The organism is Thioclava sp. GXIMD4216 (genome assembly GCF_037949285.1).
Classification (GTDB): domain Bacteria; phylum Pseudomonadota; class Alphaproteobacteria; order Rhodobacterales; family Rhodobacteraceae; genus Thioclava; species Thioclava litoralis.
Window position 1 is genome coordinate 1,266,342 of sequence record NZ_CP149926.1, and the last position, 109,328, is coordinate 1,375,669.

The following is a 109,328-nucleotide window of genomic DNA, read 5'->3' on the forward strand; positions in this document are numbered from 1 at the left end:
ACGGATCGGCCGGGCTTTCGGCAAAAACCACGATCGGGCGTTTTTTCCAGACGAAATCATTCAAATTCGCTGTATCTGCGGGCAAAGGCGCGAAGCTTTCGGCGGGTTCAGTCGCTGGAACAGGGGGGTCGCCCTGCGGTTGTGTATGCCCTGCCGAGGCCCAGCAACCGACCGATATCGCAAATAAAAATGCGGCTCCGATGGGGGAGAGGATTGTTGCTTTTGATGGAACAGTTTGTTCGCGCGCCCCTGCGCTCCCCGAGTTTTGGGTAAAATACAATTCAATTCCTCCTGTTAAGCAGTTTTCCAGAGATCGCGGCGCATATTCGACGCTGAGGCAGGTCCTCGCGTGGAGTCATGGCATCATGCCAGACGCGCTTTCCGGAAAGAGCTTTCTCTTGGACGTTATACTACATTTGGGGGTGCACCGCACCGCCACGACATCGTTTCAGAACTGGATGCTGGCGAATTCCGAGATATTGTCGCGTCAGGGCATCGCTTTCTGGGGGCCGGAGCGCACGCGTGCGGGGTTGTTTGCGGGGCTGATCAAGCGCGCCGATCTGGTTTCGGCGCAGGATATCCTTTCGGCACGACGCTCTGCGACACGTATCCGGATGGAAATCGATCTGTTGGAAGATCAGGGCTTCCACACCCTGATTATCAGCGAAGAAAATCTGATCGGTTCTATTCCACATTGTCTTCAGCACGGAATTCTCTACCCTGATGCGCGGGGCAGGTTGGAACGGGTCGCAATGGTGCTGGGGCCGCATCTGACGGGCGTGGCGATGGGGATCCGGCGCTATGACGCGTGGTGGGCATCGATGCTGGCGGTTGAACGGGCGCGGGGCGGCGAAATGGTCAACCCGCAGCGGTTGCGGATGCTGGCGCAAAGCGGTCGTGGCTGGCCTTGTGTGATCGAGGCCGTCGAACAGGCCTTCGGGAAGCGTCCGCATGTCTGGACCCACGAGGCTATGGCCGGTCGGCACGAGGTTCTGCTGCGGCGTCTGGCACCGCGCGCGGCGCTGTATCCGGGCCAGACGGTGCCGGTTGCGCGTTTCAACGCCGCCGCTGCCGTGCAGGGGCAGCTTGGTCGCGGTTATATGCCTTTTAGCGTTGCTCAACGTGGTCAGATGACTGCGCGCTATCAAAACGAGCTGGAACGGCTGCGCCAAGGGCACCGGGATCTGGCAATCATGGAAACGGGAGGGGCTGCGCCGGGAGGATATTCGGCCATCCCTCTCACGGAGGAAGGATGGGTCGATGACCAGCAACACCGAGGCCGACAAGCAAGCGGCATGGGCTGAGCTTGCCACGAAAGAACTGCGTGGCAAGCCGTTAGACAGCCTGACCTGGGAGACATTGGAAGGGATCAAGGTCAAGCCGCTTTACACGGCGGAAGACACGGCAGGGCTGGACCATCTTGGCTCCATGCCGGGGATCGCGCCCTATACCCGTGGTCCGAAGGCGACCATGTATGCGGGCCGTCCGTGGACGATCCGCCAATATGCGGGTTTCTCGACAGCCGAGGAATCGAACGCGTTTTACCGTCGCGCTCTGGCTGCAGGCCAGCAGGGGATTTCGGTGGCCTTCGATCTTGCGACCCACCGTGGCTATGACAGCGACCACCCCCGCGTTGTGGGCGATGTCGGTAAGGCGGGCGTGGCCATCGATTCGGTCGAGGATATGAAGATCCTCTTTGACGGCATTCCGCTGGATAAGGTCTCCGTCTCGATGACCATGAACGGCGCGGTGATCCCGATTCTGGCGAATTTCATCGTGGTGGGGGAAGAGCAGGGCCATGACCGCGCCGTGCTGTCGGGCACCATCCAGAACGATATTCTCAAAGAATTCATGGTGCGGAACACCTATATCTATCCGCCCGAACCCTCGATGCGGATCATCGCGGATATCATCGAATATACCGCCAACGAGATGCCGAAATTCAACTCGATCTCGATCTCCGGCTATCACATGCAGGAAGCGGGCGCGAACCTCGTGCAGGAGCTGGCTTACACGCTGGCGGACGGGCGCGAATATGTGCGCACCGCGATTGCCGCCGGTATGGATGTGGATAAATTCGCCGGACGTCTGTCGTTCTTCTTCGCTATCGGCATGAATTTCTTCATGGAGGCCGCCAAACTGCGCGCCGCCCGTACGCTCTGGTCGCGGATCATGGCCGAATTCGAGCCGAAGAACCCCAAATCCAGCATGCTGCGCACCCACTGCCAGACCTCGGGCGTGTCCTTGCAGGAGCAAGACCCCTATAACAACGTCATCCGCACCGCCTATGAGGCGATGGCGGCGGCTTTGGGTGGCACGCAGTCGCTGCACACCAACGCGCTGGACGAGGCGATTGCCCTGCCCACCGATTTCTCGGCACGGATTGCACGTAATACCCAGCTGATCTTGCAGGAAGAAACCGGCATCACCAATGTCGTCGACCCGCTGGCGGGCAGCTATTATGTCGAAAGCCTGACCGCGAACCTGATCGAGGAAGCGTGGAAGCTGATCGAAGAGGTCGAGGAAATGGGCGGCATGACCAAGGCCGTGGCCTCCGGCATGCCCAAGCTGCGGATCGAGGAAACCGCCGCCCGTCGTCAGGCGCTGATCGACCGTGGGGAAGACGTGATTGTCGGGGTCAATAAATACCGCCTCGCCGAGGAAGAGCCGATCGACATTCTCGATATCGACAACGTCAAGGTGCGCCTGTCGCAAATCGCACGGCTTGAGAAAATGCGGGCCGAGCGTGATGAGGACGCCTGTCAGGCTGCGCTGGCCGAATTGGGCCGCCGCGCGAAAGAGGGCGGAAACCTGCTGGAAGCTGCCGTTGAAGCGGCGCGCGCGCGGGCCTCGGTAGGGGAGATCTCGATGGCGATGGAGAAGGAATTCGGGCGTCACCGCGCCGAGGTGAAGACTTTGGCAGGGGTCTATGGCTCGGCCTATGAGGGCGATGAGGGCTTTGCCCAGATCCAGCGCGATGTCGAGGCCTTTGCCGAAGCGGAAGGCCGTCGCCCGCGTATGCTGGTGGTCAAGATGGGGCAGGACGGCCATGACCGTGGTGCCAAGGTGATCGCGACCGCCTTTGCCGATATCGGTTTCGATGTCGATGTGGGGCCGCTGTTCCAGACGCCGGACGAGGCGGCGCAGGATGCGGTGGATAACGACGTCCATGTGGTGGGCATCTCGTCGCAGGCGGCAGGGCACAAGACCCTTGCGCCGCAGTTGATCGAGGCGCTGAAAGCCAAAGGGGCAGAGGATATCATCGTGATCTGCGGCGGCGTGATCCCGCATCAGGATTATGACTTCCTGAAAAAGGCCGGTGTGAAGGCTATTTTTGGTCCGGGCACCAATATCCCGACGGCCGCGAAAGAGATCCTGCAGATCCTCGAAGCGCAGCGCGACTAACGAAAAAGGGCCGCTTCTGCGGCCCTTAACATGCCCGCCATTGGTCGCCGTCTTGCCCGTAATCACGGGCAAGTGCCGCGATCAGCGCCATGTCGGTCGGGTCAAGTGGGCCTGTGTGCAAGGGGCGGAACCGCAGCCGGAAGGCCGACAGAACATGCTCGTGATCCGGCGAGGTATAGCCGAAAAGCTGCGCGAGGATCAGAAACTGCGCTTTGTCCGGTGCCCGTGGCAGCAGCGGGGCCTGCGGCAGGACAGCCAGTCCCTGACGTGCAAGCCGGGCCCAGTCGAAGCGCGGACCGGGGTCGAATTTACGCGCCGGGGCCATGTCGGAATGGGCGATCACATTCTGCGGGGCGATCCGCCAATCGTCGAGGATCCGCCGCAATAGCGTTTCCAGCGTCTCCATCTGCCGGTTGGAAAACGGCCTGTCGCCCGGGTTATCAAGCTCGATCCCGATGGAATGTGAATTCAGGTCGTTACATGCGCCCCACTGCCCGACACCGGCATGCCATGCGCGGCGCGCCTCATCGACCAGTTGCACCGCCGTGCCGTCATTGCCGATCAGCCAATGCGCCGAAACCTCGGCTGCCGGATCGCACAGGCGGTCGCGGGCCGAGGCCATGTCCTGCATCGCGGTGAAATGCAGAACCACATGGTCAGGCTCTGCCCCATTGCGCCGTTCCCCGTGATTGGGCGAGGGGAAAGCCGCCGCCATCAGTTGCGGGCGTTCTGGAAGGGGCGGGGGTCCCAACCACAGGCGAAACCGTCGCCATCGGGGTCAAGATTGCCCGGATCTTTCTCGGGGCCGCCATTGGCCAGAAAGGCGATCTGGGCCTGATCGGGCGAGACATATTTCGCGCAGGCTTTGGTGGTCGAGGTGAATTTGATCCCGCCACGCGGATAGGTCGCTTGCCCCGGCTGGTTGCTGACCGAAAGCGCATAGGCGGCCAGATTGGGGCCGCTGGCACCAGAGCCCGCGCTATAGGTGTCGCCCGAGGTCTTCTGGGCCGGTGCTGGCGTCTGGAACGTGTCCTCGGCCCGCTCTGCCGCTGTGGCCGTGCTGGAATAGGGCGAGGAGGCCGGTGCGTAATCGGTGACTTCCTGCGGGCTGGATTGCGCCGCTGTCGCATTCAGCGCCGCAAGCGTATCGGCCCCGAGCTGCGCATTGGGATCGTTGCTGGCGGGGGCCGCCGCATCGCCCATCGCCGACATTGGCTGCCCGCCGGTGACGGGAGTGGTGGTGGCGGCTGTGCCGCCCTGAAGTTGCGCCTCGCGCTGCGCCATGTAATCGCGATAGCTTTCGTTGCCCGCGATTGCGGGCGCACCGACGCCAGCGGCCGAATTCGGCACGCTGGGTTGGCAGGCGGCCAGCGCCAGCACCGAAAGGGTCAGGGAAAGTCCGAGAACTGGCGCGCGCATGTGTTTACTCCATTACCACCATTGGTTCGGCTTGGCATTGAAGCCTGCCGCACGTTCAAGCACAAGGGCGTGGTTCAGCAGTTCGCCTTCTTCCCACGGACGCCCGATCAGTTGCAGCCCCAGCGGAAGCCCTTGTTTGTCAAGGCCAACGGGTACCGCGACACCGGGCAGGCCCGCAAGGTTCAGGGTGACCGTGAACACGTCATTGAGATACATCTTGACCGGATCGGCATCCTTCATCTCGCCAAGGGCGAAGGCCGAAGAGGGCGTCGCGGGGGCCAGAATGGCGTCGATGCCAGCAGCAAAGGCCTGCTCGAAGTCGCGCTTGATGAGGGCACGGACCTTGCGGGCGCGGTTGTAATAGGCGTCATAGAAGCCCGCCGACAGCACATAGGTGCCGATCATGATGCGGCGCTGCACCTCGGGGCCGAAGCCCTCGGCGCGGGTTTTCGCATACATGTCGTCGATGCCATCGCCCTTACCCAAAGTCGCGCGGTGGCCGTAGCGCACCCCGTCATAGCGGGCGAGGTTGGACGACGCCTCGGCAGGCGCGATCACGTAATAGGCGGGCAGGGCGTATTTGGTATGGGGCAGCGAGATATCCACGATCTCGGCGCCCGCATCGCGCATCATCGCCATGCCGTTGTCCCAAAGGGCCGCGATCTCTTCGGGCATGCCGTCGAGGCGGTATTCCTTCGGGATGCCGATTTTCTTGCCACGGATGTCGCCGGTCAGCGCCGCTTCGAAATCCGGCACCGCGATCTCGGTCGAGGTCGAATCCTTCGGGTCATGCGAGCACATCGCCTGCAGCATGATCGCCGCATCGCGCACGTCCTTGGTCATCGGGCCGGCCTGATCGAGCGAGGAGGCATAGGCCACCACACCCCAACGCGAGCAACGCCCATAGGTCGGCTTGATGCCGGTGATGCCGGTGAAGGCTGCGGGCTGACGGATCGAGCCACCCGTATCGGTGCCGGTCGCTGCCAGACAGAGGTCGGCTGCAACAGCCGCCGCCGAACCGCCCGAAGACCCGCCCGGCGTGCGGGCTTTGTCATCGACCTTCCACGGGTTGATCGCGGGGCCGTAGCAGGCGGTCTCATTCGACGAACCCATCGCGAATTCATCCATCGAGAGCTTGCCCAGCATGACCGCGCCCGCATCCCAGAGGTTCTGGGTGACGGTGGATTCATATTCGGGTTTGAAGCCTTTGAGGATGTTCGACCCTGCTTGCGTGGGCACGCCCTTCACGGCGAAAAGATCCTTGATCCCCAGCGGGATGCCGCACATGGCGGGTGCATCGCCTGCCTTGATGCGGGCATCTGCCGCTTTCGCCATGTCCAAAGCCATCTCGGGGGTCTTGGCGCACCAAGCGTTCAGCGCATCCGCGCCCTCAATCGCCTTCAGGCAGCTTTCGGTCAGCTCGACCGACGTCGTCTCGCCCTTGCGCAGCGCGTCACGGGCTTCGGAGATTTTCAGCGTATTTAGGGTCATTCCACCACCTTCGGCACGGCAAAGAAGCCCTCGCGGGCATCGGGGGCGTTCTTGAGGATCTTGTCCTGATAATTGCCATCGGTCACCTTATCGACACGGCGCTTGAGGCGCTGCGGGCTGACCGAGGTCATGGGCTCTACGCCCTCGACGTCAACTTCGGTCAGCTGCTCCATGAGGTTGAGCATATTGGAAAGATCCGAGGCCAGCTCGGGCAGATTGTCTTCGGCCACTTTGATGCGGGCCAGATGCGCCACCTTGCGGGCGGTGTCGATGTCGATGGACATATGTTTCTCCGCTGGATTTGGGTTCGGGTTTAGCCGCAAGCCCCCGTGCTTTCAAGGTGAAGCGGGCATGGGACTTCCCTTTTCGGGCAAGACACCTACAGTCAGGAGGGAATTTCGGATTTTATAAAATGACGGGAGCGTTATTCATGAAACTCACCTGGCTTGGCCATTCCGGTTTCCGGCTTGAAATCGAAGACGCGGTGCTGCTGATCGACCCGTGGCTGTCGGGCAATCCGGTCTTCCCCGAGGGCCACCGTGCCGAGGCGATCTCGGGGGCGACGCATATCCTTCTCAGCCACGGTCATGGCGATCATTCCGCCGATACGGTGGCGATCGCGCGCGAGCTGGGCATTCCGGTGGTCTGCATCGCCGATATCGCAGGCTTCTGGGCCGAGGCCGAGGGGATCGAGACGCTGGGCTTCAACAAGGGCGGCACGGTTGATCTGGCGGGCGCCAAGGTGACGATGGTCAATGCCACCCATTCCTCAAGCTATGATGGCCCGAACGGCCCTGTCTATACCGGCACCGAATCGGGCTATATGATCAAGGGCGAAGGCCATTGCATCTATTTCTCGGGCGATACCGATATTATGGCCGATATGGCGTGGATGGGCGAATATCACGCCCCCGATATCGGCATTCTCTGTGCCGGTGGCCATTTCACGATGGATATGAAAGCGGCCACTTGGGCGGCCAAGAAGTATTTCGACTTCAAGACGGTGATCCCCTGCCACTACAAGACCTTCCCGCTGCTGGAGCAATCGGCGGAAGAGATGGTCAAAGGCCTGCCGGGTGTGGATGTGATCGAGCCCGAGGTGCTGAAACCTCTGACCCTTTAAAAAGGCGCAACAAAAAACCGCGGCGGGTTTCCCCTGCCGCGGTTTTTGACGGGTGGGGCCGGATCAGGCCGGCACCTCTATCCCTTTTTCGGCCGCCAATTCGCGCATGCGCTTTTGCAACTTTTCAAAGGCGCGCACCTCGATCTGGCGGATACGTTCGCGCGAGACGTCATATTTCGACGAAAGATCCTCAAGCGTGACGGGGTCATCGCGCAGGCGGCGCTCCATCAGAATGTCTTTCTCCCGGTCATTGAGCGTGTCCATCGCGGCCAGCAGCATCTCGCGGCGCATATTCAGCTCGTCGGATTCCGCATAGGCCTCGGCCTGATCGGCATCCTCGTCTTCCAGCCAGTCCTGCCATTGCGCGGCCCCGTCCTCGGACGCGCCCACCTGCGCATTCAGGGACGCATCCGACCCCGACAGACGCCGGTTCATCGAGATGACCTCATCCTCGGTCACATTAAGGTCATGCGCGATCTGGGCCACATTCTCGGGCCGCATATCGCCATCCTCATAGGCACCAATCCGCGATTTCGCCTTGCGCAGGTTGAAAAACAGCTTCTTCTGCGCCGAGGTCGTGCCCAGCTTCACCAGCGACCATGACCGCAGGATATATTCCTGAATGGCCGCACGGATCCACCACATCGCATAGGTCGCAAGGCGGAAGCCTTTCTCGGGATCAAAGCGTTTCACGGCCTGCATCAGACCGACATTCGCCTCCGAGATCACCTCGGCCTGCGGCAGACCATAGCCGCGATAGCCCATGGCGATCTTGGCGGCCAGACGCAGGTGCGATGTCACCATCTTATGCGCGGATTTCGCGTCCTGATGGTCCACCCAGCGTTTGGCCAGCATATATTCCTCTTCCGGCTCCAGCAGCGGGAACTTGCGGATTTCCTGAAGATAGCGGTTCAGCCCCTGTTCGGGACTTGGGGCTGGAAGGTTGGTGTAACTCGACATGTGAACCCCTTTCTTTTGGTGTGTGGCGGCCCGATATGGGAAGACGGGCCTTTCATTACAAGATGTCGTTTCAAACCCCTTAACGCATAAGGGCGGCGAGAGGTCCGAGATTGACCCTTTGGCTTGAACACAGAAAAGAGCATGCATCTCCTGCTTGCAAGCAAAAGACGCATCGGTTGACAGTTAAGTGAACCAATCAGTTCAGATTGAAACATTTCCGCGCAAGGCCGCCAGTAGCTCTTCCATATCCGCAGGCAGGGGCGAGGAAAATTCCAGTTCTTCGCCCGTCACCGGATGCACAAAGCCCAAAGTCGCCGCATGAAGCGCCTGACGCGGGAAATGCGCTGCTGTCTCGATGGCCGCCTCGCCCAGCGATTTCGGCAGCTTGCGCCGCCCGCCATAGACCGGATCGCCGATCAGCCCGTGACCGGCATGGGCCATATGCACGCGGATCTGATGGGTGCGCCCCGTTTCCAGCCAGCAGTCGATCAGCGCCGCCACTTCTTGCAGGTCTTCCACGGTGCGCGCCCGCGTCACCGCATGACGCCCGCCGTCAAAGCACACCGCCTGTTTCTGACGGTCGGTCTTATGGCGCGCCAGCTGCGAGGTGATCTTCAGCACGCCGCCCTGTTCGAAATTCACTCCCTTGGTGCCGCGCAGACGCGGATCGGCCGCCGAAGGCACCCCATGACACACCGCCATATAGTGACGATGTACCGTGTGTTTCTCGAACTGCTTGGCCAGCCCGTGATGTGCCGCATCCGATTTCGCCACGACCAGCAGCCCCGAGGTCTCCTTGTCGATCCGGTGCACGATGCCCGGACGCTTCTCGCCGCCGATGCCCGACAGATTGCCGCCGAAGTGATGCAGCAGCGCATTGACCAAAGTCCCGTCGGGTGTGCCGGGGGCGGGGTGCACCACCATACCTGCAGGCTTGTTGATCACGATCAGGTCGTCATCTTCCCACAGGATGTCCAGCGCGATCTGCTGCGCCACCGTCTCCACCTCGCGCGAGGCTTCCACGAGGATTTCATAGACCTCGCCCGCCGCCACCTTGGTCTTCTGCTCGGTCACGGCCACGCCCTCGCGGCTGACCGCCCCATCGGCAATCAGCTTCGCCAGCCGCGACCGCGACAGGTTTTCTTCGTCTGGCACAAGTGCGCTCAAGGCCTTATCAAGGCGGTCGGCAGGGGGCTCTTCCCCGATTTCGATGCGAAGGATACGCTGTTCCATGTCCGATCCGATCTCCGATCCCGACGCGCCCGTGCCAGAGCTGCGCTTTCTCAAATGGCTGGTGACCGCTCTGGCCGTCACCATGATTGCGGGCCTTCTAACCATCGTGACACTGCTTGTCATCCGCTTCAATCAGCCAAGCGGCAATAAGCTGACCCTGCCAGAGGCGATTTCCCTGCCCGACGGGCTGCAAGCACTGTCGCTCACCCAACAAGCCGACCGGATTATCATCGTCACCACCGACAATCAGGTGCTGCTGTTTTCGCCCGATGGCCGCCTGACCGCCCGCACGAAGCTTGCGCCATGACGCAGCCCCGTCTCGGCGTGCTGGCCGTCTGCCTGACCGATACCCATGCGCTTCTCGTCAAACGCAAAAATCCGCCGGATGCGGGGCTTTGGGGCTTTCCGGGCGGCAAGGTCGAATGGGGCGAGACCGTGGCCCAAGCCGCCCTGCGCGAACTGGCCGAGGAAACCGGCGTTCGGGCCACCGCAGGCGCAACCATCGACTCTGGCGACTTCCTGACCAAGGATGCGGCGGGCGGGACGCTCTGGCATTACTACCTCGTGGCCATTGCCTGCCATGCCGATGCCCCGCAACCACAGGCCGCAGATGACGCGTCTGACGCGCGCATGATCCCCTTTGAGGACATCGAAGCGGGCCGCCTTCCCATGAGCGCGGGCGTCAAAGACCTGCTGATCAAGGCCCGCGCCTGTTTTCCAGCTGCCCAAAATATCCTCGGGGGATGAATTCCATACGGGCCTGCCCGAATGGAAGAAGGGGGCAGACAGCCCCCTTTCACACACGCAAAAACGAAAGCCCGCTCAGGCCTTGCTTTCCAGCGCCTCCAGACGCGCCTTCAGTGCCTCGTTCTCTTCGCGCGCTTTGGCGGCCATCGCTTTCACGGCGTCGAACTCCTCGCGGGTCACAAAGTCCCGCTCGGCCAGCCAGCGATCCATCCACGATTTCATCGCGGTCTCGGCTTCGGTGCGGGCACCTTGCGCCACACCCATCGCATTGGTCATCAGCTTGGACATTTCGTCAAAGAGTTTGTTGGGCGCGGTCATAGCGGCTTCCGATCCTCGGGCTTTGGCTTGCAGTTAACGTCTATATGAGGCCTTCGCCCTGCGCTGACAAGGCCCGAGCGACAGCCGATGATGCGTGCCCCGTGCTGACAAGCCCGTGTCCGCTCGGCTCGGACCAGTCTCCTGCCTTGACTTCTTTCCTTCGGACGGGCTTTCTCCGCCCCGATAAAAGACGATTTTCCGGCCCGATAGAGACGGCCCTTCGAAGGAGACAGCCGATGCTGCCACTGGCGATTGATTTTCCGCAAATCGATCCGAATGCCTTTGTGATCCCGGGGCTGAACCTGCCGATCCGCTGGTATGCCTTGGCCTATATCGCAGGGCTTCTGGCGGGCTGGCAGATCATTGTGGCGCTGATGAAAGCTCCGCGCCTTTGGGGCGGGCAGGCACCCATGCCTGCCAAGCAGGTCGAGGATCTGCTGACATGGGTGATTGTCGGCGTCATTCTGGGCGGTCGGCTGGGCTTTGTGCTGTTTTACGACTTCGGCTGGTATCTCGCGCATCCGCTCGAGATCTTCATGGTCTGGAAAGGCGGTATGGCCTTTCATGGTGGTTTTCTGGGGGTCGTGGTGGCGGTCTGGCTGTATTGCCGCCGGCATGGGCTTGCGGTCTGGTCCATCGGGGATGCCGCAGCGCTTGTGGCGCCGATCGGGCTGTTGCTGGGGCGCATTGCCAATTTCATCAAGCCCGAGCTTTGGGGCCATCCGACCGATATGCCTTGGGGCGTGATCTTTCCGGGCGAGGCGGCGCAGACCTGCCTCGGTCTTGCGGGGCAGGTGGACGGTATGTGCGCCCGTCATCCGTCGCAACTCTATGAGGGTGGGCTGGAAGGGATCGTGCTGGGCATCCTGCTGTGGATACTTGTCTCGCGCGGGCTTTTGCGCCGTCCGGGGGGCGCATGCGGGATCTTCCTGATCGGTTATGGCTGTTCGCGCGCCTTTGTCGAACTCTTCCGTCAGGCCGACCCGCAATTTGTCACGCCGACCGACCCGATGGGCTATGTGGTGCAATTCGGCCAATATGGCCTGTCGATGGGCCAGCTTCTGTCGCTGCCGATGATCGCCATCGGTATCGTGCTTGTGCTGCGCGCCCTGCGTCGGCCCAAGGTCGGGGCGGCGGCGTGACCGGCGATCTGACCTCCCGTCTGCTTGCGGCAATCCGCAGCGAAGGCCCGATGCGGCTGGACCGCTATATGGCGCTTTGTCTGCTGGACCCCGAGGCCGGATATTATGCCACCCGCGACCCGTTCGGGCAGACGGGAGATTTTATCACCGCCCCCGAAATCAGCCAGCTTTTCGGCGAGATGGTGGGGCTGTGTCTTGCCCAGTCATGGATGGATCAGGGCTGCCCCGCACCTTTCCTGCTTGCCGAAGCCGGTCCGGGCCGTGGCACTTTAATGGCCGATATCCTGCGGGTCGTGGCCCGTGTGCCGGGCATGGCCGATGCTGCGCGGATTCATCTGGTGGAGGCCTCGGCCACGCTGCGCGGAATACAGGCTGAAACCCTTGCAGGTTACGAGGTGACATGGGCCGATGCTGTGGACGCCCTTCCACAGGACAGACCGCTGTTTTTTGTGGCCAATGAATTTATCGATGCGCTGCCCATCCGGCAGTTCACCCGTACCGAGACCGGCTGGGCGGAAACGCAGGTGGGGGCCGAGGGTGGCCAGCTCAGGGCAGGGCGTTCGCCTGCCACGCGGCTTGCGAGGCTCGAGCCGCGCTTTGCCGCAACCGCCCCCGGAGATATCGTCGAGATCTGCCCGCAAGCGGCCACGGTCGTCGAGGCGGTCGCGCAGCGTCTGGTGCGGGGCGGGATGGCGCTCTTTGTCGATTACGGGGACTGGCGCAGCCTTGGCGATACATTTCAGGCGCTGCGCGCGCATGTGCCTGTTGATCCTTTTGCCACGCCCGGCGAGGCGGATCTGACGGCCCATGTGGATTTCGAGGCGCTTGCTTGCGCTGCGCATGCCGCAGGTGTGGCTGCGAGCGCGATGACGCCGCAAGGGCTGTTTCTGGAGCGGCTGGGCATCACCGCGCGGGCGCAGGCGCTCGCCAAAAAGTTGAGCGGCGCGGCGCTTGAGGCGCATATCGCCGCACATCGCCGCTTGACCCATCCCGAAGAAATGGGTCAGCTATTCAAAGCCCTCGCGCTTTATCCCGAGGGCGCCCCATTGCCGCCGGGGCTTTCTCCGTCGGGGTGATCCTGTGCTCTTTACGTGTTGGCCCCTCTGCCGAGTATGGGCCGGTTTCCGATCCAATAGAAGCTGAAGAAGATGACAGATACTATGGCCACCACGCTTGAACTCCTGACTTCCCCGATGTTGCGCCCGATCCGGCACGGTTTCTTCACGCGAAAGGGCGGCGCGTCTTCGGGGATCTTTCAGGGCTTGAACTGCGGCGGGGCGTCGAGCGATCTGTCCTCGGCGGTCGAAGTCAACCGTGCGCGCGTGGCCGAGGCGATGGAGGCGACCCCCGCCCGTCTTGCGGGGATGCGTCAGGTCCATTCGGCGGTGGCAGCGGTGGTCGAGGACGCTGCGGCCCCTGCGCCCGAAGCCGATGCGCTTGTGACCAGAACGCCCGGCTTGGTGCTGTCGGTACTGACCGCAGATTGCCAGCCGGTGCTGTTTGCCGACCCCGAGGCAGGGGTGATCGGCGCGGCCCATGCAGGCTGGAAGGGCGCGTTGAACGGCGTGCTGGAGGCCACTTTGGACGCGATGGAAGGTCTGGGGGCGGCGCGGGCCAATATCCGTGCGGTGATCGGGCCGTGCATCTCTCAGGCAGCCTATGAGGTGGGCGAGGATTTCATGGAGACCTTCCTGATGGAAGATCCTGCCTATAGCCGTTTTTTTGCCGGTGGCCCCAATGGCCGCCCGATGTTCGATCTGCCGTCTTTCGGGCTGCACCGCTTGCGCGCGGCAGGGGTGGGGCAGGCCGAATGGATTGGCCGCTGCACCTATGCCGAGCCGGAATTCTTCTATTCCTACCGCCGCACCACCCATGCCAAAGAGGCCGATTACGGGCGGCTCATCTCAACCATCCGGTTGTGAGACGCCCGCTCGCTGCTTCGGAAGTGATAAAGCCGCCCCGAAGGGCGGCTTTTGTGTCAGGCTCAGTCTTCCATCGCTTCGAGTTCGTCGATGAAGCCCGCGATCATCGACAGGCCCTTGTCCCAGAAGGCGGGGTCCGAGGCGTCAAGGCCGAAGGGGGCCAGAAGCTCTTTGTGGTGTTTCGAGCCGCCCGCTTTGAGCATGTCGAAATACTTCTCCTGGAAGCCCTCAAGCCCGCCCTCATAGGTGGCGTAAAGCGCATTCACCAGCCCGTCACCGAAGGCATAGGCATAGACGTAGAAGGGCGAATGGACGAAATGCGGGATATAGGTCCAGAAGGTCTCGTAGCCGTCCATGAATTCGAACGCCGGACCAAGGGATTCGCCCTGCACCGACATCCATAGCGCGTTGATCTGATCCGGCGTCAGCTCGCCCTCGCGCCGCGCGGCATGCAGCTTGCACTCGAAGTCATAGAAGGCGATCTGGCGCACGACCGTGTTGATCATATCCTCGACCTTGCCCGCCAGAAGCACCTTGCGCTCGGCAGGGGTTTTGGCCTTTTCCAGCATCTTGCGGAAGGTCAGCATCTCGCCGAAGACCGACGCCGTTTCCGCCAGTGTCAGCGGGGTCGAGGCCAGCATCTCGCCCTGACCTGCGGCCAGACATTGGTGCACGCCGTGGCCCAGCTCGTGCGCCAGCGTCATCACATCACGCGGTTTGCCGAGGTAATTCAGCATCACATAGGGGTGCACGGTGGTCACCGTCGGATGCGCAAAGGCGCCCGGAGCCTTGCCCGGTTTCACCCCCGCATCGATCCAGCCACGGTCGAAGAAGGGCTTGGCGATCTCGGCCATGCGCGGATCGAAAGAGGCATAGGCCTCATCGACAATCGCGCGCGCCTCGGACCATTGCACATCGCGCGGCGCTTCAATGGGCAGGGGCGCATTGCGGTCCCAGACCTGCAGCGTTTCAAGGCCCATCCATTTGGCCTTCAGCTTGTAATAGCGGTGCGAAAGCTTTGGATAGGCCGCCACAACCGCATTGCGCAGCGCCTCGACGACCTCGGGTTCGACATGGTTCGACAGGTGGCGCGCGGCCTGCGCCGAGGGCATCTTGCGCCAGCGGTCCTCGATCTCTTTCTCTTTGGCCAAAGTATTATGCACGCGGGCAAAGAGCTTGATATTGGCCCCGAAGACTCGGGCCAGTTCGCGGGCGGCGGCCTCGCGGGTGGCGCGGTCGTGATCGGCCAGAAGGGTGGTGGTGGATTCGAGGTTTAGCACCTCGCCATTGACGGTGAACTCCAGCGCGGCGGTGGTTTCGTCAAACAGGCGGTTCCAAGCAGCAGACCCCACAACCGACTGGTCGTGCAGGAATTTTTGCAGCTCATCCGATAGTTGATAGGGTTTCATCGCGCGCATGCGGTCAAAGACCGGCTTGTAACGGGCAGCCGCCGCATCTGCGAATTGCGCCTTATAGGTGTCATCCTCGATGCGGTTGAATTCGAGGCTGAAGAACACCAGAGGCGTCGTGAAAGCGGTAATCTTGTCTTGCGCATCCGACATCATCTTGGCGCGCTCGGGGTCGACGGTGTTCTGGTAATAGCGCAGACCGACGTAGGACATGATGCGGCCCGCCGTGGTCTCTATTTCCTCATAGCGGCGGATGCATTCGGCCATTTCCGCGCCCGAAAGCGTGGCCAGCTTGCCTTCGTAATCGGCGGCAAAGCTTGCACAATCCTTTTCGACCTTGGCCATATCGGCGGCATATTCGGGGCTGTCGGGCGCCGGATAGAGGTCGCTCAGGTCCCATTCGGGCAGGGCGCCGAACTTGCCGGTGCCTGCGGTTGCGTTTGCATCCATGACGGGGGTTTTGAGATGAAGCGTCATCATATCCTCTTTGCCGTATCTCCCAAGAGATAGGATGCATGGCGGGCGAGGGGAAGGGGGCTGCGGTTTTGCAGGGCCGCGCCCTGCCGGTTTTTTGCGGGGTTTGATCAATTTGCCAAGCCCGAGCGATTTTTGTCAGGGAATTCTTGCCATTCGGCAAAACCGGACAAATTATTATCGTCATAATGATCAAAAAAAGCGTCCGGTCATCGGGCGGGCTCGGGGAGAAGAAGATGCGGGTTCAGCAAAGGATGCGCCCATTTGCAGGGATAGTTTGCCTAAAAAATAATCCTGCGACTAAATTTCATACGTTTTTTGCGGGTTCGATACCATGCAGGGCGCGGGTCAGCTTCCGTTCGCGAAATGCCTTGCCTAGGCTTTCCTTAAGTGGCGAAGGAGTCGAGGCACAATGACCCAGCATTTCAACGAGATGTATGATGGTGGCCGGGTGCGGGAGCCCTATGCGCGGCTGGAGGGCTGGACCAATGCCATGCCCGCCGAATTGCGCCAGATGAAACAGGCAGAGGCCGAGCAGCTGTTCCGTCGTATCGGCATTACCTTTGCCGTTTATGGCGAAGGGGGTGACCCTGACAGGCTGATCCCCTTTGACATGTTCCCCCGCGTGTTCACCCAGAAGGAATGGCGCAAGCTGGAAGCGGGGATCAAGCAGCGGGCGCGGGCGCTGAATGCCTTCCTAAAGGATGTCTATACCAAGGCGGAGATCGTGCAGGCCGGCAAGATCCCTGCAAAGCTGGTCTACCAGAACGAGGCGTTCGAGCGGGCTGTAATGGGGTTTGTGCCTGCGATGGGCATCTACAGCCATATCGTGGGCATCGATCTGGTGCGCACGGGGCCGGAGGATTTCTTCGTGCTGGAGGATAACTGCCGCACGCCCTCGGGTGTCAGCTATATGCTGGAGAACCGCGAGATCATGATGCGGATGTTCCCCAAGCTGTTCCATGAAAACCGGATCGAGCCGGTGGATGGCTATGCCGAGGCGCTGCGCCGGACGCTGGCCTCGGTCGCGCCTGCCAAATGCGACAAGGACCCGACGATTGCGATCCTGACGCCGGGCCATTTCAACTCGGCCTATTACGAACACAGCTTCCTTGCCGATCTGATGGGGGTCGAACTGGTCGAAGGGCCGGATCTCTTCTGCGAGGGCGGTTTTGTCTGGATGCGCACGACGGAAGGCCCGAAGAAGGTCGATGTGATCTATCGCCGGATCGATGACGCCTTCCTCGACCCGCTGTGTTTCCGCCCCGATTCCATGCTGGGCGTGCCGGGGCTGATGGATTGCTACCGCTCGGGCGGGGTCAGTATCTGTTCTGCGCCCGGTGCGGGTGTGGCCGATGACAAGGCCGTCTACACTTTCGTCCCCGAGATGATCCGCTTCTATCTGGGCGAAGAGCCGATCTTGCAGAACGTGCCTACTTGGCAATGCGCCAAGCCCGATGATCTGAAATATGTGCTGGCGAACCTGCCGGAGCTGGTGGTGAAGGAAGTGCATGGCTCGGGGGGCTATGGCATGCTGGTCGGCCCCAAATCGACCAAAGAGCAGATCGAGGCCTTCCGCCGCAAGATCGAGGATGATCCCGATAATTACATCGCCCAGCCGACGCTGGCGCTGTCGACCACGCCGACCTTCGTCAACGAGGGGGTGGCCCCGCGCCATGTGGATCTGCGGCCCTATTGTCTGGTGGGCGAGAAAATCGAACTTGTGCCCGGCGGTCTGACGCGGGTTGCGTTGACCGAAGGATCCCTGGTGGTGAATTCCTCGCAGGGCGGGGGCGTTAAAGATACTTGGGTTCTGGCGGAATGAGGGGGGAAAGGCCATGCCGAGAGACAGCTATACTGGAAATGCCACCCGTTTCGAGAGGAGAGGTGGCATGCTAAGTCGTACCGCTGAAAACCTGTTCTGGATCGCGCGCTATATCGAACGCGCCGAGACTATGGCGCGGCTGCTTGAGGTCGGCGCGCGGATCACCATGATCCCGCAGGCGCATGGCGATGGCTATCGCAGCGAGTGGGAGAGCCTGTTGCAGGCGTCGGGCACGGCCAAGGGCTTCGATGCCAAATATGGCGACCCCGTGCAGCGCAATATCGAAAGCTATCTGTTCTTTGACCGCGACAACCCGTCTTCGGTGATTTCCTGCATCGAGCGGGCGCGGGAAAACGCGCGTATCGTCAGAACCGCAATCTCCGGCCAGCTCTGGGATGTGCTGAACATGGCCTTTCAGGAGCTGCGCCAGCTTGAACGCCGTCCGCGTTCCGAACTGGAGCTGACCGATCTGACCGAATGGGTCTCGCGGCAGGCGACGATGGTGCGTGGCGCCATCGATTCCACGCTTTTGCATAATGACGGCTATCATTTCCTCAATATCGGCTTCGCGCTGGAACGGGCCGATAATACGGCGCGGCTGCTGGATGTGAAATATTATGTGCTGCTGCCCTCGCTGGATTTCGTGGGGTCCGAGCTGGACAGCTATCAGTGGCATACGCTGCTGCGCACGCTGCAATCGCATCGGGCCTTCCACTTTGCCTATGGGGGCGAGCTTTCGGCCCGTAAAATCGCGCATTTCCTGATTCTCAATCCGCAAAGCCCGCGGTCGCTGATCACGGCGACCGAGAAAGTCACCTATCATCTGGAATGCCTTGCCCGCGATTACCGCAAATCCGGCCTGCCGCAGATGCGGGCGCGCGCGCTTCTGGGCGAGTTGCAGAAGGCCACCGTCGAGGAGGTGTTCGACGAGGGGCTGCATGAATTTCTGACGCGGTTCATCGGGGAGGTCTCGGGCCTGACCTCGACCGTGTTCGAAACCTATCTTTCGGGCGAGGCGCGATGATACTGACGGTCGAACATGTGACGGTATACGACTATGACGCGCCGATGCGCAGCTCGGTGCAATCGCTCAGGCTTTTTGCCTCGCGCCATGACGGGCAGCGGGTGATTGACTGGGATGTCTCGGTGCAGGGCGGCATCTTGGGCGGTGCGTTCCGCGACGGCGCGGGCGACCGCATCGAGGGCTGGTCGGTGCGCGGGCCGATGGAACAGCTGCGCATTTCGGTGCGCGGGCGGGTCGAAACGAATGATACCGCCGGTATCCTGCGCGGCCATCGCGAAACGATCAACCCTCTGGCCTATCTGCGCGAGACCACGCTGACCCATGATGATGGCACCTTGTCGAGCCTCGCCCTGCGCGGTGTGAAAGGGGAGGAAGATCCGTTGGAGCAGGCGCATCGGCTCTGTGTACTGACCGCCGATGAGGTGGAATATCAGGCCGGAGCAACCGAGACCCGCACCACCGCAGCCGAGGCGCTGGCCCATAAGAAGGGCGTCTGTCAGGATCAGGCCCATGTGCTGATCACTATGGCACGTTCGATGGGGATTCCCGCCCGCTATGTCACCGGCTATCTTTTTGGCGAGGGAGACACCGCGCGCGAGGAAGCCAGCCACGCCTGGGCCGAGCTTTATGTGCGCAATTACGGTTGGGTCGGGTTCGATCCGGCAAACCGGTGCTGTCCCGATGCGCGCTATATCCGTATCGGGTCGGGCCTTGATGCGCAGGATGCCGCGCCCATTCGCGGCATTGCACAGGGGCTTGGCGAAGAGCGCATGAATGTTTCCGTTGCTCTGGAAAGCGTGCAGCAATAAATCGGCGCTGTAATGAGTGCTGACGAATCGCCCGGGGATCATCATGACCTATTGTGTCGGACTGCTGCTGGATGCCGGAATGGTGCTATTGTCCGATACGCGGACCAATGCCGGACTGGATAATATCTCGACCTACAAGAAGATGTTCACCTTCGAACGTCCGGGGGAGCGGGTGATCACCGTGATGACGGCGGGGTCGCTGTCGGTCACGCAGACCACCATCGCGCAGTTGCGCGAGGCGATCGATGATCCCGAAGCGACGGCGGACCAGTCGATCATGCTGGCTCCCACGATGCTGAAAGTGGCCGAGATCATCGGTGCGACGCTGGCGCGGGTGCGCAGTTCGATCAATGCCAAAATGGAGATGTCGCAAGTCTCGACCTCGGCCTCGATGATTGTGGCGGGGCAGCGTCAGGATGGTGCGATGCGGATGTTCCTTGTCTATCCCGAGGGCAATTTCATCGAGGCCACCGAAGACACGCCCTTCCTGCAGATCGGCGAGCATAAATATGGCAAGCCGATCCTTGACCGCGTCGTGCGCATGTCGACCTCGCTTGACGATGCCAAAAAGGCCGTGCTGCTGTCGATGGATTCCACCCTGCGGTCCAATCTGTCTGTGGGGATGCCGCTGGATCTGGCCGTTATCCGCAAAGGTGCGCTATGCCTGGGCGAGACCACGCGGATCGAGGCGCAGGACCCGCAATTCATGGCGATGTCGCAGGCATGGTCGGATGTGCTGCGCGACGGGTTCTCCGAGATCCAGATCTGAGGGTCAGAGCGCCTTTTCGAAAGCGGCGACGCACCCGTCAAAAAACTGTTTGCGTCGTGCGGCGCTGTCCATCATGACCTCGTGCTCTGCCCCGTCGATCCAGTCCAGAACGCCGCGGCGCCAGCCGCGCATGCGGTAATCGACCGCCGCGACATCGATGATGCGCTCGTCGGTGCCCACCGAGCAGTAGCAATGCATATCGGGGGCAGGGCGCATCGCCAGACGGTCGCATTCCAGTACGCTCTCGGCGGCCCAGCCCAATGTCGGCCCGCCAAGAGCCAGCTTGGGCACGCGGGTGACGTGATCGACAAGAAACGCCCACATCTCGCGGTCTTTGGTCAGCAGGTTATCCTCGAAACGGGTCTTGAGCACATAGCATTCCGGCCCCATGCCGGGCGGGAAAAGGCCGGTAAGGCGCATCTGCCGGATCAGCTTGGCAAGCGGTTTGCGGATCAGATGCAGGGGCGGGGGCAGTTTGAGGCCGAACATCGGGGCGGAAAAGGCACAGGCCGCAAAAGGGCTGCCATCCATGATCCGGCGCAGCGCGATGGCACCGCCCATCGAATGGCCGACCACAAACCAGGGGCGCGGCAAGCCGAGCAGGGCTGCGTTCTCGATCACTTCGTCAAGGTCGCTCTGGAAGGCGTCGAAATGGCTGACATGCCCTTTCATCCGGTCTTCCAACGCACGGTCGGCCAGCCCCTGCCCACGCCAGTCTATCGCCAGCGTGGCAAAGCCGCGGGCGGCAAAATCGGCGGCGGCAGGGCCATATTTCTCGACATATTCGGTGCGGCCCGGCAGAAGGAATACGGTGCCACGGGCGCTGGGCGGTGCTGGCCAGATACCCATGCGGATGCGCACCCCGTCTGCCGTGCGCAGCCAGAACGCCTGACCGCCATCGGGTCCGCGCGCCATGTCGGCATAAAAGGGGGCGGGGGTCATTTGGCCAGCGCCTGCCCCAACTGCATGGCCAGCCCCATCGGGCCGTCCAGTTTCAACTTGCCGGTCATATAGGCGCTCATCGGATTGACGGTGCCCCCCAGCATGCCCTCGAAGGTCTCGCGCGAGGCACTGAGCGTGACATCGGCGGGGGTTTCGGCGTCGCCTGCGCGCACGCCTTGCGGGTCCGCGATGATGGCGCCTTCGTCATGGATCACGAATTTCGCGACTTGCGGAAACCCTTCGGGCAGGCGTTTTTCGAGGGCTTCGACGGCGGCGGCGATAACTTTGCTCATGGGGTGCTCCGAAAAGTGATATCAGGGGGCTCGATTTCGAACTCGTTTCAGGTACTCTTTCACCATGAGCACGATCCAATGGACAGACAAATTTTTCGTTTCTTTTCGGCGGCTATGTGCCGTTTGTCTGTGTATGAGCCTGTGTTTACCAAAGGCATGGGCGGAGTCTGCGGCCACGCATGCCGATTCGGGGGTGGATAGTGCCTTCAGCGAGCTGGCCGATCCCGACAATGCGGCATGGGCGCGGGCGCAATCGGATATCGAAAGGGCATGGTCGCGTTCGGGGTCTGCAGCGATGGATCTTTTGCTCAAGCGTGGGGAGGATGCGCTGGATGCAGGCGATAGCGAGGCCGCCATCGAGCATCTGACGGCGCTTGTCGATCATGATCCCGACTTTGCGGCGGGGTGGAATGCGCGGGCGCAGGCCTATTATTCGGCAGGGCTTTATGGCCCCGCGATTGCAGATCTGGCGCAGACCCTGCGTCTGGAGCCGCGCCATTGGGTGGCGTTGGCAGGCATCGGAACGATCCTCGAGGAAACCGGAGACAATAAGCGCGCGCTGAAAGCCTATCAGGCGTCTTTCGGCTTGAATCCGCATCAGGAGGATGTGAAAGACGCGATTGACCGGCTTGAAAAGGAGCTTGGTGGCAAGGCGCTCTAGCCTGCCACGGGCACGAAAGGAACCATGTCTGGACGAGTGACAGCGGTCCTTGGGCCGACCAATACCGGCAAAACGCATTACGCCATCGAACGGATGCTGGGGCATCGGACGGGCATGATCGGCCTGCCGCTGCGTCTTCTGGCGCGCGAGGTCTATGACCGGATCGTGGCGATGCGCGGGCCTTCCGTGGTGGCTTTGGTGACGGGCGAGGAACGCATCGTCCCCGAGCGCACGCAATATTGGGTCTGCACCACCGAGGCGATGCCCGATAATATGGGCGTGGATTTTCTGGCACTGGACGAGATCCAGCTTTGTGGCGACCCCGAGCGCGGCCATGTCTTTACCGACCGTCTGCTGAATGCGCGCGGCCTGCACGAGACGCTGCTCTTGGGCTCCGAGACCATGAAGGGCGCGATTGCCGCGCTGGTGGATCGGGTGCAATTCACCCGCCGCGAGCGGTTTTCCAGCCTGAGTTATTCGGGATCAAAAAAGACCTCGCGGATGCCGCCGCGCTCGGCCATCGTCGGGTTCTCGGTGGATAACGTCTATGCCATTGCCGAACTTCTGCGCCGTCAGAAGGGCGGCTGTGCCGTGGTGATGGGGGCGCTCAGCCCGCGTACCCGCAACGCGCAGGTCGCCATGTATCAGAATGGCGATGTGGATTATCTGGTGGCGACCGATGCGATCGGCATGGGGTTGAACCTTGATATCGACCATGTGGCCTTTTCCTCGACGGTGAAATTCGATGGCCGCCGGATGCGGTCGCTGTTTCCCTATGAGATCGGCCAGATCGCAGGGCGGGCAGGGCGCTATAAGACGGATGGCACCTTTGGCGTGACCGGCGAGGCGCGGCCTTTCGAGGAGGGCGTTGTCGAGGCCGTGGAAAACCACCGTTTCGCGCCGCTGGACCGTTTGCAATGGCGTAATTCGAAACTGGAGTTCGGCACGACCGAACGGCTGATCGCCTCGCTCGAGATGCAGCCCCAGCATGAACGTCTGACGCGGGGGCGCGAGGCCGATGATCTGCGTGCGCTGAAGGCTCTGACCGCGATGCCCGAGGTGATCGACCGCCTCTCCAGCCCAAAAGATGTGCGGCTGTTGTGGGATGTGTGCCGCATTCCGGATTTCCGCTCGATTTCTGAAATGGAACATGCGACCCTGCTGGCGCGGATTTTCGAGTTCTTGCAGACCGGAAAAGGTGTGCCCGGCGATTGGCTGGCGCGTCAGGTCGAGAGAATTGATCGGGTGCATGGCGATATTGATGCCATTTCGCGCCGATTGGCGTTTATCCGCACATGGACCTATGTCGCTCAGCGCAAAGGCTGGGTAGAAGACGAAATGCATTGGCGTGAGGAGACTCGCGCTGTAGAAGACAGATTGTCAGATGCGTTGCATAGCGCGCTGACCCAACGATTTGTGGACCGGCGCACGAGTGTGTTGTTGCGGCGGCTCAAGCAGAAGGAGACCCTCGTGGCCGAGGTGAACGACAAGGGTGAAGTGACGGTTGAAGGCGAATTCGCTGGCCGTCTGGATGGATTCCGCTTCCAGCAGGACGGTACGTCCAGCCCCGACGAGGCGAAAATGCTGGCCCGTGCGGCCTATGAGGCGCTCAAGCCCGAATTCAGCCTGCGGGCGGATCGGTTCTATAATGCCCCCGACACAGAGATGGATTTCACCGAACAGGGTGGTCTGATGTGGGGCACGACGGCTGTCGGCAAGCTGGTGAAGGGCGATGATCCGCTCAAACCCTCCGTGCAGGCTTTCGTCGATGACGAGGCGGGCGCGGATGTGGCCGAGAAGGTCACGCGCCGCTTGCAGCATTTCATCGACCGTAAGGTTGCAGCCCTCTTCGAGCCGCTTCTGGCGATGTCGCGCGATGAGGGCGTGACGGGGCTGGCACGCGGTTTTGCCTTCCGTCTGGTGGAAGGCATGGGCATCGTCCCGCGCGAGGATGTGGCCAATGAGGTCAAGGATCTGGATCAGGAATCGCGCGGCCTTCTGCGCAAGCATGGTGTGCGTTTTGGCCAATATACCATCTTCCAGACCCAACTGCTGAAGCCCGCGCCGACCCGTCTGCGTCTGGTTCTGGCCTCGCTTTACGACGGTCTCGATGACTTCCCCGAAAGCCCGCCTCCGGGTCTGGTGACCATCCCGAACGTCGAAACGGTCGACCGTACCGCCTATATCCGCGCGGGCTATCGCCCCGCAGGCAGCCGCGCAATCCGCATCGACATGCTGGAACGTCTGGCCGATCTGCTGCGCAGCCAGGACAGCCGTGGGGGCTTTGAAGCCAACCCCGATATGCTGTCGATCACCGGCATGACGCTCGAGCAATTTGCCGATCTGATGCAGGGTCTGGGCTATGAGGCCGAGAAGGGCGAGCGCGAGAAAGCCAAGCCTGTCGCGGTCCCCGCGCCGAAGGCTGAAGGCGAAGCCTCGAACCCGATCCCCGAAGAGCAGAGCGTTGTGGCCGAAGAGGCCGAGGCAGCCGCTGCCGAAGGCCCCGAGATGGAGGTCTTCTACACCTTCAAATGGGTGCCGCGTGCGCGCAACCGTGGTCCGCGTCGCGAGGCGGGCGAAGGTCAGGGCCGTGGCAATCAGGGTGGCAAGCGCCGTCCCGAGGGCAATCGCCGCAACGAGGGCGAACAGCGTCGCGGTGGCAAGCCGGGCAATAAGGGCAAAGGCGGCCCCAAGGGTGGCCAGAAATTCGAGGCGCGTCCGCCGAAGAAAGAAAAGCCCATGGATCCCGATAGCCCCTTCGCGATCCTCGCCCAGCTCAAGGACAAGAAATAGGTCCGATGGCCGGGGGTCCGCAGATCCGCATCGACAAATGGCTGTGGCAGGCACGGTTTGTAAAAACCCGCACGCTTGCCGTCAGTCTTGTGTCGGGTGGAAAGCTGCGGATCAATGGCCAGAAAATCACCAAGCCCGGGCGGTCCATCGGCCCGGGCGATATTCTGACCCTTTCCATGCAGGGCGGGGTGAAGGTGCTGGAAGTGCTTGCCTGCGGCGAGCGGCGCGGACCGGCACCGGAGGCGCGTCTTTTGTATCGCGACCTTGACGAAACAGGCGTTTCGCCCGACCCCGATGATGTAGAACAGCCCGTCTGATCCGTGTCGCTTTTGCGCAAGGCCCGTCTTATGCTGCGCGGCTGTCTTGCATCACGGGCGTCTTGAGGCTACGAAGCCTCAACATCCAATTATGACCGGATTCGTGCCATGACCTATGTCGTTACCGACAACTGCATCAACTGCAAATACACGGATTGCGTCGAGGTGTGCCCGGTGGATTGTTTCTACGAGGGCGAGAACACGCTGGTGATCCACCCCGACGAATGCATCGACTGCGGCGTTTGCGAGCCTGAATGCCCCGCAGATGCGATTCGCCCCGATACGGAACCGGGGATGGAAGACTGGGTCGAGATGAACCGTAAGTATTCGGAACTCTGGCCGGTTCTGACGCAGAAAAAAGATCCGATGCCCGATCACGAGAAATATGACGGTGAAACCGGCAAGCTGGAGAAATATTTCAGCGAAGCGCCGGGTGAGGGCGATCAATAACTCTTTAGAGTTGTTCAGGAATTCCTGAAAATGCCAAAGATGCCTTGTCGCGTCTTTGGCATTTTTCTGTTGGCGGGGCTGTTGCAGAGTGCCGGTTAACTAAAGGTTTTATTAATCTTGAGCTGTGCGGCTGTGACGCCGTGCTTTCCTGAGGCCCAATTTTATGGTATGCTCTTGGCACAATAGATCCGGACCTACCTGCTACGGACTGCTCACCGTATCAGTGATCTCACAGACCTACGGCACCTCAACGGCGCTTCGGCAGCCGAGGGTGTCTTTTGCTCTGTTTGTAAGGGCCAAACGGATTGGCTGCAAGGAAGCGACTGAATGACCAAGACCAAAAAATCGGAATTCCGCCCTGACGATTACGTTGTGTATCCCGCTCATGGTGTCGGCAAGATCATGTCGATTGAGGAACAAGAGATTGCCGGCCTGAAGCTTGAACTTTTTGTCATCTCCTTCGAAAAAGACAAGATGACCCTTCGCGTTCCCACCGCAAAAGCGACCGAAGCAGGTCTGCGCGGTCTGGCATCTGCAGATGAGGTGGCGCGTGCGCTCAACACTCTCAAGGGCAAGGCCAAGGTGAAACGTGCCATGTGGTCGCGTCGGGCGCAGGAATACGAACAGAAGATCAACTCGGGTGATCTGCTGTCCATCGCCGAAGTCGTGCGCGACCTGCACCGTGCCGATGACCAGCGCGAGCAATCCTATTCCGAGCGTCAGCTTTACGAAGCGGCCCTCGAGCGCCTGACCCGCGAAATCGCAGCCGTTTCGGGCACCGACGAGGCCGGTGCCGCGAAGAAAGTCGACGAGGTGCTCGATAGCCGCGCTGCGGCCTGATCGGGCGATCAATCATGAGAACAGGGCGGGTCCTTCGGGGCCCGCTTTTGCTTTTGGGCCCGTTTTTATTTTTGGGTAGGCCGGTTTTCGGGCTCTGGCTGTTTTGGCGGCCCCATGCGATGACGCATCCTCGGGCAAAACCTCATGGTCGCATGTCTCCCGCTTTGTGCAAGGCGCGTGCCTAAGAGGCGCGGCGAACAGGCCCAGCCGATATGCGGGCCGCGCTATGATTGATCCAGTTCGCCGACACTTGCCGGACGGTCGGTATCGACCTGCGGCGGGGGGGCGGTATCGCCCCGCATGGCAAAGCGCTGCGCGATCGCGGCCTGCAGACCCGCATTCAGCTCTTTGGTGCGCGCGATATATTCAAGGTTCTGCTCGATCGGCACACCGGGTTTCCAGACCTCGGCCAGCTCGCGGACCATCGCGCGATCCATCTTGAAGAAGATCCGTTCCAGCTCGGCCGCCTCATATTCGGACAGTCCCACATTTTCCAGCACGTAGCGGCCCACCCGCAGCGAGCTGTCATACATCTCGCGGACGATGTCATTGGCACCGGCCTTGTAAAGTTCGTAGACATGGACACGGTCGCGGGCACGGGCGACGATATGCAGATCTGGCCGCAGCTTGCGCGCATAGGTCACCAGACGGGTCACGGCATCCTTGTCATCAAGGGCGGCCACCAGCACCTGCGCTTTCATGATCCCTGCAGCGGCCAGAAGCTCGGGGCGGGTCGGGTCGCCGAAATAGCCTTTGTAGCCGAAAGCACGCATCAGCTGGATCATCTTCAGGTCATTATCCAGCATGGTGGTCCGGAAGCCCGACATGGTGACAAGCTGGTTCACCACCTGACCAAACCGCCCGATCCCCGCAATGATGATGGGCTGCTGCTCGTCGATCTCGTCGGGCTTCGGGGTCTCTTCGCGCTGGCGCGAGGCAAGGACGCCCTGTAGGATGAACAGTAGCGGCGTGATCAGCATTGACAGCGCGATGACCAGCAGCACTTTTTCGGCCAGCGCCGTGGGGAAAATCCGCTGTCCGACAGCGAAGGACACCAGCACAAAGCCGAATTCCCCCGCTTGCGCCAGACCCAGCGTGAAAAGCGAGTGGTCGCGCCCCTGCATTTTGAACAGATGGGCCAGCCCGTAAAGCACTGCGATCTTGATGGCGACAATGCCGACCACCATGCCGGTAATCTGTAGCGGGGCGCTGAGGAAGACGGCAAAGTTGATTCCGGCCCCGACAGTGATGAAGAACAGCCCCATCAGCAAGCCCTTGAACGGCTCGATCGAGGCTTCCAGCTCGTGGCGGAATTCGCTATCGGCCAGAACTACCCCCGCAAGGAAGGTCCCCAAAGCGGGGGAAAGCCCCACCATATTCATCAGCGTCGCGATGCCGACCACGATCAGAAGCGCAGTGGCCGTGTTCATTTCCGGCAGGCGGGTGCTTTGCACAAAGCGGAAAATCGGGCGGACAAGATAATGCCCCGCCAGCACGACAAAACCCACGGCAGCCAGCGTCAACAGCGTCACACCCCAGCCGGGCAGGGTGGCGATGAAGGTGGAGACGGGGTTATGGGCTTGCGCCTCGGCCTTGGCAAGCGCCCGTGCACCCGGTTGTGCCAGCAGGGGCAGGATGGCCAGCATTGGGATGACCGCGATATCCTGCGTTAACAGCACCGCAAATGTCGATCGTCCGCCCTGCGTCTGCATCAGCTTGCGCTCGTTCAGGGTTTGCAAGACGATCGCCGTCGAACTGAGCGAGAAAATCATCCCCAGCGCGAGCGCAATCGAGAGCGGCTGTCCCAAGATCATCGCGAACAGCGTGACCACGACAAGCGTGATCACCACCTGCAAACCGCCAAGGCCGACCAGCTTGTCCCGCATGGCCCAAAGAGCGCGCGGTTCCAGTTCCAGTCCGATCAGGAACAGCATCATCACCACACCGAATTCGGCGAAGTGCTGCAGGTCATCCATTTCCGAGCCGGTGAGCCCGAGAACGGGGCCGATCATCAGCCCCGCGATCAGATAGCCAAGCACCGATCCAAGCTTGGCACGGGTGGCCAGCGGCACGGCGATGATCATTGCCAGCAAATAGAGCGTTGCCTGAAGCAGAAAAGCTTCCATAGTCCGATCACGTCTTTCAATTCAGGGTGCCACGCACCGCCCGTCACCGTGCGGCGCGCAAGTCCCGCAGGGTTTTTGCAAGGCTAGTCCAGATAGCGGTCCGGAAAAACTGGATTTTCCGTGTAATGCGTCGCAATACCTGCTCACGCCCAAGCGATGGGCAAGGATCAGCCGTCGATCAGGTTGATCCGGTACGCTTTCGAGCCTTTCTGGTAGGTCAGCGACTTGTCATTAATGGCTGTGACCTGACCGTCATCGAAGCGATCCCCGATCTGCACTTTCACAAACCGCCCGTTGGGCATCCGCAACAGGGCACGGCGGTTGCTCTGGCTGCCATAGACGCCGATCAGGTTCACCTGATTGAGACGAATCGCATTATCATCCGTTGCCGCTTTGGCGACAGAGGCGGCCGTGGGCATGTTGGGCGCGGCTTTCGCCTCGGGCTCGTCATCCGCTTCAGGCGCAGTCGGGGCCGAGCGCGCGGTCTGCACGGGGGCGGGTTTGGGGGCGGCCTTGGGAGCTGCGGACGCTTTCGGGGCAGGGGCGGCTTCGGCAGGCCGGTTGGCCATAGCGGCGGCCAAAGCGGATTGCACCGCATTCGAGAAATTCTGCGGGCGTCCCATCGGTCGGCGCGAGACGGTGACCGCCTGATCGGTGGCCGATGCCATCGCAGCTTGCGCGTCCTGCGCGGCTTTTTCTTCGGCGGCGCGACGGTCGGCCTCGGCCTTGGCGGCATCGGCCACAGCCGCAGGGCGCGCCCTGAGCGGCGAGGCGCTGGACAGGCGCGGATCATTGACCACTGCGCGCGCCTGTTCGACAGGGGCCTCTTCGGCAGCTTTGGCGTCTTGCGATGCCTCGGCCTTTGTCTGCTCCTTTGCCTGCTCGGGCTTGGCAAGCGGTTTCGCATCGGGGGTCGTGGGGGTCGGGGGGGCGGTCTTGGTGTCCGCAACCGGCGCCGCGGTGGCTTCGGGCGCAGCAGCGGGAGCCGGTTTGTCCTGCGCCGCTTGCGCGGCTTTCTCGACCGCAGCGGGACGGGCTTTCGGTGTTTTGCCTTTGAGAGCCGGTGCCTGATAGGGCATCGGTTTGCCGGTCGCCTCGCTATAGGCGAATTTGACATCCTCCGGACGGGCGCGCGGCAGGCGGTCCGGCTTGCCTGCCACCAGCATGAATTTTCCGGGCATCAGCACCCCTTCGGGGGTCGGCGTGACCGTGCCATCTGCCTGCACGCGGGCAAGCTGGTTATAGGGCGGCGGCGCAGCGGGGGCTGTTGGCTCGGGGTCGCGTTTGGGCGGCGTGCTGAGCGTGTCGACATGCCCCGTCAAGGCCTGAGCGGCAGCCTCTTGCCCCGTGCCGGTCGGGGCCGTTTGGGGCTGTACCGCCGGAACGCCTTGTGCGGGCGTGTTCTCGGCTGTGGAGGTTTGTTCCGAGCCGGCTTGCGCAAGCGCCGTCGGTGATAGCGCCTGCTGTTCGGTGGCGCTGACATCGGTCTGCGCGGGGTCGGTCGTGTCTTCTCCGCCCATCAGCATGGCGATAATGGCCAGAACAAGGATCAACGCACCCGTCAGGATAAGGCCCAGATAGCGGGGCTTGCCGCCGATGGTGTCACCCAGATCGCGCGTCGGCGCGTCGGTTTCGTCCTCGGCGGAGGGGGGCGTGGTGCCGACACGCGCGGTGATCGAGATCCTGTCGCGCCCGTCGCGTGCCCCCGAGAGGGGCGGGGAATCCTCGGCCAGAGGTCGGCGCGACACTGCGGGCGTGTCGAACGCCGGATCGGCCACGGGCTTGCGCAGCGCGCCCTCTTTGCGGGCCGGTTTGTCCTTGCGCCCTGCGGCGCGGCTGTCGCGATGCTCTGACTGCGCCACAAGATCGGCTGCACTATGGCGGGGCTCTGCCGTTTCGCGTTCGGCATAAAGGGCGGGGCCGGCGGCCTGTCCCGAGACCGGCATATCACGGCGCGCCCCTGAGAGCTTGCGGGTCGGGCCTGCACCTGCCGCCGTGCCTTCGGACATATGCGCGGAAAGTGGGGCTTCGCTGCCCGGCAGCTCTTCCGGACGATCCACACCGAATTCCGCCCGCAGGCGGTCAAGGTCGCTTTCCGGAATCGAGATGCGGTCCGAGCCGTTATGATGCCACTGGTTTTGCGGTGCGGCGGGTGCGGACATCGAGGGCGTCTGCGCGAAACCGTCCTCGTCCTCGGCATAGGGGCCGGATTCGGTGCCGAAATCGCTATCGTCCCACTGACGGTCCTGCCAAGGCTCGTCTACCGGCTCCTGACCATATTCGGCCAGCTCCTCTGCCAGCGACGGTGGAGGAGGGCTGTCTTCGGGGGCGTCTTGCCATTGCGGCGCGGCGGGCGTGGTGAATTCGGATGGGGCAGGGCTCTCCGGTTCGGCTGGAGGAACCGGCAGCTCGGGCTGTGGTGGCGCGGGCTGTGGCAGCTCCTGTGGCGGATAGTCCGGTGCGGGCAGGTCCTCTGCCGGAGGAAGCTCGGGCGCGGGCAGGTCCGGCTCTGGCAGATCTGGCGTGGGCAGCTCCGGCTCTGGCTGTTCCGGCTCTGTCGGTTGCGGCGCAGGGTCTTGTGAGGGGGGGATATCCGCAGGGGTATAGGCCGCTTCTTCGGCTTCGCGGGCCGCTTGTTCGGCCATAAGCTGGTCATTCTGCGCCGCGCGCGCGGCTGCGGCGGCAAAGGCGGCCGCCCCGTCTTCGGGGGTGCAGATCACCATCGCATCGGTATCGGGCTGCACATGTTCGCCCTGTGCCAGATAGTCCGGCGCGAATGTTGTCATGCCGAACCACGGCTCGCCAACAAATTCCTCGCCCTTGGGGATCGCTACGAAAGACACGGGGCGCATCCCGTGAGTTTCGGCAAAATCCTCCGCCTCGCGCAGCGTGTCGCGGGCGATCACGGCCACATGCACGGTCTTTCCGGGGCCGGACCAGTCAAATACCAGATCGCTGACCGGATAAGGCGTCATGTCGATCAGCGCGGCTTCGATCTGGCGGCGGCGCTCGGCAATGGTGGGGCCGGGCGCATGCACCGCCGTATAGAGGATCTGCGTCGCGGGAATCGCAAGCTTGGTGGTGAAGCCCTGGCCGCCCAGCTGGACCGCTTTGGCGCGCAGCTTCGACATCTCGCTTTCCAGCGTTTCGGCGTCACCAATCGATACCTGACCATGCTCTGACCAGCCATATTGATGGCGTTCAAGGAGACTGACATTCTCTGCCGAGAAATTCAGGGCGAATTGAGGTTTCATGGTCTAGCTCGGTGCGTCTCATCGGTGCCTGTAAGCACCGTTTTGGTGTTTTGTTACTGGTAGCCGAGAACGGCCTTCAAGAAAAGCGGCGAACCACTGACAACGAAGAAATTGATCGCCATATCGGCGAGGCGCTGCCGGTTGGAGCAGCCAAGTCTGGCAGGGCGCGCGGCACTTTTCCCGCTAGGATTTAGCGCAGCCACAGGCCCTCGCGCTTGATCGCGTTACGGATCACTTTTTCGCGGCGGGGCAGGTCGTTCTGGTCGAAGAGCGCGCGGATCTTCTTGCCCTTGCCTTGCAGCACGAGCTTCTTGATCGGCTCATAGGCTTTCAGAATTTTTTTCACCTTGTTCGGTGTGCAGACCTCTTCGACCATCGCGATCGCGGCATCGCTTTCGCGGGCATAGAGCAGAGGCAGCGTGCGGTAATGGCAGGATGTCAGGCTGTCGAGGCCTGCCAGTTCCGGTCCGGGGCGGCCACCTCCCAAGGAGGCGATCACAAGCGGCAGGGCAATCTGGTCCAGCCACGGGTCAAGCGACTGGCAGGCCAGCTCGTCAGGGGTATTGTCGCGGATCGACAGGGCATAGCGCAGAAAGCGCGTGCCGAATTCCTGCGCATCCGCCCCCAGAAACCAGCCCGCATTGAAATAGAGGAACCGCTCCCAGTATTCTTCCGGCTGTCCGAGGTCGAGTGTCGGCTCGAAGGGGATCTCGAAGCGGTCATAGAGGCACTTCCAGATGTCATGGTAGCCCGGCCCGTACAGCGGAGGCTCGGGCCATGTGCCTTCGCGGCGCATGGAGGCCGTGGGATAGTCGAAATCGATCGCCAGATCGCTGAGCGGCCCCGTAAAGACGGTATCGGTGTCGAAAAAAAGAAAGGGCTCTGGGGGGAGTGCCAGCAGGGCCTCGATCTTGTTGCCATAGGGGTAGCTCTCGCCGAAATGCCGGTTCTCGAAGCTGATGATCTCGGCGCCTTCGGCCTCCAGCAGGGCGCGGGTTTCGGCAGAGATGGCCGTTGGCTGCGACCAGCGCGCGCCTGTCGGCTCGGCCACGATGAGCCGCCCCTTGAAATCGGGATTGCAGGCCCGGAACGAGCGCACGAAAATCACGGCCTCATGTTCCAGCCGCCCCTGCTGCGCGACGCAGAATACGATGAAGTCTTTCTGGGTCTTTGGCATCGACATGCAAAGGCGCTCCGGAATTATGGAATATTTATAATACGAGTCAGACTAGCACGGATAATGCCAGAATGTCTTTCGAATATTTCGCGGATTTTCAGGAGCTTACAGCGTCTCACCAAACCCTTGGAGGGTAGTGGTGGGTGACCCTGGAATCGAACCAGGCATGGGTCTCCCCGGCGGAGTTACAGTCCGCTGCCGCACCTTGCAGCACGTCACCCGACGCTGTGAGGGGGCTTTTACGGACAGTGATCGGGAGCGTCAAGCGCCTTTTTTCATTTTTCTTGCAACTCTTTCTCGGGCTTGCCAATCGTCGCGCAAATGCGCAGGAAGAAGATCAAGTATATAAGGGGAATCCGATGAAAAAGCCGGCTTGGGTTATCGATAAAGAACGCTCCAAACGCGCAGCGGCAGCCGAAACCGTCTGGTTGTTCGGTCTGCATGCGGTGCGGGATGCGCTTGTAAACCCTGATCGCACCCGTCTGCGCCTTGTCCTGTCGAAGAATGCGGCTGACAAACTGGCCGAGGCGATCGCGCAATCCGGTATGGAGCCGGAAATCGTCGATGTGCGCCGCTTTGCGAAAGATGTGCCCATTGCCGAGGATTCGGTCCATCAGGGGGCGGCTTTGGAAGTGAAGCCGCTTGATTGGGGTAAGGTGACGGATTTGTGCGAGCCGGGGCAGGCATCGCCGGTGGTGGTCCTGCTGGACCGTGTCACCGACCCGCATAATGTGGGGGCGATCTTGCGCTCTGCCGAGGTATTCGGGGCGCGTGCCGTGGTGGCACCGCATCGCCATTCGGCCCCCGAGACAGGGGCTCTGGCGAAAACCGCCTCGGGGGCGCTGGAGCGCCAGCCCTATCTGCGGGTGAAGAATCTGGGCGATGCGATCGAAGAGCTGCAGAAGATTGGCTATGTTGTCTATGGTCTGGCGGGCGAGGCCGAGATGACTTTGGCCGAAGGTCTGGCAAAATCGCCCGATCTGCCGATTGCTCTGGTGATGGGCGCCGAAGGGCCGGGGCTGCGCGAGCGCACGCGCGAGCTGTGCGATCATCTGGTGAAAATCCCGTTTGCGGCAGATTTCGGGTCGCTCAACGTGTCGAACGCGGCCGCCGTGGCGCTTTATGCGGCCCAGAATCGCGGCACCACCAAGGCGTGACCCAAGCGCCACATTCGAGGAAAAATAAGCTTCCGTCGTTCACATGCGCGCGATTTCAAGATTGTGGCCTTTTAATTGTCCGGATGCTTTCTAACTTGAATGACAGGAGGCGCAGTATCGGAACCACTGCGCTTCGAACACTGTCCCTCGTTCCGCACTCGCGCCCGGCCTTATGGTCTGGGCGCTTTTTTCTGGGGCAGGGCGTTACCGGAGGATATGATGGTTTCTGATGCCAAGCTACGCGAGATATTCGCAACCACCAAGACCATCGCCCTGGTCGGCTATTCCGCGCATCCCGACAGGCCGTCGCATATGGTGGCCCGTTTTCTACAGGCCAAAGGCTATCGGGTGATCCCCGTCAATCCCGGCCTTGCGGGGCAGACGGCCTTGGGCGAAACCGTATATGCCGATCTTGCCGCGATCCCGCCGGAGATCGAGGTGGATATGGTGGATATCTTCCGCCGGTCGGAGGCCATGCCGGACATCACCCGCGACGCCTTGGCCCATCTGCCGCATCTGCAGGTGGTCTGGATGCAGATCGGTGTCGGCAACGAGGAGGCCGAAGCTCTGGCACGACAGGCGGGCAAAACCGTGGTGGCTGATCGCTGTCCGAAGATCGAAATGCCGCGACTTGGCCTGTAAAAACCAATAGATCTTGCAGTGGCTGCTTAATATTTTTGCACTGACCGAATAAAATCACTGCAAATGCGTGAAATTGCGCGATTTTCTCGTCAAAATTCAAAAGCACTGCTATGAAAATGTGCCGGAAGTGAAAAGACAAACGGGACAGGCGATGGAATTTGATGTGGGTGCGAGATTGCGCGCGGTTCGTAAGGCGCGCAAGATGTCACAGCGGGAAATGGCGACAAAGTCGGGCATTACCAATGGGATGATCTCGTTGATCGAGGGCAATAAGACCAGTCCGTCGATCTCGTCCCTCAAGAAAATTCTTGAGGCGCTGGATCTGACATTGTCGGAATTCTTCGAGAGTGATGCGGCGGTGGTGGACAAGTTCGTGTTCCGCCACAACGAGTTGGAAAAAATCACCCCCGAGCAGGTGGACGGGGCGGGGATCAACCCGCTGTCCAGTGCGGCCACGCTGCGGCGATTGGGCTATAGTCAGGGCAGCTCCCTGCTGATGCTTTACGAGACCTATGAGCCCGGCGCCGATACGGGCGAGCCCTATACGCATGAGGGCGAGGAAGCGGGGTTCGTGGTCGAGGGAGAGCTGCTTTTGGAAGTCGATGGCGAGGTCGAGGTGCTGCAGGTCGGGGACGGGTATAAATTTGCCAGCACCAAGCCGCATCGTTTCCGCAATATCGGCTCGGAACGTTGTGTGGTGATCAGCGCCTGTACGCCGCCAACCTTCTGATCTGTCTGCTGCATGAAAAAACGCCCGAGGAATTCCTCGGGCGTTTTCATTTGTCGGATCCGGCGACAGTTTTACTGGATGCCCATCAACAGGCGCGGCAGCCAAAGCGACAGATCGGGGCAGAAGGTGACGATCATGGTCATCGGCAGGTGCCCGAAGATCAGGAATTTCATCGTCGGTTTGATATATTTATCAAGCGTCAGTTTCGAGACACCCCCCGCCATATAGAGCATCGGCGCACAGGGCGGCGAGACGTTGCCCAGACCCAGATTGGTGCCGACGATGGCGGCAAAGTGGATCGGGTGCACGCCCAGATGGTTGATGACCGGCAGGAAGATGATTGCGGCCAGAACCGAGCCCGAGATGTCATCCACGATCATCCCGATGAACAGCAGCACGACGTTGATCAGCAGCAAGATGACGATCTTGTTGTCCGACAGCGACAGCATGGCCTCGGCCACTTCTTTCGGGATCTGCTGCAAGATCATCGCGCGGCTCATCATGAACAGGAAGAACAGCACCGAGATGATGGATCCGGTGGTGATGGCCGAGCGCACGAAGGAGGTGGCGAAGCTGCGCACCGTCAGCCCCTTATAGATGAAGAAGCCCACCGGAATGGCGTAGACCAGCGCGATGGCGGCAGCTTCGGTCGGCGTGGCGATCCCCGAATAGATCACGCCAAGGATCAGAACCGGCATCAGCAAGGCCCAGAACGCCTTGAGGCCCGAACGGCCGATATTCTGCACCGATTGCTGGAAGTCGAGCTTTTCTTCGACCTTGATCGTGTCGACATTCCGCAAGAAGACGAAGTTCAGCACGACATAGATCAGTGCCAGAAGCAGGCCGGGCACGAGGGTCGACAGGAAGGCTGCCCCGACCGACAGGCCGCCGGTGATCGCGAAAACGATCATCGGGATCGAGGGCGGGATCATCAGCGCCAGCACCGAAGAACATGCCACAAGGGCTGTCGCATGTCCTGCGGGGTAGCCTTCGCGCACCATGCGCGGGATCATGATCTGGCCGATCGCGGCAATGGCTGCCGAAGACGACCCCGAGATCGCGCCAAACAAGGCGCAGGTGATCACGGTCACGGCCCCGAGGCCGCCTTTGACGCGCCCGACAAGCGAGTTCACGAAGTTCAGAAGGCGTTCGGAGATTCCGCCTTCGGCCATCAGCGTCCCCGCCAGAACAAAGAGCGGCAGTGCCAGAAGGGCGAAGCTGGAGGTGGTCTGATAGGCGTAAGGCAGCAGGAAGGATACATCCGAGCCGCTTGCCAGCCCGAAGATCAGCGCGCCCGTCCCGAAGGCCAGCGCAATCGGCATTTCCGCCAGCAGCAGGATGACGACAAGCGCCATAGAGAGGAAGAAGATGGTCATTGCTCGGACCCTTTCGACTGGCTCGCCGCCAACAGGACAGGATTGCGGAAGACGCAGATCTGGTTAACGAATTGCAGGGCCAGATAGAGAACCATGCCGCCGAAACCGAAAATCAGTGACGACGACCACAGCCAGCGCGGCCAGCGCATGTAGGAGCTCATGCGGTTCTTGTCGATTTCGAACATGGCATAGCGGATGGCGTAATAGGCGAAAACCGCCGCAGCGATCAGCGAAAGCACCGTCATCACGATACGCACAAGCTGGATGGCGCGCGGGTTCTTGACCACCAGCGTCAGGATGCCGCCGTGGATATGCTCGCCGTTGCGGGTCACATAGGCCATGCCCAGAAAATAGGTCCACACTCCGAAAAGAAGGGCGATCTCTTCAATGCCGACGAAGGGCGAATGGAAGACATAGCGCAGAAGCACCTGCGCGAACATCAGCCCGGCCAGAGCGAGGCCGAACACGAATAAGGCGGTAAAGATAATCCCCGCCAGAACTTTCTCTGCCGACAGGACGGCTTTGTAGAAGCCTGTGGGCTGCCATTCGGGAATGGCTGTCAGTTGATCGGGGATCTCGGTCGGGTCGATTTCAGCGACATAGATATAGGAATCCGCGCCGACCGGTTCGCGCGGATGCTGCTTGGATGAACGGGTCATGAAAGCCTTCGGAGGATCAGGAAAAAGAAACCCGGCGTTGTCAGACAACGCCGGGACGACACAGGCAGAGATTACTCGATGCCCGCAGCTTTACGCAGTTTGCCCATGATCTCGGGGCCAACCACTTTTTCCATTTCCGGCCATTCGGTATCGTAAACGATCTTCTTGGCAGCGGCCATCTGTTCGTCGTTCAGGTGAACAATCTCGACACCGGCATCTGCCGATTTCTGGATATATTCGTCGCTTTTCGCTTTGGCTTCGACCCATGCATGGTCGATGACCTTATCGGCAGCCGCCTGAATTTCGTTACGCTCGTCTTCGGGCAGGCCATCCCACCAGTCTTCGTTCACCAGCCAGAAGGCGGTTTCGAAATAGTCGTTGGTCAGGATGTTGGCATCCAGAACGTCGCGCATATTGTAGGTCTCGACAGCGGTCGAGAAGGCGCGGGCATCAACGGTGCCCAGCTGCAATGCGGTGTAGACTTCGGCCAGCGGGATCGGCACGGCCGAGAACCCGAGATTGGAGAAGCGGTCCACCGCGATTGCGACACCGGGGACGCGGATCTTCACGCCTGCCGCATCGGCAGGGAAGTTGACCGGACGCGCCTTGACGCCCTTACGGATGACCACAGACCCGAAATCGGTCGGGATCAGGCCGATGGCATGCAGGCCCATATCGTGCAGGATGTCGTTATAGACCGAAAGCATATCCGAGCCGGGGCCATAGACGCGCTTCGCGTCGTCCCAGTTGTCCACAACATAGCCGAGCCAGCTGAGATCGAGGCGCTGATCGAACTCGGATGCGCCCCAGGTCAGGCTCATCGGCACGACGCCTTGCATGGTTTGCTCGAACAGCGAGGTCCAGTCGCCCAGATCACCGGCGGGATGATAGTCGACATTGATGTCATCGCCCAAGTCGGCAATGAATTCCTCGGAGAGCGAGTGGAACACGTGTTCGGTGTTCATGGCATGCGCCAGAATGAACGTGTCTTTTGCGTGGGCGGGCGCGAAGCTGGCAAGCGCACAGAAAGCGGCTGCGCTGGTTGCGCGAAGAAGAGTCTTGATCGACATGTTAATTTTTTCCCCTGTTGTAGGTCCAAAGGACCGATAACCGGTTTTGGCTAACATGCACGGTCTTGTTACACAAATATATTAAACAACGATCCACTGTATCGGGGAAATATTCGTGCAAACTTCTGCCGAGGCCACAAATTTTATTACAAATATGCATATATATTAATCATCACGCGGCGGTGACTGGTGCGAATTTAAGCAAATATAGGTTAAGTTTTTTCCCTAAGCAGGCTTGTTTTGCAAACTGCCGAACATCGCGAAGGGCAATGCTCGGCAGTGTTTTATATATTGTGGTTTTTTCCGAGCCTTAGCGCAAAAGTATGGGCCGAATCTTCAATTTCGCGACTGCGCCCGGCATATGGCGGTTCAGGCGGCGATTGATGAGCCCGAAAATCGTGATCACGGTCAGCGTCAGGCAGATAAAATAGAACGCGGCAATCGGGTAGGCGACAAAGGGGTTGAACGTCTTGTCGGCCAGATAGCTGGCATAATAAAGCGCATCGCCCTGTTGCCGGAAGGCGGGGAAGCCGGAAAAGAAGACCAGCGCCGTCGAGTGGAACAGGAAGATCGCTTCGTTCGTATAGGACGGCCAAGCCAGACGCAGCATGGTCGGCCATGTGATCTTGCGGAATTTCTTCCACCCCGAGAACCCATAGGCATCCGCAGCTTCCAGATCTCCCTTGGGAATGGAGCGCAGCGCACCATAAAAGATCTCGGCGGCATAGGCCGAGGTGTTGAGAAACAGCACCAAGGTCGCTCCGGCCCAAGCACGGGTGATCCACGAGGTCTCGATGGTGATCCCCAGCACGTCGATGCCGCTTTTGGGCAGCGAGGTCAGCAGTTCGTAGGCCAGAAAGAACTGGATGAACAGCGGCGAACCACGGAACAGGAAGACAAACCAGTCTGCCGGTTTGCGGATCCATGCCTGTTCGGCGGTCTTGCCAACGGCCAGCGCGGTGGCGAACAGAAAGCCCAGAGCCAGAGCCAGCACACCAAAATAGATATTCCACAGCATCCCCGAGCCGATCAGGGTGAATTCGTGGCAGAGTGTTAAATCGGTGCGCGGCAGCATTCTTTCGCCAAGCCCGATCGAGCGCAGACCGTAATCATGGATGATCTGGAAGCAGCTATCGCTCATATCGAAGCCTTTCGCATCTTTTCTCCGGCCAGAGTGGCCTGCCCGCGCGAGAGCCGCGTATTGATCCGGTCGAAGACCCATTCCGAGACTTTGGTCATCAGCAGATAGAACACCAGCAGGGCAAGGAAGTACCAGATCCGCCAGTCGGGATGCGGGAAATCATAGATGCCGGATTTGGTGGCCCCCAGCTCGCGGGCCCAGTAGACGATATCCTCGACCCCCAGCAGGAACAGCAGCGGCGTGGCCTTGATCAGGATCATCCACAAATTCGACAGCCCCGGCATGGCATAGACCCACATCTGCGGGATCAGGATGCGTCGGGTGATCTGGCGCTGTGTCAGCCCGTAGGCTTCGGCGGTTTCAAGCTGCGCGCGCGGCACGGCATTCATCGCTCCGAACAGCACATTGGCCGCAAAAGCACCGAAAACCACCGAAAACGCCACAACTGCCAGAATGAACCCGTAGATTTCATGGACGATCTGGGGGGCGGAATTGGGCGGAAGTTTTGCAGCGGGGCAGACGAGGAAGTTCATGTTCTGGCGCACCGGCTCTGTCCAGTCGGGGCAGAGCGTGATGTGGCGCAGATATTCCAGCCCCTGATCCAAAGCGATCGGGACGAACAGGAAAAAGATGATGTCGGGAATGCCGCGAACCATCGCGGTATAGGCTTTGCCGAAAACCCGCAAGGGCCACAGCCGCGAACGCGCCGCCAAGGCCCCGCCGAAGCCGAAAGCCAGAGCGATAGGGGCAGTGATCACCAAAAGCGCCAGAACCGTGCCGAAGGAGGCATAGAAAAGCAGGTGCTTGCCGGTGGTCAGATAGCATAAGAGCCAGCCGAGGCCGGAGAGGGCTGAAGGGTCTGTGCAGCTTTCGAACATCTGGGGAATAAGGGGCGGGACAAGCCCGCCCGCCTGTCCTTAATAGGTTTGTGCGTCGTCGCCAAAATACTTGACGATGAGTTCGTTCAGGGTGCCGTCTTTCTTCATCGACTCGATGGCGGTATTGAATTTGGCTTTCAGCGCGGTATCCGATTTGCGCAGGCCCATGCCGACGCCATCGCCCAGTTGCACATCCTTGCCGACCCAATGCAGATCGCCCTGCTCGGCGAAGGGTTTCAGCGCGTCATAATCGGCAAAGACCGCATCTGCCTCGCCATTGCGCACGGCCGCAACCGAATCGTCCAGCGTGGCGAATTCCATCAGGGTCTGGCCCGCCGAGGCCACATATTCCGATTGCAAGGTGTTGACCTGTGCCGCCACCATCGCACCTTTCAGATCGGTCGTCTCGTCAAGGGCCAGATATTTCGAGGCCGCAGGCGGGGTGTAGTTTTCGGTGAAGTCGATCGTCTTGGCACGTTCTTCGGTGATATTCATACCCGCCATGATCGTGTCGTAATTGCCCGACAGAAGGTTCGGGATGATCGAATCCCAATCATTGGTGACCCATTCGCAGGTCAGTTCGGCACGGGCGCAAAGCTCGTCGCCCAGCTCGCGTTCAAAGCCCGCGACCTGACCGTTATCGTCGATGTAGTTATAGGGAGGGTAGGCGCCCTCGGTCCCCATACGTACGACATCCTGCGCCAGCGCCGCGCTGGCACAAAGCGTCAGGGCACTCGCGGCCAAAAGAAGTTTTTTCATCGGATTCCCCTGTAGGTTTTTGTGGTCTTTATGGATGAAGAACGGTGTGTCAGGCCGGTGCGGTGGCTGACAGGAATTGCTGCAGGCGCTCGGATTTCGGCGCACCGAAGACCTCTTCGGGCGGACCTTCTTCCAGAAGTTTCCCCTGATGCAGAAACACGACATGGTCCGAGACATCCCGCGCCAATCGCATGTCATGGGTCACAAGGATCATCGTGCGGTGCTCTTTGGCAAGATCCTTGATGACCTTGACCACCTCCTGCTGCAATTCGGGATCAAGCGCCGAGGTCGGCTCGTCCAGAAGCAGGGCTTCGGGCTGCATACACAGCGCCCGCGCGATGGCCGCCCGCTGTTGCTGGCCTCCCGAAAGCTGGGCAGGCCATGCATCGCATTTGTCCCCGATCCCCACCTTCGCCAGATAGTTGCGCGCCAGCGGCTCGACCTCTTTCGGGTCACGTCCCAGCACGGTCACCGGCGCTTCCATGACATTTTGCAGAATGGTCATATGCGACCATAGATTGAATTGCTGGAACACCATGGACAGATTTGTGCGCAGCCGCGTGACCTGCTTGCGATCTGCCGGACGGCGGCTCATTCCCGCGCCGCGCCACTGAACCTTTTCGCCCTTGAACAGGATCTCGCCGCCCTGACTGTCTTCCAGCAGGTTGCAGCAGCGTAAAAGGGTGGATTTTCCGGAACCGGACGAGCCGATCAGCGAGACGACCTCGCCGCGCTTCGCCTCGATCGAAACGCCGCGAAGCACCTCAAGCTGCCCGTAGCTCTTATAAAGATTACGGATTTCAATAACAGCATCCGTCGGGGCTGAGCGGGGGTCAACTGTCACGGGGAACCTTCTCTAAGTCGGCTTCTTTGCACCAAATTGCAGCAAAGAGCATATAAGAGGCAATCCCGGATACGGTATTTAGTTGAATTTTACGACTAAGTTGATTTCGTGCCTATTTTTTAATCGATAGGTCGCTGCGGTGCAGAGCCGGTGTCATGGCGTTTCTCGACCCTCTGGCGGGCAAGGGCGGAATCCACATCGGTGATGCCCAGCAGCTTCGAGGTCAGCCGGATCAGTGCATCCTCATCGGCATCGCGCGCGCCATCGGCCAGCGCCACTTCCCACAATGCCTCCAGAATGGCCGAGCGGTCGCCATAGGGCACCTTGTCTTTCAAGGCACGGGTAAAGCGCACGGTATCGGGGGCCTGTGCTTCCAGGTCTTCGGCCGCGTGGCGCAATTCGAGGGCGGCCTTTGCATCAAGGCCGCGCCCGATCAGAACGCGATGGATACGCTCGCGTTCGGCCTCGCTATAGGTTTCATCGGCCCGCGCAAGACGCACCAGAAGTGCGGCCAGCGCAAGCTCGCAATCTTCGGTATTCAGCGGATCAGGGTCAGGCGCGGACAGGGCCGCAAGAAGCGATTTGAACATGTAACAATCTTAATCCGGTTCCCTACGCGGGCAAATCACAGCGCCGTTTGGCGGGCGTTACTTCGGGCGTGCGGCTTTTTCGGCAATCCCCGAGATGCCCTCACGGCGTTCCAGCTCGGCCATCACCTGATCAAGCGTGACATCCCGTGCGGCCAGCATCACCATCAGATGGTAAAGCACATCCGCCGCCTCCGAGGTCAGACGCCCGCAATCCCCCTTCACCGCTTCGATGATCGCCTCAACGGCCTCTTCCCCGAATTTCTCGGCGCATTTCTCGGGGCCTTTCGCAAACAGCTTGGCCGTCCACGACGTTTCAGGGTCCGCCCCTTTGCGCGAGGCAACCGTCTCGTAAAGTTTCTCTAGTGTATTCATGACAGCCTCATCGGAATTCCGGCGCGCGCCATATGCTCTTTGGCCTCGCCAATCGTATAATCGCCAAAATGGAAGATCGACGCGGCCAGAACCGCGCTCGCCCCCCCCTTGGTCACACCTTCCACCAGATGGTCCAAGTTCCCCACACCGCCCGAGGCAATCACCGGCACATCCACCGCATCGGAAATCGCCTTCGTTAGGGGCAGGTTGAAACCGGCCCGTGTCCCGTCGCGATCCATTGAGGTCAGCAGGATCTCCCCCGCGCCCTTCGCCGCCACAGTGCGCGCAAATTCCACCGCATCAATCCCGGTCGATTTACGCCCGCCATGAGTGAAAATCTCCCAACGCCCGGGCTCGACGGTTTTGGCATCAATCGCACAGACGATGCATTGGCTGCCGAAACGATCGGCCGAAGCCGCAATCACATCGGGGTCATTCACCGCCGCCGAATTGAACGACACCTTATCCGCCCCCGCCAGAAGCAGTTTGCGCACATCCTCATGGCTGCGCACGCCGCCCCCCACGGTCAAAGGCATAAAGCACTGCTCGGCGGTGCGGCGCACCAGATCATACATGGTGCCACGATTCTCATGGGTCGCATGGATGTCCAGAAAACACAGCTCATCCGCGCCCGCCGCATCATAAGCCTTGGCTGCCTCCACAGGGTCGCCCGCATCCACCAGATTGACGAAATTGACACCCTTCACGACACGGCCATCCGCCACGTCCAAACAGGGAATAATCCGCGTCTTCAGCATATCTCGCGCTCCTTTCGCGCTCCCCGGGCTTCCAGCTGCCCGAAATATCCCGGGGGTGAATTGGGCCGCAAGGCCCAAGAGGGGGCAGAGCCCCTTAGCCCTTCAGCGCGGTCAGCGCCGCGCCCAGATCCAGAGCGCCATCATAGATCGCCCGCCCCGAGATCGCCCCGGCAATCACGCCGGTATCGCGCAACGCCACCAGATCGGGCAAAGACGATACCCCACCCGAAGCAATCACCGGAATCGACACCGCCCGCGCCAAAGCCTCGGTCGCCTCGATATTCGGGCCGCCCATCGCACCATCACGCATGATATCGGTGTAGATGATTGCCGCCACACCGGCATCCTCGAAGGATTTTGCCAGATCGGTGACCATCACATCGGTCTCTTCCGCCCAGCCCTTGGTGGCCACGCGGCCATTGCGCGCATCAATCCCCACGGCCACCTTGCCCGGAAACGCCTTCGCCGCCTCGCGTACAAGGTCTGGGTTTTCCACTGCGACAGTGCCAAGGATCACACGGCTCAGCCCCTTATCCAGCCAGCGCTCGATCGTGGCCATATCGCGGATACCACCGCCCAGCTGCGCAGGCACCTTGATACGCGCCAGAATCGCCTCGACGGCGGCGGCATTCACCGGCTCGCCCGCGAAGGCCCCGTTGAGGTCCACCAGATGCACCCATTCGCAGCCAGCGGCCTCGAATTTCGCAGCCTGAGCGGCAGGGTCATCACCAAAGACGGTGGCCTTGTCCATGTCACCATGCAGAAGGCGCACGCATTGGCCGTCTTTAAGGTCGATGGCGGGATAAAGGATCATGATCGTCTCCGGTACTTACGGCTTCCAGCCGAGGAAATTGGCGATAATGCGCAGGCCAGTGGCCTGAGATTTCTCGGGGTGGAACTGGGTGCCGATGATATTGTCGCGCCCCACAATGGCGGTCACATCGCCTGCGTAATCCACATGGGCCAGCCGGTGCGCCGGATCCGCCACGCGGAAATGGTAGCTATGGACGAAATAGGCGTGATCGCCCGTCTTGACGCCCTCGAAGACCGGATGCGCATGGTCGATCACCAGATCGTTCCAGCCCATATGCGGCACCTTCAGCGCGCTATCCGCAGGGGTAATCTTCACCACCTCACCCGGAATCCAGCCAAAGCCCTTGGTTTCGGTGAATTCCAGCCCGCGGGTCGCCAGCATCTGCATGCCGATGCAGATCCCCATGAAGGGCTTGCCAGCGCTGACCCCCTCAGAGATTGCCTCATAAAGCCCCGTAAAATGCTCCAGCGCCGCTCGGCAGGACGGAAAGGCCCCATCGCCCGGCAACACGATACGGTCGGCCTTGGCCACCACATCTGGGTCCGAGGTCACCACGATCGTGCCGGCATTGGTCTCGTGGGCCATCCGCTCGAAGGCTTTCTGCGCCGAATGCAGGTTGCCGCTATCGTAATCGACAAGTGCCGTCAGGGTCATCACAGCGCCCCTTTGGTCGAGGGCAGCGAAGTCGCCATGCGCGGGTCGGTCTCGACCGCCATACGCAGGGCGCGGGCTACCGCTTTGAAGGCGGCCTCGGCAATATGGTGGCTGTTGATCCCATGCACCAGATCGACATGCAGGGTGATCCCGCCATGCGTCGAGAAGCCTTGGAAGAACTCGCGCACCAGCTCGGTGTCGAACATGCCGATCTTGTCGGTCGGGAAGGGCAGGTTCCATACCAGATAGGGCCGCGCCGAAAGATCCAGCGCCGCTCGCACCTGTGTATCATCCATCGCCAGCGCGAAATGGCCGTAGCGGTTGATGCCCTTCTTGTTGCCCAAAGCCTGTGTCAGCGCCTGACCCAGCGCAATGCCCACATCCTCGACCGTGTGGTGATCGTCGATATGGTAATCGCCCTCTGCGCGGATCGTCATATCGATCAGCGAGTGCCGCGAGAGCTGGTCCAGCATATGGTCAAAGAAGCCAACGCCGGTCTGGTTGTCATAGACACCGGTGCCGTCCAGATCGAGGGTGACCTCGATCGCGGTCTCATGGGTCTTGCGGGTGATGGTCGCCTTGCGCATGGGCCTATCCCTTGTTGTCTTGAGGGCCTTATAGGGCGGGGGATCAGGCCTTGCCAAGGGGAGCGCCGCCGATCACGGCGTAAAAGGCGCGATTGCGGCGGTAAATGCGGCATTGTCGCCCGTGGCGCGGGCCAGAACGATGCCGCCCTGTATCGCCGCCAGCATCTGTATGGCACGCGTCTGCGCTGTTTCGGGAGAGAGGCCGCTGCGTTCCAGACATTGGGCAAGGGCCGCCTGCCAGTCGCGGAAATAGCCCCGCACTTGGGCGGCGAACTGGTCGCGGGTCTGGTCCAGCGCGAAAGCCCCCACAAGGCAGATCCTCTGGCCGTCATGGAAATAGCGCGTCACCGCATGGAACATATGCGCAATCGCAGTCTCCGGCGGGTCATGCCGCAGCGGGGTAAAGATATGTGCCTCGAACCACTGGTCGATATCGGCCAGAACCGCACGGGCCATATCCGCTTTGCCGCCAGGGAAGAAATGGTACAGCGAGCTGCGCCCCGCGCCGGTCTTGTCTACAATGATGCCGATGCTGGCCCCCTCGTAGCCATAGGTCCGGAACAGTTCGGCAAGCTGGCGGATGAGGTCTGGCTTGTCGGGCATCGCTCAGCTCTTCCGTTGCGGGAGGGGGGTGGGGTAGGCGACGCCCTGCAGTTTGTGGAAGACGATCGCAATCCCCACAAGGCTGACCGCCCCCAGCAACACTGGCGTGAGCAGGAACATGAAGCCCGGATCGGTGGCAAAGACGATCAGCGGGTCGGCCCCTGCGGGCGGGTGGGTGACCCGCAAGGCGACCATAAGCGCGATGGCCAGCCCGACTGCAAGCGCCAGCGCCCACCAGCTTTCGGGCAGCGCCAGCCGCAGGCACAGGCCGGTCAGGCTGGCGACGAGATGGCCGCCGATCACGTTCATCGGCTGCGAGAGCGGGGCCGATGGCGCGGCGAAAAGTAGCACGCAGCTTGCCCCGAACGGGGCCATCAGCAGCAAAAGGCTGGTTTCATTGCTGCCCAGAGCCAGTGCGGCAATGGCCGCAAAGCCGCCGAGGCCGGAGAGGGCTATGGCTTTGAATGTGGGCTGTGGCAGATAGCGGTGAAAAACGGGCATGGGGCGTCCTGTAATGATCATTCCATTATGTGAAACGATCATTACATCGCGGTGTCGGCAGTGTCAAAGTGCAATTCCGGATCTGGGGTGAAGATGGCGATATGGGGAAAAACAAAAAGCCTCCCGCGAGGGAGGCCTTTTGATTGGAGCGGGCGAGGCGATTCGAACGCCCGACCCTAACCTTGGCAAGGTTATGCTCTACCCCTGAGCTACGCCCGCACCGAGCTATGTGTTGTCGTGGAGCGGGCGAGGCGATTCGAACGCCCGACCCTAACCTTGGCAAGGTTATGCTCTACCCCTGAGCTACGCCCGCACTTCACGACAAAACCTCTTTCGAGGCTGGGTTTTACCGAATTGGAGCGGGCGAGGCGATTCGAACGCCCGACCCTAACCTTGGCAAGGTTATGCTCTACCCCTGAGCTACGCCCGCACCGTTTCGGTGAGGGGCGATTTAAGGGATGGCGCGCGGACCTGCAAGGGGAAAAATCCGGAATTGCAAAAAATCTTTCCCATTCACTCCGTAGCCGAGCACTGTAAGCTGCGCAGAGCACGCAAACGACACGTAGGATTGGTTGGCTGGTTTCGCCTTATGTCTGAAGAAAGGGAGCAGCCGATAATGGCCAATTTGATTTTGTTGCATAAACCGAATTCTGTGTATGATGATCGGATTGAGGAAATCTACGACTTTCCAAAAACTTATCTAAAAACAATGAAGCAAGGTGTCGGGCAGGGTTTTATTTACTATGAGCCGTTATCTGCAGGCCAAAGAGGTTATTTCGCGCTGGGGGAGATATGGGATATTGTTTCACATCCCGAAAAAGCGGATCGGTTTATTGCGCATATTAAAGCGAACAGTTTGCGTATGTTTTCCCGACCAGTGCCACGTTTGCTGGGAGGGAAGCCGCTGGAATCTGCGCTTGCGGGACCTGATGGTCGTCCGAAAATGGGCGGGGCCGTTCAGCGGGCGGTCAGAGCCATTCCTGCCGATGAGTTTCGGAAAATAGTGGATTTGGGAAAGCCGGTGTGAAACCGGCGACGGAACTCAAGCGCAACTTGCGGGTTAGCACCGTGAACCGCGCTTGACGCGCTTTGCATGGAGGAAATGCGATGAATACCGATATGATCGAAGGCAAATGGAAAGAACTCACCGGCTCGGTCAAGGCGCAATGGGGCAAGCTGACCGATGACGAAATCGCCGAAGCCAATGGCAATCGCGAAAAGCTGGAAGGCCTGATCCAGCAGAAATATGGCAAGACGAAAGACGAGGCCAAGCACGAGGTCAACCGCTTCTTCGATAAGCTCTGAGCCTTCCGCTTCTGAAAAAGGCGCCCACCGGATCTGGTGGGCGCCTTTTTTGTTATTCCAGCTCGATCAGAAGATCTTTCGCATCGATCTGCGCGCCGGGGGTGACGTGGATCGCCTTCACCACCGCGTCGCGATCCGCCGAGAGGCCCGTCTCCATTTTCATCGCTTCGATGGTCAGAAGCAGGTCGCCTTGGCTGACCGTCTGTCCGACAGAGACCGCGATCGAGGCCACGACCCCCGGCATCGGCGCACCGATATGGTTGGGGTTGCCCGCATCCGCTTTGGGGGCCGCTTTCGTTGCGGCCTTGACGCTGCGATTGGGCACGCGCACGGCGCGCGGCTGGCCGTTGAGTTCGAAGAAGACCTTCACATCGCCCTTCTCGTCGGTCTCGCTGGCCGTCTGGTAGCGGATTTCCATCGTCTTGCCGGGGTCGATTTCCACCGCAATCTCGTCGGCAGGTTCCATCCCGTAGAAAAACACCGGCGTGGGCAGCGCACGCACCGGACCATAGGTCTCGTGGCGGCGGGCATAATCGGTGAAGACCTTCGGATACATGAGATAGGCGGCGAGATCCTCGTTATCGATCTCGGCCCCGTCCAGTTCTGCCGAAAGTTTCGCACGGGTCTCTTCCAGATCAACGGCAGGCAGGTGCAGGCCGGGACGTTCGGTCGAGGGGCGCTCGTCTTTCAGCACCTTCTTCGAGATCGCTTCCGGCCAGCCTCCGGGCGGTTGGCCCAGATTGCCGCGCAGCATATCCACCACCGAATCGGGGAAGGACATCTCGCGTTTGGGGTCGAGCACATCGGTCTTGGTCAGCCTCTGTGCCACCATCATCAGCGCCATATCGCCCACAACCTTGGATGAAGGGGTCACTTTGACGATATCGCCGAAGATCTGGTTGGCATCGGCATAGGCCTGCGCCACCTCGTGCCAGCGCTCTTCCAGCCCGAGCGAGCGGGCCTGAGCCTTGAGGTTGGTGAACTGCCCGCCGGGCATCTCATGCAGATAGACCTCCGATGCAGGGGCCTGCATGCCCGATTCAAAGGCCGCATACTGGCCGCGCACGGCCTCCCAATAGTTCGACATGCGGCGGATGGTTCCGATATCCAGTCCCGTGTCGCGCGGGGTATGGCGCAGAGCCTCGACGATCGAGCCAAGGCAGGGTTGCGAGGTGCCGCCCGAAAACGCATCCATCGCCGCATCGACCGCATCCACACCGGCTTCGGCGGCTGCCAGAATGGTCGCCCCCGCCACGCCCGAGGTGTCATGCGTGTGGAAATGGATCGGCAGGCCGACCTCTTCCTTCAAGGCGCGCACCAGCATTCCGGCCTGAGTGGGCTTCAGAAGCCCCGCCATATCCTTCAGGCCCAGAACATGGGCGCCTGCGGCCTCAAGCTCTTTCGCCATGCCGACATAGTATTTCAGGTCGTATTTCGACCGCGCCGGATCCAGAAGATCGCCGGTATAGCAGATCGTGCCTTCGCAGACCTTATTCGCCTCGATCACCGCATCCATCGCGACGCGCATATTCTCGACCCAGTTGAGGCTGTCGAAGACGCGGAACACATCTACGCCCGAGGTCGCGGCCTGTTTCACGAAGAACTGCACCACATTATCGGGGTAGTTGGTATAGCCCACACCATTCGAGGCGCGCAGCAGCATCTGCGTCATCACATTGGGCATCGCCGCGCGAATGTCACGTAGCCGCTGCCACGGGCATTCCTGCAAGAAGCGGTAAGCCACATCGAAGGTCGCACCGCCCCAGCACTCGACCGAGAAGAGATCGCCCAGATTGGCCGCATAGACCGGTGCGGCCTTGATCATATCGATCGACCGCATCCGCGTCGCCAGCAGCGACTGGTGGCCGTCGCGCATGGTGGTGTCGGTCAGCAGCAGCTTCGTCTGCGCCTTCATCCAGTCAGCTACGGCCTGCGGGCCTTTTTCTTCCAGCAGGTTGCGCGTGCCGGGTTTCACCGTGCCGCCGAGATCGGGCAGGACAGGCGGTTTGGCATCGGCCGCAGGCTTGGCACGACCTGTCGTTTCCGGATGCCCGTTCACGGTGATATCGGCGATGTAGTTCAGGATCTTCGTGCCGCGGTCCGCGCGGGTCTTGAAGTCGAATAGATCCGGCGTGGTATCGATAAATTTCGTCGTATAGCTCATATCCAGGAAGGTCGGATGCTTGAGCAGGTTGATGACGAAATCGATATTGGTCGACACCCCGCGCACGCGGAATTCGCGCAGCGCTCGATCCATGCGCGAGATCGCCTGTTCCGGTGTCGGCGCACGGGCCGTGACCTTGACCAGAAGGCTGTCATAATATCGGGTGATCACGCCGCCCGCATAGGCGGTGCCGCCATCCAGACGGATGCCATTACCCGTGGCCGAGCGATAGGCCTGAATGCGGCCATAATCGGGGATGAAGTTGTTCTGCGGATCTTCGGTGGTCACGCGGCATTGCATCGCATGACCCAGAAGATGCACATCCGCCTGACTGGCGACACCGGTCGCTTCGGCCAGAGTGGCGCCTTCCGCGATGCGGATCTGGCTTTGCACGATGTCGATGCCGGTCACCTCTTCGGTGACGGTATGTTCCACCTGCACGCGCGGATTGACCTCGATGAAGTAGAACTTCTCGGTGTCCATATCCATCAGGAATTCAACGGTGCCTGCGTTCTGATAGCCCACAGCCTGACCGATTTTCAGCGCCAGTGCACAGACCTCTTCGCGCTGCTCTGGCGAAAGATAGGGGGCAGGGGCGCGCTCGACGACCTTCTGGTTGCGGCGCTGCACGGTGCAGTCGCGTTCGTAAAGATGATAGAGATGGCCATGCGTATCGCCCAGAAGCTGCACCTCGACGTGGCGGGCGCGCAGGATCATCTTCTCCAGATAGCCCTCGCCATTGCCAAAGGCGGCCTCGGCCTCGCGGCGGCCTTCGCGGACCTTCTCCACCAGCTCCTCGGGGCCGTTGATCGGACGCATGCCGCGCCCGCCACCACCCCAAGAGGCCTTCAGCATCAGCGGATAGCCGATCTCGGCGGCCTCTGCCTTGATCGCGTCGAAATCATCGCCCAGCACTTCGGTCGCGGGGATCACCGGCACATCGGCCTTGATCGCCACACGCCGCGCCGAGGCCTTGTCGCCCAAAGCCCGCATCGTTTCGGCCTTGGGGCCGATGAAGGTGATGCCGTTCTTGGCACAGGCTTCCACGAAATCGGGGTTCTCCGACAGCAGACCGTAACCGGGATGGATCGCATCCGCACCCGAGAGCTTGGCCACGCGGATGATCTCGTCAATCGCCAGATAGGCGCCGACGGGGCTGAGCCCCTTGCCGATCTGATAGGCTTCGTCGGCCTTGAACCGGTGCAGGCCCAGCTTGTCTTCTTCGGCATAGACCGCAACGGTCTTCTTACCCAGTTCATTGGCGGCGCGCATCACGCGGATGGCAATCTCGCCTCGGTTGGCAACAAGGATCTTTTCGAACATCGAGCCATTCTCCTCCTACTCGTCCAGGCCGAAGCCTAGCGATGCCGCAGTGCAGCGCAAGTCTTCATGCTTTGAAAATATGCAAAACCGGAAAGTTTTTTTTACCAAAACTTCGCATTTTGCCCGAACGGCCCCGCGACGTCGATTTTTGCAGCGTTCGCGACCTGCCGCGGCACACCGATCCGGCAGGCTATTGACAGATGCCCCGCTTCGGGCAAAGCAGGGCCCATGACGGATTTCCGCCCGGTGGGCTATATCATTGGTCTTCTGATAACCGCGCTGGGCATTTTCATGCTGATTCCGGCGGCACTGGACCTGTATCGCGGGGACCCCAACTGGTATGCCTTTGCCGAAAGCGCGTTTATCTGCGTGGCAAGCGGCGGACTTCTGGCAATGGCGGCGCATGACAGTCTGGGCGCGGTGCTGACCCTGCGCCAGAGTTTCGTGCTGACCAGCGGCGTCTGGCTGGCCCTGCCTGCGATGGGGGCGCTGCCCTTTATCATCGGGGCGCCGCATCTGTCGTTCACCGATGCCTATTTCGAGGCGATGTCGGGCATGACAACCACCGGCACCACCGTGATCCCCAAGCTTGATGCCTTGCCGCATTCGGCCAATCTCTGGCGGGCCATCCTGCAATGGCTGGGGGGGCTGGGGATCATCATCGTTGCCATGATCTTCCTGCCGGTGATGAAAGTGGGCGGGATGCAGTTTTTCCGGTCCGAAGGGTTCGATACGCTTGGAAAGGTGCTGCCCCGTGCCCGCGAAATCTCGCGCGCCCTGATCCGTATCTATCTCGGGCTGTCGATTCTGTGCTGTGCGGCTTTCATGATGTCGGGGATGAACCTCTATGACGCGATCCTGCATGCGCTGACCACCATCTCCACCGGCGGTTTTTCCAGCGAGGACAAAAGCTTCGGCGCCTATCTGGGGGCCCCGGAATATGTGGCCTCGGTCTTCATGCTGCTGGCGGCCATGCCCTTTATCCGCTTCGTCCAGCTTGTGCAGGGGGATGCCCTGCCGCTCTGGCGCGATCCGCAGGTGCGCGCTTTCCTGCGCTGGCATCTTTATGCGATCGTTGCCATCGTCTTCTATCGCATGATGCGGAGCGAGGATCCGTTCTGGCCGACCCTGCGCGAGACCATCTTCAACGTGGTCTCCACCTTTACCGGCACCGGATATTCCTCGGTGGATGTCACGGCTTGGGGGCATATGGCCTTCGTGATCCTGATCGTAGTGGGGCTGATCGGGGGCTGCACGGCCTCGACGGGCTGTTCGGTCAAGGTGTTCCGCTACCTGATCCTGATCGAGTCGATCAAGGCGCAGGTCCGCCGCCTCTACAGCCCGCACCGCGTGACGCTGATCCGCTATGACGGGCATCCGGTGGCCGAAGATGTGGTGAACTCGGTCATGGCGTTTTTCTCGTTTTTCATTCTCAGCTTCGGCCTGCTGATCGTGGCCTTGGCGCTGACGGGGCTGGAAACCCGCACCGCGATCACGGCGGCATGGACTGCCATTGCCAATGTCGGCCCCTGCTGGGGGCCGGAGGTCTCGGCCAATGGGTCGATCGTGAACTTCCCCGAAACCGCGAAATGGCTGATGTCCTTCGGGATGTTCCTTGGGCGGCTCGAGCTACTTTCGGTGCTTGTGCTGTTTCTGCCGCGGTTCTGGCGCGGGTGAAGGCGGAATTTTTTCAAACGTCTGTCTGATCATACACCAGCTGGCAAACAGGGCGGTGATACCGAACAGGGCCATAAACGCGTCTGCCTCGTAGCGTGGGCGCGTATATCGTTTTAAGGCGATCTCGCGCGTGTTCAGGAAGGGATGGATTTCGGGGATTGTTCCTTCGACTTTATAGCCCTGTTGCAGGAGCATTCTTCTGGCGGCATTCGGGACCACGGGCCTCTGCGACAGGACGCCCTGTACCGTGACTGACCAATAGGCGCGCAGGGTGGTCATCTGTTGGGGGTGGGGAAGGCTGTTCCATCGCTCAAGTTCCCGCTCGTTCTTGAAGACGATAATCGCAGCGACCTGCCGGTCTGCAGCGTTGACGATTGTACCGAACACAGGTGTGATGATGCGCTTGCGTGTCACCCTGCTGCTGCGTTCTTCAACGCGGTAGGCGGCGCTTGACATGATGACTAAGGCATTAATTTCGTGAAAAATAGAGGTGTCTTCGGAAAGCTGTGCCGTGATGCTATCAAGGCGTGGCTCTGGCCGCGACAGTGCCTCGCGGGCGGTTTTTGCATAGCTGTGATGATCGTGGATTGTAGTTGGCAGGACGGCGAAGAATATGCCCACCCCGAACACAAACATTATGACGCTGCCGATTGCCCATAGCAGCCGGACGCCTGCATTCTTCAAATAGCTCATGAAAATCCTTGAAAAAGTAAGGCGCCCCGAAGGGCGCCCTTTGTCGTCAGCCAAGCGCATCGTTGCAGCGTTGGCAGGTATGGGGGTGCTTATGCGTGCCGACATCCGGCAGGATGCGCCAGCAGCGCTCGCATTTCTCGCCATCGGCCATCTCGAAGACCACAGCGACGCCCGTCACATCGGGCAGGCGGAAGGCTTCGGCGGGGGCCGGATCGGCGGTCAGCGTCAGGGCGGAGGTGATGCAGAGATCCTCGAAGGGCACAGTCTTCAGTAGATCCAGCAGAGCCGCATCTTCCACATGCACAACAGGGGCTGCTTCCAGCGAGGCACCGATCACCTTCTCGCGGCGCTGCACCTCGAGGGCTGCGGTCACCGCGCGGCGGGCACGGCGGATTGCTTCCCATTTCTGGGCCAGCGCCTCGTTGCGCCACTCGGCAGGCGTCTCGGGGAAGTCTTCCAGATGGACCGAAGCCTCTGCGCCATCAAAGCGCGACAGCCAGACATCTTCCATCGTGAAGGGCAGGATCGGCGCGAGCCATGTGGTCAGGCGGTGGAACAGGATATCCATCACCGTGCGCGCGGCACGGCGACGGATGCTATCTGCCGGATCACAGTAAAGCGCGTCCTTGCGGATATCGAAATGGAAGGCCGACAGCTCGATCGTGCAGAAGGTGAAGAGCTTCTGGAACACGGACTGGAAGTTGAAGGCGCGGTAATCGGCCTGGATTTCCGCGTCCAGCTCCGCCAGACGGTGCAGGATGAAGCGCTCGAGTTCGGGCATTTCCGAGACATCCAGGCGCTCGCTCTCGTCGAAATCCTTCAGCGCGCCGAGCATATAGCGCAGCGTGTTGCGCAGGCGGCGATAGCTATCTGCCACGCCTTTGAGGATTTTCGGGCCGATCCGCTGGTCCGCGGTGTAGTCCGATTGTGCCACCCAAAGACGCAGGATATCCGCGCCATATTCCGAGATAACCTCTTGCGGGGCCACGGTATTGCCGATGGATTTGGACATTTTCATGCCCTTCTCATCCAGCGTGAAGCCATGGGTGACCACATTGCGGTAAGGCGCGCGGCCCTTGGTGGCCGAAGCCTGCAGGAGCGAGGAATGGAACCAGCCGCGGTGCTGGTCGGTGCCTTCCAGATAGACATCCGCGATGCCATCCTTAGTGCCGTCCGCGCGGTCGCGCAGCACGAAAGCATGGGTGGACCCGCTATCGAACCACACGTCGAGCACGTCGAAGACCTGATCATAGTCCTCGGGGTTCACGATGCCGTCCAGAACGCGGGCCTTGAAGCCCTCCTCATACCAGACATCCGCGCCTTTTTCCTCGAAGGCGGCGGTGATGCGGGCGTTGACCTCTGCGTTGCGCAGCAGGAAATCCTCGGCATCGGGTTTCGCGCCCCGCTTGGTGAAGCAGGTCAGCGGCACGCCCCATGCGCGCTGGCGCGACAGAACCCAGTCGGGGCGCGTCTCGATCATCGAATGCAGGCGGTTCTTGCCGCGCTCGGGGGTGAAGGCCACCAGCTCTTCGATGGATTTCAGCGCGCGCTCGCGGATGGTATCGCCATAGGTGCCCATGCCATCGTCCATCTTCACATCGATCGCGGCAAACCATTGCGGCGTATTGCGATAGATCAGCGGCGCTTTGGAACGCCAGCTATGCGGATAGCTGTGCTTCAGTTTGCCTTTGGCCAGAAGCGCACCGGCATAGGCCAGTTGCTTGATGTTTTCCACATTGGCGGGGCCGTCCTTGCCATCATCGGCCACGATCTTCATGCCTGCAAAGAGCGGCAGATCGGCGCGATAGGACCCATCGGCCTCGATGTTATAGGTCATCTTGAGGCCGAATTTCAGGCCCAGCTGATAGTCGTCATCGCCGTGCGAGGGCGCGGTATGGACAAAGCCCGTACCGGCATCATCGGTCACATGATCGCCCGGCAGCATGGGGACATCGTAATCCCACTCGCCATTGGCGCCTTCGACACTCGCATAGGGGTGGTTGAGGATCACGCCTTCAAATTCCGAAGTCGCCACATCGCGCAGGCGCGAATAGCCCTCGACCTTGGCCGAGTTCATCACATCATCGGCCAGCTTGTCGGCCAGCACGATCAGCTCGCCCGCTTCCGCCGTGGATTTGTCCGCGGGAATATCCACACGGTAGAGGCCGTAGGACATGGAGGGACCATAGGCCACCGCGCGGTTTTGCGGGATGGTCCAAGGCGTGGTGGTCCAGATCACGACCGAAGCACCTTCCAGCACATCGGCCTTGGGCTTGAAGCGGACCCAGATCATATGGCTGGTGTGGTCGTGATATTCGACCTCGGCCTCGGCCAGAGCGGTTTTTTCAACCGGCGACCACATCACGGGTTTCGAGCCCTGATAGAGCGTGCCATTCATCAGGAAGGTCATGAACTCTTCCGCGATGACGCGCTCGGCGTGGAAGTTCATGGTCAGGTAGGGGTCGTCCCAGTTGCCATAGACGCCGAGGCGCTTGAATTCCTCGCGCTGGATATTCACCCAGCCTTCGGCAAACTTGCGGCATTCCTGACGGAAGTCGATGACAGGCACCTCGTCCTTGTCCTTGCCCGCCTTGCGGTATTGTTCTTCGATCTTCCATTCGATCGGCAGGCCGTGGCAATCCCAGCCCGGCACGTAACGGGCGTCATGGCCCATCATCTGATGCGAGCGGGTGATGATATCCTTGATGACCTTGTTCAGCGCGTGACCGATATGCAGGTGGCCATTGGCATAGGGAGGGCCGTCATGCAGCGTGAAAGGTGTGCGGCTGCCCGCTTTGGCCTTGTCGCGCAGGCGGTCATAGATGCCGATTTTCGCCCAGCGGTCGAGCCATTCGGGCTCGCGCATGGGCAGCCCTGCGCGCATCGGAAAGTCGGTTTCGGGCAGGAAGACGGTATCGTGGTAATCGACGGATTTGTCGGTTGTGTCGGCACACATAGGGGGAACATCCTTGGAAGGGGATCGGTCGGGCGGCGGCTTGCCTGCCCGTCATTCGGTACACATCACCCGGCTACCCTGACGCGTCAGAGCGCCGGGCCGGTAATTCGCAGGATGTGGTCACGCAATGTCATGAGGGCCTTATAGGCGGGGAGGCAGGTCTGGGCAAGCGCTTGCTTGCAGGAGATGGCAGGCAGGGGCGCTGCCCCTCTTGGGGCTTTGCCCCAATTCACCCCGGGATATTTGGGGCAGCTGGAGGCGGTCATGAAAAAGGCACCCCGAAGGGTGCCTTTCCTTGGATCTGGTCGGGCGCTTAGTTGCGCGATTTGTCGACCAGTTTGCCTTTGCCGATCCAGGGCATCATTTCGCGCAGTTTCGCGCCGACGCGCTCGATCTCGTGCTCGTCATTGGCACGGCGCGAGGCTTTGAGCGTCGGTTGGCCGACGGAGTTTTCCAGCATGAAGTCGCGGACGAATTTGCCGGTCTGGATGTCCGACAGGACGGCTTTCATGCGGGCTTTGGTTTCCTCGTAGGGAAGAACGCGCGGGCCGGACACGTATTGGCCGTATTCTGCGGTGTTCGAGATCGAATAATCCATGGTGGCGATGCCGCCTTCATAGATCAGGTCCACGATCAGTTTCATTTCGTGCAGGCACTCGAAATAGGCCATTTCCGGCTCGTAGCCCGCTTCGACGAGGGTTTCGAAGCCGCAACGGATCAGTTCGACCACGCCACCGCACAGAACGGCCTGTTCGCCGAAGAGGTCGGTTTCGCATTCCTGACGGAAGTTGGTCTCGATGATGCCCGAGCGGCCGCCACCGATGGCCGAGCAATAGGAGAGCGCGATATCCTGCGCGCGGCCCGATGCGTCGGTTTCAACGGCGAAGAGGCAGGGTACGCCGCCGCCTTTGACATATTCGCCACGCACGGTGTGGCCCGGGCCTTTGGGGGCCATCATGATGACGTCGACGCCTGCTTTCGGCTCGATCAGGCCGAAATGCACGTTCAGGCCGTGGGCGAATGCGATTGCCGCACCTTCGCGCAGGTTGTCATGGACGTATTTCTTGTAGGTTTCGGCCTGCAGCTCGTCGGGCATGGCGAACATGATGACATCTGCCCAAGCGGCGGCTTCGGCGATGCCCATGACTTTCAGGCCTTCGGCTTCGGCTTTCTTGGCCGAGGGCGACCCTTCGCGCAGCGCGATGGCAAGGTTTTTCGCGCCCGAATCGCGCAGGTTCAGCGCGTGGGCATGGCCTTGGCTGCCATAGCCGAGGATGGCAACCTTGAGGTCCTTGATCAGGTTCACATCGCAGTCGCGATCATAGAATACACGCATGTTCTTTCCTCCACTTGCGTTTGGTGCGCAGTTTACAGGCTGTGGTCGGAATTCCCATGACGTTTTGCATGAATTATGTATAATAATGAAATTCCAATTCGGAAATAATGCATATGGTGTAATAGTCATGCAAATTGATGATGTAGACCGGAGGATTTTGCGCCATCTGATGGCCGATCCCTCGCAAAGCAATGCCGATCTGGCCGAGCGGGCGGGGCTGACCACGGCCACCTGCTGGCGCCGGATCGAGAAGATGCAGGCCGAAGGGGTGTTGCAAGGGCGGCAGGCGATTATCAACTGGCGCGCTTTGGGCTGGGAGGTGGAGGTGTCTTTACGCTTCACGCTGGACAAGACCAACCCGCGGTCCTTCGACCAGTTTCTGGAGGCTGCGCGGCAGGTGCCCGAGGTGATCGAGATCCAGACCTTTCTGGGCCAGACCGATGTGCGGTTGAATGTGATTGCCCGCGATATGGCGCATTACCAGCAGATCTATCGCAGCCAGATCCTGTCCTTGCCGCATATCCAAGAGACAGACGCCCTGATGCTGATTTCCAAGGTGAAGGACAGTACGGAGCTGCCGCTATGATCGCGCTGGATGATACGGACCGCCAGATCCTGCGGGCTTTGGCCGAGGATGGCACGCTGAATGCCGGTGCTTTGGGGCGGCGGCTGGGGATGTCGCAGCCCTCGGCGTGGCGGCGGGTGAAGCGGTTGCAGGAGGCGGGCGTGCTGGCGGGGACGCGGGTGGTGATCGACCGCGCGGCGGTGGGCTTTGGGGTGACGGTCTTTCTGGGGATCAAGCTGGCGACCCGTGGCCGTGTCAGCCTTGAGGATTTCGAGCGCGCGGCAGGGGCGATCCCCGAGGTGCAGGTGATCCAGCACGTACTTGGACAGTTCGACTACCGGCTACAGGTGACGGCCCGTGACATCCCCGATTTCGAGCGCGTGCTGCGTCGGCGGATCATGACCCTTCCGGCTGTGGGCCATGTCGAGGCGAATGTGATGCTGTCGGAAGAGCGGCGGCTTGGGCCGCTTGGGTAATGGTCAAATATACGCCTTTTGGTTACTTTTTGGGCTATCCTTGGTAATGCTAGGTGAAATCAGGCCCTTGGCTTAGGGGCAGCATGGACCTTCGCGATATTTGCGGGGATCTATGCGGAAAGAGGAGAGCGTATGTTTGACCAGAAGGGCCTGCCGCAGATGCAGCGCAGTCATGGCGAGGCTGCCGTGCGCTTTCATGCGGGGCGGCTGAAAGGGTTGCGTCAGCGTGGCTCGGCCAAGGCGCAACTGCCGCGGGTGGGTGATGTGCCGGAGGTGGTGTTTCTGAACACCTCGGGCGGGCTGACCTCGGGCGATACGCTGTCCTATGCGCTGGAGATCGAGGGCGGGCGGGTCGTGGCGACCACGCAGGCCGCCGAGCGCGCCTATCGCGCCGATCAGGGCGCGGCGCTTGTGCGGGTAAGCCATCAGGTGGGCGCGGGCGGCTGGCTGGATTGGCTGCCGCAGGAGACGATCCTGTTTGATCGGTCCAATATCGACCGTCACACGGCGATCGAACTGGCCCCTGATGCGGGCTGTCTGATGCTGGAGGCCGTGGTGCTGGGGCGGCATGCGATGGGCGAGACGGTGGAAACGCTCGCGCTGCGCGACCGCCGCGAGATCCGCCGCGCGGGGCGGCCCGTGATGATCGAACCCTTCGCCATGGGCTCGCGCGAACTGGGGCAGAGGGGCGCGATCCTGGGCGATGCCCGTGCCTTTGCTACCGTGGTGATGTGCTGTCAGGGGGCGGAGGACGCGCTTGGCCGCCTGCGCGATGTGCTTGACGAAGAGGGGGTCGAGGCGGCAGCTTCGGGCTTTGACGGTAAGGTGATTATGCGGTGTATCGCCAAGGACGGCTGGCCGCTTCGGAAACAATTATTGCGGGCGATGGCGGTCTTGCGGGGCAATAGGCCCGCGCCGCGTGTCTGGCAGATCTGAAGAAGAGGGATAAGATGAACCTGACCCCGAGGGAAAAGGAAAAGCTGATGGTCAGCCTTGCCGCCATGGTGGCGCGCGGGCGGCTGGAACGCGGTGTGAAGCTCAACCACCCCGAGGCGATTGCGATCATCTCCGATTTCGTGGTCGAAGGCGCGCGGGCAGGCCGGTCTGTGGCCGAGCTGATGGAAACCGGCGCCGAGGTGATCACCCGCGAACAATGTATGGAGGGCATCCCCGAGATGATCCATTCCATTCAGGTCGAGGCCACTTTCCCCGATGGCACGAAACTCGTGACCGTCCACCATCCCATTCGTTGATACCCCCCCATTCGCTGATACCAAGGACATCCCATGAAACATCTCAAGAAAACCATTGCTGCCGCCGCTTTGCTGCCCAGCGTTGCTATGGCGCATCCGGGCCATGAGGCAGGCACTGTTTTGGCCGGTATGGCGCATCCGCTGTCTGGCGCGGACCATATTCTGGCGATGGTCGCCATTGGCCTGATGGCCGTGCAACTGGGTGGCCGCGCGCTTTGGGCGGTGCCTGCGGGCTTTGTGGGCGCGATGCTGGTGGGTGCGGCGATGGGCGCACATGGCGTGCCGTTCTTCTCGGTCGAGCCGCTGATCCTTGCCTCGATCATCGTGCTGGGCGCGGTGGTGGCGCTGTCGGCGCGCCTGCCGGTGACGGCTCTGGTGCCGATGGTGGCGCTTTTCGGCATGGCGCATGGCTGGGCGCATGGGGCGGAAGGTCCGGCCCATGGGATGGCGGGCTATTTCGCGGGCTTCGCGCTGGCCACGGCTGCTCTGCATCTGGCGGGCATGGTCTTTGGCCGTGTGATCCACCGTTTCGCTTTGCGCGGCTTGGGCCTTGCCACGGCGGCGGCGGGTCTTGCTTTGGCCTTTGCGGGGTAAGCGCATGATCCCCGGTGAAATCCTCCCCGCTGCAGGCGAGATCACGCTGAACGAAGGGCTGACCCCTATTACCCTTCTGGTCGCCAATACCGGAGACCGGCCTATTCAGGTCGGGAGCCACTACCATTTTGCCGAAACCAACCCCGGTCTGCAGTTCGACCGCGAGGCCGCGCGGGGCTATCGTCTGGATATAGCCGCAGGCACCGCCGTGCGCTTCGAGCCGGGCCAGTCGCGCGAGGTCACTTTGGTGCCCTATCGCGGCACCCGCGAGGTCTGGGGCTTCAACCAGAAGGTCATGGGGAAGCTGTAACCCCGAGGGAGCATATCATGTCGCCAGTGACGGCCTATCGTTTATGGTTTGAATATGCCCGTATGATGGGCGAGGCGCAGATGGTGATTGCCATGCGTGTCGCCGGAATGGCCGGTTTCTGGTCGATAGCGCCCTCTGAGATGACGCGGATGGTCGCGGAAAAACAGAAGGCCGCTGTGGAAAGCTGGACCAAAGCCTCGCAGGCGGCGGTCTCGGGCAAGCCGCCGGAGACGGTTGCTCGGGCGGCGCTGCGGCCTGTGGCGCGGCGGACACACGCCAATGTGAAACGGCTGGGCAAGCGTGGCCCTGCCGTTCCGGGGCGCAAATGAGGGCGGCCGTGGTTGTAGCGCTTTTGTGGGGCGCACCCCTCTGGGCGCAAGACTGCGCGGACCCGCAGACGCAGGCCGATATGACGGGCTGCGCGGCGCTTGATTTCGCGCAAGCCGATGCCGCTCTGAACGCGGAATATGCTGCGACCCGCGACCGTGCCAAGGCGCGGGGCGCAGCTCAGGCCGATGCGCTCTTGCAGGCACAGCGGGCATGGATCGCCTATCGTGATGCCGCCTGCAAGGCGCAGGGGCTCGAATTCGAGGGTGGCTCCCTAGAGCCCATGGTCGTGGCTATGTGCAAGACCGAGCTAACACAGCGGCGCAGCGAGGATCTGCGCCGCCTCTACGAAAACCAGTGAGTGGAGGCTTAGATGCCCGCCAAGATTTCCCGCGCCACCTATGCCGATATGTTCGGCCCCACCACCGGCGATCGTCTGCGCCTTGCCGATACCGATCTGATCATCGAGGTCGAACGTGACCTGACCACCTATGGCGAAGAGGTCAAATTCGGCGGCGGTAAGGTGATCCGCGATGGTATGGGCCAGAGCCAGATCACCCGTGCAGGCGGGGCAGTGGATACGGTCATCACCAATGCGCTGATCGTCGATCATTCGGGCATTTATAAGGCCGATGTGGCTTTGCGCGACGGGCGGATACATGCGATTGGCAAGGCGGGCAACCCCGATACCCAGCCGGGCGTGGATATCATCATCGGGCCGGGCACCGAGGTGATCGCGGGCGAGGGCAAGATCCTGACCGCAGGCGGGATGGATGCGCATATCCATTTCATCTGTCCCCAGCAGATCGAGGATGCGCTGGCCTCGGGCATCACCACCATGCTGGGCGGCGGCACCGGCCCCGCGCATGGGACGCTGGCCACCACCTGCACGCCCGGTCCGTGGCATATCTCGCGGATGCTGCAGTCTTTTGACGCCTTCCCGATGAACCTCGCGCTGTCGGGCAAGGGCAATGCCTCGCGCCCCGAGGCGCTGGTCGAGATGGTCAATGCCGGTGCCTGTGCTATGAAGCTGCATGAGGACTGGGGCACCACGCCCGCCGCTATCGACTGCTGCCTCTCGGTGGCCGACGATATGGATGTGCAGGTGATGATACATACCGATACGCTCAATGAATCGGGCTTTGTCGAGAATACTCTGGCCGCGATCAATGGCCGCACGATCCACGCTTTCCATACCGAGGGCGCAGGCGGTGGCCATGCGCCCGACATTCTGCGCGTGGTGGGCGAGGAAAACGTGATCCCGTCCTCCACCAACCCGACCCGCCCCTATACCGGCAATACGGTGGAAGAGCATCTGGATATGCTGATGGTCTGCCACCACCTCGATAACAAGGTCCCCGAAGATGTGGCCTTCGCCGAAAGCCGCATCCGCAAGGAGACCATCGCTGCCGAGGATATCTTGCATGATATGGGGGCCATGTCGATCATCAGTTCGGACAGTCAGGCGATGGGCCGCGTGGGCGAGGTCATCATCCGCTGCTGGCAGACCGCCGATAAGATGAAGAAACAGCGCGGCCGTCTGGCCGAGGAAACCGGCGAGAATGACAACGCCCGCGTCAAACGCTTCATTGCGAAATACACGATCAATCCGGCGATCTGCCACGGGATCTCGCAGCATATCGGCTCGGTCGAGGTGGGTAAGCGCGCCGATCTGGTGCTCTGGAACCCTGCCTTCTTTGGCGCCAAGCCCGAGATGGTGCTGATGGGGGGGATGATCGTCTCGGCGCAGATGGGCGATCCGAATGGCTCGATCCCCGCGCAGCCCTTCTATACCCGCAATATGTTCGGCGCCTATGGCGGGGCGCTCGGGGCTTCGGCTGTGACCTTTGTCTCTCAGGCGGCCGAGGCCGATGGGGTCGCGGCCAAGCTGGGGCTGCAGAAACAGGTGCTGGCGGTGAAAGGCACGCGCGGCATCGGCAAGGCGGATATGATCCATAATGCCGCGCGCCCCAAGATCGAGGTGCATCCCGAAACCTATGAGGTGCGCGCCAATGGCGAGCTATTGACCTGTGAACCCGCCACCGAACTGCCGCTTGCGCAGCGCTACTTCCTGTTCTGAGAGGATGTGGCGCAGGCCCTCAACTGGCTCTGATCCGGCGGAACAGCGTTTTGCGCGGCGGCGGGCCATCGATCTTGGCGATCTCGGGCAGATGCGCCAGCACGTCGGCCTGTGTCTTGCGGCGCAGGCGGATGGTGCGGGTGATCTTTTCGCGCGAATAGGACGGGTTCTTACGGATGTCGTCGGGCAGAAGACGCGGGTCGAAAATTCGCTCGCGGCTGGTGACAAGCTCGACCTTATGCCATTGGCCGATGCGCGGCATCTCGGCTTCGGTCAGCCATGCTTCGCGCAACTCTGCCTCTCGCTGGCGCAGCCGCATGATCTCCGAACGGATCTGCGCAAGTTCATCGGCGGGGGTAAGACCTGACATATGCCTCTTCTCCTATGCATCCTCGGGGCGAATATTCCGCAAGAATGTTAAAGACATATCTAACAATGAGGCCATTATGAGCGAAAAAATCGTATCATCTGCAGTTGAATCCGCTGGACAGTGGCATTCCGCCGATGGCGCGGTCGCGCTGGATTACGAAGGGCGCTTTCTGCGGCGCAAACGGTTGACCATGCTGTCGGGGGAAAGCTTCCTTGTGGATCTGCCCGAGGTCACCAATCTGCGCGGCGGCGAGGCGTTTGTGCTGTCCGATGGGCGTCGGGTCGAGGTCACCTGTGCCGAGGAGCCCGTGCTGGTGATCACCGGAGATCTGGCGCGGCTGGCATGGCATATCGGCAACCGCCATACGCCTTGCCAGATCGACGCCGACAGGCTGGTGATCCGCGAAGACCATGTGCTTGAGGCGATGCTCAAGCAACTTGGCGCAACCGTCAGCCATGCGGATGCGCCCTTCGCCCCCGAGAGCGGCGCCTATGGCATGGGCCGCACGATGGGCCATGACCACGGGCCCGATCACACCCATGCCCACCATGATCATGATCACGGGCATGACCACGGGCATGACCACGGGCATGACCACGGGCATGACCACGGGCACAGCCATGATCATGGGCATCATCACCATCACGACCATTCGCACGGGTAAGGCGATGGCAGCGGCACTTCTGTCTTTGGTGCAATGGATGTCTCCGGCCTTCCCGACCGGAGCCTTCGCCTATAGCCACGGGTTGGAGCAGGCGATAGCTACGGGCGAGGTCTCGGATGAGGCGGGGCTGTCGCAATGGCTGCGCGATATCCTGCATCACGGGGCGGGATGGAATGATGCGGTTCTTCTAGGCCTCGGGCTTCAGGGCCATGCCCTTGACGATCTGGATGCTCATGCCCGTGCGCTCTCCGCCAGTGCCGAGCGCCTGCGCGAAACGCTCGAGCAGGGCACGGCCTTCGCCAAAGCGCAGGCGCAGATGAATGGCACGGATGAGCCCGCCGAGGTCGCGCTGCCGGTGGCGGTGGCACAGGCCGCGCGGGGCATGGATCTGCCGCGCGAAGAGATTATCGCCCTGTTTTTGCATAGCTTTGCGTCAAACCTTGTGTCCTGTGCGGTGCGCTTTGTGCCTTTGGGGCAGGCGCAGGGGCAAAGGGTGCTGGCGGGGCTGCACCCCGATATTGCGCAGATTGCCGCGAAAGCGAGCCACGCGGGTTTGGATGACCTCGCAGCGGCGGCCTTTCGTGCCGATCTGGGATCGATGCTGCATGAAACTCTGGATGTGCGCATCTTCAAGACATAGGGGTAAGCGGCCCCGCAAGAAGGAGACAGAAATGGCAAACGGACCTTTGCGCGTCGGTATCGGCGGCCCCGTTGGCGTAGGCAAGACGACCCTGACCGAACAGCTGTGCCGCGCTTTGGCTGGTCGGTGTTCGATGGCGGTGGTGACCAATGACATCTACACCCGCGAGGATGCCGAGGCCCTGATGCGGGCGCAGGTGCTGCCTGCCGACCGCATCCGGGGCGTCGAGACCGGTGGCTGCCCGCATACCGCAATCCGCGAGGATGCCTCGATCAATCTGGCGGCGATTGCCGATCTGAATAAGGCCTTCCCCGATCTTGATCTGGTGCTGATCGAATCGGGCGGCGATAATCTGGCGGCAACCTTCAGCCCCGAGCTGGCCGATCTGACGATCTATGTCATCGACACGGCGGCAGGGCAGGACATCCCGCGCAAGCGGGGGCCGGGGGTGACGCGCTCGGATCTGCTGGTGGTCAATAAGACCGATCTTGCGCCCTATGTCGGAGTGGATACCGACCTCCTGCAAAGCGATACGGCCAAGGCGCGCGGCACGCGGCCCTATGTGCTGGCGCAGCTGAAAGCGGGCAAAGGCGTGCCCGAGATCGTGGCTTTTCTGGAAGAGGAAGGCGGGCTGGCTCTGCGGGAGCCTGCCTGATCACTTCATCCCCAACCCCGCGCGCATCATCAGCTGGCGCACGGGTTTCAGCCCGTAGATCGCCCCCAAAGCGCCCGCCCGCAGATCGCGCAGCGGGCGCGGGGCGATCATCGAGACACGGTTGAGCATATCGATCCCCGCAATCCGTGCACGGACCTCGGGCCAGCGGGCGCGGTGATAGGCGGTCAGCATCTGCGCTGATCCCAGATCCTCGGCATGTTTGCGCGAAAGCTCCAGCAGGCAACCGATATCGGCAAGGCTCATGTTCAGCCCCTGCGCGCCAATCGGCGGGATCACATGGGCGGCCTCGGCAATCAGCGCGACCCGCTCGCCGTTCAAAGCCTGTGCATGCTGTACCCGCATCGGCCAGACCGCGCGGCGGGTGGCCAGCGTCAGCGGGCCGAGGATGCCGGTCGAGCGTTCCAGCATGGCGGCTTCAAAGGCCTCTTTGTCCAGCGCGGCCAGACGGTCGGCTTCGGCGCCGCGCTCCATCCAGACGATAGCGGAACAATGCGCCCCATCGCGGTCGGGCAGGGGGACGAGGGTGAAAGGCCCGCCCGTGCGGTGGACCTCGGTCGAGACATTCTCATGCGGGACCGGATGGGTGACGGCGAAGGCCAGTGCCTTCTGGCCGTAGTGATGCAGCTTGGCCCCGATGCCCGCCGCCTGACGGATGAAACTGTCGCGCCCGTCGGCGCCGATCACCAGCTTGGCCTGAACAAGCGTGCCATCCGACAGCGTCACCCGCGCCTCGGCCCGCCGCGTCACCAGCCCCGTGGTGGCCACGCCCGCGCGGAAATCGACATTGGGCAGCTCGGCCAGACGGGCAACCATCTCGCGCCGCAACAGCCAGTTGGGGAGGTTCCAGCCAAAGGGCTGATCCGAAATGTCGGAGGCGTCAAAATCACGGGTCAGCCGCGCCTCGGGCTTTTCGCCGCCCGCATCAATGATCCGCATGATCTGCAGGGCCGCCGCAAAAGGCACCAGCCGTTGCCACAGCCCCGCCGCCTCAAGGATTTTCACGGAGGGCTGCAGGAAGGCCGTGGTGCGCATATCGGCCCCTTCGGCCTGCGCATCGGTGACAGGGGGCATCGGGTCCACGCAGATCACCTTGAAACCGGCCGTGCCGAAGGCTGCCGCTGCCGTTAGCCCCGCCACGCCACCGCCCGAAATCAGGATGTCGGTCTGGATCGGATCTATGCTCATGGCGGCGGTCTTTCCTTGCTGTGTCTTGACCCTATCATAGCGCGGCTTGCGGCGAAGGCCAGATCATCCGGCCTTGATCAGCTGCGCCAGAAAGCCGCTTAGGTCATTGGTATGATGGCCGATATGATCTGCCTCAAGCGCCAGAGGCGCGACATGCACGGTCTGCATCCCCAATTTATGCGGCACCTCCAGATTGCGGGCGTCATCTTCGAACATCGCGCCCTCCTGCGGGCGGATGCCTGCCTTGCGGAAGACCATGTCAAAGGCTTCGGCCCGCGGTTTAGGGTGGAAATCGGCATGTTCGATGCCGTAGACCCCGTCAAACAGCCCCGACAGCCCCCGCGCCGCCAGCACCTGTTCGGCATAGGGGGCCGAGCCATTGGTATAGACGATCTTGCGCCCCGGCAGCGCGCGGATGCCCTGCGCCAGCATGGGGTCGGGCGTGAGCGCGTCAAAAGAGATATCATGCACCTCATGCAGGAAGGGCAGCGGGTCGATCTGATGTTCATGCATCAGCCCCGCCAAAGTCGTGCCATAGAGCTTCCAGTAGTGGCTGCGCAGATGATGGGCGCGGGTCGCATCCACCTTCAGCTCGCGCATCACGTAATCTGCCATCTTCACCTCGATCTGTGAAAACAGCGCCACCTCGGGCGGATAGAGCGTATTATCAAGGTCGAAGACCCAGTCCGACACATGGTCGAAGCCGGAAAGCGGGGGGAGGTTCGGGGTACGCATACTATGGTCCATAGCGCGTTCGGGGGAATGGTGTAAATGTCGCACTTCTTCCGCTTGTCATATCCGGCGCTGGCTCCTAGGGTCGTCCGATGCAAAATGCGAGCCTGACAGGCGAGAGGGACAATGCAAAAAGACGCCTATACGCTGATCCTCGAAGCGATTGATGCCGGAACCTATAAACCCGGTGACCGTCTTGTTGAATCCGAACTGGCCGAGAGGCTGGGGGTGTCGCGCACGCCGGTGCGTGAGGCGCTGCAACGCCTCGAGACGCAATCCATGCTGGCGCGTGACGGACGCTCGCTGATTGTCGCGTCGCTCGACCATAACCAGTTGGCGGAACTCTATACCGTGCGTGCCGAACTCGAGGCGCTGGCGGCACGGCTGGCGGCGCGGCATGCGGCCCCCGAGGAAGTGCGCGTGATGCAGGCGATGATCGAGGAAGACCATCAGAAACTCGGAGATCCGATCGCGCTCAGCCGCGCCAATAAGCGGTTCCACCGGCAGATCCATCTGGCCTCGCATAACCGCTATCTGGTGCAACAGCTGGATCTTGTGCATCGGTCGATGGCGCTGCTGGCGACGACCTCGCTTGCGGCGGAGGGCCGTGGCGAGATCGCGCTTGCCGAACACCAGCGGATTGTCGATGCGATTGCGGCAGGTGACGAGGACGAGGCAGGGGCCGCGTTGCGCGCACATATCTCGGAGGCCTTCGTGACCCGCCTCAAAAGCGATGCGCGTGCTCATGGCGGGCAGCCGCAGTGATCAACTGATCCAGGGCGCCCGTTGGGGCCGTGGCGGGGCGGCAATCGGCACCTGTTCCGTCTGGCTGGCGGGCAGGGTGATGTGCAGGTCGAAGATCCCATGCGTGGTCTTGTCCCAGTAGAAGGGCTTCTGGACCAGTTCATAGATCGCTTTCCATCCTGCAATCGCTCCCAGCGGAAAATACAGATGCATGCTGGGCACCCAAGGGATCAGAAACCGGTGGCTTTCGCCGCGGACCGCCCACGCCGCAAGACAGATATTGAGAAGCTCTGCGGTGACGAAAACGGCCACAAGCAGGGTGATCTGGGTGTCCGAAAGCAGGCTCTGGACGGGATGGGGCAGGCCGAAGACCATCAGCCAGAAGCTCCATAGCAGCGGGGCCAGCACGTATTGCGAAAGCGAGCCGAAGAACATCACCTGAAACGCCCAGAAACGGCGCGGCCCGAGATCTTCCATCAGCTTGCGGGGCGAGCGCATATGCACGGCCCAGGTGATCGCATAGCCCTTCAGCCAGCGCGAACGTTGTTTGACCCAGGGCACCATGCGGCAATTCGCTTCTTCCTGCGTGACGGTCGGCACCAGTTCGGTGCGATATCCCTTGCGGGCCAGACGCACCCCGAGATCGGCATCCTCGGTCACATTATGCGCATCCCAGCAGCCAAGCTCTTCCAGCACCTTGCGCCGGAAAAACAGGGTTGTGCCGCCCAAGGGGACCACAAAGCCAAGCTTGGCAATACCGGGCAGGACCATGCGGAACCATGTCGCATATTCGATGGTAAAACAGCGTGACAGCCAGTTCGTGCGCGGGTTGTAATAATCGAGAATGCCCTGCAGGCAGACGACTTCCGGCGGCGCTTTGGCAAAGCGGCGCGCAATCATGTGCAGCTGGTCGGGATGGGGCGCATCTTCGGCATCATAGACACCGATGATGCTGCCACGGCAGAAATTCAGCGCATAATTGAGCGCACGGGGTTTTGTGCGGATGGGCCCGTCGGGCACGGGCAGAACCCGCATCCAGCGCGGCAGATCGGCCTTGGCCAGTGCATCGCGGGTCACATGATCGTCTTCCTCGACGACAAGCAGCATATCGAGCAGCTCGCGCGGATAATGCAGCCGCGACATGCGCGCCACCAGTCGCGCGGCAATATCGGGCTCGCGGAACATCGGGACCATGATGGAAATCACCGGGAGGCGGGCGGCAGGAGCTGGCGTGGTCTGGGGCATGTAGCGCGCGCTCCGTGCCTGCGTGATGCCTGCCCAGAGCTTCAGGGCGGAAGTCAGAACCAAGGTCAGGATGGCCCAGCCCGAGAGCAGCGCGAAGACAGCCAGAGGCATCAATGTCAGCCCTAATGCGCCCGCAAACAACACGCCGAACAGCCAGGTTGCCGCACGTCGTTCATCGCGCTCGCGGCAGCTCATCTCGGAGGCAACGCGGGATTCCGCCCGACGAATCATCTGTGTCTTGCGGCGGGCCAGAAGACTGTCGGTAATGGCGCGTTCGGTCGCGATGGCCATGCGATAGGGGCCGTATTCCTTGGGCAGATCTTTCTGGATGCTGGCAAAGAGGTCGGGATGGGCGCAGGCCAAAAGCGTCACCCCGCCGACGCGCCGTATCGGAGCGATGACTTTGGTGCAGCAGAATTCCGCCCCGAGCGCATCAATCAGGCGCGGATCTGGTGAGTCGCGCGTCAGATCAATCGGGCTGGCGCCCCATTGCTGGGCAAGCGCGTGCATCAGCTGGGTCTCCGTGATCCAGCCATGCGCGATCAGGATATCGCCAAGCCGTGCATCCTCGCGCCCCCGTAGCGAGACGGCTTTCAGCAGGTCGCCCGGGCTGAGATAGCCCAGATCGACAAGGATCTGCTCCAGCGGCGCGCGGCCCGCCCGTGCCCGCCTTGGCGGCGGTACGCGGCGCTTCTGGGCCGGTCGCAACAGTCTGAGATCGGACAGGTTGTCCGAAGTGACGGCCTTCTGGCCGTGCAAGGTCGTCTCCATGATTTCGCCCCCAGGCTAAAACTGGTGACAAGATTTCGCCCAAAAGTTGAATCAATCGTTAACTACAAATAAAAAGGGCGCTTTCTGTTTCCAGAAGGCGCCCCAGAAGCTGTGGATAACTCTGTGGGAATTATTTCATCGCGGCGATGAAGCGGTCGAACAGATAGTAGCTGTCCATCGGACCCGGGCTGGCTTCGGGGTGGTATTGCACGGAGAAGACCGGACGATCTTCCATTGCAATCCCGCAATTCGACCCGTCGAACAGCGACACATGGGTTTCCTTCACGCCGGCAGGCAGCGTCTGGCTGTCCACAGCGAAACCGTGGTTCATCGAGGTAATCTCGACCTTGTTGGTGGTCAGGTCTTTCACGGGGTGGTTCGCGCCGTGATGGCCGTGGTTCATCTTGATGGTTTTGGCACCCAAAGCAAGTGCAAGCATCTGGTGACCAAGGCAAATTCCGAATACCGGCAGATCCTTTTTCAGGATTTCCTGAATCATCGGCACGGCATATTTGCCGGTCGCCGCAGGGTCGCCCGGTCCGTTCGACAGGAAGACACCATCGGGGTTGAGCGCCAGAACGTCTTCCGCCGTCGCCGTCGCCGGAAGCACCGTTACATCGGCCCCGGCCGAGGCGAGGCAGCGCAGGATATTGCGCTTGGCGCCGAAATCGATGGCAACCACTTTCTTGCCTTCTTCGCTGCGCGGCTTGTAGCCGTCGGGCCATGCCCAACGCATTTCGTTCCAGCGATAGGATTGTGCACAAGTCACATCCTTGGCCAGATCCAGACCGACCAGACCGGACCACTCGCGGGCCTTTTTGATCAGCGCTTCAATGTCGAATTCACCGTTCGGGTTATGGGCAATCGCCACATTCGGGGCGCCCAGCTGGCGAATCGCACGGGTCAGGCGGCGGGTATCGATGCCGCCCACGCCAATGCGGTTGCGCTTTTCGAGCCATTCGACAAGGTTCGAGGTGGCGCGCCAGCTTGACGGCTCGGTGGGGTCCCATTTGACGACCATACCGGCAGCAACCGGATCTTGGGTTTCGTCATCTTCGGGGTTCACCCCCACATTGCCGACATGCGGGAAAGTAAAGGTAACGACCTGACCGGCGTAAGAAGGGTCGGTCATGATTTCTTGATAACCGGTCATGGCGGTGTTGAACACCAGTTCCGCGACGGTCTCGCCGGTGGCACCGAAGCCTTTCCCGTAGAACAATTGTCCGTCCGCCAGCGCGATCAGCGCGGTGGGTTTTTCGGATGACTGGTGGCTTGCAGGCATGGCGCGACTCCCCGGGGCAAAATCTGCCGGAACCTACGAGGGTAGGCGGCAATGGTCAAGGCCCGATATTGAAAACATTATTTCCAACAAATACAGAGGTTTAGTGATGTTGTGCCTTGGCCGGAGACGGAGTATCCTATGCTCTTCCATTAACGAGGGGTTTCACCGTGGATATGCGCGCAAAAATCAACGCAGCCTTGAAAGAGGCCATGCGCGAGAAGGATCAGGGGCGGCTTTCGACGCTCCGTCTGGTGAATGCGGCCATCAAGGATCGTGAAATTGCGATGCGGGGCAGCAATGAAGAACATGAGATCAACGACAGCGATGTCATGCAGATTCTCGGCAAGATGGTGAAGCAACGCCATGAAAGCGCGCGGGCCTATGAAGAGGGCGGGCGGCTGGAACTGGCCGAGCAGGAACTGTCCGAGATCAAGATATTGGAAACGTTCCTGCCGCGCCAGTTGACCGATGACGAGGTCAAGGCGGCGATCGATGCCGCGATTGCCGCGATTGATGCGCAGTCGATCCGCGACATGGGCCGTGTGATGGCGGTTCTGAAAGAAAAATATACCGGCCAGATGGATTTCGCCTCTGTCGGTCCGCGTGTCAAAGATCGCCTTTCGATCTGAGACGTGACAGGGCATAGCGAAAGATGGCGGCCTGGCCGCCATTTTTTATGCGCTGGCGACCTGTGTCCGGCAAGAAATGGCCTATCCTTGCGGTTGAGCGGGAACGCATCTTTAATCCTTTCATTGGCATTCTTTAATCGGAATCCGAAAGGGGTGAAGAATGGAAAAGCTCTCTGTTTCGCATGCGCGCGCGGCATCGGCTGCTTTGGCGGCACGGCGTGGTCAGCGTCAGGTTCATGACCTGCGCGGTATTTCACGCGATATGTATGACCAACTGACATTGGGCGAGCTGGAAGAGATGGCACAATCCGTCTCGGTGCGGGGGATGTCCGATATCTAGAGCGTCGTAATGGGCGGAAATCCACAAAGCGAAAGGTGACTTTCGAAGCCGTAATTTGCCTTCGGCGCGCGCGCTGCCCACATCCATGTCTTTGTTCATTACGAGATATGGGGTGCTATGACCGGCTTTGGACATCTGAAAACCGGAATTTTCTGTCTGGCAGGGCTGATCGTTTCGGGCTGTAACACGTCGCTCGGGCAGGTCAAACAGGCAATGCCGGAGCGCGAGTTCCTGTCTTTTGCCAGCCAGTCGGGCGGTGCGTTCACCTATGCCTGTGCGCGCGGCGCAACCGAGGCCGATACAAGATCGCGCGGGCAGAAGGCGCATCTGGCCTATGAGCACAAGATGGCTTCTTACGGGCCGACATTCGCCAAAACACTGGTTTCGGTTCTGGATTCTGGCGTATCGGATGCGGCGACATTGGAGGCAACCGTGAACGGCACATCAGACCGCTGGGCACGTTCGGCGGCATTGGAAGTGGAACGCCAATATAGATGTCTGCCGGTCGGGCCGAACCGGAGCAGCTCTTAAACCGGCCGTTCGAAGTTATGCGGCGGCGGCGGAGAGGGGAGCGTCCATTCGGCGGTCATGCCCTCCTGCACGCCCTCCTGCATGGCAGCAGGGACGCGCCGCCCTGCCAGAACCGTCCACAGGATGATGCCCAGGAACAGCAAGAAGGAAAAGAACGACAGGAACGCTCCGATCGACGAGAGCTGGTTGAGCAGGGCGAACTGGTCCGGATAATCCAGAATGCGGCGGGGCATACCCTCTTGGCCCAGGATTTGCTGCGGGAAGAATGTCAGGTTCGTTCCCAGAAACATCAGCCAGAAATGCAGTTGTCCGGCCCATTCCGGATAGTTGCGGCCCGACATTTTTCCGATCCAGAAATAGAGGCCGCCGAAAAGGGCGAAAATCGCCCCGAGGCTCATGACATAATGCGAATGCGCGACCACGAAATAGGTGCCCGCATGGTTGATATCGACCGGAGCGCCGCTGATCAGCAGCCCGCTCAGTCCGCCCATGACAAAGAGGAAGATGAAGCCAAGCGCCCAGAGAAGCGGGGTCCGCCAATGCGGGCGCGCCTGCGCCAGTGTCATGATCCATGAAAACAGGATGACCAGTGTTGGCAGGCCGACAATGGTGGCGGCCAGTGTGAAGCCGCTATCCTTGCCTGCCATCAGCCCACGGGTGAACATGTAATGCGCCCATGTGGCAAAACCGAGCAGGCCGATAGCCAGCATCGCATAAATCGTGACTTTCTGGGCGTAAAGCGGGCGCCCCGAGAAGGTGGAGATGATCTGCGAGATAATCCCGAAGCCCGGTAGAATGATGATGTAGATCTCGGGATGGCTGAAAAACCACAGGATCTGCCGGTAGAATTCGGGGTCATCCTCGTGGATCGCATGCCGGTAGCTCGGGTCGAGCATCATGGTTATCGCTCCGGCCAGCACGGGCAGCGTGCACAGCACGAGGGCGGCTGTCACAAGGATCGACCATGCAAAAGGCGATGCGTCATGCAGCGTCACGCCGGGGCCGCGCATATTGAGAAAGCTGGTAATCATGTTGATCGCGGTCAGGATCGTCGAGATCCCCATCACGAACAGCGCCGCAATGGCCACCGGCACGGTATGGGCCGAAAACAGCGCGCCGATGCCCATGATGCAGGCCAGAACATATAGCTGGTAGGCGCTGCGGTTCAGGCGCGGAAACGCCAGTTCGGGTGCGCGCAGATGCAGCGGCAAGAGATAGGAGCCGAAACCGGCAAAAAGGCCCGGGATGGCGACAAAGAACATCATCAGCACCCCATGCGAGGCGGTCAGCACATCCCAAAGCGCACTGTTGGCGGAACAGGGGGCCTGCGTCGGCCAGAGCCGCGCGCCCTCGGCGCACAGATATTGCACGCCCGGTTCCATTAGCTCGAGCCGCATATAAACGGTCACCACCACCGAAATCAGCCCGACAAGAGCCGCAGTCACCAGATAGAGCAGACCGATCGTCTTGTGGTCGCTTGATCCGCCGGTCTGCGTGCCCTTCTGGCCATCTGTCGCGGGCAGGCTGCTGGCATCGGGTCGGGGCATGGCGTCTCTCCTCTGGGCCGTGCGGGGCCGGATCGCGCCCCGCATACAATCAATCCCTGCCAAAGGAAATGCCCGCCAAAGGCTGGCGGGCATGTTCATCGGCTGACATCTCTGTGGCGGGCTTATTTGGCCACGGATTCCAGATAGGCGGCAATATCGCCCTGACCTTTCTTGGCTTTGAAGGTCATGCCCGAACGCGCGGCCTTGTCGCCGGTTTTCTCCTCAAGCCAGGCATTGGGGTCGGTGATATAGGCTTCGAGCTCTTCCTTGGTCCAGACAGCGCCGGTCGCGCCGACGGCCTTGATCGAATCCTTGTATTTGAACCCTTCAAGGCTGCCCACCTGACGTCCGATCACGCCATAGAGGTTGGGGCCGACCTTGCCCCCCTTGACGATGGCTGTGCCGTCGGGGGCCACGATGGCGTGGCAGGCTTTGCAGGCACGGAACTCTTTTTCGCCTTTGGCGGCATCCTGCGCGAAAGCAGGGGCGGCAAGGGTGACTGCGGTGAGTGTGGCAAACAGGCTAATCTTCATCGCTATTTCCTCGTTCGAACAGGTGGTTCTTTCCCGAACCGATCCGGACCTGCCTCCCGCAGGCCCAAATGCGCTTGGGGCGACTGTATCATGCCTGTAAAAAGGCTGTTACGGGATTTTAGTCCTGCTCCACAGGACTTTCGTCGAAAATCTCGTTGAAATGGGCCATGAGCGCGGCGTCCAGATCGCCCATTTCCACCGGCAGCCCCAGATCGACAAGGCTGGTCACCCCGTGATCCTTGATCCCGCAGGGCACGATTCCGGTGAAATGCTCCAGATCGGGTTCGACATTGATCGAGATGCCGTGAAAGCTGACCCATTTGCGCAGCTTGACCCCGATGGCGGCGATCTTGTCCTCGGCCAGCGCGCCGTCGATGCCGCGCGGGCGGTCGGGGCGCTCGACCCAGACGCCGACCCGGCCTTCGCGAATCTCGCCCTTGACGTTGAAATCCGCCAGCGCCGAGATCACCCAGTCTTCCAGCTTCTTGACAAAGCCGCGCACGTCGCGCCCGCGTTTGTTAAGGTCCAGCATGACATAGGCGATGCGTTGGCCCGGCCCGTGATAGGTATATTGCCCGCCACGTCCTGCCTCGAAAACCGGAAAGCGGTCGGGGTCCACCAGATCTTTCCGCTGCGCGGATGTGCCTGCCGTATAAAGGGGCGGGTGCTCGAGAAGCCAGATCGCTTCCTCTGCCTCACCGGCATGAATCGCGGCGACCCGCGCTTCCATGAAGGCAAGGGCCTCTTCATAGGGAACGGGCTGATCTGCGTGAATCCATTCGACCATGGCATCCTCCGATATTTCCCCTGATGTCGCGCTTTCGGGCCTTGGATGCAAGGGCAGAACGCCTTGCGCAAAAGGCCCATCGCGCAGGGATCAAAGAAAAAATCCGGCAAACGCATTTTTCCTCTTTTCAAGCTCGCAGACAGCCGCTAGATAGCCCTCACCAAGCCAGAGACAGTGCGGTCGTGGCGGAATTGGTAGACGCGCAGCGTTGAGGTCGCTGTGGGGTAACTCCCGTGGAAGTTCGAGTCTTCTCGACCGCACCATTCTCCGGATGGAGAGCAAAGCCCCTAGCGGGGCTTTTTGCTTTTGGGGTCTTGGAGTTTTTCGGGCTTTCGAGTTTCCAGAGTTTCCAACCCCATGCGGCATGAAAAACGCGGCCCTTGGGCCGCGCTGTGTCAGGCTAGATTGGCGCGCAGGCCTGTTCCATCCACTCAGCCGTGGGGGCAGAGACATGCGGCCCGATCTCGGCCAGACAGGTCGCGTGGTATTGGTTCAGCCAGTCGCGTTCTGCTTGGCTGAGCAGTTCAACCAGCACCGGACGGGTGTCGATGGGCACCCATGTCAGCGTCTCGAAATGCAGCATCTCGCGCTGGGAATCGGCCTCGGGGCCTTTGTCTGCCGCAACCGCCAGCACCAGATTCTCGATGCGGATACCGAAGGCGCCGTCACGGTAGTAGCCCGGCTCGTTCGACAGGATCATGCCTTCTTCAATCGGCAGGGTCGAGGCGCGCGAAATCCGCACCGGCCCCTCATGGACACAAAGCGCCGCCCCCACGCCATGCCCCGTGCCGTGGTCGTAATCCTGACCGGCCCGCCATAGCGGCATCCGCGCCAGCGCGTCCAGATCCCGCCCAGAGATCCCTTGCGGCCATTGCGCCATCGACAGCGCGATCATCCCCTTTAGCACGCGGGTATAGGGCGCGCGGGCCTCTTCGGGCACGGGGCCAATCGCGATGGTGCGGGTGATATCGGTGGTGCCATCCACATATTGCCCGCCCGAATCCACCAAAAGCAATTCGCCCGCATTTACGGGACGGTCGGTCTTTTCGGTGACGCGGTAATGGACAATCGCCCCGTCAGGGCCCGCGCCGCAGATCGTGTCAAAGCTGATCTCGGTCAGCGCATTGGTCGCGCGGCGAAAGTCCTCAAGCGCGGTCACCACCGAAATCTCGGTCAGACCGCCCTTCGGGGCTTCGGCATCCAGCCAAGCCAGAAACTCGGCCATGGCGCAGGCATCGCGGTGATGGGCCGCTTTCATGCCCTCCACTTCGGCGGCATTCTTGCGCGCTTTGGGCAGCACACAGGGGTCGGTCGCATAATGCGGCGTGGCACCTGCCTCCGACAGGATCGGACCCACCGCATAGGGTGCGCTTGCCGGATCCACCAGAACCGAGCCCGAAAGCGCGCAAAGCCCTGCGCCAAAACTATCGGGCGGGCACAGGGTCACATCCGGCCCCAAAGCCGCCAAGAGGTCGGGCGAAAACTTCGCGCCCTCGGCGAACAGATCGACCGAGCCATCGGCATGGAGAATGGCAAGGCTTTGCACCAGCGGATTGCGGGCAATGTCATCGCCACGGATATTCAGAAGCCAGCAGATGGAATCCGGCTGGGTCAGCACGGCAGCGCTATCTCCGGCCAGAGCGGCCGCCAGTCGGGCGCGTTTCGACGCCGAAGCCTCGCCGGCAAGTTCCGGCGGATGCAGGCGGGCGGGGGCAAGCGGCGGGGCAGGGCGGTCCGTCCAGATTTCGTCGATCGGGTTGTCGCAGGGCACCAGTGTGACAGCGGTCTTGGCCAGCGCGGCTCGGATCGCCTCGATCTCGCTATGGGTGTGCAGCCAAGGGTCAAAACCGATCTGCCCATCGGGCAGATGTTCGGCAATCCAGGGGCCCGCCTGCGTCTGCGGCCAGTTGACCGGCGTGTAGGCTGCCAGATCCACCTCGGAGCGCACCTGCACGCGGTAGCGCCCGTCGATGAACACCCCCGCCACTTCCGGCAGCACCACGCAAAAGCCCGCCGAGCCGGTAAACCCCGTCAGCCAGCCCAGCCGCGCATCGCGGTCAGCCACATATTCGCCCTGATGGATATCGGCGCGCGGCACGATAAACCCCGCCAGCCCGCGCTTGGCCAGAACCTCGCGCAGGGCGGCCAGACGGGGCGCGCCGGTTTCGGGGTTCGTCTTGACCGAGAAATCCTGAAACATCAGCCGGCTCTCCGCATGCCCAGCACACGGGCGCGTTTGCGCGGGTCGGCATCAAAGAGGCCCGCCAGTTGCTCGGTCATGGCGCCCGCCAGTTCCTCGGCATCCGAGATCTTCACAGCGCGGTTGTAATATTTGGTCACATCATGGCCGATGCCGATGGCCAGCAATTCCACCGCACGGCGTTTCTCGATCATGGCGATCACATCATGCAGGTGCTTGTCGAGGAAATTCGCGGGGTTCACCGACAAAGTGGAATCATCCACAGGCGCGCCATCGGAAATCACCATCAGGATCTTGCGCGCTTCCGAGCGTTTGGTGATCCGGCGGTGTGCCCATTCCAGCGCCTCGCCGTCGATGTTTTCCTTCAGCAGGCCTTCTTTCATCATCAGACCCAGATTGGGCCGCGCACGACGCCACGGCGTATCGGCGCGTTTATAGATGATATGGCGCAGGTCGTTCAAACGGCCCGGTTGCTGCGGACGCCCCGCATTGAGCCATTCCTCACGGCTTTGGCCGCCCTTCCACGCACGGGTGGTAAAGCCCAGAATCTCGACCTTCACATTGCAGCGCTCCAGCGTGCGCGCCAGAACATCGGCACAGATCGCCGCAATCGAGATCGGACGCCCGCGCATCGACCCCGAGTTGTCCAGAAGCAGCGTCACCACCGTATCGCGGAATTCGGTGTCATGTTCGATCTTGAAGGACAGTGGCGTGGTGGGGTTGGCCACAACCCGCGCCAAGCGGCCCGCATCCAGCATGCCTTCCTCGCGGTCGAATTCCCACGACCGGTTCTGCTGCGCCTGAAGTCGGCGTTGCAGCTTGTTGGCCAGCCGCGACACGGCGCCCTTCAGCGGTTCAAGCTGCTGGTCAAGATAGGCGCGCAGACGTTCGAGCTCGGCCACTTCGGCCAGTTCTTCGGCCATGATCTCTTCGTCGAATTCCGTGCGGAAGACGGTGTAATTGGGGTCGGCATCCGAGGCGGCAGGCGGCGGAGGCGGCTCCATCGCGGCCTCGGGGTCGGGCATCTCGACCTCGTCGCCATCGGCGGGGTCAGCCAGTTCCTCGGTCGAGGTGGCGGCCTGCTGCTGGTCCTGCGTCTGCTCCTGCGCGCGCTCGGGAGAGGCATCGGCCTCTTCCTGCTCCTGTTGCTCCTGCTCTTCCATCTCGCCGCGATCATTCTCGGGGGCGGCCTCTTCGGCATCCTCCCCGTCATCGCCCATCTCGTCATCGGGATCATCGCCCAGCTGGTCGCCATAGCCCAGATCGGAGATCAACTGCCGCGAGAATTTGGCGAATGCCGTCTGGTCGGAGAGCACATCCTGCAGACGCTCGAGATTGATGCCCTGCTGTTCCATGAACGGGCGCCACAGGTCGAGCACATGCTCTGCCCCTTCGGGCAGTTTGCGGCCCGTGGCCATTTCGCGGATCATATAGCCCGCCGCCACCGGCAGGGGGGCCTCGGCCTGATTGCGGATCTGGGCATAGCCCTTGCGTGCGGCCTCATGGGCGATCTTCACATCGATATTCGACAGCGTGCCCGGCATGTCGCGCGCGCCCAGAGCCTCGCAACGGGCATATTCCATTTCTTCATAAAGCGCGGCGGCCATATCGCCTGCGGGACGATACCGCCCGTGGGTGCCCGCATCATGGTGGCGTAGACGCAGCGCCAGCTGGTCTGCGGTGCCGCGCGCCAGCAGAACCTCGTCGCGCGTCATCCGCCGCGAGACCTGCGGCAGGCGCATCGTATCGCCTGTCGAGCCGGACGGATCGACCGTATAGCTGACCGTCAACTCCGGCCGGTCGGCCATAGTTTTGGTCGCCTCGGCGAGGGCTTTTTTAAACGGATCGGCGGGGTTATCGATGGGTTTGCTCATGCCCAAGATAAAGCACCACGCCCGTGCCTTCGCAAGAGGGGATCCGCGTGTTCGGCTGTCCCGCCAGACGGGCCAAGGCGGGCTGTGCAGACGCTTCGTGCAGCTTTGCACCAAACTGGGGGTTGTCGCCACATTTCTGCACTGTACCTTGAGGCCAAACGGGCAGCAGACCGGTTGCCCTGTGCAGAAGCGAAGGAGACCCCCATGACAGAACCGCTTAAAATTGGCGTTATCATCGGCACCACGCGCGAAGGCCGCTTTGCCGATGTGGTGACGGAATGGTTCATGGACAAAACCGCCAGCCGTTCGGCTTTCAAATTCGATGTGATCGATCTGCGCGATCATGTCCTGCCGCATTTCGAAGAGGCGATGGCGCCCGCCTATGCCGAGCCCTCCGAAGGGGCCAAGGGCAAATGGAATGATCTGCTGAAAAGCTATGACGGGTTTATCGTGGTGACGCCGGAATATAACCACTCGATCCCCGGTGTGCTGAAAAATGCGTTCGATTACGCTTATACCGGCTGGCGTCGCAAACCGCTGGGGATTGTGGGCTATGGTCCCTCGGGGGCGATGCGCGCCGCCGAACATCTGCGGGTGATCGCCATCAATTTCGGCATGGTGCCGGTGCGCGGGGCGGTGCATATCGCGGGCGCGGATTTCTTTGCCAATATGACCGAGCGCGACCCGAAAGCCTTCCCCGAACATATCGATCCCACGCTGGACGAGCTGCTGGGCGATATGGAGTTCTGGGGCAATCTGACAAAGCCCGCGCTCAAGGCGTAAGCTTCGCGCGCTTTCCAGAGCCATAATTTGCGGCGGCAGGTCTGTCGCTTTTATTGTGTAGGCCGGAAGGGGCCTCCGGTTTTTCGGGGGCCCGTTTTTATGGGGGCGGCCCTACTTCGGTCGGCGGCCTTACTCCGGCAGGCGCCGGTCAAGGATGAGGATGTCATCGCAATCCTCGACCTTGCGTGGCTTCTGCGCCTTTTGCGGCACCAATATGGCCGTCATTGAGGGTACATGCGGCCCGCGATAGCCCATCAGGGCTTCGGAGGCCAGATTGGCATCCGTCAACCGGTCTGCCTCGGCATAGAGCGTGCGGCATTCCAGCAAGGCATCGCGCGCCGAATAGTTTGGCTCGCAGGCCATCAGAAGGCCGGTTGTGCAGAAAAGAAGGGCAAGGCGATAGGGGCTTAGCATCATAGGCACAGCCTCGCCGTTTTTGCTTTCCAAATCGTAAAGAAAAGGCCGGGAACGCGTCCCGGCCTTCACTTTATTCGACTGGATCGCGTGATCACATCGCGATGGAGGCCGCGCTTTCGGGCAGTTCTTCGTCAAACAGGCGCTGGTAGAACTCGGCCACGGTCTGACGTTCAAGCTCGTCACATTTGTTGAGGAAGGTCAGGCGGAAGGCATAGCCCACATCGTTGAAGATGCGTGCATTCTGCGCCCATGCGATGACGGTCCGCGGGCTCATGACGGTGGACAGATCGCCGTTCATGAAGGCCGTGCGCGTCAGATCGGCCACATGCACCATCTGGCTGATGACCTTGCGACCTGCCTCGTTATTGTAGTTGGGGTTCTTCGCCAGCACGATGGCGGCTTCGGCATCATGGCTGAGATAGTTCAGCGTGGCCACCAGCGACCAGCGGTCCATCTGGCCCTGGTTGATCTGCTGGGTGCCGTGATAGAGGCCGGTGGTATCGCCCAGACCCACGGTGTTTGCGGTCGCAAACAGGCGGAAATAGGGGTTCGGGGTGATCACCTCGTTCTGGTCCAGAAGGGTCAGCTTGCCCTCGGCTTCCAGCACACGCTGGATCACGAACATCACATCGGCGCGGCCTGCGTCATATTCGTCGAAGATGATCGCGGTGGGGTTGCGCAGCGACCACGGCAGGATGCCTTCATGGAAGACGGTGACCTGCTTGCCATCCACCAGCTTGATCGCATCCTTCCCGATCAGGTCGATCCGGCTGACATGGCTGTCGAGGTTCACCCGCACACAGGGCCAGTTCAGGCGCGCGGCGATCTGTTCGATATGGGTGGATTTGCCGGTGCCGTGATAGCCCTGGATCATCACGCGGCGGTTATAGGCAAACCCCGCCAGAATCGCCAGCGTGGTGTCGCGATCGAACTTGTAGGTCGGGTCGATTTCCGGCACGCGTTCGGTGCGCTCGGCAAATCCCTTGACCTTCATATCACTGTCAATGCCGAAGACCTCGCGGACATCGATCTCTTCGGTGGGTTTTGCATTCATATCGAGCATTTCGGGCACCTTTCTCTTGGTCGCCGCAGCCGTCATCGAAATCGGACGCAGGGCGTGTCTGACCGAGTTGTGGAGCATATCGCGGGGCGCTGCAAGGGCAAGCGGCCATTTGGGGAACCGCAATCGGGGGATGGTGCGTTGCGCCTGCAAGACGGAGCAAGTAGCCTGCAGGACGCATATCCCGCACGCGCGTGCGCAAACATGCGAATATTGTGAACGGAGATTGGTATGAGCGGCCTTCTGGCGCTTTTGGATGATGTGGCGGGAATCGCCAAGATCGCGGCGGCTTCGGTCGATGATGTGGCAGGGCAGGCAGCCAAGGCCGGGGCCAAAGCGGCGGGGGCGGTGATTGATGATGCGGCGGTCACGCCCAAATATGTGCATGGTTTTGCCGCTGCCCGTGAATTGCCCATTGTGGGCAAGATCGCGCTGGGGTCGATCCGCAACAAGCTGGTCTTCCTGCTGCCATTGGCGCTGCTGCTGTCCAGCTTCGCGCCTTGGGCCATTACGCCGCTTCTGATGCTGGGCGGGGCCTATCTGTGTTTCGAAGGGGCCGAGAAAGTGTGGCATGTGCTGCACCCCGCCGCCGCCCATCCTGCAGAAGACGCGGCTCCCAAGGCCAAAGAGAACGCGGCCCTGCTTGAGGAGAAAAAGGTCAGAGGTGCGGTAAAAACCGATTTCATCCTCTCGGCAGAGATCATGACCATCGCGCTTTCCGCCTTGCCGGAAGGGGATGCGCTATGGATCGAGGCCCTGACGCTGGCGATTGTCGGTATCGGGATCACGGCGGTGGTCTATGGGGGTGTCGCGATTATCGTGAAAGCCGATGATGTGGGGCTGTGGCTGGCGGAAAATGCCAGGCTTGCGGCCACACGCGCCTTTGGCCGCGCGATCGTGCATTTCATGCCGCTTTTCATGAAGATCCTGATGATCGTGGGCACCGCTGCGATGATCTGGGTGGGGGGCAATATCATCCTGCATGGTCTGGCCGAACTCGGCTTCGGGGCGCCCTATGACTGGATCCACCATCAGTCCGAAGCGGTCGCGGCGAAGGTGGGCGAGGCGTGGAAGCCCGCACTTGGCTGGGCGGTTACCGCCTGCTGTGACGGAATCTTCGGGGTACTGTTCGGCTTCGTGCTGATTCCTGTCGTGACATTCGTGATCTCGCCGGTCCTCGGGATGTTTGCCAAGAAAGAGGCGGCATGACACAGGCGCTGCGCCCGCATCATGTGGCGATCATCGCTTCGGATTACCAAAGCTCCAAGCACTTTTACACAGAGGTGCTCGGGCTGAAGGTGATCGCGGAAACCTATCGCGCGGCGCGCGACAGCTGGAAACTGGATCTGGAGATGGCGGGAGGGGTGCAGATCGAACTCTTCACCTTCCCGAATGCCCCCAAGCGCCCGACCCGTCCCGAGGCGCAGGGGCTGCGGCATCTGGCCTTTGCGGTGGGCGATATCGATGCATGGTGCGCAAGGCTTGCGTATCATGGGGTGGAGGTCGAGCCGATCCGCGTGGATGCGCTGACCAACGCCCGTTTCACCTTTTTCCAAGACCCCGATGGCCTGCCGCTAGAGCTTTACGAGACGTAATTCTCCTTGCCAATCCTGACCGGTCATGTGTTCCTTGCGGTATTTCGCCCAAGAATTTCAATGAGGAATATATGACCATCCAGACATCAGAGGCCTTCGAGGTCATCGGCCTTTCGGAGATTGTCCAGAATACAGACCCCGTGAAGATTGGCGCGCTTTGGGCGCGGTTTCAGTCACAAGATGTCAGGGGCGCTTTGGGAGAGGCGGCCTCTGCCGAGCTTTACAGCGTCTATCATGACTATAGCGGAGGGTTTCTCGACCCCTATCGGGTGACCCTCGGCTACCGCGTGCCGCAGGGCACAGCCATTCCCGAGGGCTTTCATAGCGCGCAGGTGCCTGCGCAGAAATATGAGGTTCTGCCCACCCAAGGGCCGCAGCCCCAAAGCCTGATCGCGCAATGGCAATCCATCTGGCAAAAGGACATCCCGCGCGCGTTTCAGGCGGATTTCGATCTCTATGATACGCAGGACCCGACGAAGATAACCGTCTATCTTGGCCTAAGCGCCTAGGCTCTGCGCTCGGCTCCGGGTCAAGCCCGCAAGGGAAAGAACCAGCGGGCAGCTTTGGCGCATGGGAAAGCGAAAAAAGGGAGGCCAATGGCCTCCCTTGGTGTCCGGTGCTTAGCCGTGGCTGGCCAGTAGCTCGCGCAGCTGCGAGGGGAAAAGCTGCAAAATCAGCGTTTCGCTCATCGCATCGCCTTTATGGTCCAGATACATGCGGATATCGATCGGATCGTTATTGTCCGTGGCCACGGCCGAAAAATCCAGATCGAAGATCGCGCGCCAGTAATCGGCCCCGACAACGGGGAAGGCGCTTGTAAGAGAGGTCGTGCCCACCGAGGCGGTAACAACCGGCTCCAGCCCGTCCGCACGGCTCAGCCCCTGAAGGCCGGTGCTGTCGAGATCGCAAACGATCTTCACGGTGTTGGCCGGACGGTCCTGCCCCGGAATGCCGCCCGTGCCGATACGGATCGCGGTAAACTGCGCTTTCTGGCGCGGCACCGGCACATCCTTCACCCAGCTCAGCCGATAGTTCACGCTGAATTCCGAGCCTGTCGCGGACGGGTCGGAGGGGGTCCAGAAGGCCACGATATTGTCCATCGTTTCGTCATCGGTGGGGATCTCGATCAGGGTCACAGCCCCTTCGCCCCAGCCCTCTTTCGGCTCGATCCAGGCGGTGGCGCGTTTTTCATAGAAAACGCCATCATCTTGATATTGCTTGAAGTCACGCTCGCGCTGCGCAAGGCCGAAGCCTTTGACATTGGGCGAGTGGAAGCTGTTCGCCATCACCCGTGGCGGATTGTTCAGCGGACGCCAGATCTTTTCGCCGGTGCCGGTATGGATCTCCAGCCCGTCGCTGTCATGGACCTCGGGGCGCCAGTCGGGGGATACCTGCCGGTCATGCTTGCCAAACCAGTACATCGAGGTCAGCGGCGCGATGCCAAGCCGGTTCACATCGCCGCGCAGGAAGATATCTGCCGAGACATCCTGCACCACGCCGCCGCCCAGACGCGAAACGATCTTATAGGCACCGGTCGCGCGCGGGCTTTCCAGAAGCGCATAGGTGACAAAGCTGCCATCTTCGGGTTCTTCCAGCCAGAAGCGGGTGAAGCGCGGAAATTCCTCCGGCCCTTCGGCCACAGCCGTGTCCAGCGCCAGCCCGCGCACCGACAGCCCGAACTGGCCCGAATAGCCCGCAGTCCGCCAGTAAGACGCCCCCAGAAAGGCCATCCAGTCGGCATTATGTTTGCGGTCCTGCACCGAAAACCCTGCAAAGCCTTCGGTCCCATGCAGGTTCTGGGCGGGGCTGTCGGCGGGAATATCGAAATAGTTTTTCGAGAACGGCACCTCGCGCGCCATCCCGCCATTCACGGCGTAGATATGCACCGGATCGGGGAAATACCGGCCCGGAAAGAAGAAATGCACGGGGTAGTCGTCGCCATTGCCCCAAAGCGCGTGATCCTTGCGGAATTTGATCGCACCGTGGGCGTCGTAATCGATCTGCTGGATGATCTCGGGATCGGCGACTTTCATCGCATTATAGGGGCCGTTGGCCAGCGTGCGTGCCATGTCGCGCAGCATATCGAACGAGAACGGCTCCGCTTGGCCCAAAGGCATGCCATGCGCGATCTCGTCGGCTTGGGCGCGCGCCATTTGCGGCAGCAGGAAGAAGGCGCCGGTTCCGAGGGCGGAGGCAAGGACCTGACGGCGGGAGGGGTGAGAATCTGTCATCAAATGCTCCGGATATCGTGCTAATTCCAGATAAGTGCGGGGATTGTGGCAAAGCGCAACAGAAGATCCTGTGAATGGGCAGGAAGATGCTGAAAAACTCGAGTTTTTATGTCGAGTAAGCGGATTTTTAGCCCCCTGCGGCTTTGGCAAGCGCCAGAAAGGCGGCTTCGGCACGGGTAAAGGGACGTTCGCGGTGGCGCAGCAGCGAGAAGGGGCGCTGCGGCAGGGTCGCCTCCAGCACGCTCAGCCGTCCGCTTTCAAGCGAATGGGCGACCACCAGTTCGGAAAGGATGCTAGCCCCTGCACCGGCCTCGACCGCCGCGCGCACGGCTTCGTTGGAGGGCAGTTCCAGCACAGGGGGCAGGTCGCCCGGGGCCAGTCCCTGTGCGGCAAGCCAGTGGTCGAAGATCGCGCGGGTTCCCGACCCCGGTTCGCGCAGCACCCAGCTTTGTGTCGCTGGATCGAATGGCAGGCTGGCCAGTCCGGCCGCGCGCACCAGTTTCATATGGTCGCTGGCCAGCGGGTGGACCTCCAGAAGGTCGTCATGGCAGCGGTCCTCGATCACCGCCAGATCGGCCTCCAGCTCATGCACCTTTTGCGCGGCCTCTTCGGAATTGCCGATCCGCAGCTGCAACTCGATGCCGGGATAGCTTTGCCGGTAGCGCGCCAGAACAGGGGGTAGCCAGTAATTGGCGACAGTCTGACTGGCCGCGATGCGCAGATGTCCGCGGGTCAGACCGGCGAGATCTTCCAGCATCCGTTCCGCCTGCTCGGCCTGCGCCAGCAGCTTGCGCGCTTCGGTGCGGAAGCTGCGCCCCGCATCGCTCAGGACGATCCGGCGTCCGATCCGGTCGAACAGCCGGACACCGTGGCGCTGTTCGAGCGCCGAGATCGCGGCGCTTGTCGCACTGGGCGTCAGATGCAGGGCTTCGGCGGCACGGGTGACATGTTCGCGCTCGGCCACCGCCAGAAAGATACGAAGCTGGTCTAGGGTCATCAGGGCCGCCTTTGCGCGGAGTTACTGCGTCAGACATACCAATAGCAGGCTGAGGCCGGAGATGAAGCCCCAAGCCGCCGCCCCCAGAATAGCGGGGCGGAGGCCCGCCGCGACAAGCTTGCGCAGGTCGGTGGACAGGCCCATAGCCGCCAGAGCCACGGTCAGCAGGATCTGGGTCAGGGTCGTGCTGGTATCGCGCATAGGGGCGGGCACCAGCCCTGTCGATGCAAGCCCGACCATCGCGATGAAGCCGAAGACAAACCACGGCAGGGGCGCACGGCCAAGGCTTTCGCCCTTTTTCGGGCGGTTGCGGGAGGACAGGCCCAGAAGCAGCACCATCGGGGCCAGCATCATCACGCGGGTGAGTTTGGCGATGGTGCCGAAATGTCCCGCCTGATCTCCTTGCTGGAACGCGGCAGCCACCACCTGCGCGACTTCGTGGATAGAGGCCCCCGTCCAGAGGCCATAGGCTTTTGGCCCCAGCGACAGCAGCGGTGCCGCCAGCGGCATCAGCGCCATCGAGGCCGAGCCGAAGATCGTCACACAGGCAATCGCATAGGCGACATCCTCGTCACGGGCGCGCGTCACGGTATTGGCGGCGATCACGGCGGAGGCCCCGCAGATGGAGCTGCCTGCCGCGATCAGATCGGTCAGCCCCGCCGGAAGCCCCATGCGCCGCCCCAGCCAGCGGGTGAAGGCGAAGGTGGCCAGCAGGGTCACGAGGATGAGGGCCAGACCGCTCACTCCGACCGAGAGCACCTGCCCGAATGTCAGTTGCAGCCCCAAAAGCACGATGCCGCCCCGCAGGACATAGCGCAGGCTGAAGGCGATCCCCGGGGCGAAACAGGGCGGCAGAGGGTGCATGGTATTCAACGCCATGCCCAGCAGGATGGCCAGAATAAGCGGCGAGAGCGCCGAAATCCCCGCAAGGTGATGGGCGGCAAAGGCCAGTGCCGCAAGGGCGGCACAAAGCGCAAGGCCGGGGAACGCCGTGCGAAGGGTCAAGACGCGGCGGCGCAGAAGGGCGGGAATATGCGTTCGGGGGGCGGGAGCCATCATGGGACACCTTTCTGATCCGGTGTCCCGAAGATGGCGGCAGGGCCTTTGTAAGTCCAACTGAACGTATTGGACGTTTTATTCGATTGGGTCGAACAATGGGTGCCCGCAGGTCCGAAAGGGCTGTCAGGGCAACCGGTGGGTCAGAGGATCTCCAGCACCTGTTCGGGCGGGCGCCCGATACGGGCGGCGGTGTCATGGATCAGGATCGGTCGCTCGATCAGCTTCGGAGTCCGGGCCAGATGGTCGAGGATTTCCTCGGCGCTGGCTGTTGCATCGAGGCTGTCCTTGGCCTCTTTCCAGCGGATCAGGGCGCGGGCGGGCTGGTCGAGCTTGTCCACAAGCGCCTCTAGTTCCGCCCGACTGGGCGGGTCGTTCAGATAGAGCCGCAGCTCGGGGGTGATCCCCCGCGCCTGTAACAGGGCCAATGTTTCACGTGATTTCGAGCAGCGCGGATTGTGCCACAAGATCAAAGCCATTGATCGCGCCCTTTGCCAACGGCATCGGAAATATGGGCATAGCCGTTTTCCGCAAGAAGCGCGTCCAGTTCATGGGCGATGCGGTCGGCCAGCGACAACCCGTGATAGACGAGCGCCGAATAGAGCTGCACCGCCGAGGCCCCTGCGAGAATCTTCTGATAGGCCTGCGCACCGGAGGAAATGCCGCCCACGCCGATCAATGGCAGCTGGCCTTCGGTCGCGCGGGAGAGTTTGGCCAGAACCCGTGTCGATTTCTCGAAAAGCGGCGCGCCGGACATGCCGCCTTTTTCCGCGGCATGGGCACTGTGCAGCCCGTCGCGCGACAGGGTTGTGTTGGTGGCGATGATCGCGTCGATACCGCTGTGGCGGGCCACCTGCGCGATGTCGATAATTTCGTCATCGGTCAGATCGGGCGCGATCTTGAGGAAGATCGGGATCGGGCGGGCCAATGTGTTACGGGTGCGGATCACATCCGCCAGAAGCGCGCCCAAGGCCTCGGGGCCCTGTAGGTCGCGCAGCTTTTCCGTATTGGGCGACGAGACATTGACGGTGGCAAAATCAAGCCACGGTCCGGCATGGGCCAGCACCTTGGCAAAATCCGCCGCGCGATCCACGCTGTCCTTATTGGCCCCCAGATTAAGCCCCACCGGAATGCCGGCAGGCCGTCCCGCAAGGCGGTGGGCGATGGGTTCCATGCCTTCGTTATTGAAGCCGAAGCGGTTGATGACGGCACGGTCCTCGGTCAGGCGGAACAGGCGCGGTTTGGGGTTTCCGGGCTGGGCGCGCGGCGTGGCGGCCCCGACTTCCAGAAAGCCGAACCCCGCCCGCATCAGCGGGGCGACCGCTTCGGCATTCTTGTCGAACCCTGCCGCCAGTCCGACCGGATTGGGCAGGGCAAGACCGGCGATTTCGGTGGCGATGCGCGGGCTTGTCCAGACGCCTTTCATCGGCACCAGACCAGCAGCCAGAGCGCGGATCGACAGACCATGCGCGCGTTCCGGATTGAAGTAATGCAGGGCGCGCAGGCCAAGGGACTCGATCAGGGGCATCACAGGGTCTCCGGAAAGATATGGCCCTCGGGGCCTTGGGGAAGCGGATGGGTGGCGTGGACCTCGTGCAGGGCCAGCGCGCGGTAGAGATGCGGGAAGAGCGCCCCGCCGCGCGAGACCTCCCATCTGAGCGCCGCACCCAACGCATCGGCGTCGACGCTGGCCAGCACCAGATCACCGGCACCGGCGAAGTGCTTTGCCGCGGTTTCGCGCATCTGCTCTGCCGTGGAAAAATGGATAAACCCGTCGGCCAGATCGACCGGCGCGCCCGATGTGGTGCCCTGCGCCTGAAGCGCCTGCCATTCGGCGGGGCGAAAGATCTTGTAAATCAGCATGGCGTTCACATGCCCAATGACGCGGAAATAATCAATCTCTTTCGGAAAAACCGAAAGAATCCGTCTTGCGGGCAGGGGCTGTCACACAGAGTTTTGACAGACTGGTCAAATTCTGGATCACTGGGACGCATCTGAGCGGAGGAATTTCATGACAACCCGAATTTCAAACGCCCCCTTGGCAGGGCTTGCGCTGGTGGCGGGGCTTTTTGCGGCGGATATGGCGCGTGCCGAGTTTACGCTGAATGTGCTGCATACCAATGATTTCCATGCGCGCTTCGAACCGATCAACAAATATGACGCGACCTGCTCTGCCGAGGAGGATGCCGAGGGGCAGTGTTTTGGTGGCTCGGCGCGTCTGGTCACGGCGGTCCGGCAGGCCCGCGCCAAGGCGGCGCATTCGATCCTGCTGGATGCCGGTGACCAGTTTCAGGGCTCGCTGTTTTACACCTATTACAAAGGGCGGGCGGCGGCTGAGTTCATGACCGTGTTGGGGTATCAGGCGATGACGGTGGGCAATCACGAATTCGATGACGGGCCCGAGACATTGCGCGCCTTTATCGACCGGCTCGATTTTCCGGTGCTGATGGCCAATGCCGACCTAACGCGGTCGCCGGAGCTGTCGGGGGTGGTCAGGCGCTCGACGGTGCTGGAGGTCGGAGGGGAGAAAATCGGCATTATCGGCCTGACGCCGCAAGACAATGCCGAACTGTCGAGCCCCGGTCCGACGATCACCTTCCTTGATCCGGTGCCGGTCGTGAAGGCCGAACTGGCCAAATTGCAGGCCAGCGGCGTCAACAAGATCATCGTGCTGTCGCATTCGGGCTATGAGGTCGACCGGAAGATCGCGCAAGCCGTGCCGGATGTGGATGTGATCGTGGGGGGGCATAGCCATACGCTATTGGGTAATATGGCGGGGGCCAAGGGGCCGTATCCCACGATGATCGGCAAGACCGCGATCGTGCAGGCCTTCGCCTATAGCAAATATCTGGGTGATCTGGAGGTGACCTTTGACGATGCGGGCACTGTGCTGTCCGCCAAGGGGCAGCCGATTTTGCTGGATGCTTCGGTGCCCGAAGACGGGGCGGCCAAAGCTCGTATTGCCGAGCTTGCCAAACCCCTTGACGAGATCCGTAACAAGGTGGTGGCGCAGGCGCACGGAGCGATCGATGGCGCGCGCGAGATCTGTCGTTTCGAGGAGTGTCCGATGGGCGACCTGCTGGCCGATGCCATGCTGGCGCGGGTCAGGGATCAGGGCGTCGATATTGCCCTGACCAACGGGGGCGGGCTGCGGGCTTCGTTGCCTGCAGGGGATGTGACGATGGGCGATGTGCTGACGGTCCTGCCGTTCCAGAATACGCTCTCGACCTTCGAGACACAGGGGGCGGTGATTCTGGCGGCACTGGAAAACGGGGCCAGCCAGATGGAAGAGGGGGCGGGCCGGTTTGCGCAGGTTGCGGGGCTGACCTATCGGGTGACCCCCGGCGCAGCAGTTGGTGCGCGGATTTCCGATGTGATGGTCTCGCAGAACGGGGCATGGGTCCCGCTTGATCCGCAGGCGCGCTATGGTGTGGTCACCAACAACTATCTGCGGGCGGGCGGCGACGGCTATGCCATGTTCCAGACCGGTGCCGAGAATGCCTATGATTACGGGCCCGATCTGGCGGATGTGCTGGCCGAGTATATGACCGCGCGAACACCTGTTACGCCTTACACCGATAGCCGTATAACTGTTGTGAAATAAGTGCTTGCTTGGGGGCTGTCTGAGGCCCCCAGTCCAGACCGGAGGTCCCCCCTTGTCCCGAGAGCCTATTCTGCCCGATCCTGCCGCCTTTCTGGTCCGCCTTTTCAAAGCGGCGGTGGCGGCTGCCGATCCGATGATCTGTATTCCGCGCGCCTTGGGCCCGAAGCCCGAGGGACGGGTGGTGGTTGTCGGGGCGGGAAAAGCCTCTGCCCGTATGGCGGAGGCGGTAGAATCGGTCTGGGGGCCGTGTGAGGGGCTGGTGATCACCCGCTATGGCTACGGGCGCCCGACCAAAGGGATCGAGATCGTCGAGGCCGCCCATCCCGTACCCGATCAGGCGGGGGTCACGGCCACGCGCCGGATGCTGGAGCTGCTTGCGGGGCTGGGGGCGCAGGACACGGTGATCGCGCTGATCTCCGGTGGTGGCTCGGCGCTTTTGTGTGCGCCTGCAGGAGACATCACCTTGGCCGAGAAACAGGCGGTCAATGCCATGTTGCTGGCATCGGGGGCGAGCATTGACCGGATGAATGTGCTGCGCAAACATCTGAGCGCGGTCAAGGGCGGGCAACTGGCGGCGGCGGCCTATCCGGCGCAGCTTCGGGCTTTGCTGATTTCGGATGTGCCCGGCGATGACCCGGCCTTTATCGCCTCTGGCCCGACCGTGGGCGATGCCACCCGTGCCGAAGAGGCGCTGTCCATTGCGCAGCGGTTCGGGCTGGAGCTTCCGGCCTCGGTGCTTGCGGTCCTGCACGGGACGACGGGGGTCGTGCCGCCGCAAGATCCCCGTCTGTCGCGGGCGCGGACCGAGGTGATTGCCGCCCCCGCACAATCGCTAGAGGTCGCCGCCGATCTGGCACGCCAGCAGGGGATGGAGGTACGCATTCTGGGCGAGGCGCTGGAAGGAGAGGCCCGTGAGCTGGCGGCTGCGCATGCGCGCCTTGCCTTGGAGATCGCGGCCAAAGAGGCGCGCTCGCGCCCTCTGTTGCTGCTATCGGGGGGCGAATGCACCGTGACGCAGCGTGGGGCGGCGGCGGAGGCCAAAGGAGGGCCGAATGCGGAATATGTGCTGGCCGTCTGCCAGACCCTCGCGGGGGCACCGCGCATCTGGGCGCTGGCTTGCGATACGGATGGGGTGGATGGCTCGGACGAGGTTGCAGGCGCATGGATCGGGCCGGAAACTGCGGGGCTGGCGCATCGTCTGGGTCTGTCCGCCTCCAAGGCGCTGGAGCAGCATGACAGTCACGGTTTCTTCGCGCGTTTGGGGCAGCAGGTGGTGCCCGGTCCGACATTGACCAATGTCAATGATTTCCGCGCCATCCTGATCCTTTAGTTGGAAAATTCGGAACAGCTTGCGCAGCGCCGCGTTGGTCGGGAAACCGATACCGGATAACGCAAGGAGAAAGCTATGATCGTCAAACGCGGCTCTGCCCATTGGGACGGCAGCATCAAAGAGGGGAAGGGCACCGTCTCGACCCAGTCGAAGGCGCTGGACGGCCAGCCCTATGGCTTCAATACCCGCTTCGAAGACAAGCCCGGCACCAATCCCGAAGAGCTGATCGCCGCGGCCCATGCGGCCTGTTTCTCGATGGCTTTGTCGGGGCAGTTGACGGGGGCCGGTATCACCGATGCGGCCATTGATACGACGGCAAAAATCTCGATGGAGAAAGACGGGGACGGCTTTAGCGTGACCTCTTCCGCGCTCAGTTGCACGGTGACGGCATCCGGCGAGGCCGAGACGATCCGCAAGGCGGCGGAAACGGCAAAGGCGAATTGTCCGATCTCGAAACTTCTGGATTGCGAGATCTCGCTGGATCTGACGGTCAACTAAGCTGCACGTGCTCTTCGCAGGGCAAGAGGGCTTGAGAGAGCCCTTGAGAAAATGAAAACGCCCGCCGGATACTGGCGGGCGTTTCCGATTGGCCTATCAGGCTTTTTTGCGACGGCGCAGGGCTGCGGCACCCGCGAAGGCGCCGGCCAGCAGCAGGCCGGTTGCCGGAAGCGGAACTGCCGGAACATCGAAATCTGCCGGAAGCTGGCTGAACAGGCCGATAGCACCCGCACCGGTCCCGTAGGGCGAGAGCGATGCCAGACCGGTCACCGAATAGCTGCCTGCGTTCAGCAGGACGCCCAGCGAGGAGAAGTCTTCCGACAGCCATGCGGTGTCGTAATCGCCTTCCCACGCACCTTCGGTATCGACAGAGCTGGTGATCATGGAGAAGAGATTGTTCAGGGTGACCGTGAACACATCCCCAGGTTGGTAAGCGTCAGTCACCAGCAGCCAGGAAGAGCTGCTCAGGGTGAAGTCGTAGCTATCACTAAAGCTCGAGCCGGTCTCGCCGAATTCGAAGCTCGTCCAGCCCCCGTCCACGGTGAGCGTGGTCGCAGAAGCCGAACCTGCAGCGACGGTGAGCATAACTGCCGCTGCCGCGATTTTGTTTTTGATATTAAACATTTGTGGGTTCCGTCAAAAAGGGGAGTCGAAATGTCAGAAGGGAGTGGCCGCGAGCGGTTACCCTTGGTCAACATGACGTGAAAAGAGTTAACTTTACAAGCCCTAATTGTAAATTTTTTTGATAACTATGCTTACTTTAAGCAGAGTTGTCTGATGGGGGAAGGGGGCCGCCGGTTGTAATGCCGCGCCGCATGGCCGTTGCGCGTGCCTGCGCGATCCGCTCGTAAACAGGGGTCAATGCGGGGTCGGTGGTCTGGGGGAATTCGATGCCGGTCAGCACGAATCGGAACCGTGCAGAGCTCTCGGCCAAGGCCTCGATCCGGTCGATCATGATCAGACCGGAGCTGTTGACGAGATCTTCCACGGGGCCGGCGGCCAAGAGAACCGCCTCCATCGGGCTGGACAGGCGAGGCAAAGCGCAGGTGATGAATTCCCATGCCCAATCAGGCACTTCGGTGATGACATAGGCGCAGGCCTGCGCCCATGTCACGGGGCCATCCAGCGGCGCGCGCAGCCAGTGCGCCGCCAGATCGTCGAGTGTCACGGGGCCTGCGGGGCAGTCCGGATCGTCCTGAAACCGGCTCAGAAGGTCCGGCGGCAGGACGGTCGGGCCGGTCACTGCATCAGTTCCTTGGTGGCCGAGAGTGTAACCTCGGGATAGTCGCGCACCACGCGGTCGATGTCCCATTGCAAGCGCGTCAGGAAGACGGGATCGCCGTCATTATCTGTCGCCATATGTTGCTTGTTGGCATTGATCAGCTTTTCTTTCGCGTCGCCATTGCCCAGAACCCAGCGGGCCGAAGTGAATTGCGACGGCTCGAATCGCACCGGAATGCCGTATTCCAGTTCGATTCGGCTGGCCAGAACCTCGAATTGCAGCGCGCCCACAACGCCCACGATAAAGCCCGAGCCGATCATCGGCTTGAAGACTTTCGCAGCCCCTTCCTCGGCGAATTGCATCAGCGCCTTTTCAAGGTGCTTGCCCTTCATCGGGTCGGTCGCGCGGACCGCCTGCAGCAGTTCCGGCGCGAAGGACGGGATGCCGGTGATATGCAGCATCTCGCCCTCGGTCAGCGCATCCCCAATGCGCAACTGGCCGTGGTTCGGGATACCGATGATATCGCCGCCCCATGCCTCGTCCGCCAGTTCCCGGTCGGCGGCAAGGAACAGCACGGGGCTGGAGATCGCCATCGGCTTTTTCGAGCGCACATGCATCAGCTTCATACCGCGTTCGAAATGGCCCGAAATCAGGCGCACGAAGGCCACGCGGTCGCGGTGCTTGGGGTCCATATTGGCCTGCACTTTGAAAACAAAGCCCTGCACTTTCTTTTCGTCGGGCGCGATCTGGCGTTCGGCGGCATTGGCGGGCTGCGGCTCGGGGCCGTAATTGCCGATCCCGTCCATCAGCTCCTTCACCCCAAAGCTGTTGATCGCCGAGCCGAACCAGATGGGGGTCATATGGCCCTCAAGGAAGGACTGACGGTCGAAGGCGGGCAGAAGCTCGCGGGCCATCTCGACCTCTTCGCGCAGCTTGGCCAGCAGGTCTTCGGGAATATGCTCTTCAAGTTTGGGGTCATCAAGCCCCTCCAGCTTGATCGATTCCGCCACCTTGTTGCGGTCGGCACGGTCCATCAGTTCCAGCCGGTCGTTGAGCATGTCATAGGCGCCAAGGAAATCGCGCCCGATGCCAATGGGCCACGAAGCCGGTGAGACGTCGATGGCAAGGTTTTCCTGAATCTCGTCGATGATCTCGAAGACATCGCGGGATTCGCGGTCCATCTTGTTACAGAAGGTCAGAATGGGCAGGTCGCGCAACCGGCAGACCTCGAAGAGCTTCTGGGTCTGGCTTTCCACACCCTTCGCCCCGTCGATCACCATGATCGCCGCATCTACCGCTGTCAGCGTCCGGTAGGTGTCTTCCGAGAAATCCGAGTGGCCGGGCGTATCGACCAGATTATAGCGGAAGGTCTTGTAATCGAAGGACATTGCCGATGCCGAGACCGAGATCCCGCGGTCTTTTTCCATCTGCATGAAGTCCGAGCGCGTCCGGCGTGCCTCGCCCTTGGCGCGGACCTGTCCGGCCATCTGGATGGCGCCGCCGAAAAGCAGGAACTTTTCGGTGAGTGTGGTCTTGCCAGCGTCGGGGTGCGAAATGATCGCGAAGGTCCGGCGGCGGGCGATTTCAGGCGGGAGTTCGGGACGGTTGCTCATGGATCGCCTCATACAATGGCCCGTGCGACATGGCAATTATGAAGCGTGTCCCTTCCTGCCGGAACGCCTCGCAGCGCAGGGTTCGAAAGGTCTTTGACCTCTTGCATCTTTTCGGTAACGTGCCCGTGATCGTTATTGGAGATTCTGCTGTGAAGAATGGTTTGGCATTGATTTGTGTGATTGGCCTTGTGGCCGGCTGCGGTGGCGGCAGCGGTGGCGGATCCGGCGCGTCGGGCACTCAGGCAATGGCGCTGAATGCAGCGGCGGCCGCTGAGCGCCTCGATACGCTCGAGCAGACCGAAGGTCTGACCGATTACGACAATCTGCCGAGCTCGGGCCGCGCGACCTATAACGGCTATGGTGTTCTGGTGAATGACGCGGAAGAAAACGGGTTCATCGGCAAAGCGACGCTGACGGCGGATTTCGGTGATGACAGTCTGAGCGGACATGTGGAGCAGTTCGGATATGCCGAGGCGGCGGATGGTGCCACCAAGCTGTCTTCTGCCAGCGGTCGTCTGGATATCACCAACGGCACCATCACGGATCTGGCCGGAACGGCGCAGATTGACGCGGATGTCTCGGGCAATGTGACGGGAGGTGGCAAGACCGTGGTGGTGGACGGTCAGGCGACGGGGACCTTTGTCGGGGATGATTACGATGGCATCGGTCTGGCGGCCTCGCCCGACACGATGACCGCAACCGAAAACGGGGTGCAGAGCGATTACTATCTGGCGGTGATCGGCGAACGCTAAGACGGAACCGGAGGGCGGGTCATGATGTTTTGCCGCAAACGGAGGACATCATCATGGCCCAGTCCGGTCACCGGACCCCGCATCGGCGGACCCCCGGGAAAACCGCCAGCCAGAACAATCCCGCTTTGAAAGACGCGGACCTTTACGACACCCTGCGTAGCAAGGGGATGTCGAAGGAGAAGGCGGCGCGCATTTCCAATGCCCATGCCAATCCCCATCTGCATCCCTCCGAAAAGGGCGGCAAGGCCCCCCGTTACGAGGAATGGACCAAGCACGCGCTCTATCGTCATGCGCAGGAGATTGGGCTCGACGGGCGCTCCGGCATGACAAAGCCACAGCTGATCAAGGCGCTCCGGCGCCATTGATCCCGTCTCTCAGCGGCGCTTGCTGAACAGCGTGTCGCGCCCGATACGCTCCAGCATCTCGCGGCCTGCCTCGGTGCCGAAATGCGGCTTATGTGCCAGATCCGGCATGCGGGCACGGATTTCGGCGGTCAGCTGTTCGGGCATTTGCGACAGGCTTGCCTCCGTCACCATCAGGCTTTCGATGGGGATGCCCTCGGCATAGATGATTTCGTGACGATCGAAAATCAGCGCGTAATAATCGACATATCCGCCCTCGCGGCGCCAGACATGTTCGTCATCAACCAGATGCTTGGCCTGCACCAGCAACTCTGCCGTATGGCCGATGCGGGCGGGGCCGCGCCGATACAGGAACAGCCGGTGATGCGGGCTGACCACAAGGTCGCCCTCATTGCCCAATGTGCCACTGGAAATCACCACCGGCGCGAAGCTGCCGAAGGCGCGCATGGTGGATTTCGTGATCAGGCGCAACGGCTGCGGGCCGTTATCGCGGGTCAGGATACGGTCGCCCGGTTGCAGGGTTTCGATAGGACGCTGCGCACCGCCTGCAATGGTGATCATGGTGCCGGTGGTAAAGGCCACGCAGATCAGGTCGGTCAGTCGTGCCGATCCGGGGTCTTCATGCGCTTCGAGCAAGGTATAATCGACCCGCGCGGCGATCGGGGACATCGGCAGCACAAACAGCGTGTCATCCGCACTATTGCGCAGCAACAGCATATCCACGCTATCGCCTTCGGGGGCCATCAGCACATGGCGCGAGACCACCTCGATCGGTTGGCCGCTCTGCCCGATATCCGACCCTTCCGCGATGCGCTGACTGTCCCCGTCGACCTCGAACATCAGCCGCAGCGGGCGGGCGTCGCGATCGAGTTGATAGACATCGCCGGGCACGCAGAAGGCGGCCAGATCCAACCCGTCGCCCTGATTGGCACCGGCGGTGACCCAGAACAGGTTGGCATCGAAAACATGGACAGTCTGCGTGGTTTGCAAGGTTGCTAGGCTCATGAGGACAGGACTATCGTGGCGTGAATATCTGGTATTAACCTATATTTCCTGACGATGGCTTAAGAAAGGCATGACTGTGTCAATCTTAGGCTTGCGACCCAAGAGCAGAGTGATAGCTGTTGGGATGATTGAAATTTAGGAGGGTCGCATGGATTTGGGTATTCGCGGAAAACGGGCCATTGTTTGTGCCGGATCTAAAGGTCTGGGGCGTGGCTGCGCCGAGGCACTGGCCGAGGCAGGGGTCGATCTGATCCTCAATGCGCGCTCGGCGGATGTTCTGGACGCGGCTGCACAGGAGATCGCCAAGACCTACGGTGTCAGCGTCACGCCGGTGGCCGCAGATATCACCACCGAGGAAGGCCGCGCCAAGGTGATGGCGGCGGCAGGCGAGGGGATCGACATTCTTGTCAATAATGCGGGCGGACCGCCTCCGGGGCTGTGGTCTGACTGGAATCGCGATGATTTCATCAAGGCGCTTGATGCCAATATGCTGGCGCCGATTGCGATGATGCAGGCGGTGCTGCCCGCGATGATGGAACGCGGCTGGGGGCGTGTCGTCAATATCACCTCGCAATCCGTCCGTGCGCCGATTGCCCAGCTTGGCCTGTCGAACTCGGCCCGTTCGGGGCTGACGGGCTTCGTGGCGGGCACGTCGCGGCAGGTTGCAGGCAGTGGTGTGACCATCAACAACATGCTGCCCGGCATCCATGCGACAGATCGCGCCGTGTCTTTGGACAGCAATGTGGTCAAGGCGGAAGGCATCAGCATGGAGGAAGCCAAAGCCCGCCGTGCCAAGACCATTCCTGCGGGCCGCTATGGCACAACGACCGAATTCGGGGCCATGTGTGCCTTCCTGTGTTCGCAGCATGCGGGGTTCATCGTCGGGCAGAATATCATGCTGGATGGCGGGGCCGCGAATATCTCGGTGTAATCCCCAAGACGGAAGGGGCGCGTATTGCGCCCTTTTCGCCGCAGGTGATGATTGGCAAAACGCCTGTTTTTCTCTAAGGACGGCGCAGTCGTTTTCCATCCGCCCCGCCGAGAACAGGACCGCCATGAGCCCCACCGCCCAGATCCCGCCGCGCCTAGAAGTTCAGGGGCTGTTTCGCAGCTTCGAGGGGCGTATGGCGGTGGAGGATGTGTCCTTCAGTATCCGGGCGGGGCAGGTGACCTGTCTGCTTGGCCCGTCCGGCTGCGGGAAGTCCACGACATTGCGGATGATCGCGGGCGTCGAGATGCAGGATCGTGGCCGGATTCTGGTGGATGGCACCCTGATCTGCGACACCGTGTTCCGCGTGCCGCCAGAGCGCCGCGCGATTGGCCTCATGTTTCAGGATTTCGCGCTTTTTCCGCATCTTTCTGTGGCAGAGAATGTCGCCTTCGGTCTTTCGGGGCCGTCACGGGTCAAGCGCCAGCGGGTCGAGGAATTGCTGGGCCGTGTGCATCTGGCCCATCATATCGACGATTTTCCCCACCAGTTGTCGGGCGGCGAACAGCAGCGCGTGGCTCTGGCCCGCGCATTGGCGCCGCGCCCGCGTATCCTGTTGATGGACGAGCCTTTTTCGGGGCTGGATGAGCGTCTGCGCGACGATATCCGCGACGAGACGCTGGCGCTTCTGAAAGAGGAAGGTACCGCCGTTCTGCTGGTGACACACGAACCCCAAGAGGCCATGCGGATGGCCGACGAGATCCTGCTGATGCGCGGTGGGCGTATTGTTCAGGGGGGCGCGCCCTATAATCTGTATAACGCGCCTGTGGATCGCGCGGCGGCCAGTTTCTTCTCGGATATCAATGTGATCCGTGCACGTGTCGAAGGCGCGCTGACCCGCACGCCCTTCGGGGAATTTCTGGCGCCGGGACGCGCGGATGGCTCCGAGGTGGATATCGTGATCCGCCCGCAGCATCTGAAAATCGATTTCGACCGTGCAGGGCAGGGGCCTTTGCCGACGCCGCAAGATGGCACCGCCGCACGCGCCCTTGTCGAACGCGCCCGCTTCATGGGACGCGAGAGCCTTGTGGAATTCCGGATGGAATATGACGGTTCGGTATTGAAGGCGACGGTGCCCAATGTGTTCCTGCCGAAAGCGGGCACGCCAATGTGGCTGATGATCCGGCGCGACCGTTGCTTTGTGTTTCCGGTCACCTGAGGTCCGGTTGCCCGCAGGCGTCTATGCCTTGGCGGCGTCGGGGGTGGGGGGCGCGGCCTTGCGCCGCCGTGGCAGGTCCTTGAGGATCTTCTGCCGTTCCATATGCGACATCGTTCCCCAGCGCGCGATCTCGTCGAGTGAGCGCAGACAGTCGAGGCAGGTCTGGCTGGCCGGATCGAAGGTGCAGATATTGCGGCAGGGGCTTTTGATGCGGGCCATCAGGTGCTGCGAGTCAGATTGGCCAGACGGTCCAGCGCCCCCTGCAGAATGAAGCTCGCGGCCACATTGTCGATCCGCTCGGCGCGTTTGGCGCGCGACAGGTCGGCCTCCAGCATGGCGCGTTCTGCAGCGACGGTGGACAGGCGTTCGTCCCAGAAGCCGATGGGGAGGTCCTGCATCCGCGCGATATTGCGGGCAAAGGCGCGGGTCGATTGGGCGCGCGGCCCCTCCGAACCATCCATGTTCATCGGCAGGCCGAGGATGATCGCGCAGGTCTCGCGTTCGGCCACAATCCGGAAAAGAGCCTCGGCATCGGCGGTGAATTTGGTGCGCTTGATGGTCAGGATCGGGCTGGCCACCGAGCGCAGCATATCCGACCCCGCCACCCCGATGGTTTTGGTGCCCAGATCCAGCCCGAGGATCGAGCCCATACGAGGCAGGGCGGCGGCAAATTCGGTGATGTCTTCAAAAATCATTGCGCAAGCCCGATCTGTTTTGCGGTAGCGGTGATATGGGCAAGTGCGGCGGGATCATCGGCCAGCGCGGTCTGCGCCTTGGCGTAAAGATCTGCCGCGCGGTCGGTCTGGTTCAGGGTCATCAGGGCCCGCAGGCCACGGTCCCATTCGGACGCGTCTCCGCCTTCGGTCTCAAGCCGTTCCACCAGCCCGTCGACCATGCCCTGAATCATCTTCTGCCGGTCTTCCGGCGTCATATCCTGTGCATTCCTGACGTCTTCCGCGCTGGGGCCTGTCTGGCCCGCAGCCGCCACATCAAAGGGCCATTTGCCCTCGGCGGCCTGATCCAGCAGGGTCAGGGCCTCGGGGGCCTTGGCAAAGACGCCGCGCGCCTCCGAGAGGATGGCGGTCACCTGTTCGGACTGGTCCAGAAGCCGCAGGCCAGCCAGAAGCGTGGCCCAGTCTTCCGCGCTGCCGCCGCGATTGGCCAGTTGGGTCTGCAGGGCGTTCACCTTGTCGGACAGGGCGGTGGCGCGCTGGTCCTGTGGCAGCTTCTCGGCTGCGATCAGGTCCGCAAGGCTCGGACCGAGCGTGCCCAGTTCCGGAGGTTGGTAATCGGGCTGGCCTGCAAGCCATGCAACGGTCGGCATATTGTCCAGCACCGGCTGCACCCAGTCATCCTGCCGTGTGCTGTCGCGCAAAAGGGCATCCCAGATGCGGAAGGTCCGGTCGGGACGGCCATTCTGGGCCATCATCAGGCCGATGTAATAGCGTGCGCGCCCGTTGGATTTGTCAAGCGTTACGGCCTTGCCAAAGGCGGCTTCGGCTTCGGGCGTGACCAGACCGCCAGCCGCGATCACCCGGTATTCGCCCAGACTGGCCGCATCCTCTGCGGTCGCCTTGTCCCCCAGAACCGCAATCAGTTTTTCCTGTGCCGCCACTCCGGCATGCAGATTGCCGACATTGATTTCGTTGCGCGCCAGAAGCCGCAGCCCTGCCGGATCATTGGGACGGGCTGCCACGGCATCGCGGAGCCTGTCCATCAATGCGGAAAATTGCGCATCGACCTGAGGCTTGCGGTATTTTTTGGCGAAATCGGCCTCTGCCTGATCCTGATGCGGGCGGCCCAGATAGCTTTGATCCGCCAAGGCCAGCCGCGCATTGATCGGCTGGTCCGCATAGCCATCCGCGCCCAGATCCAGATACAGCCCCGCTGCGCCGCCAAGGCAGGCCAGAATCACCACGCTGATCGCCAGTCGCGCCGCTTTGGGCGCGCGGGGCGGGGCTGATGCGGCCCGTGCGGCACGGTCGGCCTCTAGCAGCTTGCGCGAGATTTCGATCCGTGCCCGTTCGGCCTCGTCAGGAGAAAGGATGCCGCGGGCCAGATCGCGGTCGACCTCGGCCAACTGGTCCCGATAGACCTGCATATCATGGCGCTCGGTGGTGTCGCTTTCATCCGCTTCGTCGCGCTGACGCCATAGCGGGAGCAGAAAGATCAGCGCGACAAGCACCAAAATGACGGCGATTAGAATCCAGAACAGCATCTATACTTCCCCTTGCCCGTCTTCCCTTAGGCAAAACCGGTGCTCTACGGAAGCTTTATCCTGAATTTGGCACGAAAGTGACCCCCAATAACGTCCTAGTCGCGCGGCGAATGGTACAGATGTCCCCTGAAAACGCGTCATTTTAAACGCGTGTCGCATTTAGACGAAAAATGCCGCGACTGGGAGGCTTTCCTCGGGCCTGCGGGTCCATCAAAAAGGGGAAGGCGGGCGGTGACCCGTGTTGAACGATTTCAGGACAGGAGAGCCGGGGCATGCGGAAATATTCCATCTTTGCCGTTGCGCGCGAGGCGATGCGTTATCACGCCGGATGGGAAAAAGCCTGGCGCAGCCCAGAGCCCAAGCGCAAATACAAGGTCATCGTGATCGGCGCGGGCGGGCATGGTCTGGCGACCGCCTATTACTTGGGCAAGGTTCATGGCATCAAGGATGTCGCGATCATCGAGAAAGGCTGGCTCGGCGGCGGCAATACGGGCCGGAACACCACGATCATCCGTTCGAACTACCTGCAGGACCCTTCGGCAGGGATTTTCGATAAGGCGCTGCAGCTTTACGAAGGCCTGAGCCAGGACCTGAACTATAACATCATGTTTTCCCCCCGCGGCCTTCTGATGCTGGCGCAATCCGAGCATGAGATGCGCGGCTACAAGCGCACCGTCTATGCCAACCAGCTGCAGGGCATCGAGACCAAATGGATCGGCCGCGAAGAGGTCAAGAGCCTCGTGCCGATTCTCAATATCGACGGGCCGCGCTATCCGGTTCTGGGCGCGCTGTACCAGGAACGCGGCGGCACCGCGCGTCACGATGCAGTCGCATGGGGTCTGGCCCGCGCATGTTCCAATATGGGCATGGACATCATCCAGAAATGCGAAGTCACCGGCATCCGCACCGAAAACGGCGAGGTGCGTGGCATCGACACCACCAAGGGCGCGATTGATTGCGAGAAGCTGTCCATCGTCACCGCAGGGCATGCGGGCACCGTCGCCAATATGGCGGGCTTCCGTCTGCCGCTGGAATCGGTGGCGCTGCAGGCTTGGGTGTCGGAACCCGTCAAGCCCTGTATCGATGTTGTCGTGATGGCGAACCTCGTGCACTGCTATATCAGCCAGTCCGATAAGGGCGAACTGGTGCTGGGCGGCGGTATCGACCACCCCAACAACTATTCCCAGCGCGGGTCGTGGTACACGATCGAGGAAACTGTGCGTTCGCTCGTCGAGACCTATCCGATCATCTCGCGCCTGAAGATGCTGCGCCAGTGGGGCGGGATCGTGGATATCACGGGCGACCACTCGCCGATCCTGTCGAAAACGCCGGTCAAGAACATCTTCGTCAACTGCGGCTGGGGCACCGGTGGCTTCAAGGCCATTCCGGGGTCGGGCTGGGCGATGGCCGAGCTGATCGCCAAGGGCGAGCCGGGGCCGCTGGCCAAGGGCTTCGGCCTTGACCGTTTCACCGAAGGCCGCTTCGTCGATGAATCCGTGGCCGCAGGGGTGGCACACTGATGGGCGCGGTTTCGGTCAGGGCGGGGCATCTGCCCGCCACGGCAGAAAAACACATATTCGGGCGGAACCTTTCCGCTCACGGCTCTGTTACGCCTCTGAATATGCTTCAGAAGGAATACGACACATGTCCGAAGGTAACGGTAGCGGCAACACCAAGAGCTTCCTCATCGGGGCGCTCATCGTCATCGTCGCGGGTCTTGGCTGGTATATCTGGTCGGGCGGCGATGTCCCGCAAAAGGATGAGCCCGAGATCCAGATCGATCTGCCGGGTGACAATAACAACTAACGGGCGCAGCCCCCAAGCGCGCCCCCGTCTTCAGGGAGCGCGCCTATGCTGATCCTTCAATGCCCCTGCTGTGGCATCAAAGCCGAAGAAACCGAACTGCATTATGGCGGCGAGGCGCATCTGACCCGCTTCGGGCCGGGCTCTAGCGATGCCGAGTTCGAGACTTACCTCTTCACGCGTAAAAACCCCAAGGGCGTGCATTTCGAGCGCTGGCGCCATTCCGCAGGCTGCGGCAAGTGGTTTCTGGCCGCGCGCTGCACCGTGACTTTGGAAGTCTTCGCCACCTATTCGGCCCAGACCAAAGAGCCGCCGCAAGATGTGATCGACGCCATCCGCGCCAAACGCCCCGACTTCGAAGGTTACAGCAAATGAGCACCCGTCTGTCCAAAGGCGGTCGCCTGATCGACCGCGCGAAATCCCTGACCTTCACCTTCAACGGCCGTCCCATGCGCGGCTTTGCGGGCGATACGCTGGCTTCGGCAATCCTTGGCAATGGCCAGACGCTGCTGGGGCGTTCGTTCAAATATCACCGTCCTCGCGGCCTTGTTGGCTCTGGCGCGGAAGAGCCCAACGCGCTTGTGGGCCTTGGCCGCAATGCGCGGTTCGAACCCGACCAGCGCACCACCACGACCCTGCTGTTCGATCAGGCCGAGGTGAAGACCCAGAACCACTGGCCGAGCCTTGAGAACGACGTCGGGATCATCAACGACAAGCTCTATAAGTTCTTCCCCGCAGGTTTCTACTATAAGACCTTCATGGGGCCGAAAGCCGCATGGAAGCATCTTTACGAACCCATCATCCGCCGAGCCGCGGGTCTGGGCGATGCGCCGAAAGAGGCCGATGTCGACCGCTATGAACAGATCTACGCCTATTGCGACGTGCTGGTTGCAGGTGGTGGCGTGGCGGGTATCGCAGCCGCGCTGAAAGCGGCGGGCGAGGGCAAGCGCGTCTGGCTGGTCGAGCAGACCGCCGCTTGGGGTGGTCGTGCGCCTGTGGATGGCGGCTTGATCGAGGGCATGGAGCCGCAGGCTTGGGTCGATGCCTCGATCGCCAAGCTGGAGGCGATGGAAAACGTCACTCTGCGCACCCGCTTCATGATCTCGGGTCTCTATAACCACGGCTATGTGCTGGGCTATGATACCGCAGGTGACAGCGAACCCGGTTCGGGCAAGCCGCGCCACCGTCTGTGGCGCATGCGTGTGGGGACCGTGGTCACCGCGACCGGCGCGATTGAACGTCCGCTGTCTTTCGCCTGCAATGATGTGCCGGGCGTGATGCTGGCCTCGGCTGTGCGCGATTATGTGGTGAATTGGGCCGTCAGCCCCGGCGACCGCACGGTGATCGTTACCAATAACGACGATGCCTATCGCACCGCCAAAGTGCTGCTGGATGCGGGCCTCACCGTGCCTGCGATCATCGACGCCCGCCCCGCCGCCACTGGTGCGCTGGCCGCCGAGATGAAGGCGCGTGGTGTGCGCGTGCTGGAAGGCCGTGGCATCACCAAGGTGCTGGGGTCGAAATCCGTGACGGGCGTCGAGATCTGTGCCCAGAACGGCGAGGGCGGGGTGATCGAGACCATCGCCTGTGACTGTGTCGCCATGTCGGGCGGCTGGTCTCCGGTCGTGCACCTGTGGTCGCATGTCGGCGGCAAGCTGAACTGGGACGAGGCGAATGCGATGTTCGTGCCGAACCTTGAGGCGCCGCCGCTGTCGCATGATGGTGCAGCACTCTGTGTTCCGGTGGGGGCGGCCAATGGCAAGCTGTCGCTGGCCGATATCGGCACCGAGGCGGGCGTCGATATGCAATGCGAACCCGAAGACCCGATGATGGCCGTCTGGCAGATGCCCGCAGGGGCGCCGGATGCGCTGCGCTTCAAATCCTTCCTCGATTTCCAGAACGATGTGAAGGTGTCGGACGTGCAGCTGGCCGCGCGCGAGGGTTACGAGTCGGTCGAGCATACCAAGCGCTATACCACGCTCGGCATGGCCACCGATCAGGGGAAACTCTCCAATATCAACGGCCTCGCCGTTCTGTCGGATGCGCTGGGTCAGGCGATCCCCGCCACTGGCACCACAACCTTCCGCCCGCCCTATACGCCGATCTCTTTCGGTGTTGTCACGGCTGAGGCGCGTGGTGAGCTGTTCCAGCCCCTGCGTCGCACGCCCATTCAGGACTGGCACGAGAAGATGGGCGCCCATTGGGAACCCGTCGGCCAGTGGCGCCGCCCCTATACCTATGCCAAAGCGGGCGAAACGCATCGCCAGTCGGTCAATCGTGAAATCCTGAACACCCGCGAGAATGTGGGGATGCTGGATGCCTCGACGCTGGGCAAGATCTTGGTCAAAGGGCCGGATGCGGGGAAATTCCTCGACATGCTCTATACCAATATGATGTCCACGCTGAAGGTCGGCAAATGCCGCTATGGCCTGATGTGTAATGAAAACGGCTTCCTGATGGATGACGGTGTGGTCGCGCGTCTGAGCGAGGACACCTTCCTTGTGCATACCACCTCGGGCGGTGTCGCGCATATCCACGACTGGATGGAAGACTGGCTGCAATGCGAGTGGTGGGACTGGAAGGTCTATACCGCCAATGTCACCGAGAATTACGCCCAGATCGCAGTCGTCGGCCCCAAAGCCCGCAAGCTTCTGGAGAAACTCGGCGGCATGGATGTGTCCAAGGAAACTCTGCCCTTCATGGAATGGAAAGAGGGCGATCTGGGCGGTATTCCGGTGCGCATCTTCCGGATCTCCTTCTCGGGCGAGCTGTCCTACGAGATCGCGGCCCCGGCCAATATGGGGCTGGCGCTTTGGGAGAAGCTCTATGAAGCCGGTCAGGAATTCGGCGTGATGCCCTATGGCACCGAGGCGCTGCATGTGATGCGGGCCGAAAAGGGCTTTATCATGATCGGCGACGAGACCGATGGCACCGTCATCCCGCAGGACCTGGGTCTGCATTGGGCGATCTCCAAGAAGAAGGAAGACTTCCTTGGCAAGCGTGCCCATGCCCGTAAGGCCATGGCCAGCCCCGACCGCTGGCGTCTGGTCGGTCTGGAAACGCTGGATGGCTCGGTTCTACCCGATGGCGTCTATGCGCCCGCGCCCGGCAATAACGATATGGGCCAGCGCAATACCCAAGGCCGCGTGACCTCGACCTATTACTCGCCAACCCTCAAGAAGGGCATCGCCATGGCACTTGTCCATCGCGGGCCGGAACGGATGGGCGAAGAGATCGAGTTCCAGAATGAAACCGGTTTCGTGAAATGCCGGATCGTCGATCCGGTCTTCTACGACAAAGAAGGAGCAAAACAGGATGTCTGAGGCAATGACCGCTGTAAGTGCGCTGAATGGCAAGACGGTGTCCGGTTTCTGCACCGTGGCGGAAGGCGGCCTGCAGGGGATGATCACCCTGCGCGCCGATTTCGGGTCCAAAGCTTTGGCCGATGCGTTGGAATGGCTGGGGCTGTCGCTGCCCGAGCCGCGTAAGGTGGTGACCAAGGGCGCGAAATCGGTGCTATGGATGAGCCCCGACGAGCTGTTGATCCTTGTGCCCTATGCGGATGCTGTCTCGGTGGCCCATGCGATGGAGACTTCGCTGAAGGGCGAGCATTTCCTCGTGGCCAATGTCTCCGAGGCGCGGGCGATGTTCACCGTGACGGGGGCGCGTGCCGCCGAGGTGGTGATGAAGATCTCGCCCATCGATTTCGGCACGATGGCCCGTGACGAGGTGCGCCGCACCCGCACCGCGCAGACCGCCGCTGCCGTC

The 109,328-nt window shown here is 61.5% G+C and carries 113 protein-coding genes and 5 tRNA genes (2 of these 118 cut by a window edge); 56 read left to right on the forward strand and 62 right to left on the reverse strand.

Features of this window, described 5'->3' with window-relative positions:
• Positions 1-64, reverse strand: partial view of a DUF4174 domain-containing protein gene (locus tag WDB88_RS06275; RefSeq protein WP_339109338.1) — the beginning only. 299 nt of this gene lie to the left of the window's left edge; 64 of the gene's 363 nt are visible here — the first part of the coding sequence; the start codon lies at positions 62-64; the stop codon falls past the left edge of the window.
• A 334-nt stretch (positions 65-398) separates the two neighbouring features.
• On the opposite strand from WDB88_RS06275, the gene WDB88_RS06280 reads away from it, so the two are divergent.
• Entirely contained in the window at positions 399-1,304 is a 906-nt protein-coding gene (locus WDB88_RS06280) for a hypothetical protein (RefSeq protein WP_339109339.1), read from the forward strand.
• Entirely contained in the window at positions 1,261-3,405 is a 2,145-nt protein-coding gene (gene scpA, locus WDB88_RS06285) for a methylmalonyl-CoA mutase (protein WP_339109340.1), read from the forward strand. The genes WDB88_RS06280 and scpA overlap by 44 nt, the downstream gene beginning before the upstream one ends.
• Before the next feature lie 25 nt (positions 3,406-3,430).
• On the opposite strand, the gene WDB88_RS06290 is transcribed toward scpA, so the two are convergent.
• The 4 genes from WDB88_RS06290 to gatC are packed head-to-tail and all read right to left on the reverse strand — an operon-like array spanning position 3,431 to position 6,599.
• The gene (locus WDB88_RS06290) at positions 3,431-4,120 is read right to left on the reverse strand and encodes an N-acetylmuramoyl-L-alanine amidase (RefSeq protein WP_339109341.1); all 690 of its coding nucleotides are present in this window, start codon (positions 4,118-4,120) and stop codon (positions 3,431-3,433) included.
• Positions 4,120-4,824: a hypothetical protein gene (locus tag WDB88_RS06295; protein WP_339109342.1), complete on the reverse strand. Its 705-nt coding sequence runs from the start codon at positions 4,822-4,824 to the stop codon at positions 4,120-4,122. Before WDB88_RS06295 ends, WDB88_RS06290 begins: the two co-directional genes overlap by 1 nt.
• 12 nt (positions 4,825-4,836) lie before the next feature.
• Entirely contained in the window at positions 4,837-6,315 is a 1,479-nt protein-coding gene (gene gatA, locus WDB88_RS06300; protein WP_339109343.1) for an Asp-tRNA(Asn)/Glu-tRNA(Gln) amidotransferase subunit GatA, read from the reverse strand.
• On the reverse strand, positions 6,312-6,599 hold the full coding sequence (gene gatC, locus WDB88_RS06305) for an Asp-tRNA(Asn)/Glu-tRNA(Gln) amidotransferase subunit GatC (protein WP_339109344.1): 288 nt from the start codon (positions 6,597-6,599) through the stop codon (positions 6,312-6,314). The genes gatA and gatC overlap by 4 nt, the downstream gene beginning before the upstream one ends.
• Positions 6,600-6,745: 146 nt before the next feature.
• Here gatC and WDB88_RS06310 point away from each other — a divergent pair, with 146 nt between their 5' ends.
• Positions 6,746-7,438 (forward strand): metal-dependent hydrolase, encoded by a 693-nt coding sequence (locus tag WDB88_RS06310; protein WP_339109345.1) that lies wholly within the window; start codon positions 6,746-6,748, stop codon positions 7,436-7,438.
• 63 nt (positions 7,439-7,501) lie between these two features.
• On the opposite strand, the gene rpoH is transcribed toward WDB88_RS06310, so the two are convergent.
• The gene (gene rpoH / locus WDB88_RS06315) at positions 7,502-8,398 is read right to left on the reverse strand and encodes an RNA polymerase sigma factor RpoH (RefSeq protein WP_339109346.1); all 897 of its coding nucleotides are present in this window, start codon (positions 8,396-8,398) and stop codon (positions 7,502-7,504) included.
• Between the two features lie 201 nt (positions 8,399-8,599).
• Positions 8,600-9,631 carry an RluA family pseudouridine synthase gene (locus tag WDB88_RS06320; RefSeq protein WP_339109347.1) on the reverse strand — a complete coding sequence of 344 codons (1,032 nt, stop codon included), beginning with the start codon at positions 9,629-9,631 and terminating at the stop codon, positions 8,600-8,602.
• Here WDB88_RS06320 and WDB88_RS06325 point away from each other — a divergent pair.
• Together WDB88_RS06325 and WDB88_RS06330 are read left to right on the forward strand one after the other, a co-directional pair.
• Positions 9,630-9,938 carry a DUF6476 family protein gene (locus WDB88_RS06325; protein ID WP_339109348.1) on the forward strand — a complete coding sequence of 103 codons (309 nt, stop codon included), beginning with the start codon at positions 9,630-9,632 and terminating at the stop codon, positions 9,936-9,938. The genes WDB88_RS06320 and WDB88_RS06325 overlap by 2 nt on opposite strands.
• Entirely contained in the window at positions 9,935-10,378 is a 444-nt protein-coding gene (locus tag WDB88_RS06330; protein WP_339109349.1) for an NUDIX hydrolase, read from the forward strand. The genes WDB88_RS06325 and WDB88_RS06330 overlap by 4 nt, the downstream gene beginning before the upstream one ends.
• A 75-nt stretch (positions 10,379-10,453) precedes the next feature.
• Here the strand turns inward: WDB88_RS06330 and WDB88_RS06335 are convergent, their stop codons facing one another.
• A complete protein-coding gene (locus WDB88_RS06335; RefSeq protein ID WP_339109350.1) occupies positions 10,454-10,696 on the reverse strand; it encodes an accessory factor UbiK family protein in 243 nt (80 codons plus the stop codon).
• A gap of 236 nt (positions 10,697-10,932) precedes the next feature.
• On the opposite strand from WDB88_RS06335, the gene lgt reads away from it, so the two are divergent.
• The 3 genes from lgt to pgeF all read left to right on the forward strand — a co-directional run bounded on the left by lgt (position 10,933) and on the right by pgeF (position 13,760).
• The gene (gene lgt, locus WDB88_RS06340) at positions 10,933-11,838 is read left to right on the forward strand and encodes a prolipoprotein diacylglyceryl transferase (protein WP_339109351.1); all 906 of its coding nucleotides are present in this window, start codon (positions 10,933-10,935) and stop codon (positions 11,836-11,838) included.
• Between the two features lie 50 nt (positions 11,839-11,888).
• Positions 11,889-12,914, forward strand: a complete 1,026-nt coding sequence (locus WDB88_RS06345; RefSeq protein ID WP_339109487.1) for an SAM-dependent methyltransferase — start codon at positions 11,889-11,891, stop codon at positions 12,912-12,914.
• A gap of 72 nt (positions 12,915-12,986) precedes the next feature.
• A complete protein-coding gene (gene pgeF / locus WDB88_RS06350) occupies positions 12,987-13,760 on the forward strand; it encodes a peptidoglycan editing factor PgeF (RefSeq protein WP_339109352.1) in 774 nt (257 codons plus the stop codon).
• A 62-nt stretch (positions 13,761-13,822) separates the two neighbouring features.
• On the opposite strand, the gene WDB88_RS06355 is transcribed toward pgeF, so the two are convergent.
• On the reverse strand, positions 13,823-15,646 hold the full coding sequence (locus tag WDB88_RS06355; RefSeq protein ID WP_339109488.1) for a M3 family oligoendopeptidase: 1,824 nt from the start codon (positions 15,644-15,646) through the stop codon (positions 13,823-13,825).
• A 409-nt stretch (positions 15,647-16,055) separates the two neighbouring features.
• Between WDB88_RS06355 and WDB88_RS06360 the strand changes: the two genes are divergently transcribed.
• The 4 genes from WDB88_RS06360 to WDB88_RS06375 all read left to right on the forward strand — a co-directional run bounded on the left by WDB88_RS06360 (position 16,056) and on the right by WDB88_RS06375 (position 20,070).
• On the forward strand, positions 16,056-17,468 hold the full coding sequence (locus tag WDB88_RS06360) for a circularly permuted type 2 ATP-grasp protein (protein ID WP_339109353.1): 1,413 nt from the start codon (positions 16,056-16,058) through the stop codon (positions 17,466-17,468).
• 67 nt (positions 17,469-17,535) lie between these two features.
• Positions 17,536-18,492 (forward strand): alpha-E domain-containing protein, encoded by a 957-nt coding sequence (locus WDB88_RS06365; protein WP_339109354.1) that lies wholly within the window; start codon positions 17,536-17,538, stop codon positions 18,490-18,492.
• Entirely contained in the window at positions 18,489-19,301 is an 813-nt protein-coding gene (locus WDB88_RS06370; RefSeq protein ID WP_339109355.1) for a transglutaminase family protein, read from the forward strand. Before WDB88_RS06365 ends, WDB88_RS06370 begins: the two co-directional genes overlap by 4 nt.
• A 43-nt stretch (positions 19,302-19,344) precedes the next feature.
• Complete coding sequence (locus WDB88_RS06375; RefSeq protein WP_339109356.1) at positions 19,345-20,070, forward strand: proteasome-type protease; 726 nt, start codon at positions 19,345-19,347, stop codon at positions 20,068-20,070.
• A gap of 3 nt (positions 20,071-20,073) precedes the next feature.
• Here the strand turns inward: WDB88_RS06375 and WDB88_RS06380 are convergent, their stop codons facing one another.
• Entirely contained in the window at positions 20,074-21,012 is a 939-nt protein-coding gene (locus tag WDB88_RS06380) for an alpha/beta hydrolase (protein ID WP_339109357.1), read from the reverse strand.
• Positions 21,009-21,305 (reverse strand): SCP2 sterol-binding domain-containing protein, encoded by a 297-nt coding sequence (locus tag WDB88_RS06385; protein WP_339109358.1) that lies wholly within the window; start codon positions 21,303-21,305, stop codon positions 21,009-21,011. The genes WDB88_RS06380 and WDB88_RS06385 overlap by 4 nt, the downstream gene beginning before the upstream one ends.
• Before the next feature lie 193 nt (positions 21,306-21,498).
• On the opposite strand from WDB88_RS06385, the gene WDB88_RS06390 reads away from it, so the two are divergent.
• The 5 genes from WDB88_RS06390 (at position 21,499) to WDB88_RS06410 (ending at position 26,366) form a co-directional block, all read left to right on the forward strand.
• Positions 21,499-21,966 (forward strand): tetratricopeptide repeat protein, encoded by a 468-nt coding sequence (locus WDB88_RS06390; RefSeq protein WP_339109359.1) that lies wholly within the window; start codon positions 21,499-21,501, stop codon positions 21,964-21,966.
• Positions 21,967-21,990: 24 nt separating this feature from the next.
• Positions 21,991-24,759, forward strand: a complete 2,769-nt coding sequence (locus WDB88_RS06395) for a helicase-related protein (RefSeq protein WP_339109360.1) — start codon at positions 21,991-21,993, stop codon at positions 24,757-24,759.
• 5 nt (positions 24,760-24,764) lie between these two features.
• A complete protein-coding gene (locus WDB88_RS06400) occupies positions 24,765-25,076 on the forward strand; it encodes an RNA-binding S4 domain-containing protein (protein WP_339109361.1) in 312 nt (103 codons plus the stop codon).
• A 108-nt stretch (positions 25,077-25,184) separates the two neighbouring features.
• Positions 25,185-25,526, forward strand: a complete 342-nt coding sequence (gene fdxA / locus WDB88_RS06405; RefSeq protein ID WP_339109362.1) for a ferredoxin FdxA — start codon at positions 25,185-25,187, stop codon at positions 25,524-25,526.
• A 327-nt stretch (positions 25,527-25,853) separates the two neighbouring features.
• Positions 25,854-26,366 carry a CarD family transcriptional regulator gene (locus WDB88_RS06410; RefSeq protein ID WP_339109363.1) on the forward strand — a complete coding sequence of 171 codons (513 nt, stop codon included), beginning with the start codon at positions 25,854-25,856 and terminating at the stop codon, positions 26,364-26,366.
• A gap of 224 nt (positions 26,367-26,590) precedes the next feature.
• Here the strand turns inward: WDB88_RS06410 and WDB88_RS06415 are convergent, their stop codons facing one another.
• The 4 genes from WDB88_RS06415 to WDB88_RS06430 all read right to left on the reverse strand — a co-directional run bounded on the left by WDB88_RS06415 (position 26,591) and on the right by WDB88_RS06430 (position 33,144).
• Positions 26,591-28,492: a cation:proton antiporter gene (locus WDB88_RS06415; RefSeq protein WP_339109364.1), complete on the reverse strand. Its 1,902-nt coding sequence runs from the start codon at positions 28,490-28,492 to the stop codon at positions 26,591-26,593.
• A gap of 167 nt (positions 28,493-28,659) precedes the next feature.
• On the reverse strand, positions 28,660-31,746 hold the full coding sequence (locus tag WDB88_RS06420; protein WP_339109365.1) for a hypothetical protein: 3,087 nt from the start codon (positions 31,744-31,746) through the stop codon (positions 28,660-28,662).
• Between the two features lie 190 nt (positions 31,747-31,936).
• On the reverse strand, positions 31,937-32,929 hold the full coding sequence (locus WDB88_RS06425; protein WP_339109366.1) for a hypothetical protein: 993 nt from the start codon (positions 32,927-32,929) through the stop codon (positions 31,937-31,939).
• Between the two features lie 131 nt (positions 32,930-33,060).
• Positions 33,061-33,144, reverse strand: a tRNA-Tyr gene (locus WDB88_RS06430).
• 138 nt (positions 33,145-33,282) lie between these two features.
• Here WDB88_RS06430 and rlmB point away from each other — a divergent pair.
• The 3 genes from rlmB (at position 33,283) to WDB88_RS06445 (ending at position 35,452) form a co-directional block, all read left to right on the forward strand.
• Positions 33,283-34,080 carry a 23S rRNA (guanosine(2251)-2'-O)-methyltransferase RlmB gene (rlmB, locus tag WDB88_RS06435; protein ID WP_339109367.1) on the forward strand — a complete coding sequence of 266 codons (798 nt, stop codon included), beginning with the start codon at positions 33,283-33,285 and terminating at the stop codon, positions 34,078-34,080.
• A gap of 216 nt (positions 34,081-34,296) precedes the next feature.
• On the forward strand, positions 34,297-34,722 hold the full coding sequence (locus WDB88_RS06440) for a CoA-binding protein (protein ID WP_339109368.1): 426 nt from the start codon (positions 34,297-34,299) through the stop codon (positions 34,720-34,722).
• A 151-nt stretch (positions 34,723-34,873) separates the two neighbouring features.
• The gene (locus WDB88_RS06445) at positions 34,874-35,452 is read left to right on the forward strand and encodes a cupin domain-containing protein (protein ID WP_339109369.1); all 579 of its coding nucleotides are present in this window, start codon (positions 34,874-34,876) and stop codon (positions 35,450-35,452) included.
• Between the two features lie 71 nt (positions 35,453-35,523).
• On the opposite strand, the gene WDB88_RS06450 is transcribed toward WDB88_RS06445, so the two are convergent.
• From WDB88_RS06450 to WDB88_RS06535, 18 genes are all read right to left on the reverse strand, one after another.
• Positions 35,524-36,828 carry a TRAP transporter large permease gene (locus tag WDB88_RS06450; RefSeq protein ID WP_339109370.1) on the reverse strand — a complete coding sequence of 435 codons (1,305 nt, stop codon included), beginning with the start codon at positions 36,826-36,828 and terminating at the stop codon, positions 35,524-35,526.
• Positions 36,825-37,487 carry a TRAP transporter small permease gene (locus WDB88_RS06455; protein ID WP_339109371.1) on the reverse strand — a complete coding sequence of 221 codons (663 nt, stop codon included), beginning with the start codon at positions 37,485-37,487 and terminating at the stop codon, positions 36,825-36,827. The genes WDB88_RS06450 and WDB88_RS06455 overlap by 4 nt, the downstream gene beginning before the upstream one ends.
• A gap of 71 nt (positions 37,488-37,558) precedes the next feature.
• A complete protein-coding gene (gene dctP / locus WDB88_RS06460) occupies positions 37,559-38,557 on the reverse strand; it encodes a TRAP transporter substrate-binding protein DctP (protein WP_339109372.1) in 999 nt (332 codons plus the stop codon).
• A 310-nt stretch (positions 38,558-38,867) separates the two neighbouring features.
• On the reverse strand, positions 38,868-39,698 hold the full coding sequence (locus tag WDB88_RS06465) for an ABC transporter permease subunit (RefSeq protein WP_339109373.1): 831 nt from the start codon (positions 39,696-39,698) through the stop codon (positions 38,868-38,870).
• A complete protein-coding gene (locus tag WDB88_RS06470; protein WP_339109374.1) occupies positions 39,695-40,576 on the reverse strand; it encodes an ABC transporter permease subunit in 882 nt (293 codons plus the stop codon). The genes WDB88_RS06465 and WDB88_RS06470 overlap by 4 nt, the downstream gene beginning before the upstream one ends.
• 39 nt (positions 40,577-40,615) lie before the next feature.
• The gene (locus WDB88_RS06475) at positions 40,616-41,335 is read right to left on the reverse strand and encodes a transporter substrate-binding domain-containing protein (RefSeq protein WP_339109375.1); all 720 of its coding nucleotides are present in this window, start codon (positions 41,333-41,335) and stop codon (positions 40,616-40,618) included.
• A 49-nt stretch (positions 41,336-41,384) separates the two neighbouring features.
• Entirely contained in the window at positions 41,385-42,179 is a 795-nt protein-coding gene (locus tag WDB88_RS06480) for an amino acid ABC transporter ATP-binding protein (RefSeq protein WP_339109376.1), read from the reverse strand.
• A gap of 119 nt (positions 42,180-42,298) precedes the next feature.
• A complete protein-coding gene (locus WDB88_RS06485; RefSeq protein ID WP_339109377.1) occupies positions 42,299-42,769 on the reverse strand; it encodes a TerB family tellurite resistance protein in 471 nt (156 codons plus the stop codon).
• Between the two features lie 57 nt (positions 42,770-42,826).
• Complete coding sequence (locus WDB88_RS06490) at positions 42,827-43,141, reverse strand: phosphoribosyl-ATP diphosphatase (RefSeq protein ID WP_339109378.1); 315 nt, start codon at positions 43,139-43,141, stop codon at positions 42,827-42,829.
• Entirely contained in the window at positions 43,138-43,899 is a 762-nt protein-coding gene (hisF, locus tag WDB88_RS06495) for an imidazole glycerol phosphate synthase subunit HisF (RefSeq protein WP_339109379.1), read from the reverse strand. Before hisF ends, WDB88_RS06490 begins: the two co-directional genes overlap by 4 nt.
• 94 nt (positions 43,900-43,993) lie before the next feature.
• Positions 43,994-44,713 carry a 1-(5-phosphoribosyl)-5-[(5-phosphoribosylamino)methylideneamino]imidazole-4-carboxamide isomerase gene (hisA, locus tag WDB88_RS06500; RefSeq protein ID WP_339109380.1) on the reverse strand — a complete coding sequence of 240 codons (720 nt, stop codon included), beginning with the start codon at positions 44,711-44,713 and terminating at the stop codon, positions 43,994-43,996.
• A 15-nt stretch (positions 44,714-44,728) separates the two neighbouring features.
• Positions 44,729-45,367 carry an imidazole glycerol phosphate synthase subunit HisH gene (gene hisH, locus WDB88_RS06505; protein ID WP_339109381.1) on the reverse strand — a complete coding sequence of 213 codons (639 nt, stop codon included), beginning with the start codon at positions 45,365-45,367 and terminating at the stop codon, positions 44,729-44,731.
• Positions 45,367-45,954 (reverse strand): imidazoleglycerol-phosphate dehydratase HisB, encoded by a 588-nt coding sequence (hisB, locus tag WDB88_RS06510; RefSeq protein ID WP_339109382.1) that lies wholly within the window; start codon positions 45,952-45,954, stop codon positions 45,367-45,369. The genes hisH and hisB overlap by 1 nt, the downstream gene beginning before the upstream one ends.
• Positions 45,955-46,026: 72 nt before the next feature.
• Positions 46,027-46,557, reverse strand: a complete 531-nt coding sequence (locus WDB88_RS06515) for a TetR/AcrR family transcriptional regulator (protein WP_339109383.1) — start codon at positions 46,555-46,557, stop codon at positions 46,027-46,029.
• A 3-nt stretch (positions 46,558-46,560) separates the two neighbouring features.
• Positions 46,561-47,058 carry an HPP family protein gene (locus tag WDB88_RS06520; protein ID WP_339109384.1) on the reverse strand — a complete coding sequence of 166 codons (498 nt, stop codon included), beginning with the start codon at positions 47,056-47,058 and terminating at the stop codon, positions 46,561-46,563.
• A 144-nt stretch (positions 47,059-47,202) separates the two neighbouring features.
• Positions 47,203-47,277: transfer RNA gene (locus tag WDB88_RS06525), tRNA-Gly, on the reverse strand.
• A gap of 19 nt (positions 47,278-47,296) precedes the next feature.
• Positions 47,297-47,371 (reverse strand) — tRNA-Gly (locus WDB88_RS06530).
• A 42-nt stretch (positions 47,372-47,413) separates the two neighbouring features.
• Positions 47,414-47,488: transfer RNA gene (locus WDB88_RS06535), tRNA-Gly, on the reverse strand.
• A gap of 186 nt (positions 47,489-47,674) precedes the next feature.
• Here WDB88_RS06535 and WDB88_RS06540 point away from each other — a divergent pair.
• Both WDB88_RS06540 and WDB88_RS06545 read left to right on the forward strand, forming a co-directional pair.
• Complete coding sequence (locus WDB88_RS06540; protein ID WP_339109385.1) at positions 47,675-48,085, forward strand: hypothetical protein; 411 nt, start codon at positions 47,675-47,677, stop codon at positions 48,083-48,085.
• An 80-nt stretch (positions 48,086-48,165) separates the two neighbouring features.
• Positions 48,166-48,363 (forward strand): CsbD family protein, encoded by a 198-nt coding sequence (locus tag WDB88_RS06545; protein ID WP_339109386.1) that lies wholly within the window; start codon positions 48,166-48,168, stop codon positions 48,361-48,363.
• 52 nt (positions 48,364-48,415) lie between these two features.
• On the opposite strand, the gene WDB88_RS06550 is transcribed toward WDB88_RS06545, so the two are convergent.
• A complete protein-coding gene (locus WDB88_RS06550) occupies positions 48,416-51,850 on the reverse strand; it encodes a pyruvate carboxylase (protein ID WP_339109387.1) in 3,435 nt (1,144 codons plus the stop codon).
• A gap of 228 nt (positions 51,851-52,078) precedes the next feature.
• Here WDB88_RS06550 and WDB88_RS06555 point away from each other — a divergent pair, with 228 nt between their 5' ends.
• The gene (locus WDB88_RS06555) at positions 52,079-53,527 is read left to right on the forward strand and encodes a TrkH family potassium uptake protein (RefSeq protein ID WP_339109388.1); all 1,449 of its coding nucleotides are present in this window, start codon (positions 52,079-52,081) and stop codon (positions 53,525-53,527) included.
• Here WDB88_RS06555 and WDB88_RS06560 read toward each other — a convergent pair.
• From WDB88_RS06560 to ilvC, 3 genes are all read right to left on the reverse strand, one after another.
• The gene (locus WDB88_RS06560) at positions 53,480-54,220 is read right to left on the reverse strand and encodes a hypothetical protein (RefSeq protein WP_339109389.1); all 741 of its coding nucleotides are present in this window, start codon (positions 54,218-54,220) and stop codon (positions 53,480-53,482) included. The genes WDB88_RS06555 and WDB88_RS06560 overlap by 48 nt on opposite strands.
• 46 nt (positions 54,221-54,266) lie before the next feature.
• Positions 54,267-57,176, reverse strand: coding sequence for an isoleucine--tRNA ligase (ileS, locus tag WDB88_RS06565; RefSeq protein WP_339109390.1), 2,910 nt, complete (start codon positions 57,174-57,176; stop codon positions 54,267-54,269).
• Positions 57,177-57,489: 313 nt separating this feature from the next.
• The gene (gene ilvC / locus WDB88_RS06570) at positions 57,490-58,512 is read right to left on the reverse strand and encodes a ketol-acid reductoisomerase (RefSeq protein ID WP_339109391.1); all 1,023 of its coding nucleotides are present in this window, start codon (positions 58,510-58,512) and stop codon (positions 57,490-57,492) included.
• A gap of 127 nt (positions 58,513-58,639) precedes the next feature.
• On the opposite strand from ilvC, the gene WDB88_RS06575 reads away from it, so the two are divergent.
• The 9 genes from WDB88_RS06575 to ureC all read left to right on the forward strand — a co-directional run bounded on the left by WDB88_RS06575 (position 58,640) and on the right by ureC (position 64,117).
• Positions 58,640-59,098: an Lrp/AsnC family transcriptional regulator gene (locus WDB88_RS06575; RefSeq protein WP_339109392.1), complete on the forward strand. Its 459-nt coding sequence runs from the start codon at positions 58,640-58,642 to the stop codon at positions 59,096-59,098.
• Complete coding sequence (locus WDB88_RS06580; RefSeq protein ID WP_339109393.1) at positions 59,095-59,553, forward strand: Lrp/AsnC family transcriptional regulator; 459 nt, start codon at positions 59,095-59,097, stop codon at positions 59,551-59,553. The genes WDB88_RS06575 and WDB88_RS06580 overlap by 4 nt, the downstream gene beginning before the upstream one ends.
• A gap of 159 nt (positions 59,554-59,712) precedes the next feature.
• A complete protein-coding gene (locus tag WDB88_RS06585) occupies positions 59,713-60,489 on the forward strand; it encodes an urease accessory protein UreD (protein WP_339109489.1) in 777 nt (258 codons plus the stop codon).
• A 14-nt stretch (positions 60,490-60,503) separates the two neighbouring features.
• A complete protein-coding gene (locus WDB88_RS06590; RefSeq protein ID WP_339109394.1) occupies positions 60,504-60,806 on the forward strand; it encodes an urease subunit gamma in 303 nt (100 codons plus the stop codon).
• Between the two features lie 33 nt (positions 60,807-60,839).
• Complete coding sequence (locus tag WDB88_RS06595; protein WP_339109395.1) at positions 60,840-61,400, forward strand: HupE/UreJ family protein; 561 nt, start codon at positions 60,840-60,842, stop codon at positions 61,398-61,400.
• A gap of 4 nt (positions 61,401-61,404) precedes the next feature.
• Positions 61,405-61,710, forward strand: coding sequence for an urease subunit beta (locus WDB88_RS06600; RefSeq protein WP_339109396.1), 306 nt, complete (start codon positions 61,405-61,407; stop codon positions 61,708-61,710).
• Between the two features lie 17 nt (positions 61,711-61,727).
• Positions 61,728-62,039, forward strand: coding sequence for an antifreeze protein (locus WDB88_RS06605; protein WP_339109397.1), 312 nt, complete (start codon positions 61,728-61,730; stop codon positions 62,037-62,039).
• An 8-nt stretch (positions 62,040-62,047) separates the two neighbouring features.
• Positions 62,048-62,398, forward strand: a complete 351-nt coding sequence (locus WDB88_RS06610; RefSeq protein ID WP_339109398.1) for a lysozyme inhibitor LprI family protein — start codon at positions 62,048-62,050, stop codon at positions 62,396-62,398.
• Positions 62,399-62,410: 12 nt separating this feature from the next.
• Complete coding sequence (ureC, locus tag WDB88_RS06615) at positions 62,411-64,117, forward strand: urease subunit alpha (protein WP_339109399.1); 1,707 nt, start codon at positions 62,411-62,413, stop codon at positions 64,115-64,117.
• 19 nt (positions 64,118-64,136) lie between these two features.
• On the opposite strand, the gene WDB88_RS06620 is transcribed toward ureC, so the two are convergent.
• Positions 64,137-64,487, reverse strand: coding sequence for a hypothetical protein (locus tag WDB88_RS06620; protein WP_339109400.1), 351 nt, complete (start codon positions 64,485-64,487; stop codon positions 64,137-64,139).
• Between the two features lie 76 nt (positions 64,488-64,563).
• Here WDB88_RS06620 and WDB88_RS06625 point away from each other — a divergent pair, with 76 nt between their 5' ends.
• From WDB88_RS06625 to ureG, 3 genes are read left to right on the forward strand one after another with little or no spacing between them, the layout of a single operon-like run.
• Positions 64,564-65,151 carry an urease accessory protein UreE gene (locus tag WDB88_RS06625; RefSeq protein WP_339109401.1) on the forward strand — a complete coding sequence of 196 codons (588 nt, stop codon included), beginning with the start codon at positions 64,564-64,566 and terminating at the stop codon, positions 65,149-65,151.
• Positions 65,152-65,155: 4 nt separating this feature from the next.
• Positions 65,156-65,791: an urease accessory UreF family protein gene (locus WDB88_RS06630; protein ID WP_339109490.1), complete on the forward strand. Its 636-nt coding sequence runs from the start codon at positions 65,156-65,158 to the stop codon at positions 65,789-65,791.
• 31 nt (positions 65,792-65,822) lie between these two features.
• Positions 65,823-66,446 (forward strand): urease accessory protein UreG, encoded by a 624-nt coding sequence (gene ureG / locus WDB88_RS06635; RefSeq protein ID WP_339109402.1) that lies wholly within the window; start codon positions 65,823-65,825, stop codon positions 66,444-66,446.
• Here ureG and WDB88_RS06640 read toward each other — a convergent pair whose 3' ends face one another.
• Both WDB88_RS06640 and WDB88_RS06645 read right to left on the reverse strand, forming a co-directional pair.
• Entirely contained in the window at positions 66,447-67,646 is a 1,200-nt protein-coding gene (locus tag WDB88_RS06640) for a UbiH/UbiF family hydroxylase (RefSeq protein ID WP_339109491.1), read from the reverse strand.
• 69 nt (positions 67,647-67,715) lie between these two features.
• Positions 67,716-68,387 (reverse strand): pyrimidine 5'-nucleotidase, encoded by a 672-nt coding sequence (locus WDB88_RS06645; protein WP_339109403.1) that lies wholly within the window; start codon positions 68,385-68,387, stop codon positions 67,716-67,718.
• A gap of 123 nt (positions 68,388-68,510) precedes the next feature.
• Here WDB88_RS06645 and WDB88_RS06650 point away from each other — a divergent pair, with 123 nt between their 5' ends.
• On the forward strand, positions 68,511-69,149 hold the full coding sequence (locus WDB88_RS06650) for a GntR family transcriptional regulator (protein ID WP_339109404.1): 639 nt from the start codon (positions 68,511-68,513) through the stop codon (positions 69,147-69,149).
• On the opposite strand, the gene WDB88_RS06655 is transcribed toward WDB88_RS06650, so the two are convergent.
• Together WDB88_RS06655 and carA are read right to left on the reverse strand one after the other, a co-directional pair.
• Positions 69,150-71,144 carry a glycosyltransferase family 2 protein gene (locus tag WDB88_RS06655; protein WP_339109405.1) on the reverse strand — a complete coding sequence of 665 codons (1,995 nt, stop codon included), beginning with the start codon at positions 71,142-71,144 and terminating at the stop codon, positions 69,150-69,152. It abuts the gene before it with no gap.
• Between the two features lie 130 nt (positions 71,145-71,274).
• Positions 71,275-72,426, reverse strand: a complete 1,152-nt coding sequence (gene carA / locus WDB88_RS06660; RefSeq protein ID WP_339109406.1) for a glutamine-hydrolyzing carbamoyl-phosphate synthase small subunit — start codon at positions 72,424-72,426, stop codon at positions 71,275-71,277.
• Between the two features lie 167 nt (positions 72,427-72,593).
• On the opposite strand from carA, the gene WDB88_RS06665 reads away from it, so the two are divergent.
• The 3 genes from WDB88_RS06665 (at position 72,594) to WDB88_RS06675 (ending at position 73,926) form a co-directional block, all read left to right on the forward strand.
• Complete coding sequence (locus WDB88_RS06665) at positions 72,594-73,055, forward strand: GatB/YqeY domain-containing protein (RefSeq protein ID WP_339109407.1); 462 nt, start codon at positions 72,594-72,596, stop codon at positions 73,053-73,055.
• A 160-nt stretch (positions 73,056-73,215) separates the two neighbouring features.
• Positions 73,216-73,395: a DUF3008 family protein gene (locus WDB88_RS06670; RefSeq protein ID WP_339109408.1), complete on the forward strand. Its 180-nt coding sequence runs from the start codon at positions 73,216-73,218 to the stop codon at positions 73,393-73,395.
• Between the two features lie 117 nt (positions 73,396-73,512).
• Complete coding sequence (locus tag WDB88_RS06675) at positions 73,513-73,926, forward strand: hypothetical protein (RefSeq protein WP_339109409.1); 414 nt, start codon at positions 73,513-73,515, stop codon at positions 73,924-73,926.
• Here WDB88_RS06675 and WDB88_RS06680 read toward each other — a convergent pair.
• The 3 genes from WDB88_RS06680 to lipB all read right to left on the reverse strand — a co-directional run bounded on the left by WDB88_RS06680 (position 73,923) and on the right by lipB (position 76,793).
• Entirely contained in the window at positions 73,923-75,473 is a 1,551-nt protein-coding gene (locus tag WDB88_RS06680; protein WP_339109410.1) for a cbb3-type cytochrome c oxidase subunit I, read from the reverse strand. The genes WDB88_RS06675 and WDB88_RS06680 overlap by 4 nt on opposite strands.
• Positions 75,474-75,595: 122 nt before the next feature.
• Entirely contained in the window at positions 75,596-76,006 is a 411-nt protein-coding gene (locus WDB88_RS06685; RefSeq protein WP_339109411.1) for a cytochrome C, read from the reverse strand.
• Between the two features lie 118 nt (positions 76,007-76,124).
• Complete coding sequence (lipB, locus tag WDB88_RS06690) at positions 76,125-76,793, reverse strand: lipoyl(octanoyl) transferase LipB (protein ID WP_339109412.1); 669 nt, start codon at positions 76,791-76,793, stop codon at positions 76,125-76,127.
• 176 nt (positions 76,794-76,969) lie between these two features.
• Here lipB and WDB88_RS06695 point away from each other — a divergent pair.
• Positions 76,970-77,056, forward strand: a tRNA-Leu gene (locus WDB88_RS06695).
• 137 nt (positions 77,057-77,193) lie between these two features.
• Here the strand turns inward: WDB88_RS06695 and WDB88_RS06700 are convergent.
• Together WDB88_RS06700 and cobT are read right to left on the reverse strand one after the other, a co-directional pair.
• Positions 77,194-78,993 (reverse strand): aminopeptidase P family protein, encoded by a 1,800-nt coding sequence (locus WDB88_RS06700; protein ID WP_339109413.1) that lies wholly within the window; start codon positions 78,991-78,993, stop codon positions 77,194-77,196.
• A complete protein-coding gene (gene cobT / locus WDB88_RS06705; protein ID WP_339109414.1) occupies positions 78,993-80,867 on the reverse strand; it encodes a cobaltochelatase subunit CobT in 1,875 nt (624 codons plus the stop codon). The genes WDB88_RS06700 and cobT overlap by 1 nt, the downstream gene beginning before the upstream one ends.
• Positions 80,868-81,071: 204 nt before the next feature.
• Here cobT and WDB88_RS06710 point away from each other — a divergent pair, with 204 nt between their 5' ends.
• Positions 81,072-81,650 carry an NAD(P)H-dependent oxidoreductase gene (locus WDB88_RS06710; protein ID WP_339109415.1) on the forward strand — a complete coding sequence of 193 codons (579 nt, stop codon included), beginning with the start codon at positions 81,072-81,074 and terminating at the stop codon, positions 81,648-81,650.
• 129 nt (positions 81,651-81,779) lie between these two features.
• Here the strand turns inward: WDB88_RS06710 and WDB88_RS06715 are convergent, their stop codons facing one another.
• Both WDB88_RS06715 and cobS read right to left on the reverse strand, forming a co-directional pair.
• Positions 81,780-82,067: a hypothetical protein gene (locus WDB88_RS06715; RefSeq protein WP_339109416.1), complete on the reverse strand. Its 288-nt coding sequence runs from the start codon at positions 82,065-82,067 to the stop codon at positions 81,780-81,782.
• Between the two features lie 91 nt (positions 82,068-82,158).
• Complete coding sequence (gene cobS, locus WDB88_RS06720) at positions 82,159-83,130, reverse strand: cobaltochelatase subunit CobS (RefSeq protein WP_339109417.1); 972 nt, start codon at positions 83,128-83,130, stop codon at positions 82,159-82,161.
• Positions 83,131-83,358: 228 nt separating this feature from the next.
• Here cobS and WDB88_RS06725 point away from each other — a divergent pair, with 228 nt between their 5' ends.
• The 3 genes from WDB88_RS06725 to WDB88_RS06735 all read left to right on the forward strand — a co-directional run bounded on the left by WDB88_RS06725 (position 83,359) and on the right by WDB88_RS06735 (position 85,231).
• Positions 83,359-84,336, forward strand: coding sequence for a DUF808 domain-containing protein (locus WDB88_RS06725; protein WP_339109418.1), 978 nt, complete (start codon positions 83,359-83,361; stop codon positions 84,334-84,336).
• Entirely contained in the window at positions 84,333-84,722 is a 390-nt protein-coding gene (locus tag WDB88_RS06730) for a VOC family protein (protein WP_339109419.1), read from the forward strand. Before WDB88_RS06725 ends, WDB88_RS06730 begins: the two co-directional genes overlap by 4 nt.
• A 71-nt stretch (positions 84,723-84,793) precedes the next feature.
• Positions 84,794-85,231, forward strand: coding sequence for a GyrI-like domain-containing protein (locus tag WDB88_RS06735; RefSeq protein WP_339109420.1), 438 nt, complete (start codon positions 84,794-84,796; stop codon positions 85,229-85,231).
• Positions 85,232-85,342: 111 nt separating this feature from the next.
• On the opposite strand, the gene WDB88_RS06740 is transcribed toward WDB88_RS06735, so the two are convergent.
• The 6 genes from WDB88_RS06740 to WDB88_RS06765 all read right to left on the reverse strand — a co-directional run bounded on the left by WDB88_RS06740 (position 85,343) and on the right by WDB88_RS06765 (position 90,869).
• Positions 85,343-86,953: a glucan biosynthesis protein D gene (locus WDB88_RS06740; protein ID WP_339109421.1), complete on the reverse strand. Its 1,611-nt coding sequence runs from the start codon at positions 86,951-86,953 to the stop codon at positions 85,343-85,345.
• 127 nt (positions 86,954-87,080) lie between these two features.
• Positions 87,081-87,950: a LysR substrate-binding domain-containing protein gene (locus WDB88_RS06745; RefSeq protein ID WP_339109422.1), complete on the reverse strand. Its 870-nt coding sequence runs from the start codon at positions 87,948-87,950 to the stop codon at positions 87,081-87,083.
• A 21-nt stretch (positions 87,951-87,971) separates the two neighbouring features.
• Positions 87,972-89,009, reverse strand: coding sequence for a YeiH family protein (locus WDB88_RS06750; RefSeq protein WP_339109423.1), 1,038 nt, complete (start codon positions 89,007-89,009; stop codon positions 87,972-87,974).
• 140 nt (positions 89,010-89,149) lie between these two features.
• Complete coding sequence (gene arsC, locus WDB88_RS06755) at positions 89,150-89,485, reverse strand: arsenate reductase (glutaredoxin) (protein WP_339109424.1); 336 nt, start codon at positions 89,483-89,485, stop codon at positions 89,150-89,152.
• Positions 89,476-90,534: a quinone-dependent dihydroorotate dehydrogenase gene (locus tag WDB88_RS06760; RefSeq protein ID WP_339109425.1), complete on the reverse strand. Its 1,059-nt coding sequence runs from the start codon at positions 90,532-90,534 to the stop codon at positions 89,476-89,478. The genes arsC and WDB88_RS06760 overlap by 10 nt, the downstream gene beginning before the upstream one ends.
• Positions 90,534-90,869: a DUF952 domain-containing protein gene (locus WDB88_RS06765; protein ID WP_339109426.1), complete on the reverse strand. Its 336-nt coding sequence runs from the start codon at positions 90,867-90,869 to the stop codon at positions 90,534-90,536. The genes WDB88_RS06760 and WDB88_RS06765 overlap by 1 nt, the downstream gene beginning before the upstream one ends.
• A gap of 148 nt (positions 90,870-91,017) precedes the next feature.
• On the opposite strand from WDB88_RS06765, the gene WDB88_RS06770 reads away from it, so the two are divergent.
• From WDB88_RS06770 to WDB88_RS06780, 3 genes are all read left to right on the forward strand, one after another.
• Positions 91,018-92,610 carry a bifunctional metallophosphatase/5'-nucleotidase gene (locus WDB88_RS06770; protein ID WP_339109427.1) on the forward strand — a complete coding sequence of 531 codons (1,593 nt, stop codon included), beginning with the start codon at positions 91,018-91,020 and terminating at the stop codon, positions 92,608-92,610.
• Positions 92,611-92,662: 52 nt separating this feature from the next.
• Positions 92,663-93,940 (forward strand): glycerate kinase, encoded by a 1,278-nt coding sequence (locus WDB88_RS06775; RefSeq protein ID WP_339109428.1) that lies wholly within the window; start codon positions 92,663-92,665, stop codon positions 93,938-93,940.
• Positions 93,941-94,015: 75 nt separating this feature from the next.
• Complete coding sequence (locus WDB88_RS06780) at positions 94,016-94,438, forward strand: OsmC family protein (RefSeq protein WP_339109429.1); 423 nt, start codon at positions 94,016-94,018, stop codon at positions 94,436-94,438.
• A 96-nt stretch (positions 94,439-94,534) separates the two neighbouring features.
• Here the strand turns inward: WDB88_RS06780 and WDB88_RS06785 are convergent, their stop codons facing one another.
• The 3 genes from WDB88_RS06785 to WDB88_RS06795 all read right to left on the reverse strand — a co-directional run bounded on the left by WDB88_RS06785 (position 94,535) and on the right by WDB88_RS06795 (position 97,273).
• Positions 94,535-95,062 (reverse strand): VPLPA-CTERM sorting domain-containing protein, encoded by a 528-nt coding sequence (locus WDB88_RS06785; protein WP_339109430.1) that lies wholly within the window; start codon positions 95,060-95,062, stop codon positions 94,535-94,537.
• A gap of 136 nt (positions 95,063-95,198) precedes the next feature.
• Positions 95,199-95,681 carry a DUF6869 domain-containing protein gene (locus WDB88_RS06790; protein ID WP_339109431.1) on the reverse strand — a complete coding sequence of 161 codons (483 nt, stop codon included), beginning with the start codon at positions 95,679-95,681 and terminating at the stop codon, positions 95,199-95,201.
• Positions 95,678-97,273, reverse strand: coding sequence for a peptide chain release factor 3 (locus tag WDB88_RS06795; protein ID WP_339109432.1), 1,596 nt, complete (start codon positions 97,271-97,273; stop codon positions 95,678-95,680). The genes WDB88_RS06790 and WDB88_RS06795 overlap by 4 nt, the downstream gene beginning before the upstream one ends.
• 149 nt (positions 97,274-97,422) lie before the next feature.
• Here WDB88_RS06795 and WDB88_RS06800 point away from each other — a divergent pair, with 149 nt between their 5' ends.
• Entirely contained in the window at positions 97,423-98,025 is a 603-nt protein-coding gene (locus WDB88_RS06800) for a hypothetical protein (RefSeq protein WP_339109433.1), read from the forward strand.
• Between the two features lie 53 nt (positions 98,026-98,078).
• Positions 98,079-98,390, forward strand: coding sequence for a Rho termination factor (locus WDB88_RS06805; RefSeq protein WP_339109434.1), 312 nt, complete (start codon positions 98,079-98,081; stop codon positions 98,388-98,390).
• 9 nt (positions 98,391-98,399) lie between these two features.
• On the opposite strand, the gene WDB88_RS06810 is transcribed toward WDB88_RS06805, so the two are convergent.
• Entirely contained in the window at positions 98,400-99,392 is a 993-nt protein-coding gene (locus WDB88_RS06810; RefSeq protein WP_339109435.1) for a Hint domain-containing protein, read from the reverse strand.
• Positions 99,393-99,540: 148 nt separating this feature from the next.
• Between WDB88_RS06810 and WDB88_RS06815 the strand changes: the two genes are divergently transcribed.
• A complete protein-coding gene (locus tag WDB88_RS06815; RefSeq protein WP_339109436.1) occupies positions 99,541-100,323 on the forward strand; it encodes an SDR family oxidoreductase in 783 nt (260 codons plus the stop codon).
• A 124-nt stretch (positions 100,324-100,447) separates the two neighbouring features.
• Entirely contained in the window at positions 100,448-101,539 is a 1,092-nt protein-coding gene (locus WDB88_RS06820; protein WP_339109437.1) for an ABC transporter ATP-binding protein, read from the forward strand.
• Between the two features lie 21 nt (positions 101,540-101,560).
• On the opposite strand, the gene WDB88_RS06825 is transcribed toward WDB88_RS06820, so the two are convergent.
• The 3 genes from WDB88_RS06825 to ccmI are packed head-to-tail and all read right to left on the reverse strand — an operon-like array spanning position 101,561 to position 103,757.
• The gene (locus WDB88_RS06825; RefSeq protein ID WP_339109438.1) at positions 101,561-101,758 is read right to left on the reverse strand and encodes a DUF1289 domain-containing protein; all 198 of its coding nucleotides are present in this window, start codon (positions 101,756-101,758) and stop codon (positions 101,561-101,563) included.
• Complete coding sequence (ruvX, locus tag WDB88_RS06830; RefSeq protein ID WP_339109439.1) at positions 101,758-102,234, reverse strand: Holliday junction resolvase RuvX; 477 nt, start codon at positions 102,232-102,234, stop codon at positions 101,758-101,760. Before ruvX ends, WDB88_RS06825 begins: the two co-directional genes overlap by 1 nt.
• Positions 102,231-103,757: a c-type cytochrome biogenesis protein CcmI gene (ccmI, locus tag WDB88_RS06835; RefSeq protein ID WP_339109440.1), complete on the reverse strand. Its 1,527-nt coding sequence runs from the start codon at positions 103,755-103,757 to the stop codon at positions 102,231-102,233. Before ccmI ends, ruvX begins: the two co-directional genes overlap by 4 nt.
• Before the next feature lie 272 nt (positions 103,758-104,029).
• On the opposite strand from ccmI, the gene WDB88_RS06840 reads away from it, so the two are divergent.
• The 5 genes from WDB88_RS06840 to WDB88_RS06860 form a co-directional block, all read left to right on the forward strand.
• Positions 104,030-105,277, forward strand: coding sequence for a sarcosine oxidase subunit beta family protein (locus WDB88_RS06840; RefSeq protein ID WP_339109441.1), 1,248 nt, complete (start codon positions 104,030-104,032; stop codon positions 105,275-105,277).
• A gap of 124 nt (positions 105,278-105,401) precedes the next feature.
• Positions 105,402-105,563 carry a DUF1071 domain-containing protein gene (locus WDB88_RS06845; RefSeq protein ID WP_339106941.1) on the forward strand — a complete coding sequence of 54 codons (162 nt, stop codon included), beginning with the start codon at positions 105,402-105,404 and terminating at the stop codon, positions 105,561-105,563.
• A 45-nt stretch (positions 105,564-105,608) separates the two neighbouring features.
• Positions 105,609-105,935 (forward strand): sarcosine oxidase subunit delta, encoded by a 327-nt coding sequence (locus tag WDB88_RS06850; protein ID WP_339106942.1) that lies wholly within the window; start codon positions 105,609-105,611, stop codon positions 105,933-105,935.
• Positions 105,932-108,883 (forward strand): sarcosine oxidase subunit alpha family protein, encoded by a 2,952-nt coding sequence (locus WDB88_RS06855; protein ID WP_339106943.1) that lies wholly within the window; start codon positions 105,932-105,934, stop codon positions 108,881-108,883. The genes WDB88_RS06850 and WDB88_RS06855 overlap by 4 nt, the downstream gene beginning before the upstream one ends.
• Positions 108,876-109,328, forward strand: the 5' portion of a protein-coding gene (locus WDB88_RS06860) for a sarcosine oxidase subunit gamma family protein (protein WP_339106944.1). Its footprint extends 108 nt past the window's final position; 453 of the gene's 561 nt are visible here — the first part of the coding sequence; it begins with the start codon at positions 108,876-108,878; the stop codon falls past the right edge of the window. Before WDB88_RS06855 ends, WDB88_RS06860 begins: the two co-directional genes overlap by 8 nt.

What these genes read in the sequence shown, in the direction of transcription:
- ureC (WP_339109399.1), top strand. Translation starts at nt 62,411, where the DNA reads ATGCCCGCCAAGATTTCCCGCGCCACCTATGCCGATATGTTCGGCCCC.
- WDB88_RS06820 (WP_339109437.1), top strand. Translation starts at nt 100,448, where the DNA reads ATGAGCCCCACCGCCCAGATCCCGCCGCGCCTAGAAGTTCAGGGGCTG.
- WDB88_RS06420 (WP_339109365.1), bottom strand. Translation starts at nt 31,746, where the DNA reads ATGAAACCTCAATTCGCCCTGAATTTCTCGGCAGAGAATGTCAGTCTC.
- WDB88_RS06815 (WP_339109436.1), top strand. Translation starts at nt 99,541, where the DNA reads ATGGATTTGGGTATTCGCGGAAAACGGGCCATTGTTTGTGCCGGATCT.
- arsC (WP_339109424.1), bottom strand. Translation starts at nt 89,485, where the DNA reads ATGGCTTTGATCTTGTGGCACAATCCGCGCTGCTCGAAATCACGTGAA.
- WDB88_RS06345 (WP_339109487.1), top strand. Translation starts at nt 11,889, where the DNA reads ATGCGGCTGGACCGCTATATGGCGCTTTGTCTGCTGGACCCCGAGGCC.
- WDB88_RS06780 (WP_339109429.1), top strand. Translation starts at nt 94,016, where the DNA reads ATGATCGTCAAACGCGGCTCTGCCCATTGGGACGGCAGCATCAAAGAG.
- WDB88_RS06575 (WP_339109392.1), top strand. Translation starts at nt 58,640, where the DNA reads ATGCAAATTGATGATGTAGACCGGAGGATTTTGCGCCATCTGATGGCC.
- WDB88_RS06850 (WP_339106942.1), top strand. Translation starts at nt 105,609, where the DNA reads ATGCTGATCCTTCAATGCCCCTGCTGTGGCATCAAAGCCGAAGAAACC.
- WDB88_RS06540 (WP_339109385.1), top strand. Translation starts at nt 47,675, where the DNA reads ATGGCCAATTTGATTTTGTTGCATAAACCGAATTCTGTGTATGATGAT.
- WDB88_RS06555 (WP_339109388.1), top strand. Translation starts at nt 52,079, where the DNA reads ATGACGGATTTCCGCCCGGTGGGCTATATCATTGGTCTTCTGATAACC.
- hisH (WP_339109381.1), bottom strand. Translation starts at nt 45,367, where the DNA reads ATGACCCTGACGGCACTTGTCGATTACGATAGCGGCAACCTGCATTCG.
- WDB88_RS06770 (WP_339109427.1), top strand. Translation starts at nt 91,018, where the DNA reads ATGACAACCCGAATTTCAAACGCCCCCTTGGCAGGGCTTGCGCTGGTG.
- gatA (WP_339109343.1), bottom strand. Translation starts at nt 6,315, where the DNA reads ATGACCCTAAATACGCTGAAAATCTCCGAAGCCCGTGACGCGCTGCGC.
- gatC (WP_339109344.1), bottom strand. Translation starts at nt 6,599, where the DNA reads ATGTCCATCGACATCGACACCGCCCGCAAGGTGGCGCATCTGGCCCGC.
- rlmB (WP_339109367.1), top strand. Translation starts at nt 33,283, where the DNA reads ATGAAAAAGCCGGCTTGGGTTATCGATAAAGAACGCTCCAAACGCGCA.
- WDB88_RS06765 (WP_339109426.1), bottom strand. Translation starts at nt 90,869, where the DNA reads ATGCTGATTTACAAGATCTTTCGCCCCGCCGAATGGCAGGCGCTTCAG.
- WDB88_RS06465 (WP_339109373.1), bottom strand. Translation starts at nt 39,698, where the DNA reads ATGAGCGATAGCTGCTTCCAGATCATCCATGATTACGGTCTGCGCTCG.
- WDB88_RS06385 (WP_339109358.1), bottom strand. Translation starts at nt 21,305, where the DNA reads ATGAGCAAAGTTATCGCCGCCGCCGTCGAAGCCCTCGAAAAACGCCTG.
- WDB88_RS06295 (WP_339109342.1), bottom strand. Translation starts at nt 4,824, where the DNA reads ATGCGCGCGCCAGTTCTCGGACTTTCCCTGACCCTTTCGGTGCTGGCG.
- WDB88_RS06380 (WP_339109357.1), bottom strand. Translation starts at nt 21,012, where the DNA reads ATGACCCCCGCCCCCTTTTATGCCGACATGGCGCGCGGACCCGATGGC.
- WDB88_RS06675 (WP_339109409.1), top strand. Translation starts at nt 73,513, where the DNA reads ATGACCGGCTTTGGACATCTGAAAACCGGAATTTTCTGTCTGGCAGGG.
- WDB88_RS06330 (WP_339109349.1), top strand. Translation starts at nt 9,935, where the DNA reads ATGACGCAGCCCCGTCTCGGCGTGCTGGCCGTCTGCCTGACCGATACC.
- ureG (WP_339109402.1), top strand. Translation starts at nt 65,823, where the DNA reads ATGGCAAACGGACCTTTGCGCGTCGGTATCGGCGGCCCCGTTGGCGTA.
- WDB88_RS06515 (WP_339109383.1), bottom strand. Translation starts at nt 46,557, where the DNA reads ATGCCCGACAAGCCAGACCTCATCCGCCAGCTTGCCGAACTGTTCCGG.
- WDB88_RS06375 (WP_339109356.1), top strand. Translation starts at nt 19,345, where the DNA reads ATGACCTATTGTGTCGGACTGCTGCTGGATGCCGGAATGGTGCTATTG.
- WDB88_RS06735 (WP_339109420.1), top strand. Translation starts at nt 84,794, where the DNA reads ATGACCATCCAGACATCAGAGGCCTTCGAGGTCATCGGCCTTTCGGAG.
- WDB88_RS06310 (WP_339109345.1), top strand. Translation starts at nt 6,746, where the DNA reads ATGAAACTCACCTGGCTTGGCCATTCCGGTTTCCGGCTTGAAATCGAA.
- WDB88_RS06740 (WP_339109421.1), bottom strand. Translation starts at nt 86,953, where the DNA reads ATGACAGATTCTCACCCCTCCCGCCGTCAGGTCCTTGCCTCCGCCCTC.
- WDB88_RS06550 (WP_339109387.1), bottom strand. Translation starts at nt 51,850, where the DNA reads ATGTTCGAAAAGATCCTTGTTGCCAACCGAGGCGAGATTGCCATCCGC.
- dctP (WP_339109372.1), bottom strand. Translation starts at nt 38,557, where the DNA reads ATGTCGATCAAGACTCTTCTTCGCGCAACCAGCGCAGCCGCTTTCTGT.
- WDB88_RS06760 (WP_339109425.1), bottom strand. Translation starts at nt 90,534, where the DNA reads ATGCCCCTGATCGAGTCCCTTGGCCTGCGCGCCCTGCATTACTTCAAT.
- rpoH (WP_339109346.1), bottom strand. Translation starts at nt 8,398, where the DNA reads ATGTCGAGTTACACCAACCTTCCAGCCCCAAGTCCCGAACAGGGGCTG.
- ccmI (WP_339109440.1), bottom strand. Translation starts at nt 103,757, where the DNA reads ATGCTGTTCTGGATTCTAATCGCCGTCATTTTGGTGCTTGTCGCGCTG.
- WDB88_RS06750 (WP_339109423.1), bottom strand. Translation starts at nt 89,009, where the DNA reads ATGATGGCTCCCGCCCCCCGAACGCATATTCCCGCCCTTCTGCGCCGC.
- WDB88_RS06415 (WP_339109364.1), bottom strand. Translation starts at nt 28,492, where the DNA reads ATGGAAGCTTTTCTGCTTCAGGCAACGCTCTATTTGCTGGCAATGATC.
- WDB88_RS06455 (WP_339109371.1), bottom strand. Translation starts at nt 37,487, where the DNA reads ATGACCCGTTCATCCAAGCAGCATCCGCGCGAACCGGTCGGCGCGGAT.
- WDB88_RS06325 (WP_339109348.1), top strand. Translation starts at nt 9,630, where the DNA reads ATGTCCGATCCGATCTCCGATCCCGACGCGCCCGTGCCAGAGCTGCGC.
- pgeF (WP_339109352.1), top strand. Translation starts at nt 12,987, where the DNA reads ATGACAGATACTATGGCCACCACGCTTGAACTCCTGACTTCCCCGATG.
- WDB88_RS06845 (WP_339106941.1), top strand. Translation starts at nt 105,402, where the DNA reads ATGTCCGAAGGTAACGGTAGCGGCAACACCAAGAGCTTCCTCATCGGG.
- WDB88_RS06600 (WP_339109396.1), top strand. Translation starts at nt 61,405, where the DNA reads ATGATCCCCGGTGAAATCCTCCCCGCTGCAGGCGAGATCACGCTGAAC.
- WDB88_RS06445 (WP_339109369.1), top strand. Translation starts at nt 34,874, where the DNA reads ATGGAATTTGATGTGGGTGCGAGATTGCGCGCGGTTCGTAAGGCGCGC.
- WDB88_RS06335 (WP_339109350.1), bottom strand. Translation starts at nt 10,696, where the DNA reads ATGACCGCGCCCAACAAACTCTTTGACGAAATGTCCAAGCTGATGACC.
- WDB88_RS06545 (WP_339109386.1), top strand. Translation starts at nt 48,166, where the DNA reads ATGAATACCGATATGATCGAAGGCAAATGGAAAGAACTCACCGGCTCG.
- ilvC (WP_339109391.1), bottom strand. Translation starts at nt 58,512, where the DNA reads ATGCGTGTATTCTATGATCGCGACTGCGATGTGAACCTGATCAAGGAC.
- carA (WP_339109406.1), bottom strand. Translation starts at nt 72,426, where the DNA reads ATGCCTGCAAGCCACCAGTCATCCGAAAAACCCACCGCGCTGATCGCG.
- WDB88_RS06645 (WP_339109403.1), bottom strand. Translation starts at nt 68,387, where the DNA reads ATGCGTACCCCGAACCTCCCCCCGCTTTCCGGCTTCGACCATGTGTCG.
- ileS (WP_339109390.1), bottom strand. Translation starts at nt 57,176, where the DNA reads ATGTGTGCCGACACAACCGACAAATCCGTCGATTACCACGATACCGTC.
- WDB88_RS06450 (WP_339109370.1), bottom strand. Translation starts at nt 36,828, where the DNA reads ATGACCATCTTCTTCCTCTCTATGGCGCTTGTCGTCATCCTGCTGCTG.
- WDB88_RS06425 (WP_339109366.1), bottom strand. Translation starts at nt 32,929, where the DNA reads ATGTCGATGCCAAAGACCCAGAAAGACTTCATCGTATTCTGCGTCGCG.
- WDB88_RS06360 (WP_339109353.1), top strand. Translation starts at nt 16,056, where the DNA reads ATGACCCAGCATTTCAACGAGATGTATGATGGTGGCCGGGTGCGGGAG.
- WDB88_RS06595 (WP_339109395.1), top strand. Translation starts at nt 60,840, where the DNA reads ATGAAACATCTCAAGAAAACCATTGCTGCCGCCGCTTTGCTGCCCAGC.
- WDB88_RS06730 (WP_339109419.1), top strand. Translation starts at nt 84,333, where the DNA reads ATGACACAGGCGCTGCGCCCGCATCATGTGGCGATCATCGCTTCGGAT.
- cobS (WP_339109417.1), bottom strand. Translation starts at nt 83,130, where the DNA reads ATGCTCGATATGAATGCAAAACCCACCGAAGAGATCGATGTCCGCGAG.
- WDB88_RS06825 (WP_339109438.1), bottom strand. Translation starts at nt 101,758, where the DNA reads ATGGCCCGCATCAAAAGCCCCTGCCGCAATATCTGCACCTTCGATCCG.
- WDB88_RS06710 (WP_339109415.1), top strand. Translation starts at nt 81,072, where the DNA reads ATGACAGAACCGCTTAAAATTGGCGTTATCATCGGCACCACGCGCGAA.
- WDB88_RS06355 (WP_339109488.1), bottom strand. Translation starts at nt 15,646, where the DNA reads ATGACGCTTCATCTCAAAACCCCCGTCATGGATGCAAACGCAACCGCA.
- WDB88_RS06805 (WP_339109434.1), top strand. Translation starts at nt 98,079, where the DNA reads ATGGCCCAGTCCGGTCACCGGACCCCGCATCGGCGGACCCCCGGGAAA.
- WDB88_RS06580 (WP_339109393.1), top strand. Translation starts at nt 59,095, where the DNA reads ATGATCGCGCTGGATGATACGGACCGCCAGATCCTGCGGGCTTTGGCC.
- WDB88_RS06590 (WP_339109394.1), top strand. Translation starts at nt 60,504, where the DNA reads ATGAACCTGACCCCGAGGGAAAAGGAAAAGCTGATGGTCAGCCTTGCC.
- WDB88_RS06700 (WP_339109413.1), bottom strand. Translation starts at nt 78,993, where the DNA reads ATGTTTCAGGATTTCTCGGTCAAGACGAACCCCGAAACCGGCGCGCCC.
- ruvX (WP_339109439.1), bottom strand. Translation starts at nt 102,234, where the DNA reads ATGATTTTTGAAGACATCACCGAATTTGCCGCCGCCCTGCCTCGTATG.
- WDB88_RS06400 (WP_339109361.1), top strand. Translation starts at nt 24,765, where the DNA reads ATGGCCGGGGGTCCGCAGATCCGCATCGACAAATGGCTGTGGCAGGCA.
- WDB88_RS06605 (WP_339109397.1), top strand. Translation starts at nt 61,728, where the DNA reads ATGTCGCCAGTGACGGCCTATCGTTTATGGTTTGAATATGCCCGTATG.
- WDB88_RS06470 (WP_339109374.1), bottom strand. Translation starts at nt 40,576, where the DNA reads ATGTTCGAAAGCTGCACAGACCCTTCAGCCCTCTCCGGCCTCGGCTGG.
- WDB88_RS06620 (WP_339109400.1), bottom strand. Translation starts at nt 64,487, where the DNA reads ATGTCAGGTCTTACCCCCGCCGATGAACTTGCGCAGATCCGTTCGGAG.
- WDB88_RS06670 (WP_339109408.1), top strand. Translation starts at nt 73,216, where the DNA reads ATGGAAAAGCTCTCTGTTTCGCATGCGCGCGCGGCATCGGCTGCTTTG.
- hisB (WP_339109382.1), bottom strand. Translation starts at nt 45,954, where the DNA reads ATGCGCAAGGCGACCATCACCCGCAAGACCCATGAGACCGCGATCGAG.
- WDB88_RS06560 (WP_339109389.1), bottom strand. Translation starts at nt 54,220, where the DNA reads ATGAGCTATTTGAAGAATGCAGGCGTCCGGCTGCTATGGGCAATCGGC.
- WDB88_RS06440 (WP_339109368.1), top strand. Translation starts at nt 34,297, where the DNA reads ATGATGGTTTCTGATGCCAAGCTACGCGAGATATTCGCAACCACCAAG.
- WDB88_RS06490 (WP_339109378.1), bottom strand. Translation starts at nt 43,141, where the DNA reads ATGAATACACTAGAGAAACTTTACGAGACGGTTGCCTCGCGCAAAGGG.
- lipB (WP_339109412.1), bottom strand. Translation starts at nt 76,793, where the DNA reads ATGGTCGAATGGATTCACGCAGATCAGCCCGTTCCCTATGAAGAGGCC.
- WDB88_RS06520 (WP_339109384.1), bottom strand. Translation starts at nt 47,058, where the DNA reads ATGCCCGTTTTTCACCGCTATCTGCCACAGCCCACATTCAAAGCCATA.
- lgt (WP_339109351.1), top strand. Translation starts at nt 10,933, where the DNA reads ATGCTGCCACTGGCGATTGATTTTCCGCAAATCGATCCGAATGCCTTT.
- WDB88_RS06680 (WP_339109410.1), bottom strand. Translation starts at nt 75,473, where the DNA reads ATGCCCCGACCCGATGCCAGCAGCCTGCCCGCGACAGATGGCCAGAAG.
- WDB88_RS06855 (WP_339106943.1), top strand. Translation starts at nt 105,932, where the DNA reads ATGAGCACCCGTCTGTCCAAAGGCGGTCGCCTGATCGACCGCGCGAAA.
- WDB88_RS06715 (WP_339109416.1), bottom strand. Translation starts at nt 82,067, where the DNA reads ATGATGCTAAGCCCCTATCGCCTTGCCCTTCTTTTCTGCACAACCGGC.
- WDB88_RS06585 (WP_339109489.1), top strand. Translation starts at nt 59,713, where the DNA reads ATGCAGCGCAGTCATGGCGAGGCTGCCGTGCGCTTTCATGCGGGGCGG.
- WDB88_RS06685 (WP_339109411.1), bottom strand. Translation starts at nt 76,006, where the DNA reads ATGAAGATTAGCCTGTTTGCCACACTCACCGCAGTCACCCTTGCCGCC.
- fdxA (WP_339109362.1), top strand. Translation starts at nt 25,185, where the DNA reads ATGACCTATGTCGTTACCGACAACTGCATCAACTGCAAATACACGGAT.
- WDB88_RS06795 (WP_339109432.1), bottom strand. Translation starts at nt 97,273, where the DNA reads ATGAGCAACCGTCCCGAACTCCCGCCTGAAATCGCCCGCCGCCGGACC.
- WDB88_RS06650 (WP_339109404.1), top strand. Translation starts at nt 68,511, where the DNA reads ATGCAAAAAGACGCCTATACGCTGATCCTCGAAGCGATTGATGCCGGA.
- WDB88_RS06725 (WP_339109418.1), top strand. Translation starts at nt 83,359, where the DNA reads ATGAGCGGCCTTCTGGCGCTTTTGGATGATGTGGCGGGAATCGCCAAG.
- hisF (WP_339109379.1), bottom strand. Translation starts at nt 43,899, where the DNA reads ATGCTGAAGACGCGGATTATTCCCTGTTTGGACGTGGCGGATGGCCGT.
- WDB88_RS06395 (WP_339109360.1), top strand. Translation starts at nt 21,991, where the DNA reads ATGTCTGGACGAGTGACAGCGGTCCTTGGGCCGACCAATACCGGCAAA.
- WDB88_RS06370 (WP_339109355.1), top strand. Translation starts at nt 18,489, where the DNA reads ATGATACTGACGGTCGAACATGTGACGGTATACGACTATGACGCGCCG.
- WDB88_RS06365 (WP_339109354.1), top strand. Translation starts at nt 17,536, where the DNA reads ATGCTAAGTCGTACCGCTGAAAACCTGTTCTGGATCGCGCGCTATATC.
- WDB88_RS06290 (WP_339109341.1), bottom strand. Translation starts at nt 4,120, where the DNA reads ATGGCGGCGGCTTTCCCCTCGCCCAATCACGGGGAACGGCGCAATGGG.
- hisA (WP_339109380.1), bottom strand. Translation starts at nt 44,713, where the DNA reads ATGATCCTTTATCCCGCCATCGACCTTAAAGACGGCCAATGCGTGCGC.
- WDB88_RS06810 (WP_339109435.1), bottom strand. Translation starts at nt 99,392, where the DNA reads ATGAGCCTAGCAACCTTGCAAACCACGCAGACTGTCCATGTTTTCGAT.
- WDB88_RS06475 (WP_339109375.1), bottom strand. Translation starts at nt 41,335, where the DNA reads ATGAAAAAACTTCTTTTGGCCGCGAGTGCCCTGACGCTTTGTGCCAGC.
- WDB88_RS06485 (WP_339109377.1), bottom strand. Translation starts at nt 42,769, where the DNA reads ATGTTCAAATCGCTTCTTGCGGCCCTGTCCGCGCCTGACCCTGATCCG.
- WDB88_RS06320 (WP_339109347.1), bottom strand. Translation starts at nt 9,631, where the DNA reads ATGGAACAGCGTATCCTTCGCATCGAAATCGGGGAAGAGCCCCCTGCC.
- scpA (WP_339109340.1), top strand. Translation starts at nt 1,261, where the DNA reads ATGACCAGCAACACCGAGGCCGACAAGCAAGCGGCATGGGCTGAGCTT.
- WDB88_RS06840 (WP_339109441.1), top strand. Translation starts at nt 104,030, where the DNA reads ATGCGGAAATATTCCATCTTTGCCGTTGCGCGCGAGGCGATGCGTTAT.
- WDB88_RS06630 (WP_339109490.1), top strand. Translation starts at nt 65,156, where the DNA reads ATGGCAGCGGCACTTCTGTCTTTGGTGCAATGGATGTCTCCGGCCTTC.
- WDB88_RS06785 (WP_339109430.1), bottom strand. Translation starts at nt 95,062, where the DNA reads ATGTTTAATATCAAAAACAAAATCGCGGCAGCGGCAGTTATGCTCACC.
- WDB88_RS06655 (WP_339109405.1), bottom strand. Translation starts at nt 71,144, where the DNA reads ATGGAGACGACCTTGCACGGCCAGAAGGCCGTCACTTCGGACAACCTG.
- WDB88_RS06745 (WP_339109422.1), bottom strand. Translation starts at nt 87,950, where the DNA reads ATGACCCTAGACCAGCTTCGTATCTTTCTGGCGGTGGCCGAGCGCGAA.
- WDB88_RS06625 (WP_339109401.1), top strand. Translation starts at nt 64,564, where the DNA reads ATGAGCGAAAAAATCGTATCATCTGCAGTTGAATCCGCTGGACAGTGG.
- WDB88_RS06410 (WP_339109363.1), top strand. Translation starts at nt 25,854, where the DNA reads ATGACCAAGACCAAAAAATCGGAATTCCGCCCTGACGATTACGTTGTG.
- cobT (WP_339109414.1), bottom strand. Translation starts at nt 80,867, where the DNA reads ATGAGCAAACCCATCGATAACCCCGCCGATCCGTTTAAAAAAGCCCTC.